The sequence below is a fragment of the Micromonospora sp. HUAS YX12 genome, assembly GCF_040215685.1.
Lineage (GTDB): Bacteria > Actinomycetota > Actinomycetes > Mycobacteriales > Micromonosporaceae > Micromonospora > Micromonospora tulbaghiae.
In genome coordinates this window covers 6057778-6170368 of record NZ_CP157974.1, presented here as the reverse complement: position 1 = coordinate 6170368, position 112591 = coordinate 6057778, and the positions used below count along the sequence as shown (strand labels likewise).

The 112591-nt window shown below is 73.2% G+C and carries 106 protein-coding genes and 6 pseudogenes (2 of these 112 running past the window's edge); 53 read left to right on the top strand and 59 right to left on the bottom strand.

Annotated elements, in window-relative coordinates; all coding sequences use genetic code 11:
• On the bottom strand, window positions 1-722 hold the 5' portion of the coding sequence (locus ABIH81_RS29270; protein ID WP_349878092.1) for a siderophore-interacting protein. 94 nt of this gene lie to the left of the window's left edge; the window shows 722 of its 816 coding nt (coding positions 1-722); it begins with the start codon at window positions 720-722; its stop codon lies off the left edge, out of view.
• Window positions 719-1720 (bottom strand): ABC transporter substrate-binding protein, encoded by a 1002-nt coding sequence (locus tag ABIH81_RS29265; RefSeq protein WP_349878091.1) that lies wholly within the window; start codon window positions 1718-1720, stop codon window positions 719-721. The genes ABIH81_RS29270 and ABIH81_RS29265 overlap by 4 nt, the downstream gene beginning before the upstream one ends.
• Before the next feature lie 105 nt (window positions 1721-1825).
• Between ABIH81_RS29265 and ABIH81_RS29260 the strand changes: the two genes are divergently transcribed.
• Window positions 1826-2698, top strand: a complete 873-nt coding sequence (locus ABIH81_RS29260) for a helix-turn-helix transcriptional regulator (protein ID WP_349878090.1) — start codon at window positions 1826-1828, stop codon at window positions 2696-2698.
• 40 nt (window positions 2699-2738) lie between these two features.
• On the opposite strand, the gene fmdA is transcribed toward ABIH81_RS29260, so the two are convergent.
• Together fmdA and ABIH81_RS29250 are read right to left on the bottom strand one after the other, a co-directional pair.
• Window positions 2739-3992, bottom strand: a complete 1254-nt coding sequence (gene fmdA / locus ABIH81_RS29255; RefSeq protein WP_349878089.1) for a formamidase — start codon at window positions 3990-3992, stop codon at window positions 2739-2741.
• Between the two features lie 21 nt (window positions 3993-4013).
• On the bottom strand, window positions 4014-4292 hold the full coding sequence (locus ABIH81_RS29250) for an FmdB family zinc ribbon protein (RefSeq protein ID WP_349878088.1): 279 nt from the start codon (window positions 4290-4292) through the stop codon (window positions 4014-4016).
• Window positions 4293-4505: 213 nt separating this feature from the next.
• On the opposite strand from ABIH81_RS29250, the gene ABIH81_RS29245 reads away from it, so the two are divergent.
• A complete protein-coding gene (locus ABIH81_RS29245) occupies window positions 4506-5684 on the top strand; it encodes a cellulose binding domain-containing protein (protein WP_349878087.1) in 1179 nt (392 codons plus the stop codon).
• An 11-nt stretch (window positions 5685-5695) separates the two neighbouring features.
• Complete coding sequence (locus tag ABIH81_RS29240) at window positions 5696-6820, top strand: glycosyl hydrolase 53 family protein (protein ID WP_349878086.1); 1125 nt, start codon at window positions 5696-5698, stop codon at window positions 6818-6820.
• A 118-nt stretch (window positions 6821-6938) separates the two neighbouring features.
• Here ABIH81_RS29240 and ABIH81_RS29235 read toward each other — a convergent pair whose 3' ends face one another.
• Window positions 6939-7277, bottom strand: coding sequence for a hypothetical protein (locus ABIH81_RS29235; protein ID WP_349878085.1), 339 nt, complete (start codon window positions 7275-7277; stop codon window positions 6939-6941).
• A gap of 240 nt (window positions 7278-7517) precedes the next feature.
• Between ABIH81_RS29235 and ABIH81_RS29230 the strand changes: the two genes are divergently transcribed.
• From ABIH81_RS29230 to ABIH81_RS29210, 5 genes and pseudogenes are all read left to right on the top strand, one after another.
• Complete coding sequence (locus tag ABIH81_RS29230) at window positions 7518-8699, top strand: hypothetical protein (protein ID WP_349878084.1); 1182 nt, start codon at window positions 7518-7520, stop codon at window positions 8697-8699.
• A 182-nt stretch (window positions 8700-8881) separates the two neighbouring features.
• A pseudogene (locus tag ABIH81_RS29225) lies at window positions 8882-9540 on the top strand (AfsR/SARP family transcriptional regulator); the annotation flags it as partial.
• Window positions 9541-9639: 99 nt separating this feature from the next.
• Window positions 9640-10740, top strand: a complete 1101-nt coding sequence (locus tag ABIH81_RS29220) for an ATP-binding protein (protein WP_349881238.1) — start codon at window positions 9640-9642, stop codon at window positions 10738-10740.
• Between the two features lie 161 nt (window positions 10741-10901).
• The gene (locus tag ABIH81_RS29215; protein ID WP_349878083.1) at window positions 10902-13211 is read left to right on the top strand and encodes a fibronectin type III domain-containing protein; all 2310 of its coding nucleotides are present in this window, start codon (window positions 10902-10904) and stop codon (window positions 13209-13211) included.
• A 16-nt stretch (window positions 13212-13227) separates the two neighbouring features.
• On the top strand, window positions 13228-13920 hold the full coding sequence (locus tag ABIH81_RS29210) for a hypothetical protein (protein ID WP_349878082.1): 693 nt from the start codon (window positions 13228-13230) through the stop codon (window positions 13918-13920).
• 45 nt (window positions 13921-13965) lie between these two features.
• Here the strand turns inward: ABIH81_RS29210 and ABIH81_RS29205 are convergent, their stop codons facing one another.
• A complete protein-coding gene (locus tag ABIH81_RS29205; RefSeq protein WP_349881237.1) occupies window positions 13966-14397 on the bottom strand; it encodes an SRPBCC family protein in 432 nt (143 codons plus the stop codon).
• A 187-nt stretch (window positions 14398-14584) separates the two neighbouring features.
• Here ABIH81_RS29205 and ABIH81_RS29200 point away from each other — a divergent pair, with 187 nt between their 5' ends.
• Window positions 14585-15472: a DUF6745 domain-containing protein gene (locus tag ABIH81_RS29200; RefSeq protein WP_349878081.1), complete on the top strand. Its 888-nt coding sequence runs from the start codon at window positions 14585-14587 to the stop codon at window positions 15470-15472.
• 148 nt (window positions 15473-15620) lie between these two features.
• On the opposite strand, the gene ABIH81_RS29195 is transcribed toward ABIH81_RS29200, so the two are convergent.
• The 8 genes from ABIH81_RS29195 to ABIH81_RS29160 form a co-directional block, all read right to left on the bottom strand.
• Window positions 15621-16319, bottom strand: a complete 699-nt coding sequence (locus ABIH81_RS29195) for a DUF4386 domain-containing protein (RefSeq protein WP_349878080.1) — start codon at window positions 16317-16319, stop codon at window positions 15621-15623.
• Between the two features lie 130 nt (window positions 16320-16449).
• The gene (locus ABIH81_RS29190; protein ID WP_349878079.1) at window positions 16450-17460 is read right to left on the bottom strand and encodes a glycosyltransferase family 2 protein; all 1011 of its coding nucleotides are present in this window, start codon (window positions 17458-17460) and stop codon (window positions 16450-16452) included.
• A 39-nt stretch (window positions 17461-17499) separates the two neighbouring features.
• Window positions 17500-19311, bottom strand: coding sequence for a hypothetical protein (locus tag ABIH81_RS29185; protein WP_349878078.1), 1812 nt, complete (start codon window positions 19309-19311; stop codon window positions 17500-17502).
• Window positions 19312-19400: 89 nt separating this feature from the next.
• Entirely contained in the window at window positions 19401-19991 is a 591-nt protein-coding gene (locus ABIH81_RS29180) for a DinB family protein (protein ID WP_349878077.1), read from the bottom strand.
• A gap of 45 nt (window positions 19992-20036) precedes the next feature.
• The gene (locus ABIH81_RS29175; protein WP_349878076.1) at window positions 20037-20456 is read right to left on the bottom strand and encodes a PPOX class F420-dependent oxidoreductase; all 420 of its coding nucleotides are present in this window, start codon (window positions 20454-20456) and stop codon (window positions 20037-20039) included.
• Window positions 20457-20561: 105 nt separating this feature from the next.
• Window positions 20562-21686: an RICIN domain-containing protein gene (locus ABIH81_RS29170; RefSeq protein WP_349878075.1), complete on the bottom strand. Its 1125-nt coding sequence runs from the start codon at window positions 21684-21686 to the stop codon at window positions 20562-20564.
• 11 nt (window positions 21687-21697) lie between these two features.
• Entirely contained in the window at window positions 21698-23422 is a 1725-nt protein-coding gene (locus tag ABIH81_RS29165; protein ID WP_349881236.1) for a family 43 glycosylhydrolase, read from the bottom strand.
• A gap of 318 nt (window positions 23423-23740) precedes the next feature.
• Entirely contained in the window at window positions 23741-25051 is a 1311-nt protein-coding gene (locus tag ABIH81_RS29160) for a cellulose binding domain-containing protein (RefSeq protein WP_349878074.1), read from the bottom strand.
• A 489-nt stretch (window positions 25052-25540) separates the two neighbouring features.
• On the opposite strand from ABIH81_RS29160, the gene ABIH81_RS29155 reads away from it, so the two are divergent.
• The 4 genes from ABIH81_RS29155 to ABIH81_RS29140 are packed head-to-tail and all read left to right on the top strand — an operon-like array spanning window position 25541 to window position 30570.
• Window positions 25541-25879, top strand: coding sequence for a PadR family transcriptional regulator (locus tag ABIH81_RS29155; RefSeq protein WP_013285163.1), 339 nt, complete (start codon window positions 25541-25543; stop codon window positions 25877-25879).
• Entirely contained in the window at window positions 25876-26697 is an 822-nt protein-coding gene (locus ABIH81_RS29150; protein ID WP_349878073.1) for an ATP-binding cassette domain-containing protein, read from the top strand. Before ABIH81_RS29155 ends, ABIH81_RS29150 begins: the two co-directional genes overlap by 4 nt.
• Window positions 26694-27380: a hypothetical protein gene (locus tag ABIH81_RS29145; protein ID WP_349878072.1), complete on the top strand. Its 687-nt coding sequence runs from the start codon at window positions 26694-26696 to the stop codon at window positions 27378-27380. Before ABIH81_RS29150 ends, ABIH81_RS29145 begins: the two co-directional genes overlap by 4 nt.
• A gap of 52 nt (window positions 27381-27432) precedes the next feature.
• Window positions 27433-30570, top strand: coding sequence for a BTAD domain-containing putative transcriptional regulator (locus tag ABIH81_RS29140; protein ID WP_349878071.1), 3138 nt, complete (start codon window positions 27433-27435; stop codon window positions 30568-30570).
• Here ABIH81_RS29140 and ABIH81_RS29135 read toward each other — a convergent pair.
• Together ABIH81_RS29135 and ABIH81_RS29130 are read right to left on the bottom strand one after the other, a co-directional pair.
• Window positions 30554-31300, bottom strand: a complete 747-nt coding sequence (locus tag ABIH81_RS29135; RefSeq protein ID WP_349878070.1) for an ABC transporter permease — start codon at window positions 31298-31300, stop codon at window positions 30554-30556. The two genes, ABIH81_RS29140 and ABIH81_RS29135, sit on opposite strands and share 17 nt — an antisense overlap.
• Window positions 31297-32238, bottom strand: a complete 942-nt coding sequence (locus ABIH81_RS29130) for an ATP-binding cassette domain-containing protein (RefSeq protein WP_349878069.1) — start codon at window positions 32236-32238, stop codon at window positions 31297-31299. Before ABIH81_RS29130 ends, ABIH81_RS29135 begins: the two co-directional genes overlap by 4 nt.
• A gap of 93 nt (window positions 32239-32331) precedes the next feature.
• Between ABIH81_RS29130 and ABIH81_RS29125 the strand changes: the two genes are divergently transcribed.
• The 4 genes from ABIH81_RS29125 to ABIH81_RS29110 all read left to right on the top strand — a co-directional run bounded on the left by ABIH81_RS29125 (window position 32332) and on the right by ABIH81_RS29110 (window position 36166).
• Window positions 32332-32904: a DUF4240 domain-containing protein gene (locus tag ABIH81_RS29125; protein ID WP_349878068.1), complete on the top strand. Its 573-nt coding sequence runs from the start codon at window positions 32332-32334 to the stop codon at window positions 32902-32904.
• A gap of 56 nt (window positions 32905-32960) precedes the next feature.
• The gene (locus ABIH81_RS29120) at window positions 32961-33920 is read left to right on the top strand and encodes a DUF3800 domain-containing protein (RefSeq protein WP_349878067.1); all 960 of its coding nucleotides are present in this window, start codon (window positions 32961-32963) and stop codon (window positions 33918-33920) included.
• A complete protein-coding gene (locus tag ABIH81_RS29115) occupies window positions 33917-34906 on the top strand; it encodes a BtrH N-terminal domain-containing protein (RefSeq protein WP_349878066.1) in 990 nt (329 codons plus the stop codon). Before ABIH81_RS29120 ends, ABIH81_RS29115 begins: the two co-directional genes overlap by 4 nt.
• Window positions 34907-35272: 366 nt before the next feature.
• Window positions 35273-36166: a sulfotransferase domain-containing protein gene (locus tag ABIH81_RS29110; RefSeq protein ID WP_349878065.1), complete on the top strand. Its 894-nt coding sequence runs from the start codon at window positions 35273-35275 to the stop codon at window positions 36164-36166.
• A gap of 46 nt (window positions 36167-36212) precedes the next feature.
• Here the strand turns inward: ABIH81_RS29110 and ABIH81_RS29105 are convergent, their stop codons facing one another.
• On the bottom strand, window positions 36213-36677 hold the full coding sequence (locus ABIH81_RS29105) for a VOC family protein (RefSeq protein ID WP_349878064.1): 465 nt from the start codon (window positions 36675-36677) through the stop codon (window positions 36213-36215).
• 150 nt (window positions 36678-36827) lie between these two features.
• Here ABIH81_RS29105 and ABIH81_RS29100 point away from each other — a divergent pair, with 150 nt between their 5' ends.
• Window positions 36828-37538 carry a helix-turn-helix domain-containing protein gene (locus ABIH81_RS29100; protein ID WP_349878063.1) on the top strand — a complete coding sequence of 237 codons (711 nt, stop codon included), beginning with the start codon at window positions 36828-36830 and terminating at the stop codon, window positions 37536-37538.
• Here ABIH81_RS29100 and ABIH81_RS29095 read toward each other — a convergent pair.
• The 4 genes from ABIH81_RS29095 to ABIH81_RS29080 all read right to left on the bottom strand — a co-directional run bounded on the left by ABIH81_RS29095 (window position 37520) and on the right by ABIH81_RS29080 (window position 39336).
• Window positions 37520-38098: a dihydrofolate reductase family protein gene (locus ABIH81_RS29095; RefSeq protein WP_349878062.1), complete on the bottom strand. Its 579-nt coding sequence runs from the start codon at window positions 38096-38098 to the stop codon at window positions 37520-37522. The genes ABIH81_RS29100 and ABIH81_RS29095 overlap by 19 nt on opposite strands.
• Window positions 38099-38181: 83 nt before the next feature.
• Window positions 38182-38550, bottom strand: coding sequence for a nuclear transport factor 2 family protein (locus tag ABIH81_RS29090; protein WP_349878061.1), 369 nt, complete (start codon window positions 38548-38550; stop codon window positions 38182-38184).
• Window positions 38528-39004 carry an SRPBCC domain-containing protein gene (locus ABIH81_RS29085; RefSeq protein ID WP_349878060.1) on the bottom strand — a complete coding sequence of 159 codons (477 nt, stop codon included), beginning with the start codon at window positions 39002-39004 and terminating at the stop codon, window positions 38528-38530. Before ABIH81_RS29085 ends, ABIH81_RS29090 begins: the two co-directional genes overlap by 23 nt.
• A complete protein-coding gene (locus ABIH81_RS29080; protein WP_349878059.1) occupies window positions 39001-39336 on the bottom strand; it encodes a metalloregulator ArsR/SmtB family transcription factor in 336 nt (111 codons plus the stop codon). The genes ABIH81_RS29085 and ABIH81_RS29080 overlap by 4 nt, the downstream gene beginning before the upstream one ends.
• A gap of 171 nt (window positions 39337-39507) precedes the next feature.
• On the opposite strand from ABIH81_RS29080, the gene ABIH81_RS29075 reads away from it, so the two are divergent.
• Together ABIH81_RS29075 and ABIH81_RS29070 are read left to right on the top strand one after the other, a co-directional pair.
• Window positions 39508-40239, top strand: a complete 732-nt coding sequence (locus ABIH81_RS29075; protein WP_349878058.1) for a hypothetical protein — start codon at window positions 39508-39510, stop codon at window positions 40237-40239.
• A gap of 70 nt (window positions 40240-40309) precedes the next feature.
• Window positions 40310-41263, top strand: coding sequence for an FAD-dependent oxidoreductase (locus ABIH81_RS29070; RefSeq protein WP_349878057.1), 954 nt, complete (start codon window positions 40310-40312; stop codon window positions 41261-41263).
• A gap of 23 nt (window positions 41264-41286) precedes the next feature.
• Here the strand turns inward: ABIH81_RS29070 and ABIH81_RS29065 are convergent, their stop codons facing one another.
• Window positions 41287-41712, bottom strand: a complete 426-nt coding sequence (locus tag ABIH81_RS29065) for a hypothetical protein (protein ID WP_349878056.1) — start codon at window positions 41710-41712, stop codon at window positions 41287-41289.
• A gap of 144 nt (window positions 41713-41856) precedes the next feature.
• Between ABIH81_RS29065 and ABIH81_RS29060 the strand changes: the two genes are divergently transcribed.
• The 4 genes from ABIH81_RS29060 to ABIH81_RS29045 all read left to right on the top strand — a co-directional run bounded on the left by ABIH81_RS29060 (window position 41857) and on the right by ABIH81_RS29045 (window position 44859).
• Entirely contained in the window at window positions 41857-42594 is a 738-nt protein-coding gene (locus ABIH81_RS29060; protein ID WP_349878055.1) for a VOC family protein, read from the top strand.
• An 89-nt stretch (window positions 42595-42683) separates the two neighbouring features.
• Window positions 42684-43220 carry a DinB family protein gene (locus tag ABIH81_RS29055; protein ID WP_349878054.1) on the top strand — a complete coding sequence of 179 codons (537 nt, stop codon included), beginning with the start codon at window positions 42684-42686 and terminating at the stop codon, window positions 43218-43220.
• Between the two features lie 83 nt (window positions 43221-43303).
• Entirely contained in the window at window positions 43304-43918 is a 615-nt protein-coding gene (locus ABIH81_RS29050; protein WP_349878053.1) for a dihydrofolate reductase family protein, read from the top strand.
• A gap of 47 nt (window positions 43919-43965) precedes the next feature.
• On the top strand, window positions 43966-44859 hold the full coding sequence (locus ABIH81_RS29045; protein WP_349878052.1) for a hypothetical protein: 894 nt from the start codon (window positions 43966-43968) through the stop codon (window positions 44857-44859).
• 2 nt (window positions 44860-44861) lie between these two features.
• Here ABIH81_RS29045 and ABIH81_RS29040 read toward each other — a convergent pair whose 3' ends face one another.
• Genes ABIH81_RS29040 through ABIH81_RS29015 form a run of 6 tightly spaced genes read right to left on the bottom strand, consistent with a single transcriptional unit; the run spans window position 44862 to window position 47694 of the window.
• On the bottom strand, window positions 44862-45398 hold the full coding sequence (locus tag ABIH81_RS29040) for an SUKH-4 family immunity protein (RefSeq protein WP_349878051.1): 537 nt from the start codon (window positions 45396-45398) through the stop codon (window positions 44862-44864).
• Window positions 45395-45940, bottom strand: coding sequence for an SUKH-4 family immunity protein (locus tag ABIH81_RS29035; protein ID WP_349878050.1), 546 nt, complete (start codon window positions 45938-45940; stop codon window positions 45395-45397). The genes ABIH81_RS29040 and ABIH81_RS29035 overlap by 4 nt, the downstream gene beginning before the upstream one ends.
• Complete coding sequence (locus ABIH81_RS29030) at window positions 45937-46464, bottom strand: endonuclease (RefSeq protein WP_349878049.1); 528 nt, start codon at window positions 46462-46464, stop codon at window positions 45937-45939. The genes ABIH81_RS29035 and ABIH81_RS29030 overlap by 4 nt, the downstream gene beginning before the upstream one ends.
• Window positions 46457-46951: a hypothetical protein gene (locus tag ABIH81_RS29025; protein WP_349878048.1), complete on the bottom strand. Its 495-nt coding sequence runs from the start codon at window positions 46949-46951 to the stop codon at window positions 46457-46459. Before ABIH81_RS29025 ends, ABIH81_RS29030 begins: the two co-directional genes overlap by 8 nt.
• Window positions 46952-46954: 3 nt before the next feature.
• Window positions 46955-47284, bottom strand: coding sequence for a hypothetical protein (locus ABIH81_RS29020; RefSeq protein ID WP_349878047.1), 330 nt, complete (start codon window positions 47282-47284; stop codon window positions 46955-46957).
• Window positions 47281-47694, bottom strand: a complete 414-nt coding sequence (locus tag ABIH81_RS29015; RefSeq protein ID WP_349878046.1) for a YbaB/EbfC family nucleoid-associated protein — start codon at window positions 47692-47694, stop codon at window positions 47281-47283. The genes ABIH81_RS29020 and ABIH81_RS29015 overlap by 4 nt, the downstream gene beginning before the upstream one ends.
• A 178-nt stretch (window positions 47695-47872) precedes the next feature.
• On the opposite strand from ABIH81_RS29015, the gene ABIH81_RS29010 reads away from it, so the two are divergent.
• A complete protein-coding gene (locus ABIH81_RS29010; protein ID WP_349878045.1) occupies window positions 47873-48487 on the top strand; it encodes an RNA polymerase sigma factor in 615 nt (204 codons plus the stop codon).
• On the top strand, window positions 48480-49394 hold the full coding sequence (locus tag ABIH81_RS29005; RefSeq protein WP_349878044.1) for a CU044_5270 family protein: 915 nt from the start codon (window positions 48480-48482) through the stop codon (window positions 49392-49394). Before ABIH81_RS29010 ends, ABIH81_RS29005 begins: the two co-directional genes overlap by 8 nt.
• A gap of 50 nt (window positions 49395-49444) precedes the next feature.
• Here the strand turns inward: ABIH81_RS29005 and ABIH81_RS29000 are convergent, their stop codons facing one another.
• Entirely contained in the window at window positions 49445-50338 is an 894-nt protein-coding gene (locus ABIH81_RS29000; protein ID WP_349878043.1) for a LysR substrate-binding domain-containing protein, read from the bottom strand.
• A 114-nt stretch (window positions 50339-50452) separates the two neighbouring features.
• On the opposite strand from ABIH81_RS29000, the gene ABIH81_RS28995 reads away from it, so the two are divergent.
• The 6 genes and pseudogenes from ABIH81_RS28995 (at window position 50453) to ABIH81_RS28970 (ending at window position 54435) form a co-directional block, all read left to right on the top strand.
• Window positions 50453-51397, top strand: coding sequence for an FAD-dependent oxidoreductase (locus ABIH81_RS28995; RefSeq protein WP_349878042.1), 945 nt, complete (start codon window positions 50453-50455; stop codon window positions 51395-51397).
• Window positions 51398-51461: 64 nt separating this feature from the next.
• On the top strand, window positions 51462-52004 hold the full coding sequence (locus tag ABIH81_RS28990) for a hypothetical protein (RefSeq protein ID WP_349878041.1): 543 nt from the start codon (window positions 51462-51464) through the stop codon (window positions 52002-52004).
• A 39-nt stretch (window positions 52005-52043) separates the two neighbouring features.
• Complete coding sequence (locus ABIH81_RS28985; RefSeq protein ID WP_210899274.1) at window positions 52044-52232, top strand: hypothetical protein; 189 nt, start codon at window positions 52044-52046, stop codon at window positions 52230-52232.
• 262 nt (window positions 52233-52494) lie between these two features.
• The gene (locus tag ABIH81_RS28980) at window positions 52495-52707 is read left to right on the top strand and encodes a hypothetical protein (RefSeq protein WP_349878040.1); all 213 of its coding nucleotides are present in this window, start codon (window positions 52495-52497) and stop codon (window positions 52705-52707) included.
• A gap of 57 nt (window positions 52708-52764) precedes the next feature.
• Window positions 52765-53615: pseudogene (locus ABIH81_RS28975) on the top strand (PfkB family carbohydrate kinase).
• Window positions 53605-54435 (top strand): 5'/3'-nucleotidase SurE, encoded by an 831-nt coding sequence (locus tag ABIH81_RS28970; RefSeq protein WP_349878039.1) that lies wholly within the window; start codon window positions 53605-53607, stop codon window positions 54433-54435. The pseudogene ABIH81_RS28975 and the gene ABIH81_RS28970 overlap by 11 nt, the downstream one beginning before the upstream one ends.
• 105 nt (window positions 54436-54540) lie before the next feature.
• Here the strand turns inward: ABIH81_RS28970 and ABIH81_RS28965 are convergent, their stop codons facing one another.
• The gene (locus ABIH81_RS28965; protein ID WP_349878038.1) at window positions 54541-55362 is read right to left on the bottom strand and encodes an alpha/beta fold hydrolase; all 822 of its coding nucleotides are present in this window, start codon (window positions 55360-55362) and stop codon (window positions 54541-54543) included.
• Between the two features lie 115 nt (window positions 55363-55477).
• Here ABIH81_RS28965 and ABIH81_RS28960 point away from each other — a divergent pair, with 115 nt between their 5' ends.
• Complete coding sequence (locus ABIH81_RS28960) at window positions 55478-56491, top strand: sigma-70 family RNA polymerase sigma factor (RefSeq protein WP_349878037.1); 1014 nt, start codon at window positions 55478-55480, stop codon at window positions 56489-56491.
• A 30-nt stretch (window positions 56492-56521) separates the two neighbouring features.
• Here ABIH81_RS28960 and ABIH81_RS28955 read toward each other — a convergent pair.
• A pseudogene (locus ABIH81_RS28955) lies at window positions 56522-56710 on the bottom strand (hypothetical protein); the annotation flags it as partial.
• Window positions 56711-56999: 289 nt separating this feature from the next.
• Here ABIH81_RS28955 and ABIH81_RS28950 point away from each other — a divergent pair.
• Window positions 57000-57488 (top strand): winged helix-turn-helix domain-containing protein, encoded by a 489-nt coding sequence (locus ABIH81_RS28950; RefSeq protein WP_349878036.1) that lies wholly within the window; start codon window positions 57000-57002, stop codon window positions 57486-57488.
• A 151-nt stretch (window positions 57489-57639) separates the two neighbouring features.
• Here ABIH81_RS28950 and ABIH81_RS28945 read toward each other — a convergent pair whose 3' ends face one another.
• The gene (locus ABIH81_RS28945; RefSeq protein WP_349878035.1) at window positions 57640-62037 is read right to left on the bottom strand and encodes a S8 family serine peptidase; all 4398 of its coding nucleotides are present in this window, start codon (window positions 62035-62037) and stop codon (window positions 57640-57642) included.
• A 259-nt stretch (window positions 62038-62296) separates the two neighbouring features.
• Here ABIH81_RS28945 and ABIH81_RS28940 point away from each other — a divergent pair, with 259 nt between their 5' ends.
• The 3 genes from ABIH81_RS28940 (at window position 62297) to ABIH81_RS28930 (ending at window position 67788) form a co-directional block, all read left to right on the top strand.
• The gene (locus ABIH81_RS28940; RefSeq protein WP_349878034.1) at window positions 62297-62848 is read left to right on the top strand and encodes a winged helix-turn-helix domain-containing protein; all 552 of its coding nucleotides are present in this window, start codon (window positions 62297-62299) and stop codon (window positions 62846-62848) included.
• A 21-nt stretch (window positions 62849-62869) separates the two neighbouring features.
• The gene (locus ABIH81_RS28935; RefSeq protein WP_349878033.1) at window positions 62870-64315 is read left to right on the top strand and encodes a cryptochrome/photolyase family protein; all 1446 of its coding nucleotides are present in this window, start codon (window positions 62870-62872) and stop codon (window positions 64313-64315) included.
• Window positions 64316-64557: 242 nt separating this feature from the next.
• On the top strand, window positions 64558-67788 hold the full coding sequence (locus ABIH81_RS28930) for an Ig-like domain-containing protein (RefSeq protein WP_349878032.1): 3231 nt from the start codon (window positions 64558-64560) through the stop codon (window positions 67786-67788).
• Between the two features lie 62 nt (window positions 67789-67850).
• Here ABIH81_RS28930 and ABIH81_RS28925 read toward each other — a convergent pair whose 3' ends face one another.
• Together ABIH81_RS28925 and ABIH81_RS28920 are read right to left on the bottom strand one after the other, a co-directional pair.
• A complete protein-coding gene (locus ABIH81_RS28925) occupies window positions 67851-68897 on the bottom strand; it encodes a zinc-dependent alcohol dehydrogenase family protein (RefSeq protein WP_349878031.1) in 1047 nt (348 codons plus the stop codon).
• 388 nt (window positions 68898-69285) lie between these two features.
• Entirely contained in the window at window positions 69286-70113 is an 828-nt protein-coding gene (locus ABIH81_RS28920; RefSeq protein ID WP_349881235.1) for a DUF72 domain-containing protein, read from the bottom strand.
• Window positions 70114-70248: 135 nt separating this feature from the next.
• Between ABIH81_RS28920 and ABIH81_RS28915 the strand changes: the two genes are divergently transcribed.
• Window positions 70249-70677, top strand: coding sequence for a VOC family protein (locus tag ABIH81_RS28915; protein WP_349878030.1), 429 nt, complete (start codon window positions 70249-70251; stop codon window positions 70675-70677).
• Window positions 70678-70711: 34 nt separating this feature from the next.
• Here the strand turns inward: ABIH81_RS28915 and prfH are convergent, their stop codons facing one another.
• Both prfH and ABIH81_RS28905 read right to left on the bottom strand, forming a co-directional pair.
• Window positions 70712-71317, bottom strand: a complete 606-nt coding sequence (gene prfH / locus ABIH81_RS28910; protein WP_349878029.1) for a peptide chain release factor H — start codon at window positions 71315-71317, stop codon at window positions 70712-70714.
• A complete protein-coding gene (locus tag ABIH81_RS28905) occupies window positions 71314-72462 on the bottom strand; it encodes an RNA ligase RtcB family protein (RefSeq protein WP_349878028.1) in 1149 nt (382 codons plus the stop codon). The genes prfH and ABIH81_RS28905 overlap by 4 nt, the downstream gene beginning before the upstream one ends.
• A 218-nt stretch (window positions 72463-72680) precedes the next feature.
• Here ABIH81_RS28905 and ABIH81_RS28900 point away from each other — a divergent pair, with 218 nt between their 5' ends.
• Entirely contained in the window at window positions 72681-73439 is a 759-nt protein-coding gene (locus ABIH81_RS28900; RefSeq protein ID WP_349878027.1) for a peptidylprolyl isomerase, read from the top strand.
• A 71-nt stretch (window positions 73440-73510) separates the two neighbouring features.
• On the top strand, window positions 73511-74488 hold the full coding sequence (locus ABIH81_RS28895; RefSeq protein ID WP_349878026.1) for a DUF2804 domain-containing protein: 978 nt from the start codon (window positions 73511-73513) through the stop codon (window positions 74486-74488).
• Window positions 74489-74532: 44 nt separating this feature from the next.
• On the opposite strand, the gene ABIH81_RS28890 is transcribed toward ABIH81_RS28895, so the two are convergent.
• The 10 genes from ABIH81_RS28890 to ABIH81_RS28845 all read right to left on the bottom strand — a co-directional run bounded on the left by ABIH81_RS28890 (window position 74533) and on the right by ABIH81_RS28845 (window position 86005).
• The gene (locus tag ABIH81_RS28890) at window positions 74533-75906 is read right to left on the bottom strand and encodes a glycosyl hydrolase family 18 protein (RefSeq protein ID WP_349878025.1); all 1374 of its coding nucleotides are present in this window, start codon (window positions 75904-75906) and stop codon (window positions 74533-74535) included.
• A gap of 206 nt (window positions 75907-76112) precedes the next feature.
• Complete coding sequence (locus ABIH81_RS28885) at window positions 76113-78347, bottom strand: catalase (RefSeq protein ID WP_349878024.1); 2235 nt, start codon at window positions 78345-78347, stop codon at window positions 76113-76115.
• A 92-nt stretch (window positions 78348-78439) separates the two neighbouring features.
• Window positions 78440-79102 (bottom strand): 4'-phosphopantetheinyl transferase superfamily protein, encoded by a 663-nt coding sequence (locus tag ABIH81_RS28880; protein ID WP_349878023.1) that lies wholly within the window; start codon window positions 79100-79102, stop codon window positions 78440-78442.
• Window positions 79099-79923, bottom strand: coding sequence for a metallophosphoesterase (locus ABIH81_RS28875; protein ID WP_349878022.1), 825 nt, complete (start codon window positions 79921-79923; stop codon window positions 79099-79101). Before ABIH81_RS28875 ends, ABIH81_RS28880 begins: the two co-directional genes overlap by 4 nt.
• Before the next feature lie 64 nt (window positions 79924-79987).
• Window positions 79988-80938, bottom strand: a complete 951-nt coding sequence (gene pip, locus ABIH81_RS28870) for a prolyl aminopeptidase (protein ID WP_349878021.1) — start codon at window positions 80936-80938, stop codon at window positions 79988-79990.
• 43 nt (window positions 80939-80981) lie between these two features.
• The gene (locus ABIH81_RS28865) at window positions 80982-81356 is read right to left on the bottom strand and encodes a hypothetical protein (RefSeq protein ID WP_120570752.1); all 375 of its coding nucleotides are present in this window, start codon (window positions 81354-81356) and stop codon (window positions 80982-80984) included.
• 124 nt (window positions 81357-81480) lie between these two features.
• On the bottom strand, window positions 81481-82950 hold the full coding sequence (locus ABIH81_RS28860; protein ID WP_349878020.1) for a hypothetical protein: 1470 nt from the start codon (window positions 82948-82950) through the stop codon (window positions 81481-81483).
• Between the two features lie 135 nt (window positions 82951-83085).
• Window positions 83086-84048, bottom strand: a complete 963-nt coding sequence (locus tag ABIH81_RS28855) for an anti-sigma factor RsbA family regulatory protein (protein ID WP_349878019.1) — start codon at window positions 84046-84048, stop codon at window positions 83086-83088.
• Complete coding sequence (locus ABIH81_RS28850) at window positions 84045-84872, bottom strand: MEDS domain-containing protein (protein WP_349878018.1); 828 nt, start codon at window positions 84870-84872, stop codon at window positions 84045-84047. Before ABIH81_RS28850 ends, ABIH81_RS28855 begins: the two co-directional genes overlap by 4 nt.
• A gap of 23 nt (window positions 84873-84895) precedes the next feature.
• A complete protein-coding gene (locus tag ABIH81_RS28845; protein ID WP_349878017.1) occupies window positions 84896-86005 on the bottom strand; it encodes a hypothetical protein in 1110 nt (369 codons plus the stop codon).
• Window positions 86006-86181: 176 nt separating this feature from the next.
• Here ABIH81_RS28845 and ABIH81_RS28840 point away from each other — a divergent pair, with 176 nt between their 5' ends.
• Window positions 86182-86640 carry a GNAT family N-acetyltransferase gene (locus ABIH81_RS28840; RefSeq protein ID WP_349878016.1) on the top strand — a complete coding sequence of 153 codons (459 nt, stop codon included), beginning with the start codon at window positions 86182-86184 and terminating at the stop codon, window positions 86638-86640.
• A gap of 11 nt (window positions 86641-86651) precedes the next feature.
• Here ABIH81_RS28840 and ABIH81_RS28835 read toward each other — a convergent pair whose 3' ends face one another.
• Complete coding sequence (locus ABIH81_RS28835) at window positions 86652-87167, bottom strand: 2'-5' RNA ligase family protein (protein WP_349878015.1); 516 nt, start codon at window positions 87165-87167, stop codon at window positions 86652-86654.
• Window positions 87168-87267: 100 nt separating this feature from the next.
• On the opposite strand from ABIH81_RS28835, the gene ABIH81_RS28830 reads away from it, so the two are divergent.
• Complete coding sequence (locus ABIH81_RS28830) at window positions 87268-87774, top strand: DinB family protein (RefSeq protein WP_349878014.1); 507 nt, start codon at window positions 87268-87270, stop codon at window positions 87772-87774.
• On the opposite strand, the gene ABIH81_RS28825 is transcribed toward ABIH81_RS28830, so the two are convergent.
• Complete coding sequence (locus ABIH81_RS28825) at window positions 87761-88738, bottom strand: glycoside hydrolase family 88 protein (protein WP_349878013.1); 978 nt, start codon at window positions 88736-88738, stop codon at window positions 87761-87763. The two genes, ABIH81_RS28830 and ABIH81_RS28825, sit on opposite strands and share 14 nt — an antisense overlap.
• Before the next feature lie 123 nt (window positions 88739-88861).
• On the opposite strand from ABIH81_RS28825, the gene ABIH81_RS28820 reads away from it, so the two are divergent.
• Together ABIH81_RS28820 and ABIH81_RS28815 are read left to right on the top strand one after the other, a co-directional pair.
• Window positions 88862-89239 (top strand): SCP2 sterol-binding domain-containing protein, encoded by a 378-nt coding sequence (locus ABIH81_RS28820; RefSeq protein ID WP_349878012.1) that lies wholly within the window; start codon window positions 88862-88864, stop codon window positions 89237-89239.
• Window positions 89236-91314: a glycogen debranching N-terminal domain-containing protein gene (locus ABIH81_RS28815; protein WP_349878011.1), complete on the top strand. Its 2079-nt coding sequence runs from the start codon at window positions 89236-89238 to the stop codon at window positions 91312-91314. The genes ABIH81_RS28820 and ABIH81_RS28815 overlap by 4 nt, the downstream gene beginning before the upstream one ends.
• 12 nt (window positions 91315-91326) lie before the next feature.
• Here ABIH81_RS28815 and ABIH81_RS28810 read toward each other — a convergent pair whose 3' ends face one another.
• Both ABIH81_RS28810 and ABIH81_RS28805 read right to left on the bottom strand, forming a co-directional pair.
• Window positions 91327-92064, bottom strand: a complete 738-nt coding sequence (locus tag ABIH81_RS28810; protein ID WP_349878010.1) for a Pr6Pr family membrane protein — start codon at window positions 92062-92064, stop codon at window positions 91327-91329.
• A gap of 23 nt (window positions 92065-92087) precedes the next feature.
• A complete protein-coding gene (locus ABIH81_RS28805) occupies window positions 92088-92780 on the bottom strand; it encodes a hypothetical protein (RefSeq protein WP_349878009.1) in 693 nt (230 codons plus the stop codon).
• 145 nt (window positions 92781-92925) lie between these two features.
• On the opposite strand from ABIH81_RS28805, the gene ABIH81_RS28800 reads away from it, so the two are divergent.
• On the top strand, window positions 92926-93816 hold the full coding sequence (locus ABIH81_RS28800) for a DUF72 domain-containing protein (protein ID WP_349878008.1): 891 nt from the start codon (window positions 92926-92928) through the stop codon (window positions 93814-93816).
• A 36-nt stretch (window positions 93817-93852) separates the two neighbouring features.
• Window positions 93853-94062: a GTPase activator gene (locus tag ABIH81_RS28795; RefSeq protein ID WP_349878007.1), complete on the top strand. Its 210-nt coding sequence runs from the start codon at window positions 93853-93855 to the stop codon at window positions 94060-94062.
• 4 nt (window positions 94063-94066) lie between these two features.
• Here the strand turns inward: ABIH81_RS28795 and ABIH81_RS28790 are convergent, their stop codons facing one another.
• From ABIH81_RS28790 to ABIH81_RS28770, 5 genes are all read right to left on the bottom strand, one after another.
• Entirely contained in the window at window positions 94067-94450 is a 384-nt protein-coding gene (locus tag ABIH81_RS28790; protein ID WP_349878006.1) for a hypothetical protein, read from the bottom strand.
• A 115-nt stretch (window positions 94451-94565) separates the two neighbouring features.
• Complete coding sequence (locus tag ABIH81_RS28785) at window positions 94566-95195, bottom strand: hypothetical protein (RefSeq protein WP_349878005.1); 630 nt, start codon at window positions 95193-95195, stop codon at window positions 94566-94568.
• Between the two features lie 113 nt (window positions 95196-95308).
• Window positions 95309-96166: an alpha/beta fold hydrolase gene (locus ABIH81_RS28780; protein WP_349878004.1), complete on the bottom strand. Its 858-nt coding sequence runs from the start codon at window positions 96164-96166 to the stop codon at window positions 95309-95311.
• A 59-nt stretch (window positions 96167-96225) separates the two neighbouring features.
• Entirely contained in the window at window positions 96226-97443 is a 1218-nt protein-coding gene (locus ABIH81_RS28775) for a glycosyltransferase (RefSeq protein WP_349881234.1), read from the bottom strand.
• Between the two features lie 401 nt (window positions 97444-97844).
• Window positions 97845-99056, bottom strand: coding sequence for a globin domain-containing protein (locus ABIH81_RS28770; RefSeq protein ID WP_349878003.1), 1212 nt, complete (start codon window positions 99054-99056; stop codon window positions 97845-97847).
• A gap of 155 nt (window positions 99057-99211) precedes the next feature.
• Here ABIH81_RS28770 and ABIH81_RS28765 point away from each other — a divergent pair, with 155 nt between their 5' ends.
• Together ABIH81_RS28765 and ABIH81_RS28760 are read left to right on the top strand one after the other, a co-directional pair.
• A complete protein-coding gene (locus ABIH81_RS28765) occupies window positions 99212-99649 on the top strand; it encodes an Rrf2 family transcriptional regulator (RefSeq protein WP_349878002.1) in 438 nt (145 codons plus the stop codon).
• A complete protein-coding gene (locus tag ABIH81_RS28760) occupies window positions 99649-100281 on the top strand; it encodes a methyltransferase domain-containing protein (protein ID WP_349878001.1) in 633 nt (210 codons plus the stop codon). Before ABIH81_RS28765 ends, ABIH81_RS28760 begins: the two co-directional genes overlap by 1 nt.
• A gap of 40 nt (window positions 100282-100321) precedes the next feature.
• Here the strand turns inward: ABIH81_RS28760 and ABIH81_RS28755 are convergent, their stop codons facing one another.
• Complete coding sequence (locus ABIH81_RS28755) at window positions 100322-101578, bottom strand: hypothetical protein (RefSeq protein WP_349878000.1); 1257 nt, start codon at window positions 101576-101578, stop codon at window positions 100322-100324.
• Window positions 101579-101866: 288 nt separating this feature from the next.
• On the opposite strand from ABIH81_RS28755, the gene ABIH81_RS28750 reads away from it, so the two are divergent.
• The 4 genes and pseudogenes from ABIH81_RS28750 to ABIH81_RS28735 form a co-directional block, all read left to right on the top strand.
• Window positions 101867-103981, top strand: a complete 2115-nt coding sequence (locus ABIH81_RS28750; RefSeq protein WP_349877999.1) for a DNA topoisomerase IV subunit B — start codon at window positions 101867-101869, stop codon at window positions 103979-103981.
• Window positions 103982-104013: 32 nt separating this feature from the next.
• A pseudogene (locus ABIH81_RS28745) lies at window positions 104014-104421 on the top strand (DNA gyrase subunit A); the annotation flags it as partial.
• Window positions 104422-104427: 6 nt separating this feature from the next.
• A pseudogene (locus ABIH81_RS28740) lies at window positions 104428-105267 on the top strand (LAGLIDADG family homing endonuclease); the annotation flags it as partial.
• Between the two features lie 441 nt (window positions 105268-105708).
• A pseudogene (locus ABIH81_RS28735) lies at window positions 105709-107790 on the top strand (DNA gyrase subunit A); the annotation flags it as partial.
• Between the two features lie 611 nt (window positions 107791-108401).
• Here the strand turns inward: ABIH81_RS28735 and ABIH81_RS28730 are convergent.
• From ABIH81_RS28730 to ABIH81_RS28720, 3 genes are all read right to left on the bottom strand, one after another.
• On the bottom strand, window positions 108402-109739 hold the full coding sequence (locus tag ABIH81_RS28730) for a solute carrier family 23 protein (RefSeq protein ID WP_349877998.1): 1338 nt from the start codon (window positions 109737-109739) through the stop codon (window positions 108402-108404).
• A gap of 95 nt (window positions 109740-109834) precedes the next feature.
• Entirely contained in the window at window positions 109835-110470 is a 636-nt protein-coding gene (locus ABIH81_RS28725; protein WP_349877997.1) for an alpha-ketoglutarate-dependent dioxygenase AlkB, read from the bottom strand.
• Window positions 110471-110510: 40 nt separating this feature from the next.
• Window positions 110511-111836, bottom strand: a complete 1326-nt coding sequence (locus tag ABIH81_RS28720) for a polysaccharide pyruvyl transferase family protein (RefSeq protein WP_349877996.1) — start codon at window positions 111834-111836, stop codon at window positions 110511-110513.
• A 155-nt stretch (window positions 111837-111991) separates the two neighbouring features.
• Here ABIH81_RS28720 and ABIH81_RS28715 point away from each other — a divergent pair, with 155 nt between their 5' ends.
• Window positions 111992-112591: the 5' end (the start) of an acyltransferase gene (locus ABIH81_RS28715; protein WP_349877995.1), read on the top strand. Its footprint extends 630 nt past the window's final position; the window shows 600 of its 1230 coding nt (coding positions 1-600); its start codon is at window positions 111992-111994; its stop codon lies beyond the right edge, outside the window.

The window sequence follows — 112591 nt, the reverse complement described above, 5'->3', positions numbered from 1 at the left end:
TTCGCCTCCCCGGCCGCGAAGAGGAACGCCCGCCCGGCCGGCAGACGCAGCGACCCCACCTGCTGCGCGAGCGTGGACCCGGTGGCCGCGCGCACCAGCCACGTCACCGCCACCCCGTCGCGGTGCGCGAGCGGGTAGTCCCGTTCGGCCGGGTCGTCGACCTCGGCGACCACGTGCCCCGACACGTCGGCCGGGGACTCCTCCAGCCACCTGGCGACGGCCGGCAGAGCGGTGGCGTCGACGGCGAAGACGTAGTGGTCGTAGCTGTGCGGGAACGCCTTCGCGCCGGGCGGGCCCGCGATCGTCACCCCGTCGCCCACCGCCGCCGCGTCCGCCCACGCCGACGCGACACCGCCGTCGTGCAGCACGAAGTCCAGGTCGATCTCGCAGGCGGCGAGATCGTAGCGGCGCACCGTGTACTTGCGGGTGGTCGGCAGCGGGCGGGGCCAGTCGAGCATGCCCCGGCCGTCCGGGACGGGATCGCGTCGGGTGCCGTCCGGATCCGGGAAGACGAGCTTGACGTGGTCGTCCGCCTGGTAGGTGTGGAAACCGGCGAGGGCCGGGCCGCCGAGCGTCAGCCGCACCATGCGCGGGGTCAGCCGCCGCCGGGCGACGACCCGGACCTCGCGTACGTCGATCGGGTAGCCGATCCGGACCGTGCCACTGCCCGCGTGGTGGTGGGCGGCGACCCGGCCGGCCGGGTCGTGACGGTCGACTGTCATCGGGCCAGCAGCGGCGCGAATGCCCTGTCGACGGAGTCGAGCGTCCGGAGGGCCGACTCGTACGTCGCCGCCTCCGTGTACTGCAACCCGAACACCCGGCCGGCCTTGACCGCGGGCAGGTTCTTCCACAGCGCGGAGTCGAGCACCTGCTTCACCGCCTCGGCGGGGGTGCCGTCGGGCTGCAACGTGTACGTGATGGCGTCGGCCTCACCGAGGCTCGTGGGCAGTTCCTCGATCGCCGGGTACTCGGTGACGTCGAGCCCGCCGCCGCCCTTCTCCTTGACCTCGCCGTAGTAGGTCACGCCCGCGTCCTGGGCGATGTTCGTGCCCCACGAGCCGGCGAACTCGCGGTGGAAGGTGCCCTTGGCGATCTCGCCGTAGCTGCCGACGTGCCCGAACTTCAGGCCCGCGAGGGCGGCGCCGTACTTGTCCTTCAGCTCCGCGGCCCTCTTCTCGTACGCCTCCTTGGCCGCCTCGAAGTTCGCGCCGCGACCGGCGGCGTCGGACTGCCGGCGGGACAGCTCGCGCCACGCGGCGGGCGTGGTGGGGCCGATCGCGACGACCGGCGCGATGCTCTCCAGCCGCTTCATGTCGATGCTGCCGAGAGCCGGCTTCGGCACCCCGATCACGATGAGGTCCGGCTTGGCGGCAGCGACGGCCTCGTAGTTGGTCTCGGCAGCAGCCTCGCCGGCGACCTTCGGCAGCCGTTCGTAGGTGGCCCGGTCCTGCTCGGTCATCAGCGCCAGGCCGCGCTTCCAGCTGGAGATCCCCACCAGCGCGGCGTCCGCCTCGATCAGGACCGGCACGGCGTAGCCGGTGGCGACGACCCGCTTGGGGTCGACCAGGATCGTGATCTCGCCGTTGTCGGCGGCGAAGACGCGGGTCGCGGCGTCGCCGGACTTCGCGGCGGAGTCGCCGCCGTCGGATCCGCAACCGGTGACCACGGCGAGCGTCACCGCGGCGGCGGCGATCACGCGCCAGTGCTGTCGTACGGACATCTGCCAGTTCCTTCGGGTTCTCAACACAGAGGTGCAGCCCCGCTGGGCTGCAGAGCTTAGGCTAGCCTTACTTCTGCGGGCGGAATGTCGCCGAGAGGTCAACCGATGTCGGGGAGAGGTCAGAGCGTGATGGTCACCGGCCCGATCACGGCGGATCCGGTCAGCTGCGAGGAGTTCGGCTACGGCCTGGGCCGCCCCGACGGCATCCTCCTCCTGCGCTACCGGTCGGTGACCCGGCTGGCGTTCGCCGAGAACCGGGAGGACTTCCTGCACCAGTTCTACTGGTCACCCGACGGTCTGCTCTCCGCCCGCCACGGTCGGCACACGACCTTCCTCGGGCCGGACGAGGTCTTCTGGGTGCACCGGGCCGTCACCCACGAGGTGCACGCGGCGGACCGGCAGACGGTCTACCGGATCTGCCTGCGCGAGGTGCCCGACGCCCTCGACGGGCTGGGGGCCGGTGTCGCCACCATCGACGCCGAAGCCGTTCGGCTCGTGCTCACGCTCGCCACCGCCGGCTACGACGAACGCGACGCCCCCGCCGCCCGCAGCCGCGTCATGGCCGGGCTCGCCCCCCGGCCCGACTCCGACGACCGGCAGGCCGGCGGTACGGGCGTCGCGCTGGCGGTCGCCACGGCCCTGGCCCGCGACCCGGGTGACACGACGGGGCTCGCCGAGTGGGCGGACCGCCTGCACGTCAGCGTCAAGACGCTGCAACGCGACTTCGACCGCGAGTTCGGCATGTCGTACTCGCAGTGGCGCACGAAGCTGCGCCTGCGCGCGTCGCTGGCGCTGCTGGAGACCCGGCCGGTCGGCGAGGTCGCCCGCCGCATCGGGTACGCCAGCCCGTCCGCGTTCATCTCCGCCTTCGCCCGCGAGTACGGCTACACGCCGGGTCGCGCCGCCGCGATGCGGCGTACCGCTGACATCCCGGCGCCCCGCGCGGCGAGGAGTTTCCGGCGCCCGCCCGCCCCCTGACCGGCCCGGTCCTGCCGGAACGGGTGGGGTGGTCACCTGCTCAGCTCATCGTGGCCTTCGGGGCGCCCATGCCCGGGTCGATCCGGGCCGGACCGGCGGCCGAGGGGCGGATGTCGAAGTCGAAGATCTCGGTGGGCAGGTAGACGGTCGCGCAGGAGTTGGGGATGTCCACCACGCCGGAGAGCCGGCCCTCGATGGGTGCGGCGCCGAGCAGCAGGTACGCCTGTTCCGGCTGGTAGCCGAACCGGGTCAGGTAGTCGATGGCGTGCAGGCAGGCGCGCTGGTACGCGAGCTGCGAGTCGAGGTACCGCTGTTCGCCGTCGAGCGTGACGGACATGCCGGAGAAGGCCAGCCACCGGGAGAACTGCGGCGGGGTGTCGCCCGGGATGAAGATCGCGTTCTCGGCGACGCCGTACGTCTGCATGCCGTTCTTGATCAGGTCCACGTGCAGGTCGATGAACCCGCCCATCTCGATGGCGCCGCAGAAGGTGATCTCCCCGTCGCCCTGGGAGAAGTGCAGGTCGCCGACGGACAGGTTGGCTCCCGGCACGTACACCGGGTAGAAGACCCGGCTGCCGACTGTGAAGTTCTTGATGTCCTGGTTCCCGCCGTTCTCCCGGGGCGGAGCGGTGCGCGCCGCCTCCGCGGCCACCCGGTCGAAGTAGGCGCCGCTGAGGCCGCCGAGGATCGCGTCCTGCGGCTCGGGAGGCAGGGCCAGGGGCGGCACCCGGTCGGGCGCGGTGGCGATCAGCGCACCCTCCCGCCGGTTCCAGGTGGCCAGCAGCGACGCGGACGGGGCGGTGCCCATCAGCCCCGGGTGGGCGATCCCGGTGAAGGAGACCCCGGGGATGTGCCGGGAGGTGGCCGTGCGGCCGGTGAAGTCCCAGACCGCCTTGTAGGCGTCGGGGAACTGCTCGGTGAGGAAGCCGCCGCCGTTGCCGGTGGGGAAGATGCCCGTGTAGCCCCAGCCCTGGCCGGCCAGCGGACCGGACTCCTGCGGGATCGGGCCCATGTCGAGGATGTCGACCATGAGCAGGTCGCCCGGCTCGGCGCCCTCGACGGCGAACGGGCCGCTGAGCGCGTGGACCCGGGTCAGTGGCGCGTCCCGGATGTCCTCGGCGGAGTCGTCGTTGTGGATCGCGCCGTCGAACCACTCACGGCAGTGGACGCGGAACGACTGTCCGGGCCGTACCGTCGCCACGGGCGGGATGTCGGGATGCCAGCGGTTGTGCCCGACCTTCTCCTGGTCGGTGAACCTCTTGGCGGAGTCGAGGGGGAACAGCAGTTCAGGCACGGCGTTGAGCCCTTCTCGTGGTCACCATCGCGGCAGGCGGGCGTGGGCCGGGTCGGTCGAGCGGCGTGCCGGGCGACGACCGGGTACCCGCCCGACCACCTCCGGCTGTTCCGCGCTGCGCTCGGTCCGGTCCATGGCCTCGCGCAGCGCCGCCGGTATGCGGCCCAGCCGGGGCGCGGCGAACACCCGCGTCGCCGCGTTCCCGCACCGGGGACAGTCCGTCGACGGGCCCGCGGCGCCGACCGGCAGCGTGACGTCGAAGCTGCCGTCCTGCCGGCAGCGGTACTCGAAGGTGGCCATCGCCGTTCCCGTCTGGGCCTCTCGTGCGTGCGGGTGGCCGTTCCGCGGCGACTCACCCCGTCTTCCCGATTGTGGGCGATCAGCGGCAGAAGCGGCGCAAAACGACGAATGAGGTGGAACTTCCGCCGTCGCGACGGACCGGCTGGGCCGCCGCACCGACCGAGGCGTGAGGTACGTTGGCGATCATCGATGGGTTGACCGCATCGTCGACGTATGGCAGCCGTCTGTTCGTCCTCGCTGTTCCGCCGCCTGCGGCCGGGTCTGCCGGCCGCAGCCGTGCTGGCCACGGCGGTGCTCGCAACCGCGCTGACCGCCGCGCCGTCGGCCGGCGCCGGCACCGCGTACCCCCAGGTCGCGCCGGCGCCCGGCGGCGCCGCGGCCTACGCGGCGGAGCCGACCGGGACCGCGCCGCCGCCGCCCACGTCGACGCCGAGTACGCCCAGCACCACGCCGTTCCCGCCGAGCGCGCCCACGAACCTGACCGCCACCCAGGTACGGAGCACGTCGGTCACCCTCACCTGGACGGCCGCCACGCGCGGCTGCTGCCCGGTCGTCGGGTACGACATCACGTACTACCAGGCGTTCGACGACGTGGTGTACGGCGTCAGCCTCGGCGACGTCACCACCGCCACGATCACCACCTACATCCAGCCCGGCCGGCAGTACTCGTTCCGGGTGTCGGCCCGCGACGGCGACGGCCGCCGTTCGCCCTCCACCGACGCGCTGACGGTGGTCACGCCCGTGACGGACACCGGCCCGGACACGACCCCGCCGAGCGCCCCGCAGAACCCCACAGTCGGCGACGTGACCGCCTCGACCGCCACGCTGTCCTGGTCGCCGTCGACCGACGACACCGGCGTGCTCGGGTACGACGTCTACCGGTTCGACGGCTGGTACACCTCGACGCGCGTGGCCACCGTGCCGGGCACCACGTACACGGCCGCGCTGCCCCCGGAGACGCCGCTGCGCACCCTGTACTACGTGCGGGCCCGGGACGCCGCCGGCAACGTGTCGATCGCGTCCAACACTGTCACCCTGCCCACGACGACCACGCCGCCGCCTCCGCCACCCTCGACCTGCCGGGTGACCTACCGGAACCAGTCCGAGTGGCCCGGCGGTTTCGTGGCGATCGTGACGGTCCAGAACACCGGGACGGCGCCGATCGACGGCTGGATCCTCACCTTCGGCTTCCCCGGGGACCAGCAGGTCACCACCGCGTGGAACGCCACCGTCGGCCAGACCGGTGCCTCCGTGACCGCCCGCAACGCCGACTGGAACCGCGTCATCGCGCCGAACGGCTCCACGACCTTCGGCTTCCAGGGGCGCTGGAGCGCGAGCGACGCGCCGCCGACCGGCTTCTCGCTCAACGGCGCCCCCTGCACTGCCGGCTGAGAGGAAGTCTCGTGACCACACCCCACCGCCGTCGGACCCTGGCCGGGGCCGTCACGGCCGTCGTCCTCGCCGCCTCCACCACATTCGGGGGTACGCCCGCGTCCGTCGCCGCCGCGAACACGCTCAGCATGCGGGGCGCCGACGTCTCGTCGTTGCAGCGCAGCCTGGACCTCGGCGCGAAGTACCACGACGCCGACGGGGTCGCTCGCGATCCGCTGGACATCCTCAAGTCCGTCGGCGTCAACTACGTCCGGCTGCGCGTCTGGAACAACCCGGCCAGCGGCTACAACAACAAGAGCAGGGTGCTGGCCCAGGCGCGCACGGCCAAGGCGAAGGGCCTCAAGGTACTGATCGACTTCCACTACTCCGACACCTGGGCCGACCCCGGCAAGCAGTACAAGCCGGCCGCCTGGTCCGGGCACAGCCTGAGCCAGCTGCGCAACGACGTGTACGCGTTCACGTACGACGTCTGCGCCGCCCTGCGGGGGCAGGGCACCCTGCCGGACAGCGTGCAGATCGGCAACGAGATCAACGTCGGGATGCTGTGGAACGAGGGGAAGGTCGTCAACAACGACTTCGGCCCGCTGGCCGGCCTGCTGAAGCAGGGCTACAACGCGGTGAAGGCCTGCGGCGGCGGCATCCCCGTGATGATCCACACCGCGAACGCCGACAGCAACGCCAACGCCCGGTGGTTCTACGACGGCATCCGCGCCCAGGGCGTGCAGTGGGACATGACGGCCCTGTCGTACTACTGCATGTGGCACGGCAGCCTGGCGAACCTCTACAACAACATCGTCGACCTGCGGAATCGCTACGGGAAGCCGGTGGTGATCGTGGAGACCGCGTACCCCTTCACCCGGGACGACGCGGACAGCGAGCCGAACGCCATCGGCGACGCGACCTGCGACGGCATCGGCGCGACCTGGGCCGGGCAGGCCCAGCAGTTCGACTGGGTCCAGAACACCGCCCGCAACGCCGGCGCCGTCGGGGTCTTCTACTGGGAACCCACCTGGTACGCGGTCAGCGGCAACGGCTGGGATCCGGCGAACATCAACGGCACCGGGAACCAGTGGGACAACATGGCCGTGTTCGACTGGTTCGGGCGGGTGAACCCGGGGGTGCGCTGGACGCCCTGACGGATCGGCCGGCGCACCCCCTGCTCAGCTCCTGGCGGTCGGCTGGTTCCGCCTCCGGCCGGATGCACCAGCTCAAACCGGTCAGGGCGCGCGAACTCATGGCCGGCGCGGCGGACGGCTACCAGGCCTTGCCGCGGATCGGGGGTACGTCGAGATCGCGCTCGCCGCCCCGGTGCTCGGCGAGCAGCCGCCGGCGGATCGAACGCCAGGCGACGCGCTCCTGGCGGCGGCCGAGCCTGCGGTACGCCTGGAAGGTGCAGAGCCGGCAGCCGCAGAGGTTCGGAGCCTGCGCCGACACCTCGCGGTGGCAGCGGGTGCGGATCCGCTCGGGCGAGGCGAGGAACTCGTCCAGATCGCAGGCGCCCCAGTGGTGCCGGTGGATGTCGGTGAACCAGCGGCGCAGGTGCGGATCCCGCTGCTGCACCCGCTCGGGTCGGTGAATGTCGGTACGGGCCATGTGACGACCGCCTTCCGGCCGCCCGCGCACCGTGCGCGGGACTAACGCCTCTCTGGCATGCCGATCACCTCCCATCGCCGGTGGACGCCTTCATTGTGCTGATCATGGACGGGGCTCCGCATCCGATTTCGGGGGTCCAGCCGGTGGGCCGATCAGCCGAGGGGATTCGCTGACGCGGCGCACCGCCGCGACGGCACGCCGAAGGGCGCGGTGCTCGTCACCCCGCCGTACCATCTCCTGGTGAAGCTCCGCCGTCGGCTGGTCGCCGTGTCACTCCTCCTGGCGGTGGAGGCGGCGGCGTTCGCGCTGCTCGTCACCGAGTCCGTGACGGGTGCGCTCGTCGCCGCCGGCCTCACCTGCGTGTCGTTGTGGCTGCACCTCGTCCTGCACGAGTGCGGGCACCTCGTCGTGGCGAAGCTGCTGGGCCTGCCGGTCATCGCGGTCCGTATCGCGCCCTTCAACGGTTGGCGCAACGAGGTGGCGGTCCGGCCGTCGCCGTCGATGACGGCGTTACCGCTGCGGATGGTGCTGTTCTATCTCGGTGGCCCGCTGACCAACCTGTGCGCCGCGACGGCACTCGTCGTCGCGTCGGCGTATACCGGTACGGCCCTGACGCGGCTGACGTTGCTCGGCGCCGCGTTCGTCGGGGCGCTGCTCGGCCTGGCCAACCTCGTTCCGGGGCGTTCGGCCCGCAGTGACGGCCACAACCTGCTCCGCTGGCTCCGGGCTCCGGCAGCCGCCCGTGACGGGCTGCGGGCGGGCTACTACCAGGAGGAGGTGGTCAGGGCGCTGCGGGCGGTCGCCCGAGCGGGTGGCGACGTCCACCGGGTCGGGATCCAGGCTCGCGCCGGCAGCGATCCGCTCCTGGCCCTCGCCGGCTACCAGCAGAGACTGAGCACGGCACACACGCAGTCCGCGGAGCTGGTCGAGGAGGCCGAACGGCTTGCGGGGCTGGCTCGCGCGGGCAGCACCGATCCCGCGACGGCCGCGGCCATCGGGCAGATGCTGAGCGTCCAGTTCGGGTTGTGGTACCTGTACGCCGCGGTGGTGACCGGTTCACCGGTGCAACGAAGGGAGGTGCGGGAGATCTCGGAACTCGCCCGGATCGCCGTCCGGGCGCAGCCGCGCGTGTTGTCCGCCCGGGTCGCGATGAGCCTGGCTCATCTGCTCGACCAGCGGCCCGAGGATGCGCGATCGCTGCTTCTCGACGTCCGCCCCGGTGCCGAGCCGCCCGACCTCTGCGCCGTCGCGCTTCTTCTGCGGGCGGCCGCCGAGTCGTACCTCGGCAACCACGCCGACGCGGACCACCTCCTCCGCGCGGCCCGGGGCGACTACCCGCAGCTGGCGCAGCTCGTGGCCGCGATCCGGGCAGCCGATCCGGCGCCGGCCCTGTTCGCGCCGGCGCCGGCGGCGGGCGCCTGACCGGTTCTCCGAGCCGGCGACTCGGTCAGCGCGACGGAGCGTTTTCTGCGGTGTTTCCGTTACGTCGACACACCGCTATTTACATTGATGTTCGTCACGATAGTCGCTATCGGAATACCTTGTCCTGATCTGCGGGGTCGCCTACTCTGGGCGGCCTCGGAGTTCGACGGGGGAGCGACGGGATGCAATTGGACATTCGGCTTCTGGGCCCTGTCGAGCTGAGGGTGGGCGGCCGTCGCGTCGCGCCGGGCCCGGGAAAGCGGCAGGCCGTGCTCGCCGGGCTCGCGCTGGCGGCGAACCGGTCCGTGTCCCTGGATCGGCTGGCCGCCATGGTCTGGGCCGATGTTCCCCCGCCTTCGGCGACGGCCAACCTGCGTTCGCACGCGGCGGCCTTGCGCCGGCTGGTGGGCGATCGACTGGTGACGCGTCCGAATGCGTACGAGCTGCGGATGCGGCCCGACGAGCTGGATGTCACGGAGTTCCACCGTCTGGCGGAGAACGGCCGCACGGCGCTGGTCAGGGGGCGTGCGCTCGACGCCGTTCCGGCACTCGACGCCGCGCTCGCGTGGTGGCGCGGCTCGGCGGGCGAGGGGCTACCGCCCGGCACCACGCTCGACAGCCGCTGGGCGAGCCTGGAGGAGCAGCGGCTTCAGGTGTTCGAGGTGCTGACCGAAGCCCGCCTGGCGCTCGGCCGGCATGCCGAGCTGCTACCGGGGCTGCGTGAGCATCTGGCCGCGCACCCGTTGCGGGAACGGGCGTGGGGCAGCTGATGCTCGCGCTGTACCGCTGCGGTGAGGTGCCGGCGGCGCTGGCCGCCTACCGGGACGCGCGCGCCCGGCTGGACCAGCACCTCGGCATCGAGCCGGGCGAGGAACTGGCCGCCCTGCACCGGGCGATCCTGGAGCGGGCGCCGGACGTCTCGTACACCCGGCCGCCGCCGGTGACCGCGGCGTCGCCGACCGCCGATCCGGCTTCCGCTGCCGAGGCCGGGCTTGCGGTGCCCCGGGAACTGCCACCGGATCTGGTCACCTTCGCCGGGCGCACCAGGGAAGCGGGGGAGGTCAGTGCGGGAGCGACGGGCCGCGCACCCGCGGTCGTGGTCGTCACGGGCCCGCCGGGAAGCGGCAAGACCGGGCTCGCCGTACGCGCTGCCCACGCGGTGGCCGGCGAGTTCCCCGACGGGCAGATCTTCGTCGACGTCGCGTACCGGGCCTCGGTCACCCCGGCGGAGTTGCTGGCCCGGGTGCTGCGCGCGCTCGGCGTCGTGCCGGCCGACATGCCCGACAGCGCCGACGAGCGCGCCGGGCGCCTGCGCTCGCTCACCGCCGGACGCCGGCTGCTGCTGGTCCTCGACGGGGTCACCAGCGCGGCCCAGGTGCGGCCCCTCCTGCCCGCCAGTCCCGGTCCTGCCCTGATCGCCGTGGCCCGGCGCTCTCTGGGCAACCTCGACGGTGTCCGGCGGGTCGCCCTGTCGCCGTTGACCGAGCCCAGCGCCCGGGAACTGCTGGCCGCGCTCGCCGGTGCGGAACGGCTGGCCGCGGATCCGGGCGCGACAAGCGAGCTGATCGGCCTCTGTGCCGGGTCGGTGCTGGCGCTGCGCGTCGCCGGTTCGAGGCTGGCGACGTGGCCGGGGATGTCGGTGGCCGCGCTGGTCGGCGAACTCACCGCGGGAGGGAGCAAGCTGGATCTGCTGAGTTACGACGACCTGTCCGTACGAGCGAGCCTGGCCGCCGCCGTCGCGGTCGTCGCCTCGGAGGACGAGGTGGCCGGCCGGCTGTTCGAGCTTCTCGCCGCCTGCCCGGAGGCGCCGGCGGCGGTGGACCGTGCCGCGGCGCAACTCGGCGAGTCCGCCGAGCGGATCCGGCGGGCCATGGAGGGCCTGGTCGACGCGCACCTGGTCGCCCGGGACGACTCGGCGCGCTACCGGCTGCCGGCGCTGGTCCGGGACTACGCCGCCGAATTGTCGACGGCGCCCGCCGGGCCGGGGTCGCGGCTCGTCCGCGGGAACCCGTTCCTCACGTTGTCGTCCCGGTCCGGGTGATCGATTCGGCCGGCCGCTCGGGTCGTCCGGCGAGCGTAGGCCACAAAGTATCTCGAATATAGATCGCCGTGACAGGCTCCGCTCGTCATCGACCAATCTCACTGAGACGGGGCGGCATGTCAGGCTACAGACGTCATCGCTATTTCAGTCGGTCCTTACGCATGACGGCATTCGCCGTCGCGATCCTCCTCCCGCTCAGCATGATCAGCCAGCCGGCATCCGCCCAGGTCGTCACCGAGGCGCAACTTCCGGCGTGCGCCGACCCGTCCGTGCCGGACGACGTCAACCACGCGTCCATCCGTCTCGAAGTACCGGCGGCCGGGTCGGAGGTCGCGGTCGACGCGAACGGCAGGATCGCCGTCAACGGCTACGTGCACAAGCAGGCCACGATGGTGGACGTCTCGGTCGAGAAGACCACCTCGACCAGCTTCACCTACGGCCCGCCGCCGGAGGGCGTCACGGACTGGTCGGCCTCCTGGACCACCAGCATGCGCCCGCCGCGCCTGGGTCCGGTGAAGGTCTGCACCCGTGCCCAGCGCGAACCCGGCCGCTATGCACGGATCCTGCGCGACATCACCGTCCTGGACCTGATCCCGCCGAGCAACGTGCCGAACCTGGCGGTCGGCACGATCACGGCGACCGGCGCGAAGGTGACCTGGGGAGCGGCGACCGACAACTACGGCCTCGCCGGCTACGAGGTCACCGTCGACGGGGGCACCCCGCACCGGACCACCGTCGGCACCCGCTCGTACTCGATCACCGGACTCCAGCCGTCGAGCAACCACACGGTCTCCGTGGTCGCCGTCGACCTGGCCGGCAACCGGTCGAAGACGCCCGCCACGACGTCGTTCACGACGGATGCCCTGCCGCCGCCGCCCGACGTGGACGCCGGCCTGACCCTGGACCCGGACGAGGGCGGCGCCATGGCGAGCTGGCACCCGAATCCGGCCACCGAGGCGAGCTACCGCGCCTACCTCGACGGTGAGATCTACGACCACTTCGAGCGCGACCAGCTCTGCGAGGACGGCAACGGCAACGTCGCCAGCCCGTGCACGGCGGACAGCGTCATCAAGCTCCCGATCGAGCCGCTCGAGGAGTACACGCCGTACGCCTTCCGGGTGGAGGCGCTGAGCGCCGACGGCACGGTGGTACGGGAACTCGCCGGCGACTTCACCACGATGATCCACGTGGACGAGCTGTCGCCGGCGGTCACGCAGACCACCGCCAGTGAGGCGTCGCAGTGCGCGGGCGCCGGTGGTGACATCTACCTCGCGGCCAGCTCGCGTGCCAGCGTGCCGGTGCCCTCCGGCGCCACGCAGATCTTCCTCGGCTGTTACCGCGCGGCCGACACCAGCTGCCTCGACGCCGTCCTGCCACCGTCCGGCGAGAAGCTCGTCGACTGCGCGGACGACCTCACCCGCACGCTGTTCGCCATCGCCCCCTCCGGCCGCGGGCCGGTCATCTCGTCGATCGACGGCACGCAGCCCAGGGCGCTGCTGCTGCAAGCGGCTGTGGTGCCGGTCGCCTGGTGTCTGAGCAGCGGCGCCTGCGCGACGCTCATCGCTCCCGTCGCGGAGACGGCCGCGGCGGCCGCGGTCGCCCCGGTGGCCGCCGCCAGCATCTCGTGGTGGGTCGTCGGCCTCGGCGGCCTCGGCCTCGGGGCCGCGCTGGGCACGCTGCTCGCCATCCTCTTCCCCGGCATCATCGGCGTCAACGGGCTCATCGAGTACCCGATCTCGCACGACGTCGACTTCGAGCAGTTCGACAACTGGGGCCTGGACGAGGGCGAGTGGTACAACAGCCTGAAGGTCTACGCCGAGGTCATCAAGACGACGAAGCTCGTGGCGAACCAGCGCAACCTGCCGTTCGCGTGGGACTCCACGGAGGACGCGCGCCTCAAGCGGATCATCGACCAGGCATGTACGGCGCAGCGCGGCACCCAGGGCAAGGCGGGATGCGACGACGACATCATCGTCTACGTACCCGGGGCCAAGAACTACAAGGGCGCCGACATGACCGAGACCGGCAAGCACATCGTGGCCGCCATGGGTGACGGCGGATTCCCGCAGCCGCCGACCCGGGCGGTGTGGTTCTACCCGGCGCGAAGCGTCGGCGGGCAGGCGGCGCGCGCCAAGGGCCACAGCCGCGGCTGGTTCGGCACCGCGGCGTTCAAGCCGAACGCGTGCGACGTACGGGTTCCCGGGCAGACCTGCGACGAGTTCCCGTTCTGGTCGACCGACCAGGCGGTCGACCTGACCGGACAGGTCGCCAGCCTGAAGCTGGTGTCGACAGCCGAGTCGCTTCCGCAGGCCAACGACATCAACGCGTTCTACGGCAAGTGCAAGGTGAGCGACAAGACCAAGTTCGTCGTGCTGCCGGTGAAGCCGTGGGTCGACGCAGGCGGCCCGAGCTTCGCCTTCAAGCTCAGCGGCGGCGGGGCTAGCCTGTGCATGACGCCCGTGGCACCGTGAGCCGAGGAGCCTCCTGATGCTCGACGACATGCGCGTACTGCGCGAAGCGGTGCGGGAGTACCGCGTCGCGGCGACTGCTGCCGGCCTCGACTGGCCCGACGCGGGCGAGTCACCGGCCGGGCCGCCGCCGGAGCGGGTGCGCCGGATCTTCGACGTGGACCACGTCGCCGATCAGCTGGCCTGGTTGCAGTCGCAGCGCTGGCCCGACGCGCGGTTGCTCCCGAACGGCGGATGGCGGATGCCGTGGCCGGACGGCGGGGACGCGCTCGACTACCTGGGGCTGTCGATCGGGACGCCGTTCCCCTGGCGGCAGCAGCTACCCCTGTTCCACTTCGACTTCCTGCTCTACACGTTCGTCCTCGCGGGCGAGCACGAGGGGGAGATCTGGCGCTACCCGGTCGGGGAGGACGCCTGGGAGTCGGTTCGTGCCGCCCCCAGCCTGGCCGTGCTCTTCGACCAGTGGACCAGGGGAATCGCCGCCGGTGTGGTCCGCTACGACGAGGCGGACAAGTGGCTCGTGGTCGACGAGGTGGAACGGGTTCCCGGTCTCGACCCGCTGGCCTTCCCGGTGACTCCGGTGGACGAGACGCTGCTGCACGCACGGCAGCGGGAGTGCGGGGCGAGCCCTGTGCTCGACGACGAGGGTTTCGAGCACCAGGAACGGCTGCTCGATGCCATCGACGCGGCGAAGGCAACGCTCGCCGGATGAGCCGTCTGCGGCGGGTGGGCCTCGGCCCGCCCGCCGCAGCCGCGGTCAGTCCTCGAAGCCGGCCGGATGGGCGTCTCCGACCGCGTTCAGCAGCACACCCTGCTCCAGCAGCGCCTTGCAGGCGCAGAGGACCATGGTGAACCCGCCCATCGAGTCGATCGCCCTGCTCACGGCCTGGTCGGCGGTGCCGGCGAAGCCGGTCTCGGTGATCCGGACCAGCGTGGTGTCGCCCTCGCCGGGCAGGAACCGCCACTCGACCTGGGTGGGGGACTCCGGATCCCACTCGGCCAGGATGCGGCGGTTCTCCTCCACGTCCTTGACGGTCACCACGGTGGAGACGCCGTACATCTCCCAGTCCCAGGTCACAGTGGCGCCGCGTTCCAGCCGGCCGCTGCTCCTGGTGAACCAGAACCTCGTGGTCACCGCCGGGTCGGCGAACGCCTGGAAGACCTCGGCGGCGGGCCGGCGGATGAGCATCTGCGCGGTGATGACAGGGGGCCGGGTCAGACGGTCACTGTCCACGAGGGTCACTATATGGCCCGGAAGGACCAGGCCGGGCCGGGCGGATCATCGAGGAGGACCGGAATTCGCTTGAGCGATGCCGCGACGTGAGTCAGAGTCGTTCCATGATCTCCAACCGGAAGGGCGGCGACGCCCCGGCGCGATGAGCGCCCCCACGCGGCGCGACGGCGCCGCGAAGACCCCGCAGACCGTTCGCAGCGGTGACCAGCGCGACCTGTGGCAGCAGGCCGTCCGGGTCCGTCAGGAATGGCTCGACCACGCCCTGTCCACGCAACCGGCCGACAGGCCGGCCGCCGAGCGGTGCCTGACCGCCGTCTACGCGAGGGCGTCACGGCCGCGGCCCCGCTTCGTCTGGGTCGACTCGCCGGACGAGGCGATGCCTCTGGTCAGCGGCTGGCCCACACTCGACCACCTTTACGAGCGCATCCGATCGGCACGGCCGCCCCGGACACCATTGCTGGCGAGCGACATCGCCATGGTCGTCTCCCAGCTTCGTGGCGCGCTGAGCGCGGGTGTCGTGCACACCGATCCCGAGCTGTCACCCGCGCGCACGGGCAAGGCCAAGGAGCCGTGGCCCGAGCTGGCGCCGCTGCGGGCGCTGGACAGCGGCGTACCGCTCGCCGTCGTGCTGCACCAGGGGGTACGCGCGGCGCTGCACCGCAGCCTCGCGCACGGGTTCCACCTGCCGGTGCGTGCGGCGCTCGCGAGCGACGGCCCGGTGCCCGTGTGCTGGTACGGGCAGCAGGACGCGTCGTGGATCGCCTACTACGACGTGCTGCGCCGGCTCGGCCTCGCCCGGTACGGGCCGGACGAGGCCCGACACCTCGACACCTGGGCCGACCTGGCCCGCTCCTGCGGCTGGTGGTGGCCCGGGGAGGAGGTCTGCGTCGTCGTGGACCGGCCGCAGGTGATCCGGACCGAGCCGGTCCCGGGCACCCCACACGACCGGATCCGGCTGCGACCCGGCGGTGTGCGCTATCGCGACGGCTGGCAGCCACTGCTGGGCGGCGCGGGCGCCGATCCGGGCTGACGGACGGGCGCAGCGGCTCGGCACAGCTCCGCTGCCGATCTTGGTACGAAACCGCCCCGGTGAGGGCGCTTTCGTACCAAGATCTTCCCGCCTTCGGCCGGGCGGGCCTGACCCGGCGGCGCGCCGCCGCCGTGCAGCGCCTGCACCCTCAGACGGTGGCGTCCTGGACCGGCCGGGGCTCGGCCGTGCCGGCCGTGACGGGGGAGGACTTGAAGCCCTTGACGACCAGGTAGACGCCGAGCGAGAACTCCCACACCGCGATGGGGAGCGCGGCGACCGCCGCCACCGGGGACAGCCGGTCCCAGGCGCCGAACAGCGTGCCGAGGTCGGAGGCGACGAGCAGCGGCGCGCCGACGAGCCCGAGCACCGGCAAAACACGCGGCACGAGGCGCGACTGGTACAGCAGGGTGCCCAGCAGCAGCGCGTTCACGGCCGGCAGGAAGCCCTGGCTGAGCAGGAAGACCGAGTCGTAGAACGCGACGAGCATCCGGCCGGTGACGAGCGCGTCCGGCCCGGCGTCGGACTCCCGCAGCGCGACGAGCGTCAGGATGCTCGCGACGCCGACGAGGATGCCGGCGGCCTCGAGCACCCGGGCGCCGACGAGACCCAGCGCCCGGGCCGGGCCCTGGTGCTTGAGCGCCGGGTACAGCGCGACGGCGGTGCCGATGCAGGCGAGGGCGACGATCACCTCCAGGACGCCGCCGAGGACGACCGGGGCCTGCGACGTGGTGCCGAGGATGTAGTCCGACTCGCGGATCGGGGCGTACAGGGAGAGGGTGGGGATCGAGACGAAGGTGAGCAGATAGGCGCCGCCCGCGACCAGCGAGATCTTCCGCAGTGGGTCCATCGGGGCCTCCTCCGTCGCCGCCCGGCCGATGGTGGTCGTGCCCTCACTCTCCTGTGGACCGGCGCGGCGGCGCATCGGCCGCTCGGACAGTCACCCCGCGCGATGCACACGGGCCATCGGTCAGGGCCGCTCAGCCGGTTTCGCCGGACATCGACTCGCCTGTGGCCGTACGCTGCTCCGGAATCGGGGACGCCCGGCCGGGGGTGTCGACGGCGCGCTCGGTCTCCTGCACCAGATAGTGCGGACGGCGCTTGGTCTCGTAGTAGATCCGGCCGATGTACTCGCCGATCACCCCGAGGATCATCATCTGGATGCCGCCGAGCCCGATCACGCTGACGATGATCGTGGTGTAGCCGGGCACGTCGATGCCCTTCTCCACGGCGTCCGCGACCACCCAGGCCATGTAACCCACCGCGATGAGCGTGAGGAACAGGCCACCGTAGATGGCCAGGCGCAACGGCCGGTTGTTGAACGACAGCAGGCCGTCGAACGCGTAGTTGAACAGTTTCCCGAACGTCCAGCGGCTGCGCCCGGCCTGCCGGGTCTCGTTGCGGTGTGCCACCACGGCGGTGCGGAAACCGATCCACGAGAACAGGCCCTTGGAGAAGCGGTTGTACTCCGGCATCGCCAGGATCGCGTTCACCGCGAGCCGGGACAGCAGCCGGAAGTCACCGGCGCCGTCGAGCAGGCGGACGTCTATCCACCAGTTGACCAGCCGGTAGAAGGAGCGCGAGGCGACCATCCGGACGAACCGGTCACCACGCCGGTCCCGGCGGGCGATCACCTGGTCGAAGCCCTGGCGGTAGAGCATCACCATCTCGGGCAGCAGCCGCGGCGGGTGTTGCAGGTCGGCGTCCATGATGACCACCGCGTCGCCGGTGGCCCTACGCAGGCCGGCGAGCATGGCCGCCTCCTTGCCGAAGTTACGGCTCAGCGACGTGTAGCAGACGGCCGGATCGGACGCGGCGAGCCGGCGCAGCGCCGCCAGCGTCCCGTCCTCGCTGCCGTCGTCGACGTACACCACCTCGACGTCCACGTCGGACAGCTCGGCGAGCGCGGCGCTGAGCATCTCGTGCAGCCGCTCCACCGACGCTTCCTCGTTGAAGCAGGGCACCACCACCGACAACCGCACGGTGCTCACCCCGCCCGGCCCGGCCACTCGCACCCGGCGCCCGCGCTGTCAGAGGCGGTAGACGAGCGTGCCATCGACATCCTCCCGGGTGATGCCCAGCCCGTCGACCGGCCGGGTCTCGATGCCCTCCCACGGCGTCCCCGCCGCGCGGCTCGGCACCGCGACGACCGACCGCACGCCGATCCCGCGCAGGTAGGCCACGCTGCCCGCGTCGGGGAACGTCGCCACGGCGACCCGCGTCTGGGCCTGGGTGACCGGCTCGAAACCGCCGAGCCCGTTGGTGATCCGGGGGAACCCGTCGGTCGACCACAGCATGTAGTTCAGGTCGCCCACCCCACCGGCGGGCAGCACCAGCATCGGTTCCGGCGCGGTCCGCATCGCGGCCGGTGGCGTCGGCACGACCGGGTGCGGCGTACGGTTGACGCCCTCCAGCGTCACCAGGGCGAGCGGCACCAGCAGGACCAGCGCCGCCACGGCCCGGGACGCGCGCGCGGCCGCGGGCCGGCGCCACGACTCGGCCAGCGCGGTCACCAGCCCGGCCGCCAGCACGGCCAGCAGCAGGCTGGTCCAGTGCATCATCCGGCCCGGGGTGCGCAACGCGTCCCAGCCCGGCAGGAGCGTGGACAACGTCAGGTAGCCGGGATCGCCGTCACCGCCGAGCGTGGCGCCCAGGCCCAGCAGCACGGTGCCGCCTACGCCGAGCCCCAGCGCGACGCGGTGCCGCACCGGGAACGCCGAGACGAACAGCCCCGCCGCGGCCAGCCCGATCAGCGTCATTCCCGGCAGCAGCGCCATCTCCGGCGGCCAGGTCAACTGCTCGCGGGCGGCGGCGTGCCGTTCCCCCCACAGCCACGAGTCGCCGGGCGCGGTGACGAATCCGATCAGCGGCGGGGAGAACATCTTGGTCCAGTCCAGCGACCGGACGGCCTGCGGGTTGAGATCGACCACGCGCAGGTAGACCAGCCCGAGCAGCAGCGTCACGGTGCCGAACACGGCGCCGCCGGCCAGGTCCGCGACGAGCAGCCGCCGGCCGAACGGGGGCCGCTCCCGCTTGCGCCACCAGGACCAGCCGTAGCAGCCGGCCGCCACCAGCACGGCGGCCAACAGGAAGTAGACGAGCGGCAGCCCGATGCCGAAGCCGAGCGTGACCTGCCAGGCCGCGACCAGCCACCCGGCCACCGCCCAGCCGGGCTTGCGGCGTTCCGGCCGGTAGCCGTGGCGCAGCGACCAGCCGTGACCGCGCGCCAGCATCGCCAGCGCCAGCGCGATCCCGCCGCTGGACAGGATGTTCAGGTGGCCGGAGTGCGCCAGCCGCCAGGGCGCGTACGCCCACGCCACACCGGCGACCGCCCCGCCCCAGCGGTTCGCGCCGAGCTGCCGGGCCAGCGCGTACGCCCCGAGGAACGCCAGCGCGTGCAGCAGCACGTAGAGCACGTTGTAGCGGATCACCGCGGCCTCGAAGCCGGAGCCGAGCATCCCGAACGGGGCGTACCCGAGCAGCGTGTCGCTGTAGGCGTACGTGTAGCGCTCCGGATAGAACGTGTTCGAGTTCCAGAGGTTGGCCGGGTCGCTGAGCAGGGCGTGGCCGGACCAGGCGACCTGCCACGCCTGCAACGTCGGGTCGCCGAGATCGCCGGGGATCGTGGTCGCCGGGTGCCGCATCGTCGGCCAGGTCAGCACCACCGCCAGCAGCAGGCTGCCCAGGATCGCCAGCGTCCACTCCGGGTTCGGCCGCCACCGGCGTCTGGCGTCCGCAGGCCGCTCGCCGGAGGGGCGGTCGTCCGAGGGCCGATCGGCGGGAGGCTGCTCGGGACCGGTGTCCTCAGCGGTCGACGGGGCGACGGCGGGCCGGATCTTCATGGGATAGATGCTTCACGATGCTGCTGATCCTGTCGATCCGCTGTCCGAAATATGGTTGGAACTTCCGGCCGGAGTACCGGAAGGGCCGGCTACGCGAACCGGTCCGCGAGCGCCGACAGCTTACTGACGTACGCCGGCCAGTCGTAGTCGCCGGGGATGTTCCTGTTGTCCCGCCCCAGCCCGATCGCCGCGTCGTGCTGCTCGCGCATGATGTCGGCGTGACCGGCGTGCCGGGCCAGGTCGACACAGACGTGCACGATGATCTGGTGCAGCGTCACGTCCTGCCGGCCGGGCTGCCACCACGGCACCCGCCCCGGCGCGTCGAGCGGCAGCGCCTCGATCGTCTGGTCCGCGAACGCCCCCACGCGGCGGTACAGGTCGATCAGCCCGTCCTTGGTCTCGTCTTCCCGGGCGTACCAGTCCGCCTGCGGGTCCGCGTCGACCGCGTCGTCCGGAACCAGCTCCCCGGGTGTGGGGAACTCGCGGCCGAACGTGGTCCCGAAGTAGCCGGCCTCGACGTTCAGGCAGTGCTTGAGCAGGCCCAGGAAGTTGTTGCCGGTCGCGGTGCGGGGAAGCCGGGCCTCGCGTTCGCTCAGCCCGTCGAGCTTCCAGATCAGGTCCTCCCGGATCCCGCGCAGGTATGCGTGCAACGCGGTCTTCGGATCCTTCGGTTCGCTCATGCCCGACACTCTCCCCTACGGGTCGGACATCGTGGGGGGCGGCGGTCAGCCGATCTGGTTGCTGTCCTTGTGCGCGCCCCACCCGTGCCAGCGCTCGATCTCGATCCACGCGCTGACCCGGGGGCGGTCCCGACGGGGGTACGGCCGCCCGGTGTAGTGCTGCGAGATCCGGTCGATGTCCGCCAGGCCCTCGTCGTCGCGCAGCTCGGCGACCCGCCCGATGAGGCTGATGTGGGTGTACCAGCCCTGCTCGTCCAGCACGGTCAGGGAGACCCGGGGATCCTTGCGCAGGTGCGCCAGCCGGCGGCGGCCCTCGTCCATGTTCACCAGGACGCGGCCGTCCTCCCAGAGGTACCAGGTGGCCGCGGACACCGGCTGGCCGTCGTCGCGCAGCGTGGCGATGACGGCCGGGTTCGGCTTGCGCAGCATGGCGACGGCGGGCTCGGGCAGCGGCGGCTTCGACATGGCTCTCACTGTACGTACCCGCCGGACCCGCCGCTGGTCATGCGGCGGGCGCCGCCCGGACGGGCTCCCCGGGCGGCGTCCGCCGGGGAGCCCGTCGCGTGCCGGTCAGGCGCGCACGCTCCACTGCTGGTTGGAGCCGCCGTGGCAGTCCCAGAGGTTGATCCTGGTCCCGTTGGCGGTGCCGTAGCCGGCCGCGTCCAGGCAGCGCCCGGACTGGACCCCGCTTATCGTGCCGTCGGCGTTGAGGTTCCACTGCTGGTTGGGCTGGCCGTTGCAGTCCCAGACGATCACGCTGGTGCCGTTGGCGGTGCCCCGCCCGCTGGCGTCCAGGCACTTGCTGCCCAGCACCTGCAACTGCTTGGCCGAGGTGTAGGTCCAGCGCTGCATGGTGCCGCCCCAGCAGTCGTACAGCTGCACCGCGGTGCCGTTCGTGGTGCTGCCGTTCGGCACGTCCAGGCACCGGCCCGAGCCGGCGCCGACGAGCTGCACGTTCTGGTACGTGCCCCCGCCGCTACCAGGGGTGCCGATGCTGCCGGACACCGACTGCAACGCGCGGTACCAGACCGCGGCCATCTTGTCGTAGCCGGTGGCGGTCGGGTGGATGCCGTCGATCAGGTCGGCGGTGGTCAGCGCCGAGTACTGGTCGACCAGGTGGACCCGCCTGCCGGCGTTGACCTTCGACTGCACGATGCCGGGGATGGCGGCGTTGAACGTGCGCACCGCAGCCGCCTGGCCGGAGTTGGCGAGCGGGATGATCTGCGCGACGAACACGTCCGCGTTCGGCGCCGTCGTGGTGATGCGGTCGATGAGTGCGGAGAGCCGGTTCGGCGCGGTAGAGACGTTGTAGTTCTGCAGGATGTCGTTGGTGCCGATGTGCAGCAGCACGGTGCGCGGCTGGTAGGCGTTCAGCCAGCCGGTGATGTTGGCGTCGATCTGGTCGATGCGCCAGCCGGGGTGGCCCTCGTGGTCGTGGTCGCCGAGGCTGCCCGGCCCGTTGAACTGGGAGCCGACCAGGTCGACCCGGTAGCCGCCGCCGGCCAGCCGCTGCCACAGGCCGACCCGGTAGCCGCCCGGCACCTGGGTGCCCTCGGTGATGGAGTCACCGAGCGGCATCACCCGGGTGCCGCCGTTGGACTCGGCGCCCGCCGGGCCGGCGGGCGTGAGCACACCGGCGGCCAGCAGCGCCAGCGCGGCGCCCGCCGTGAGCCATCTCCTCACTCTGGTACGCATGACTGCTCCTCTCACGGGCTGGTGCAGGTCAGGGACGGGGTGGACGGCGAGCCGTTCGCGACGAAGCCGAACGTGGTCGAGCCGGACGCGGGGACGGAGCCGTTGTACGCCGCGTTCCGGACGGTCGCCGTGGAGCCGCTGGTGCTCAGCGTGCCGCTCCAGACCTGGCTGATGCTCTGACCACCGGCGAGGTTCCACCGCACCGACCAGCCGTTGAGCGCCGCGGCTCCCGCGGTGACTGTGACCTCGGCCTGGAAGCCGCCGGACCAGGAGTTGGTGGTGCGGTAGGTCGCGGTGCAGGCGTCACCGGCCGGCGGCGGCGTGGTGGGCGGCGGGGGAGAGGAGGGTGGCGGGGTCGTCGGGGGGACCGGCGACGGGGTGCCGCTGAGGCTGGAGGTGAACCACCAGTGGTCGATGTTGAACAGTGAGCCGCTGCCGCCGGTGAACCGCAGGTAGAGGTCGTGCGTGCCGGTGGCGCCGCTGACCGGGCAGCTCGGGTTGGTCCATGTCTGCCAGCCGCCGGTGGGGGTCACCTGGCAGGTGCCCACCAGCGGGCCGGTCACGCTGTCCAGGCGCAGCTCGATGGACCCCCCGCTACCGGCCGAGGCCACCATGGCGGTGAACTTGGTCGCGCCTGCACCGAAGGCCACACCCTTGACCTTGATGTAGTCCCCGTTGTCGATGTAACCGACGTTTCTCCCGCCGAGGGAGGACGCCTCGGTCTCGACCCCCTGCCCCCAGGCCATCGTCTCGGCCTCCTGCCGGGAGTACGGGTCGACGGTACCGACCTGCGGGGCGCCGGTGGTCGTCATGTTGATCGTGGGGATCGACCCGTCCGCGCCGTAGGAGAACTTCTCCACCGCCACCGACCTGGTGAAACCGCCGCCGCCGGGCAACGCCCCGTTGTGGTAGAAGAAGTACGAGTTGCCCTTGAAGTCGATGATCCCGGGGTGGTTGGTGAAGCTGCTGCCCTGGGTCGGCATGATCGTCCCGCGGTACGTCCACGGGCCCAGCGGCCCGGGTGCGGTCGAGTACGCGACGAACTCCGAGCAGCACCTGGCCGCGAACGCCATGTAGTAGAGGCCGTTGCGCTTGTACACCCACGGCCCCTCCTCGTAGAGGGTCGGCCGGTTCGCGTCCCCGGTCCGCGCCCCGAAGCCCGCCGTGGTCAGCGGGATCTGGGTGGGGCTGCCCGAGTACGAGATCATGTCCGCGTTCAGCTTCACGTACCACAGGCGCGGGTTGCCCCAGTACAGGTACGCCTGGCCGTCGTCGTCGATGAACACGGTCGGGTCGATCTCGCCGTTGCTCACCAGGGGACGCCCGATGGCGTCCCGGAACGGACCGGTCGGGCTGTCCGACACCGCCACGCCGATGCCCATCTGGCCGGTCGCCCGGACCGTCATCGGCACGTACCAGTAGAACTTGCCGTTGCGGTGGACCGCCTGGCCTGCCCACGCGTCGGACTTGGCCCAGCTGAAGGTGGCGATGCTCAGCGGCGACCCGTGGTCGGTCCAGTTCACCATGTCGTCGGACGAGAAGACCCGCCAGTCGTTCATCGTGAACCAGGTCGAGTTGTCCTCGTCGTGGCCGGTGTACAGGTAGACGCGGCCGTTGTGGACCAGCGGGGCCGGGTCGGCCGTGTAGATCGTCTGCACGATCGGGTTGTCCGCCCGGGCGACGGTCGGGGTCAGCCCGCCGGCGATGACCGGGGCCAGCCCCAGCAGGGCGAGCATGGTCACGGCCAGCGCCAGCCATCGTCTGGTCCGGCGGTCGGTTCTCCATAGCGTTGACGTCACAGGTCATCTCCCCGGTAGGCCGCGCCGCGGCGGATGGGTACGGTCGGCGAAGGCCGGGCCGTCACGCCCGGCTCCATTTCTGGCTGCTTCCGCCGGTGCAGGCGGACAGGACGATCGGGGTGCGGTTGCCGGTACCGCCGCCGTCGGGCTCAGGCACAGCCCGGACCTCTGTCGTTCCGGCCGGTGCCGGGCCGGGGCGGCGGCGTGCCACCCACGGCCCGGCTCCCCGTGCGCGGATCGGCGGTCCGCCGGGGGTCAGGGGCTGGTGCAGCTGACACCGCTGGGTGCGGTGGCCCCGTTTCCGGTGGCGGTGAACCCGAACGTCGTCGAGGCGTTCGCGCCCAGCGTGCCGTTGTACGCGGCGTTGCGGACCGACACCGAGCCGGTGGTGCCCGTGTTGACGCCGTTCCAGAGGCTGCTGATCGCCTGGCCGGAGGCCAGGGTCAGGCGTACGGTCCAGCCGTTGAGCGTGGTCGCGCCGTTGTTGGCCACCGTGACCTCGGCCTGGAAGCCACCGGGCCAGGTGTTCACGGTCCGGTAGGTCGCGGTGCACGCGCCCGGCTCACCGGTCGGCGGCGGGGTCGTGGGCGGCGGGGTGGTCGGCGGCGGCGGGGTCGTGGGCGGCGCGGTGGTCGGCGGCGCGGTGGTGGGCGGCGGCGTGGTGGACGCGAACTGGCTGAAGAACCGCCAGATCTCCCCCGACGTCCAGGTCCGGGAGTCGTTCGGGCTGGACGACCCGTCGACCGGGCTGGGGGTGTGGTCGCCGTCGAACGCGGCCCACTGCACCGGGTAGCCCTCGCGGCAGCCGGAGTACGTGGTGGTGATGTGGGTGAGGCTGCCCCGGCTCGGCTCGCGCGGGCTCTGCGCGGCGCAGCCGTTGTTGCGGACGAACGTGTCGCGCAGCGACCGGCCCATGGAGATGTTCAGCACGCTGTCGTAGGTGCCGTGGATGCCGAAGTAGGCGACCGGCTGGGTGCCGCCGTTGCAGCCGCTGAGGTTGGCGCCGGAGATGACGGTGACCGCGCGGACGATCGTGGGCCGGGCGCAGGCCACCGCGTAGCTCATCGCCCCGCCGTAGCTCCAGCCGAGCGCGAACCGCTGGCTGGTGTCGACGCAGAGGTCGTTCTCGACCTGCCGGGAGATGTCGTCGAACAGCGTCAGGTCGCGGCCGTTGGTGTTGGCCCAGCCGTTGTCGATGCCCTGCGGCGCGACGAAGATCGTGCTGTTGTTCGACAGCGGCAGCAGGCCGTAGTAGCCGGCCGAGGCGACGTTGTTCGCCGAGCCGTTCAGCCAGTGGAACCCGAAGATCAGCCGGTACGGGCGGTTGCGGTCGTACCCGTCCGGGATGCGCAGGATGTAGCTGCGGTTCTGGCCGCCGCTGGAGATGGTGCGCGTCCCGCTGGACAGCGTCGGCGCCTTGCCGCAGCCGGCCGTCGCCGCGAGCGTGCCGATCGTCGACGCCTGTGCCGTCTCGCCGAGGCCGGCGCTGATCGCGCCGCCGGCCGCCGCCGCGAGGAGCACGGCCGCGGCGGCGATGGATGAGAGGAGGGATGTTCGTTTCGCCATTGCTGGACTCCTTGCCCTGGGTGGCGGTGCAGGCCGGACCGTCCGTCGATGCCGACGTCGCCTGCGAAGAGGGCGCGGAGCCGCGCGTGCGGCCGGGGCCGAAGTCGTCCGTTGGCCGCCTGCGTCGGCGTGCATCGGCGGAGCGGCCCGGACTGGTCACCGACCGGCGGGGCGGCGAGGGAGGTGCCTCGGTCGCCTTGCCGATTGCGGGGGTGACGGGGAGCGTGCCCTTCGCTCCCGTGCCGGAACATAGCAGGTTATCGATAGCATGTTCAACCGGCCGGGTCCGCAGGAATGCCGGGTGGGCCGCTGGGTGAGCGCTCACAGGAGCGGCGTCGCCGCCTGCTCAGGGGGCGGTCGGCCTCGGCGAGCCCGCGCAACGTATCAGGATCGGCGGGCCGGAGGAGCCGTACTAGGTGGTTGCGCTATCTAGGTAGCGGCGCTACCGTCGTCGCCGGATGTCGTCCGATCGGGACAGTGCGGAGCGGGATGAACCAGGAACGGCGGGCGCAGTGGCTGCGCGGGGTGCTCGACCTCTGCGTGCTCGCACTGCTGAGCCGGGGCGAGTCCTACGGCTACGAGCTGTCCCAGGCGCTGCGGGCCCACGGGCTGGGCGCCGTGCAGGGCGGCACCCTCTACCCGGTGCTGCTGCGGTTGCAGCGCTCCGGCCTGCTCACCGCCCACTGGCGGGAGGGCGGGACCGGGCCCGCGAGGAAGTACTACCGGATCAGCCCGGCCGGCAGCGCGGCGTTGCGGGCCGCCGCGATCGACTGGAGCGCCTTCGCGTCGAGCGTGGGCACGATACTGCGCGAGGAGCCGAAGCGGTGAACCATGAACCCTGGCTCGCCGCCCTGACCGGCGAGCTGCGCCGGCACGGGGTGGGGCCCGATCTGACCGGTCACGTCGTCGCCGAGGCGGCCACCCACCTGCTCGACAGCGGGGAATCGCCGCTGCGGGTCTTCGGCGCGCCGGAGACGTACGCCCGGGCGGTGGTCGACAGCCTCGGCGGCCCCGACGTGCGGCCGCCGCGCCGCCCGTCCGGACCGGTGCGGCTCGCCGCCCGCGGCGTCACCAAGCGCTACCGGGGACGGACCGTCCTGGACCGGGTCGACCTCACCGTCCGGGCGGGCCAGATCGCGGCGGTGGTCGGCGCCAACGGCGCCGGCAAGAGCACGTTCCTGCGGATCTGCGCCGGCCTGCTGAGCCCGGAGGCGGGCACCGTCGAGGTGCACGGCACGCTCGGCTACTGCCCGCAGGACGGCGGCACCGCCGAGTTCCTCAGCCCGGACGAGCACTTCGTGCTGATCGGCGCCGGCCGAGGGCTGGGCCGGACGGCGGCCCGCCGGGCCGGGCGCGCGGAGGCGGCCGGGCTGGAGTGGACGCCGCCGCGGCGCACCCAGGCCCGGCACCTCTCCGGCGGCACGCGGCAGAAGCTCAACCTGGTGCTGGCCCGGCTCGGCGAGCCGGACGTGCTGCTCCTCGACGAGCCCTACCAGGGGTTCGACCGGGGCACCTACCTCGACTTCTGGCACGAGGTGTGGCGGTGGCGCGACGCCGGCAAGGCCGTCGTGGTCGTCACCCACCTGCTCAACCAGCTCGACCGCGTCGACGTCGTGCTCGACCTGGCCGGGGAGCGCGACGCATGAGCCGGACCCTCGTGGTGGCCGAGGCCGCCCTGCGCGAGCTGCTGCGCCGCCGTACCGTGCTGGTCATCCTGCTGCTGATGCCGCTGGCCTTCTACCTGAGCCGCCGCGGCGACTTTCTCGGGCAGTCGATCCGCTTCGTCTGTCTCGGCCTGGCCTGGGCGCTCAGCACCGCCGCGCTGTTCGCGGGCAGCGCGGCGCGGGGCATGGAACCCCGCCTGCGACTCTCCGGCTACGGGAGCCGGCACCTGGTGCTCGGCCGGCTGCTCGCGCTCTGGACGGTCGGCGTGCTGCTCTCCACTCCGTACTTCCTGCTCGTCTTGGCCGACCAGCGCGACGTGCGGTACGGCGCGATCGCGCTGATCATGGCGTTGACCGTGTTCGTATCGGTGCCGTTCGGCCTGTTGCTGAGCGCCGTGCTGCCGCGCGAGCTGGAGGGCACGCTGGTGCTGCTGACAGTGGCCGGTCTCCAGATGGTGATGAACCCGGCGGGCAACGCCACCCGGGCGCTGCCGTTCTGGTTCAGCCGCGAGCTCGCCACGTACGCCGTGGACCACACCGACGGCGGCTATTTCATTCGGGGCCTGACCCACGGGCTGGTCTTCGCGGTGGTGCTCACGGTGCTGGTCGTGGTGGCCGCCGCGGTGCGGCTGCGACAGCGCCGGCACCTGCGCCTGGCCACCTGACCGGCGGGGGCGGCGGACCGGACCGGGGCGCCGGGCGTGGCAGGATCGGCGCGTGCAGATCGGGTTGCTCGGGCCGTTCCAGGTCACCACGGACGGCGGCGTACCGGCCGACATGCCGGGCGCGCGGCTGCGCGGGCTGCTGGCCGCCCTCGCGCTCCAGCCCGGCCGTGTGGTCCCGAAGGCGACGCTCGTCGACTGGATCTGGGGCGAGCAGCCCCCCGCCGACGCGGCGAACGCGCTGCAACGGCTGGTGTCGCGGCTGCGCAAGGCGCTGCCGGCAGGCGCCGTCGACGGGGTGCCGGACGGCTACCGCCTCGCCGTCGAGCCCGACGCCGTCGACGCCGTACGGTTCGAACGTCTCGTCCGCCGGGCCCGCGACGGCGACGGGCCGCAGCGGGTACGGCTGCTGCGCGAGGCGCTGGGCCTGTGGCGCGGCGACGCGCTGCGCGACGTCGGCCTGCCCGACAGCCCGGCGCTCGACGCGGCGGCGACCCGGCTGGAACGGCTGCGCCTGACCGCGACGGAGGACCGGTACGACGCCGAGACCGGGCTCGGCCGGGAAGCGGACCTGATCCCGGAGCTGACCGACCTGGTGGCCGCCCATCCGGTGCGCGAGCGGCTCGCCGCGGCACTGATGCGCGCGCTCGTCTCGGCCGGCCGGGACACCGAGGCGCTGCTCGTCTACCAGCGCACCGCCGACGCGCTCGCCGACGCGCTGGGCGCCGACCCGTCGCCCGAGCTGTCGGCGCTGCACGTCGCCCTGCTGCGGGGCGAGACGGTACGCCGGGAGGACACCCGCCGGACCAACCTGCGCGCCGAGCTGACCAGCTTCGTCGGCCGGGACGCCGACCTCGCCGCGGTCGGCGCGCTGGTGGCCGAGCACCGGCTCACCACGCTCACCGGTCCGGGTGGCTCCGGGAAGACCAGGCTGGCCACCGAGACCGGGCGCCGTCTGACGGGCGACCTGCCCGACGGTGTGTGGCTGGTGGAGTTCGCCGCCGTCAGCGCCGACGGGGACGTGGCACAGGCGACGATCTCCGGGCTCGGCCTGCGCGACGCGCTGCTCGCCGACGCGGGCAGCGCGGAGCCGGCCGACCGGCTCGTCGCGGCGATCCGGGACCGGGAGATGCTGCTGATCCTGGACAACTGCGAACACGTCGTGGAGCAGGCGGCGGCGCTGGCCCACCGGCTGCTCGGCGAGTGCCGGCGGCTGCGGATCCTGGCCACCAGCCGGGAACCGCTCGGCATCACCGGGGAGGTGCTGTGGCCGGTCGCGCCGCTGGACCTGCCGGACGGCGACGCCGCGGTCGCCGAGGTGGAGTCGTCGCCCGCCGTCCGCCTGCTGCGGGACCGGGCCGCGGCGGTCCGCCGGGACCTCGCGTCCGACGCCCGCACGGCGATGACGATGGCGCGGATCTGCCGCGCGCTCGACGGCATGCCGCTGGCGATCGAACTGGCCGCGGCGCGGCTGCGCACCATGTCCGTCGACCAGCTCGCCACCCGGCTCGACGACCGGTTCCGCCTGCTCACCGGCGGCAGCCGGACCGCCCTGCCCCGGCACCGGACGCTGCGCGCGATGGTCGGCTGGAGCTGGGAACTGCTCACCGACGCCGAACGCGCGGTGCTGCGCCGGCTGTCGGTGTTCTCCGGCGGGGCGAGCCTGGACGCGGCCGAGCGGGTCTGCGCCGGCGGCGCCGTCGAGCCGGGCGACGTGCTCGACCTGCTCACCGCGCTGACCGAGAAGTCGCTGCTGGTCGCCGCCGGCGACGTCGCGCCGCGCTACCGCATGCTCGGCACGATCAAGGAGTACGCCGCGCAGCGGCTCGCCGAGGCGGGGGAGGCGGACGTCGCGCGCCACGCGCACCTGGCGTACTTCACCGAGCTGGCCGAGACCGCCGAGCCGCGGCTGCGCCGCGCCGACCAGCTCACCTGGCTTGCGCGGCTGGAAGCCGAGCACGACAACATCACCGCCGCGATGCGCGGGGCGCTCGCGGCAGGCGAGGCCCCCGAGGCGATGCGGCTGGTGGCCGCAGCCGGCTGGTACTGGTGGCTCGGCGGTCACCGGACCGAGGGCATGGAACTGCTCACCGCGGCCACCGGCACACCCGGCGACGTGTCCGACGACGTCCGCGCCGTGGTGTACGGGCTGGTGGTGCTGTTCCTCACCTCCGGACCGGGCGACGCGCAGCACGCGGCCCAGTGGATCCACAAGGCGTACCGCCTGGGCCGGGACCACCGGGACACGCACCCGGAGATGGCGCTCGTCGTCCCGTTGGAGCGCATGCTGCGGGAACCGGACGGGCTGCTGCCCGCCTGGGAGTCGCTGCTCGACCACGAGGACCCGTGGGTACGCGCGCTGGCCCGGCTGCACCTGGGCAAGCTGCGGGTCATCCTCGGCATCGAGGCGGCGGAGGCGGAGGCGTGCCTGCGGCAGGCGCTCGCCGAGTTCCGGGAGGTGGGCGAACGGTTCGGGATCTCGTTCGCGCTCAGCGAGCTGGCCGAGCTGATCGCCGTACGCGGTGACGTCGCCGCCGCCTGCGCGTACTACGAGGAGGCGATCACCGCCGTCACCGAGGTCGGCGCCGTCGAGGACGTGATCCGGATCCGGGCGCGGCTGGCGTGGCTGCACCGGCTGCGCGGCGACCACGAGGCGAGCGCAGCAGCCGTGGCTGAGGCGCAACGGCTCGCCGCCCGGGTCGCGTGGCCGGGCGCCCTGGCCGAGCTGGCGCTGTCGAAGGCGTACCTGGCCCGCTGCGACGGCGACGCGGACGAGGCGTACGCGCAACTGCGGGCCTTGTCGGCGCTGCTCGGCGACCAGGCGGACCTGGCCGGCATCCGGGCGGGCACCCAGGATCTGCTGGGCTACCTGGCCGAGGACGTCGAGCAGTCCCGTACCCACCGGGCGGCGGCGTGCCTGGCGGCGCGCGAGGGCGGCTACGCGCCGCTGACCGCGCAGGTGCTCGTCGGCGTCGCGGACCTGGCGTTGCGCCTGGACCGGCCCGACCAGGCGGCGCGGCTGCTCGCGGCCGGCGACACGGTACGCGGGCTGCCCGACCGCGCCCACCCCGACGTGCCCCGGATCGAGGCGGCGGCGCGCGACCGCCTCGGCGACGCGGGGTTCGCCGAGGCGGTCGCACAGGGCCGGGAGACCGGCTGGGAGCGGCTGGTCGAGATCACGCTCGCTTCGTGAACGTGGACCGCGCCCACAGGTAGCCGACCAGCGCGATGCCCGCGCACCAGGCGATCGCGGGGATCACGTCGCCGCCCGACGGCGCGCCGCCCAGCAGGCCGCGCAGCGTCTCGATGATCGGCGTGAACGGCTGGTACTCGGCGAACTGCCGCAGTCCCGGCCCCATCTTGTCCGCCGGCACGATCGCGCTGCTGAAGAACGGCAGCAGGACCAGCGGCACGGCGGCCATGCCGGCCGACTCCGGCGACTTCGCGAACAGGCCCAGCGCGACGGTGAACCAGCTGACGGCGACGCTGAGCAGCACCACCATGCCGGCCGCACCGAGCCAGTGCAGAGGCTCGGCGGCCGGGCGGAAGCCGAGCAGGAACGCCACCCCGACCAGGGCCGCGACCGCGAGGACGTTCGTCAGCACGGTGGCGACGACGTGGCCGGTCAGCACCGCGCCCCGGGAGACGTGCATGACCTTGAACCGGTTGATGATGCCCTTGGTCATGTCGGAACTGACCGACGTCGCGGTGCCGCCGAGGCCGTAGCAGACCGCCAGCAGCATCAGGCCCGGCGTCGCGTAGTCGACGTAGTCGACGCCGACGGAGAACGCGTCGCCGAGCATGTACACGAACATCAGCATGACGATGATCGGCATCAGCACCGCGTTGAACACCGAGGTCGGGTTACGGCGCAGGTGCGTCAGGTTGCGGCGCAGCATGACGACCGAGTGGTTCCTGCTCATTTCGCGGCCACCTCCGGGGCACGGCCCGTCAGGGCCAAAAAGACGTCATCGAGGTCGGGGGTCTGTACGGACAGGTCGTCGGCGCTGATCGCGTGCGCGTCGAGACGGTCGAGCAGGGCGCGCAGCGAGGCGGTCCCGCCGTCGGCCGGCACCCGCAGCGCCAGCGCCTCCTCGTCGCGTACCGCGTCGGGCAGCACCAGCGCCGCCGCGTCGAGTTCGGCGACGGTGCCGAACCGCAACCGCACGTGCGTGCCGGGGATCCGGCGCTTCAGCTCCTCCGGCGTGCCCTGGGCGACCAGCCGGCCCTGGTCGAGCACCGCGATCCGGTCGGCGAGGCGGTCGGCCTCGTCGAGGTACTGGGTGGTGAGGAAGACAGTCACGCCGCCGGCGACCAGCTCTCTGATGATCGACCACATGGTGCGCCGGCTGCGCGGGTCCAGCCCGGTCGTCGGCTCGTCCAGGAAGATGATCCGCGGCTCGCCGACGAGCGTCATCGCCAGGTCGAGCTTGCGGCGCATGCCACCGGAGTACGTCGACGCCAGCTTGTCGGCGGCCTCGACCAGGTCGAACCGTTCCAGCAGCTCGGCGACGACCCGCTTGCCGGGCACGCGGTCGCGCGGGCCGAGGTCGACCATCAGTTGCAGGTTCTCCCGCCCGGTCAGCAGTTCGTCCACCGCCGCGAACTGCCCGGTCACGCCGATCGCCGCGCGGACCGCCTTGGCCTCGGTGGCCACGTCGTGCCCGGCCACCCGCACCGACCCGGCGTCGGCGCGGATCAGGGTGGTCAGGATGTTGACGGTTGTCGTCTTGCCGGCGCCGTTCGGGCCGAGCAGGGAGAAGATCGTCCCGGCGGGGACGTCCAGGTCGATGCCGTCGAGCACCACCCGGTCCTTGTACGCCTTGCGCAGTCCGGAGACCGCGATCGCTGAGCTCGTCATGCGACCACCATGGGCGGCCGCACCGCCACCGCCCTGACACGGCGCTGACACGGCCGCTGACAGCTTGTCGGTGGGTGGGCGTACGGTCCCGCCGTGGATCGGGAGACGTTCTGGGCGATCGTGGAACGGGCGCGCCGTGCCGCGGGCCGCGAGACGGTCACCGCCGAGGGAGCCGACGCCGTGGCCCGGCATCTGGTCGCGGAGCTGTCGGTGCTGAGTCCGGCGGCGATCGTGAGCTTCGAGCAGGCGTACGACGACGTGACCGAGGAGGGGTGGCGCTGGGACCTGTGGGCGGCCGCCTACCTGATGCGCGGCGGCTGCTCGGACGACGGCTTCGACTACTTCCGCGGCTGGCTGGTGGCGCAGGGGAGGGCGGTCTGGGATCGGGCCGTCGCCGATCCCGACTCACTCGCCGAGGCCGGCGTCGACCCGGACGACGACGCGGTCGAGTGCGAGGCGGTGCTGAGCGCGGCGGGCGACGCGTACGCCGTGGCGACCGGCGCCGGCACCGACGCGTTCTGGGGGGCGCTCGACGCCGCCGACCGCGCTGCTCCCCCCGGCCCGGCGCCGGCCGACCCGGCCGGTGAGGACTTCGACTTCGACGACGACGAGCAGATGCACGCCCGCCTGCCACGCCTGGCGGCGATTCACCGGCCGCGGGAATGAGGCCGGCGTGGCCGAATCGGCTGGCCCCGGCGCGCCCGGTCGGCGAGCATGGCGGCATGGCCGGGGGAACGTCCACCACCAGGTTGCCGCTTCAGGGCGGGCTTCCGCCGTCCGGCGCGGTGACCGGGCCGGTGGTGGAGATCGCCTGCGACGAGTCGGGTTTCTCCGGCACCAATCTGCTCGACCCGGCCACCCCGGTGATCGTCCACGCCGGCGTCGACCTGAGCCGTGACGAGGCGGCCGAACTGATCCGTACGCTGCGGTCCGGGTTCCGGTTCTCGCCCGACGAGGTCAAGTCCCGGCAGTTCCTGCGCCGCCGGGAAGCCGCCGAGGTGGTGGAGTGGTTCCTGTCCGCGTTGCGCGGCCGGGCGCACGTGCACCTGGTCGACAAGGAGTTCTTCCTCGCCACCCGGGTCGTCGACCTGCTGCTGGCGCAACCGTCGTACGCGGCGGGCACCCGCCTGTCCGGTGACCGGCGTCCGGCCGCGGCGGCACTGCACCGGGCCGGGCGGGCGGCCGGGCCCGGCTGGGCGGTCTTCCTCGCCGCTCTGGTCGAGATGCTGCGCACCAAGCGGCGGGACCGGGCGGACGACCGCAGCGTGGCACGGTTCTTCACCGCGCGTGACGCGCTGCGGCGTCACATCGGTGACGCACAGGCCGGCGCGGTTCTCGACGCGCTCGACCCGGCCCGGGTGGCAGCCGTGCAGGCCCGGTTGTACGCGGGCGACCGGACGATCCCGCCGCCGCTGGAGCCGCTGCTGCCGGCGCTGGCCGAGACCGTCCTGCACTGGAGCGCCGGCCGGCGGCGGGTGCTGGTGATCCACGACGAGCAGAGCGCGCTCACCGAGGACCGGTTGCGCCGCCTCCAGGCGGCACTGGCCGCGGGCGATCCGGCCGGCCCGTCACCGCTGGCCGGGCTGGTGATGACCGATTCGCGCGACGACCCGCGCGTCCAGGCCGCCGACCTGCTCGCCGGGGTGGCCCGCCGGATGCCCGGCGAACAGGAGCCGACGTGATCCTCGACGACGTGACGCCGACCGGCGGGGTGCACTGCGAGACCACCACGCTCGGCGTGCTGGCGCGGCACGCCGGTCTGGACCTGTCCGAGCCGATGCTGTTCGGCCTCGGTGAGGGGCTCGGCTTCGTCTACTGGGACGCCAAGAGCATGGACGTGCCGTTCCTCGGCGGGCGCACCAAACCGCTGTGCGTGACCCGGGCCGCCGCCGGCCGCCTCGGCCTGGACCTGCGCGTCCGGGAGACGACGTCGGCGGCCAGGGCGTGGCGGAACGTCACCGACGCGCTGGACGCCGGGCACCCGGTCGGCCTGCAACTCGACTCGTACCACCTGGACTACTTCACCACCAGGGTCCACTTCGGTGGGCACACCGTCGCGATGTACGGCTACGACGACACCCACGCCCACCTGGTCGACACCGCCCAGCAGGGCGGCGCGGTGACCACCACGCTGGAGAGCCTGGCGCGGGCGCGTGCCGCGCGTGGACCGATGACCGCGCGCCACCTGTCGTACACGCTCACCGCGCCCGGCGGCACGCCGGACCTCAACGCCGCCGTCCGCGCGGCGGTACGCGCCAACGCCGGGGCGTTCCTCGACCCGCCGATCGCCAACCTCGGCCACCGGGGGATCGCCACCGCCGCCGCCCGGGTGACCCGCTGGCTGGACCGCGCCGCCGGCCCGGCACGCGACCTGCCGCTCGCCGCGACGCTCATGGAACGCGGCGGCACCGGCGGCGCGTTGTTCCGCGCCGTGTACCGCGACTTCCTCGCCGAGGCCGCCACCGTCACCGGCGACGCGCGGGTGCGGCGGGCGCAGCGGATGTACGCCGACATCGCGCCGCTGTGGACCGCCGTCGCCGACCACCTCGCCACCGCCGGGCGGACCGGCGACGCCACCCACCTGACCCGCGCCTCGGCGGTCCTCACCGACCTGGCCGTCCGCGAACGCGAGGCGATGACGGTGCTGGCCGCCGTGGACGCCGGGTAGCCGTCAGCCGGGCTGCTCGGCCGGCGCCACGATGACGCCCGCCGGGCCGCGATGCCGGGCGTGGTCAGCTCATGTCGAGCGTGTAGGCGGCCTCCCGCACGTCGGCGGTGAGCACGGCGCTCATTGTGCCGGTGCGCGAGTCGCCGCGGGTGCCCGTCGCGCTTATTCTGCAATTCCTATGGAAATTGTAGATTTTCAGCTTTCTCCCAGCCGCCCGGGATTGACATTAATCGGACCGTCGGGGATATTCCTAGCGGCGCGTCGGGGCGCGGGGCGGAGCAGGCGGAGTCTGCGGATTTCACCTGCGTGACGTGCGGAAGCTGATCGTGCTGCCCCTGCTCCGCGGGGTCCGGATGAGGTTGGGAAATGATTAATCGGGCCGTCGAATTCGCCAAGCACAATTCGCCGAATTCTCTGCGCGTAACGGCCCGGCGGGCGCAGATGGAAGCGCGCAACACCCGCATGCGACTCACCGTTCCGGTGGTGGCCCGCAGCGAGTTCGACAACATCTTCCACTGCACCGTCCGCAAGACCGGCAGCCAGTGGATCAAGGCGTTGTTCAGCGACCCGGCCGTCTACCGCCACTGCGGGCTGCTGCCCTACGACCCGCGCTTCTACTCCGGCGGGGCGACCGCCCCGGTGCCGGCCGGCCGCATCGGCCTGGCGATCTTCCTCTCCCACAAGCGGTTCGAAGCAGTGCCCAAGGCCGGTAGCTACCGCGCGTTCTTCGTGATCCGCGATCCGCGTGATGTGGTCGTGTCGAGCTACTTCTCGCTGCGCAACTCGCACGCCCCGATGGGCGACATCCCGCAGGCGCGCAAGGCCCTCCAGGAACTGCCGAAGAAGGAGGGCATGCTCTACGTCATCGACCGCCTGCGTGACAAGAAGCAGTTCGGGCAGATGCGCTCCTGGGCGGTCGCGCCGAGCGACGAGACGTTCCGGCTGTTCCGCTACGAGGACCTGACCGGCGAGCGGCAGGCCGACGAGGTCGACCAGCTCCTGCGGCACTGCGGGATCACGCTGCCGCCGGCCGAGCTGGAGGCCCTGCTGGCCCGCTACAGCTTCACCAAGATGAAGAAGTCGAAGGAGACGCCCGGGCGGATCTCCCACTACCGCAAGGGCGCGTCCGGCGACTGGCGCAACCACTTCGACGACGACATCTACGCCGCGTACACGAAGGCGGCCGGTGACCTCGCGGAGATCCTCGGCTACCCCGCCCGGGACGACGAGCGGAACGGGCAGGAGTCCGCCGCACGGTAGAGCGGTGACGGCGGTGCGGTGTCCGTCCCACTCGGAAGGGGGCGCATCACGAGCCTGCCTGCCCGAACCACAGATCGTGGACAGACTGCAAGCCGTCGTGCGTCGAGTCGGTCACTCGGAAGAACTTCCACGCATAGCCGAAGGGGTCCTCGAACTCGACGTACCTCTCTCCCCACGGTGCGTTCGCCGGACCGGCACTGATGACGCAGCCGGCAGCTTCACACCGCAGGGCGGCTTCGTCGATGTCGTCTACCTTGAGCCCGATGACAACGCCGAGCCCGCGCGGGCCGGTCTTCGTCTGACGTTCCCGGGCGCTGTCCGGGAACGGGATGCCAACCAGCGCGTCGACCAGCAACTGCAACGGACCCCGCCGGAGGATTGCCATGGCGAGACCACCATCAGCGCCAGGCACCGTGCCCACCGGGGCGAAACCAAAACTCTGATACAACCTCGAGGCCGCCGTTACGTCATTGACCCGCAGCGCGACCCGTACCGGTGGCTCGTCGGTCATCCCGCGACGGTAGCGATTCGGGGCACTGCGCGCAACGCTCACCCAACCGGTCCATTCCACCTCCGTATTTCGACCGTCCTTTCAGGAATGCGAAGGATCCTGCGAGGCGGTGAGTGAATGATCCCCCCATGGCCGCCGTATGCTCCTGCCGTGGAGCTGCGGTTCACGACGCGGGCGTCCGACTCGGCCTGGATCGACACCGTGTGGACCTGCACCAGCGATCGGGTCGACGAGATGACCTCGGTGGCGACGCCGTGCTGGGGACTCGTGTTCTGGCAGCGCGACGGGCGTTCGTACGCGGCCGTCTCCGGGCCGGAGACAGCCACCGGCACCGCGCCAGTGCCCGAGGGAGCGACATTCGTCGGCATCGAGTTCGCGGTGGGCACCTCGCTGCGGCTCGTACCCACGCCCGCGCTGGTGGACAGCGGCGCCGAGCTGCCCGACGTGAGCCGGAGGACCTTCCGGCTCGACGGTGGCCGGTGGGCCACGCCCGGCCCGGACGACGCCGAGGCCCTGGTCGACCGGCTGGTCCGGGCCGGCGTGGTGGTCCGCGACCCGCTCGTCACCGAGACCCTGCGCGGCGGCCGCCCACCGGCCTCGCCGCGTACCCTCGAACGCCGGTTCCGCGCCGCGACCGGCCTGACCCGGGGCGCGGTGCGGCAGATCGACCGCGCACGCCGCGCCGCCGTGCTGCTGGCCGCCGGCGGCCCACCCGCCGACGCGGTCACCACCTTCGGGTACGTGGACGAACCGCACCTGGCCCGCGCGCTGCGCCGGTACGTCGGGCGGACGGCCGGTGAGCTGCGCGCGGGCGCCGGTGGTGCGATCGCGCTGGACCCGGATCAGCGGGTCACGTCGTAGATCAGCTTGACGACGCCGTTGGGGTAGGCGGCCGAGTCGCGCAGACGCAGCGTCTGCCGGTCCCGGTCCGCCTGGCTGAACAGGCTCTTCCCGGCGCCGAGCAGCACCGGGAAGACGAGCAGGTGGTACCTGTCGATCAGGTCCGCCTCGGCGAGGCGGCGGGCGAGTTCGGCGCTGCCGTGGATGAAGATGTCGCCGCCGTCGCCCTGCTTGAGCGCGGCGACGTCGGCGCTGCTTCGCAGGATCGTCACCGGCCCCCAGCCGTCGATCAGCGCGTCCTCGGGCAGGCTGGACGACACCACGTACTTCGGCAGGTCCCGGTAGGCGGCGTGGTCCTCGGAGTCGCGCCAGGTCGGCGCGAACGCCTCGTAGCTGCGCCGGCCGAACATCAGCGCCGTGGTCTGTTCCAGTTCCTCGCCCTTGAGCGAGAACGCCTCCGGGAGGAACTCGACGTCCTTGACGACCCAGCCGCCGCTGCGGTGTTCCTCGCCCGGACCGCCGCCCGGGGAGTCCACGACGCCGTCGAGCGACATGAATCCGGTGTACACAAGATCACGCATGCGGCCATGCTAGGAACGGCCGTCACCTGCCGTCTTGTACGGAACCGACACGCCTCAGCAGCCGCACGAGGCGGGCACCGCGCTCACGACCCGGCGGACCCCAGCGGTACGACGTAGGAGTCGACGCGGGCGATGAGCCCGTCCCGGAACGTGAACAGGTCGTTGAAGGCGAACCGGAACGGCCCGTGCTCGACGCTGACGCCCCGGCCCTCGCCGGTCACCACGACGACCGGCCCGTCCTCGTGCACGCGCTCGACGTCGAGGCGCGGGCTGCCGGTGAACGCCGGGTTCTCGATCTCGCCGTCGAACTCCGCCCGGCCCCGGGTGGTCCGGTGGCCGTGGATGACCCACTCCACGTCGTCGGTGAGCGTGGCGAGGATGCGCTCGTGGTCGCTCGCCCGGAAGCCGGCGAAGTATTCGGCGACCAGGTCACGCTGGGTTGCTCGGCTCACTGCTGTCTCCATCGTCGTGGTGTCGGAGGTGGGCGGCGAGGGCGTCGAGGATCGAGGCGAGCCCGTCGGCCGCCTGGTCGGTGCGCAGCTCGGGCGGGAGCTTGCGCTGATGCACGGTGAGGTCGGTGCCGTTCCCGGCGGGCCGCAGCGTGACGGTCGTGCGCAGCCCGGTGACGGGCTCGTCGAACACCAGCTCACGCGGCGGTTCGACGCGTACGTAGACGAACCGCAGCCGTCCGGTCCGGCCGTCCGGGGCGCGGGTGTCGAGCGCGAACTCGCCGCCGGGTCGCAGGTCGACAGTCACCGACGACTGCGGCACGGTGGCGTGCGAGCCGCCCCAGAACGCCGCGATGCCCGCCGGTGAGGTGAAGGCGGTCCACACCCGGTCCGGCCCGGCGGGCAGGTGGCGCCGGGCGATCAGCTCGTCGCCGTGCCGTTCGGTGCGGGCCCTCACCGGGCCGCCTCCGGATCGGCGAGGTGCGTCTCCAGCGCGTCGAGACGGTCGTCCCAGGCGCGGCGCTGCTCGTCGATCCACGTACTCAGCCGGGCGAGCCGGTCGACGCGCAGCCGGCACGGCCGCCGCGTGCCCTCCCGTCGCTGCTCGACCAGGCCGCACCGGCGCAGCACGCCGACGTGGTGGGAGATGGCCTGCGGCGTCAGGTCGAACGGCTCACCCAGCTCGCCGACTGTGGCCTCACCCTGGGCGAGACGGGTCACCAGGGCGCGACGGACCGGGTCGCCGAGCGCCGCGAAGGCGAGGTCGAGATCCGCATCGGCTGAACGCATGTCTCCCACGCTATCGCAAACACCTGCTTGCGCAAATAACCCTTTGCTGATTCACGGGGGAGTCTCTGCCCCGGAGCGTGGCAGGGGGTGCGGGCGTTGGGAAGGCAGGCGCCGTTTCGCGGGACGTGGCATCGGGAACGTCGTCGGGACGGGCACGGGACGGAGGTCGACGTGAGCACAAGGCGGATGCTTGGCGTACCCCTGCTCGTCACCGCGCTGCTGGCCGGCGCGTGTGGCGGCGGCGGTGAGAACGACGGGGGCGCCGCGGGGACCACCTCGCCGCCGGCCGCCGGCTCGACGACCGCGACGCCGTCGGCGTCGGCCTCGTCCGGCGGGCGCGTGACGATTCCGACGTCAGCCTTCGCCGACCTGCCGCCGGAGTTGCGCAAGACCGACGCGCAGCCGATGGAGGTCACCGACGCGCTGCCGGGGTTGTGCGACCAGGAGTTCCGTAGCGGCGGTCGGTCGGTCACCGCGAGCGCCGCCATGATGAGCGCCTACAAGCAGCCCAAGGACCCGCCGGAGAACGTCCCCTACGGAACGCTGCACCAGACCGTCTTCGCCTTCGAGGGCACCGGCGCCGCCGACTACCTGCGCCGGGTGAGCGGCGCGGTGGCGGACTGCCGGTCGTTCCAGGCCTCGGGCGGCACCGTCACCGTCCGGTCCGAGCCGATGGCCGGGACCGGTGACGAGGCCCTGCTGGTGACGGTGAGCCGACCTGCGACCAACCTGGACGGCAGCCCGGCCGAGGGCCGGACCACCAGCCAGATCCTCGTGATCCGGGTCGCCGACGCCGTCACGGTCGTGCACGACCAGGGCTGGGAGGGCAGCAGCAACGACCCCGGCCTGGCCGACGACGTCGCCCGGTCCGCGGTCCGCGGCCTCGACTCCTGGCAGCGCTAGGGCAAACGAAAGCGGGATCACCGGGCAGAATGGGCGGACGACCACAGCCGCGGCGCGATGGGAGCCCACCATGACCGCACGTCCGGACCTCGTCGTCCTCGGAGCCGGGGTCAGTGGCCTCAGCACCGGCATCCGGCTGGCCGAGAGCGGCGCCCGGGTGCTCGTCCGCACCGCGGCGCCGCCCGCGCACACGACCTCGGCGCTGGCCGGGGCGATGATCGGGCCGAATCTGTCCCCACCCGGCGATCCGCAGCGCGCCTGGACCGACGAGTCGCTGCGGGTGTTCGGTGACGAGCCGATGCCGGGCGTGGCGTGGCGCGACGGCACGCTCGCCGCCCGGCCGGCCGGGGCGACGCCCCCGTTCGCCGAGCAGACGCCGGGCTTCCGGCCGCTGGGCGAGGACGAGCGGCCGGCCGGCTTCGGCACCGCGTTCGCCGTCCGCCTGCCGCTGGTCGACATGCCGGTCTACCTCGCGTACCTCCTGGAGCGCTTGCGGGACGCCGGGGGTGAGGTGCGGGTGGCGCCGGTGGGCTCGCTCGACGAGGCGGCGACGGTGGCCCCGGTCGTGATCAACTGCGCCGGGCTGGGGGCACGGACGCTGACCGGGGACGGCGAACTCCACCCGGTTCGCGGCCCTCGGGTCGTGGTGCGCAACCCCGGCCTGGACCGGTTCTTCATGGAGGCGCCGATGGCGCCGACCTGGGCGTCGATCTTCCCGCACGGCGACCACGTGGTGCTCGGCGGTGGCCAGCGGCACAGCGACGACGCGACCCCCGACCCGGCCGAGGCGGCCGACATCGTCGCCCGGTGCGCCGCTGTCGAACCGGCCCTGGCCGGCGTCGAGGTCCTCGAACACACGGTCGGGTTGCGTCCCGGCCGGGCGACGCCCCGCGTGGAGGCCGAGCGGCGTGGCGACGCGCTCGTCGTGCACAACTACGGCCACGCGGGCAACGGCGTGATGCTCTCTTGGGGCTGCGCCCGCGACGCCGCGGCGCTCGCTCTCGGCGCGGTGCCGACCGCCTGACGACGCCGCCTGACGGCGCGAGGTCAGGACACGGCGGCCCGCACCAGCTCGGTGATCCTCTTCTCCACCTCTGGGCTCCACTTCACCAGCGCGAACGACGCCGGCCACATGTCGCCGTCGTCGAGGTTGGCCGCGTCCTGGAAGCCCAGCGTCGAGTAGCGGTACTTGAACTTCCCCGCGTCCTGGAAGAAGACGACGATCTTGCCGGCCGCGTTGGCGTACGCGGGCATGCCGTACCAGGTCTTCGGCGACAGCTCCGGCGCGGTGGCGGTGATCGTCATGTGCACGCGCTCGGCCAGCTCGCGGTCCTCCGGCGCCATCTGCGCGATCCGGTCGAGCACCGCCTGGAGGTCGTCGGCCTTCTTCGCGCCCTTGCGCCCCTCGGCGCGCAGCTCGGCGGCGCGCTCCTTCATCGCGGCGCGTTCCTCGGCGCTGAACCCGTCGGACATCTCGATTCCCCCTCGTGGCTCGCGGTCCGCGTGGTGCCGACCGCCTGAGGACAACGCTATGGCGCGGCGGTGACGGAGCGCTTCTCGATTCCTGATTACCTGCCGGGACCACAGCGACGCGGCCAGGGTTCTAGCATCGCGGCCATGGCAACCCGGCTCGTACAAATCAACATGAAGGCGCACGACGAGGTCGCGCTCGGTGACTTCTGGGCGAAGGTGCTCGGCTGGGAGATCTCCAGCGAGGCCCCCGGCGTGACGAACCTCGAACCCGAGGGCTTCAGCTACCCGGACCCCAGCGCGGTCTGCATCGACCTCGTCGTCTCCTCCGTTCCGAAGGCGGCGAAGAACCGCGTACACGTCGACCTCGCGACCACCTCGGCCGCGCACCACGCGGAGGTGGTCGCGCGCCTGACCGCGCTCGGCGCCACCCCCGCCGACGTGGGCCAGGGCGACGTGCCGTGGACGGTCCTCGCGGACCCGGAGGGCAACGAGTTCTGCGTACGGGAGCCGAACCCGCGGCACGCGGACACCGGACCGATCGCCGAGGTGGTGGTCGACTGCGCCGACCCGCGCGGCATGGCCGGCTTCTGGGGCCGGGCCACCGACTGGACCGTGCACGAGGTGACCGGCCAGCAGGCGGTGCTGCGCTCCGCTCAGGGTGTCGGGCCGTACCTGCGGTTCGCCCGCACGGCCGATGCGAAGACCGGATGGAACCGCGTCCACCTCGACGTCCGTCCGTATCCGTCGGACGACCTGGACGCCGAGACCGCCCGCCTGCGGGCCCTCGGCGCCACCGACGCCGACCTGGGCGGGGCCGAGACCCCGTGGCGGGTGCTGGTCGACCCGGAGGGCAACGAGTTCTGCGTCCTCACCCCGGGCTGACCCGCGGACCGCGGCGCCGGGCGCGTCACGTCTACCGGGCGGACCGTCGCCGCCCCCCACGGATGTCGTCGGCTGCCTATGCTTCGGCGATGGACGACGCGAGCACCGAGACCGAGGCCGAGGCGCTGCTGGCCGTCCTGGAGCGCAACCGGCGGACCTTCGCCTGGAAGACCGACGGGCTCGACGAGACCGGCCTGCGCGCCGTAACCGCCGCCAGCACCATGACACTCGGCGGTCTGATCGCGCACATGGCCCTGGTCGAGGCGGACTGGCTGGCCGTGAAGACGGCCGGCCAGGAGTACGGACCGCCGTGGGAGGGCGTCGACTTCGACGCCGAGCCCGACTGGGAGTGGCGTTTCGGCGCGCAGGCAGCACCGGACGACGTGTACGCGCTGTGGCGGGCCGCGGTACAGCGGTCGCGTCGGCTGATGGAGGCCGTCGTCGCCGAACGTGGACTGGCCGGGCCGTCGTCGTTCACCTGGCCGGACGGGCGCGTCCCCACCGTTCGCAAGATGCTTCTCGACGTGATCGAGGAGTACGCCCGGCACACCGGCCACGCGGACCTCCTCCGCGAGGCGGTCGACGGGCGGGTGGGCGAGGGCGCGCCACCGGATTTCACGTTCTGATCCCGGTGAGCTCGTCGCGGGCCGATGAGTTCGACCCGGTGCGGCGGTCGAACCGTCGAACCCACCTGAGAAGGAGCACCGCGATGGCCACTGTCATCTCCACGCTGTTCATCTCGGCCGACGGTGTCGCCGAGATCGACCCCGACTGGCACTTCCCGTACTTCGACGAGAACATGGGCCGCGCCGTCGGCGAGGACTACGACACGTCCGACGTGCTGCTGATCGGCCGGGAGACGTACGACAGCTTCGCCGGCGCCTGGCCGGACCGGGAGGCCGCCGGCGGCGAGGACGCGCCGTTCGCCAAGCAGCTCGGCGACATGCGCAAGGTGGTCGTCTCCCGCCAGCCGCTGGAGTTCTCCTGGCGCAACTCCGAGCTGATCCAGGGCGACCTGGTGGACGCCGTGCGCGCGCTCAAGGCCGACAGCGGCATCAAGGGCATCCTCATCCCCGGGTCGATCTCGGTGGTGCAGCAACTGCTCGCCGCGGGCCTGGTGGACGAACTGCGGCTGCTGGTGCACCCGGTCGCCGCCCGCAAGGGCCGCCGGCTGTTCGACGAGGGCGACGCGCCGTACCACCTGCGGGTGGCCGCGACCGAGGCGTACCCGACCGGCGTGATCCGGGTGATCTACACCCCGGCGCCGGCGCCGGGCGCGGTCGCCTACGACGACGTCAAGGACCAGGTGCCGGCCGGAAGCTGACGGTCACGGGGCCGCGGCGGGCCGGTGTGTCGTGAAAGGATCAGCCGGTGCGTCGCGTTCCGCTGCTGCTGATCCTCGCGGCGGTGTGCGCCGTCGCCCACGTCGTCGGCGTCCTGGTGGCCGCCCCGCTCTGGCGCGGCGCAGAGGTGCTGAGCCTGGCGCTGCTGCTCGCGTACGCCGTCGCCGCCGGACTGCGGGCCCCGCGCTGGGCGGTGCCGGCGGCGCTCGTACCGCTGATCGTGGACGCGGTCCGCACCATGCCGGCCGAGCCGGGCGCCGGGAACTTCGGCTGGACGGTGTACGGCGGCGGCGACAGCGGCTTCGACCGTACGGCCGGCTTCGACGCGGCGTTCGCCGGAAGCTGGGCGGCGCTGGTCGCGGTGGCGGTGCTGCTGGTCGCGTTCCGGGGCCGTGGACGGCGCCGGCCCCTGATCGCCGCGGCGGCCGCCGCCACGCCCGTGGTCGGGTACGCGGCCGTCCGGGTCGCCGACGTCGGCGCCGCGGTCGCCGCGAGCACCCGGGTCGTGGAGATCCGCGCCGGTACCACGCTGACCCGGGTGGGCGGCCCGGGACACGACCAGGCCGATGTCGTGCCCGCGCTCGTCCTCGCGGTGCTGCCGCCGCTGGCGCTCGCACTCGCCGCGCTGGTGCTCGCCGTGCTGCTGGCCGGGCGGGGCCGACGTCTCGCCGCGGCCGGCGCGGTACTGCTGGCGGTGCTCGCGTTGCCGCTGCTCGACGCGGGCGTCGAGGCCGTGCCGCTGTCCTACTCGGCCGACGGCGCCGCCTTGTTCGCCTGGTACGCGATCCCGCCCACGGTGGCCGTGCCCCAACCGATGGCGGCGCTGACGGCGGCGGTGGAGCTGACCGCGTACCTGCTGCTCGTCACCGGGCTGACCGGGCCGGACCGCGCGGCGGCGCTCGCCCCGGCGGAGGCCGGATGACGTCAGGCGGTCGAGATCAGCTCGTCGAAGGCCATGTTCCACCACGACTCCGGATCCGCGAACGCGACCGGGTCGACCGGTCGCAGGTCGTCGCGGATCGCCGCCGCGCGTGCGGCCCGCTCCCGCCCGCCCGGGTCGGTGGCGATGAGCTGCCCGAGCCGGTAGAGGAACTCCACGAACGCGGCGAACGTGCTGTTCACCGTCTCCAGGTTCGGTGTCTCCAGGTCCAGCAGGATCACGGCGCCGGTGCCGGCGTCCAGGCAGAACAGCAGTGCCGGGTCCTCCGGCGAGGCGCCCAGCACGATGTACGGGCGGGGGCCCTGGTCGCCCAGCTCGATCGAGAGCGTGGAGAACAGCTCGACGTCGGGGACCGAGACGTCCACCGTGAACAGGATCGGCACCTCGACCGGCAGCGCCCCGTCGGGCGGGAACACCTCCGGCCCGAGCGGCCCGAGGATCGCGTCGAAGCGCCGGGCGGGGAAGTAGATGACGCCCCGCTCACCCCACAGCGCGGTGAGCTGCTCCCGGGTGACGGTCACGGCTGCGCCTCGTCCTCGTCCACGTCGTCCGCCTCGTCGAGCAGGCCCTGCCGGTCCAGGAACGCGTACCACCCGTCGTCGTCGGTGACCAGCTCGGCGTAGCCGGGGCCGAGCACGTAGTAGTCCACGAACGAGTCGAGGTCGGGCGCCAGCTCCTCGAACGCGTCGCCCATGAACCACTCGGTGCCGGTCGGCGGGAAGTACCAGACCGCGCCGGTCGCCCGCTCCAGGAAGATCGGCTCGTCGCTGCGGGTGCCGACGACGAGCCAGCCGCTCTTGTCCTGAGGAATGGGGGAGAAGCCGGGCGCGTAGTCGAGGAAGTACTGGATGCCCGCGAGCCGGCCGGCCGAGGCCAGCTCGAACGCGCCGGCCCGCAGGCCGTCGGCGGCGAGCAGCAGGTCGCGCAGGCCCGCCGGCAGCTCCGCCGGTACGTCACCGGCGTCGGCCGGGTCGCCGATCTGCGCGTACGCGAGACTGGCCGGCTCGTCGGCGGCCAGGTCGGCGCGGAGTTCGCCGAGAAGCTGCGCGAGATCGGAAGTCAATCCACTACCTCTATTCGGATCGGGGTTCCGTCCGGCAGATTCTGGATCTGCCCCCAGATCTGGGAGCCGATGTCCGTGTTGGTTCTACCATGCAGCAGCTTGAGGTTGTCGACGGTGTCCGGCCCGCCGAGCTGGAGTTCCCACACGTGGTCGGGATGGTAGTCGCTGAGCCGTTGACTGAGCCGGTTGGCGAAGTCCTTGTCGTGCGGCCAGTACTTGTCCCAGATCTTCTGCCGGATCCGGTCCTTGTACCCGTCGGTGATGCTCTTGTCGCGTTCCACCGGGTTGGTGGCCTTGTAGAGCTTGCCCTCGTCGCTGAGCTTCTTCAGCGCGGCCATCTTGCGCCGGAACTGGGCGGTGGCGTGGAAGTCCCGCCGCTCGACCCGGACCACCTGGGTGGGGAGGCGGTGGTCGGGCCCGGTGACCCGGACGATCGGCTTCTCCAGCTTCTCGACCGCCTTGCGGACGATCTTGCCGGCCGCCGGTTTCGCGGCGGCGCCCCGGCCGCGCCTGGGGCTAGGCATCGAGCAGTCTTCCGATGACCTGGTCGATGAGCGCGCCGACGATCTCCCGGGTGATGAGCTGGAAGATGGGGATCTCGGCCAGCGAGGCGCCGAACGTGACCACGGCGGTGGCGATCGCCTGGGCGACCTGGAACGCGAGGATGGCGAGTTGCACGATCACCGCGATCTTCAGCGCCAGGACGATCGCCGCGCAGATGATCAGACCGGTGCCGAGCAGCATGGCCGCGGGCATGCTGTCGTGCAGCACGAGCGGCCCGTTCTGCTCGCCGCCCCACCACTTCTGGAACGACGCGATCGCCGGACCGACGTTCTGCGTCCAGACCTGCGCGGCCACCGCGTCCGCCTCACCGGCCGCCGCCCCGACCCGGCCGCCGAACTCGAGCCACGCCTGGCCCATCTCGAAGAGCTTCTCCTCGTCGGCCTGCGGCCAGGTGTAGCCGATCCAGCCGAGCGCTGTGACCAGCTCACCCGGTAGTTGCAGTCCCACCGCTCACCCCAGCCCGCCGGCGAGCGAGCGCATGGTGCCCGCGCCGTCCTCGTCGACCCGCTCGTACGCTTCGGCCATCCCGGTGATGTCGGCGCCCGCTGACGTGAACTCGTCGGCCGCCATGCCGACGCAGTCGAAGATGTAGTTCGCCACCTCGGTGTAGGCGATGCCGATCAGTGACCCGATGTCGTCGGTGCCCCACGGTTCGCCGTAGCCCTGCATCCGCGCCTCGAACGCCTCCAGCTCGCCGTTGAACCGCTTGGCCAGGTCGGTGACGCCGCGCCCGGCGGCCCGGATCAGTGGCGGGTGCACCTCGAAGCCGCCGCCGCTCATCGCTGCCCGCCGCGCGCCAGCCGCTCCTGCGCCTCGGTGAGCGCGTCGAGGAACGACCCGAGCCGGGGCACGGCGGTGTCCCGTACCTCCTGCAACTGCTCCCGCAACTGCGACATGTCCGCGACCTGCGGCGCCGGGCCGCTCCGCAGCCCGTCGATCGCCGCGTTGACGGCGGTGACGATGTGCGCGGTCAGCTCCTCGGAGCCGAGCCGCATCAGCCGCGGCTCGACGTGCAGCGACTGGAGCTTGCCGTCGCGCCCCATCTCGGCGCGTACCTGCCCGTCGGCGGCCTCGCCGACCGCCGGCGTCTCCGCCTCGCCCTCCGGCGGCGGACCCACCGTCCGAAGTGCCGCCATCGTCGCGTCGAGCATGCGGGTGAAGTCGCCGCTGATCGAAGGATCCGCACTCATGAGCCCTCCCCAAGGCCAAACGCCACGAGCGTAACCGAGACGGACAAAGCGATTCCGCCCCGTACGGCCGTACGGTCCACGACGGACCGCCCGACCGGCCTACCGTCGCGGGCGTGAACCCTCCGGACGCGAGGAGCGGACAACAGGTGACACGTCCCCACTCGCCGAAAGGCCGAGCATGAGAAGACTGAGACGGGCGAAGGATGTCGACGTCGGCGCGCTCACCGACGCCGAGGTCGTCGACCGGTCGGTGCGGGAACCGGAGACCTTCGCCGCGATCTTCGACCGGCACGCGCCGCACATCCACCGCTACCTGGCGCGCCGCCTCGGCTCCGCGGCCGCGGACGACCTGGTCGCGGAGACGTTCCTCGCCGCGTTCCGGCGCCGGGACCGGTACGACACCGGCTGCCCGAACGCCCGCCCGTGGTTGTACGGGATCGCCACCAACCTGGTCGCCCAGCAGCGGCGGACCGAGGAACGGGAGTACCGGCTGCGGCAGGCGTACCACCCGGCGACGTCCGAGACGTCTCCCGCCGACCGGGTCGCCGCCGAGGTGACCGCACGGTCGCTGCGCCGCCACCTGCTCGACGCGCTGGCCGGGCTCGCCGACGGCGACCGCGACGTGCTGCTGCTCGTCGCCTGGGAGGACCTGACGTACGAGGAGGTCGCCGCCGCGCTGGCCATCCCGGTCGGCACCGTGCGGTCCCGCCTGAACCGGGCGCGCCGGCTGCTGCGGGAACGGCTCGCCGGCGAACCGGCCGACACCATCGAGGAGGTACTGAGCAATGGATGAGATGAGACTGCTCCAGCGGCTCGGCGACGAGACCGACCTGCCGGCCGGCGAACGGCTCGACGCCGCGCGTACCCGGCTGGTGGGCGCGATGGCCACGACGGAGGCCGCGCCGGTTCGGCGTGCGCGACGACCCGCCTGGCGGCTGGTCCTCACCGGCGTCGCGACGGCGTCGGTGGCGGCGTCGCTGGCCGCGGTGCTGGTGCTGGCGCCGGACCGGATCGGCGGCAGCGCGCCGGCCGCCCGGGCCGACGCCGGCCAGGTGCTGCGCGACGCGGCGGCGGCGGCGCTGCGGCTGCCGGACGTCGAACCCCGGCCCGACCAGTTCGTCTACACCCGGATGCAGGACGGCCCGCAACTGCGGGAGAGCTGGGCGTCGGTGGACGGGACGAGGGACGGCCTGGTCGTCGAGTTCCCGGCGGGCGGCCGCCAGGAGTACGTGCTCCCCGGCTGCCGGGACGGCCGCGCGAAGACGTACAAGGGCGGGCAGGCCCTGCCGGGCACCGAACCGTGCGTCCCGAGGCCCGCCTACGACCCCGCCGTGCCGGCCGACGCCACCGCGATGCGCGCCTACCTGGACAAGCACCGCAGCGGCGAGCCCGGTGACGTCAACGCCGCCGCCAAGGACGTGCTGTCCCTGCTCGGCGACTCGTACCTGCGGCCGCGGTCGCGGGCCGCGCTCTTCGAGGCCGCCGCCGCGACGCCGGGCCTGGAGGTGGTGGAGAAGGCCACCGACGGCGCGGGCCGCTCCGGCGTCGGCGTCCGCTGGCCCTCCCAGGGGCGCGGCCCGGCCCTGATGGTTCTGGTGTTCGACCCGCGGACGCACGCGTTCCTCGGCGTGGGCGGGGAGGCGGGCACGTCGGCGGTGCTGTCCGTCGCCGTCGTGGACCGGGTCGGCCAGAAGGGCTGACGCCCGCCGGGCGGGTCGCCTTGCGGCGGCCCGCCCGGTGCCGTCCCCGCTCAGTCGAGCAACGCCAGCAACGCCAGCAGCGCCGGGTTCGTGCTCTCGGCCGGCCAGGCCAGCCCGACGTCCACAGTGGGTGTCGGTGCGGTGAACCGGCGCAGCCGTACACCGGGCAGCCGCAACGCCCTCGCCCGCCCGGCCGGCACGGCCGCGACCACGTCACCCTGGGCCACCGCGCGCAGCAACTGCTCGTCGTCCGGCTCCTGCCGGACCAGCCGGAAGCCGCCGTCCGGCCACACCTGGGCGATGGTCCGGTCGAACATGCCCGGCCCGTTCTCCCGCGGCCACATCACCGCGGGCAGGCCGGCCACCTCGGCCCGGCCGACGCGGCGGCGCCCGGCGGCCAGCGGGTGGGCGGCCGGCAGTGCCAGCAGCAGCTCCTCGGTGTCGACGGTGCGGCAGGCGAGCGCCGGCTCGTACACCGGCGGGCGCACGAACGCCGCGTCCAGCCGGCCGGCGAGCAACCCGGCCACGTTCGGCGCGGTCCAGGCCGTCTCGGAGACCACCTCGATATCCGGGTGGACGGCCCGGAACCGGGCGATGAGCGCGTCCACCCGGCCGCCGCGCGCCGATCGGGTGTACGCCAGCCCCAGCCGGCCGCCCCGCCCGCGTACCAGATCCCGGATGCGGGCGGTGGCGGCGTCCACGTCGCTGAGCAGCCGGGTGGCCTCGTCGGCGACCCGGGCGCCCACCTCGGTCAGCGCGCAGCCCCGGCTGGTCCGGTGCACCAGCGGCACGCCGAGTTGCCGTTCCAGCGCGCGGATCTGCTGGCTGAGCGCGGGCTGGGCGATGCGGAGCCGGGCCGCCGCGCGGGTGAAGTGCAGTTCGTCGGCGAGCACCACGAAGTAGCGCAGACGGCGCAGGTCTGACCAGGCGCCGGGGGTGTCCACCCAGTCATCATAAGCGCCGCTTATCGCCTGCTGCCGCGATCGGTCTTGGACACCGGCCGCGAGCGACGGCCACCATCGGCGAAACGACGACGGTACGGGCGACGGGAGCGGGCCATGACGAAGGCGGACGTGGTGGTGGTCGGCGGCGGGGTGATCGGGATGACGATCGCGCTCACGCTCCAGCGGAGGGGCGCACACGTCACAGTCGTGACCGCCCACGACCCGGCGGACACGGTGTCGACGGTGGCCGCCGCGGTCTGGTACCCCAGCCACACCGAGGAGGATCCCCGGGTGCTGCGCTGGGCCCGGGACACCCACGCCGAGCTGCGCCGCCAGGCGGCCGACGGCGTGCCGGGGGTGGTCGACCGGCCCACCCGGATGTGGTTGCGCCACCGCTACGCCGGGCCGCCCTGGTGGGCCGACGCCTGCGGCGACCTGGTGGCCGAGCCGGCGGAGCCGCCGTACACCGCGCTGCTGCGGTTCACCGCCCCGTCGGTGGAGATGACCCGCTACCTCACCTGGCTGCGGCAGCGCCTGGAGGCGGGCGGGGGCCGGATCGTCCGCCGCGCGCTGGGCACGCTCGCCGAGGCGTACGAGTGCGCGCCGGTCGTGGTGAACGCGACCGGCCTGGCCGCCGGCCGGCTCGCCGCCGACCCGGCCGTTTACCCGGCGCGCGGGCACGTCCTGCTGGTGGCGAACCCCGGCCTGACCGTCTCGATACGCGACGAGAACGACCCGGCCGGCATCACGTACGTGCACCCGCGCCGGCACGACGTGGTGCTCGGCGGCACCTACGAGGCGGGGGTGGGAAACACCCGCCCCGACCCGGAGGAGGCCGCGGCGATCCGGCGCCGGTGTGTGGCGCTGGTGCCGCAGCTCGCGGACGCGCCGGTGCTGGGGGAGCGGATCGGGCTGCGGCCGGCCCGGCACGGCGGCCCCCGCGTCGAGGTGGATCCGGCGGACGGGCGGCTGGTGCACGCGTACGGGCACGGCGGCGCCGGGGTGACGCTGTCCTGGGGCTGCGCGGCCGAGGTCGCCGATCTCGCTCTGAGTGTCTGACCGCCGCGGCGCGGGAGGGCCGGCGGCCCCCCGGCCGGAGCGCGCGGGCGGTAGCCTCGGCCCGGTGTCCGCCCGCCGCGCCGCCCTGTCCGCCCTCGTCGCCCTGATCGCCGTCCACATCGGCTGTACCCTGGTCGCGCTCGCGGCCTACAGCCACCGGATCGGCGTGGTGACCCACGACGGCGCCAGTTTCCCGGTGGAGCTGCTCGACGCCGTGGTGCCGCTCCGTGAGCTGCTGCCCGCCGTGCTCTGGCTGCTGCCGGTCACGCTGCTCGTCACGTTCGCGGCCCTCGGCTGCTGGGCCGCCCGGCGGACCGCCCGTCCCGACGACGAGCGGCTACCGAGGGCGGCGTGGACGGCCGGTATCGCCGCGGTGCTGCTCAACCCGCTCGCGGCCGTGCGGTACGCGTCCGCCACCGCGAACGGCGGCGAATACATGCGTACGGTGCAGGTGGAGACCACCCTCCTGGTGCTGGCCGCCGCCGTGGCCACCACGATCAGCGCGCTCGCCGTCGCCCGGGTCGTCCGGCGCTCCGACACGGCGAGCCCTGCGTCGCGGCGGATGCGGGTGGACGACTGGTCCGCGGACCCGGCGGGACGGGAGTGAGCTGTCCGCTCAGGAGTGTCTCTGTCTAGCGTCCGGCGTATGGAGCTGGTGGGTGCAGCCGAGATCCGCGTGATGCTGGGCGGCATCAGCAAGCAGCGCGTCTACGTGATCACCAGTAACCGCAACTTCCCGGAGCCGGTGGCCGACCTCGTGCAGGGCAAGGTCTGGTTGAAGTCCGACGTCCAGGAGTGGATCAGGAAGCACCGGCCGGAGCTGGCCGCTGACTGAACGCCGTGTTCACCGCTCCAGCACCGTGAGCCATTCGGCGGCGCGAGGACGGTATCCGTGCAGCTCGAAGAGCCCGCGTACGATCGCCGGCACGTGCCCGGCGCCGGGGGCGAGAGCAGCAACCGGGTGCCGCCGAAGAACGGCGACCCGTCCGCTGCTTCGGACCGGTCAGGAATCGAGAAGCGTCGCGCGGACGGGTGGACCTAGCGTTTCCGGCACGGGCCTCCCGCTGGGGGAGGCCGTCGGGGGAAAGGCCACCGCCGTGGACATCCGCATCCGTCAGCTGCACCGCTGGTTCTCCGTCGCCTTCACCGTGACCGTCGTGATCACCTTCGTCGCGCTGGCCCAGAAGGACCCGATCGTGTGGATCTCCTACGTGCCGCTGCTCCCGCTCGCCCTGCTCCTGATCAGCGGCCTCTACCTGTTCGCGCTGCCGTACCTGCGGCGTCGCCGCGCGGCCGCACGTACGCGCTGACCTGGAGGATTACCGGGGCCGGTCAGCGGGCAACACTGGCGGATGGACCAGAAGGTGATGGTGTTCGCCCCGGCCCCGCTGTTGACAGTGACGATCGAGCAGCAGGGGGAGGCGACCGAGCTGCATCTGCACCCGGGCGGGCAGGGGGTGTGGCAGACCCGGATGATCGCGGCGAGGACGTCACGGTACGAATGGTGCGGCGGGAGTCCGGCACCGGTTGGTACGTGCACGACCGGCGCGACGGCGAGCGGACCGAGATCGCCGAGCACCCGGGCGCGCCCATGGTGCGGCACGACATCGACGAGCTGTACACGGTGACGCTGACCGAAGGGCTGCGCGCCCCGGTCAGCGTGCTCAGCGGACCGGCCGACCCGTGCGTGGTGGACCCGGACATCTACCGCCGGCTCGCCGCCGACCTGAGCGCCAACGGCGTAACGGTGGTGGCCGACCTGTCCGGGCCGTACCTGGAAGCGGTGCTCGACGGCGGCGTGAGCGTGCTGAAGGTCAGCCACGAGGAACTGCTCGACGACGGCCTGGCCAAGGACGACAGCATCGAGGCGCTGCGCGACGCCGGCCGCCGGTGCCAGGAGCGCGGCGCGCGGACGGTGCTGATCAGCCGCGCCGGGAAACCCGCGCTGGCGCTGCCGGAGGACGGCGAGCCGTTGCTGGTGCACGCCCCGCCCCTGGAGCTGGCCGACCACCGGGGCGCTGGTGACTCGATGACCGCCGGGGTCGCCGCGGTGCTGGCCCGGGGCGGGGACATGCGGGAGGCGCTGCACATCGGCGCCGCCGCCGGCGCGCTGAACGTGACCCGGCACGGGCTCGGCACCGGCCGGGCCGAGGCGGTACGCGAACTGGCCGGCCGGGTGCGGCTGACCTCGCTGGACGGTGGCGACCATGACGGCTGACCGGCCACCCCGGGTGCTGGTGACCAACGACGACGGCGTGCACGCCCCCGGAATCCGCGCGCTGGCCCGGGCCGCGTACGAGCGTGGGCTGGACGTGGTGGTCGCCGCGCCGGAGGCCGAGGCGAGCGGGATGAGCGCGGCGCTGTCCGCGGTGACCGACGACGGGCGGCTGGTGTTCCGCGAGACCGAGCTGGACGGGCTGCCCGGCGTGCCCGCGTACGCGGTGGCCGCCTCCCCGGCGTACATCGCGGTGCTGGCCGGTCTCGGGGTGTTCGGGCCGGAACCGGACCTGCTGCTGTCCGGCATCAACCGGGGCGCGAACGCGGGCCACGCGGTCCTGCACTCCGGCACCGTCGGCGCGGCGCTGACCGCCGGCAACAACGGCTTACGCGCGCTCGCCGTGTCGCTCGACGTGCTCACCCCGGCGGCGGCGAGCGCCGGCAGCGGCGGCGCGGCGATCGCGGTGCTCGACAGCGTGGACGACGAGTCCCGCCACTGGTCGACCGCCGCCGAGCTGGCCGCGACGCTGCTGCCCTGGCTGTCCGGCGCGGACCCGGGCACCGTGCTCAACCTGAACGTGCCCGACCTGCCGGCCGAGCAGGTGGCCGGGCTGCGCCAGGCGACGCTGGCCCCGTTCGGCCAGGTGCAGGTGTCGGTCGCCGAGCGCGGTGAGGGCTTCGTGCGTACGGCGGTGGAGGCGAACGCGGTCCGTGCGGTCCCCGGCACCGACATCGCCTGGCTGGCCGACGGGTACGCCGCGGTGACCGCGATCCGGGCGCTCGGGCACCTGCCCGAGGTGGAGCTGCCGGTCGACGGCTGAGGACGGCTCCGCCCCGCCACCGTCGCGCGGATGCCGTCGCTGTCCCGGTCGGCCCGGGACAGGTCCACGTCGGCGCCGGCCCGGGCGGCGTCGGCAGCCGCGTCGTCAGCGGTCGAGGAAGGCCAGGGTGACCGCGGCGAACAGCGGCGACTGGTCGAGGTCGTAGTGGGTCAGGCCGGGCAGGATCGCCAGCGCGTGGCCGCCCGCCGGCCGGCCCTCACCCGCCCAGCCGCCGTCGCGCCGCCCGCCGTCGAGCAGCCCGAACACCTCGACGAAGTGGCTCGGCGGGGCCATGTCGGAGTCGGCGGCGACGACGAGCGTCGGCACTCGCAGGGCGCGGACCTGCTCGGTGAGGTCGAAGTCCGTCCGCATCGCCTCGCCGATCTTGTCCAGCAGCCGGGGGAAGTCCTCCGGGCGGGGCGCGACGCGCTGGTACAGCTCGTACATCGGGGTGTCCTTCATGTATTCGGCCGCCGCGGCGCCGACCTGGCCCTGCTGCGCCAGCATCTCCGGGTAGACGGCGTCGCGGCGGATGTGCGCGGACGCGGCGACCAGCCGGCCGACCTTCTCCGGGTGCCGGAACCCGGTGTGCAGGGCGACGCCGCCGCCGAGCGAGAAACCGACCACGTCCGGCCGGTCCAGCCCGAGGTGGTCGATCAGCGCGGCGACGTCGTCGGCCATCAGCGCCATGTCGAGCGGCCGGTCCACGTCGGCGGTGCGGCCGTGTCCCTGCAGGTCCACCAGGATCACCTGGTGCTTCGCGGTCAGCGCGGGCAGGATCGGCGCGAACATCTCACCCGAGGTGAGGCCGCCGTGCAGCAGGATCATCGGCCGGCCCTCGCCGTGCGTCTCGTAGTAGAGGTGGACGCCGTTGACGTCGGCGTACCGCCCCGGGGCGTGGGTCTCGTCGCGCTGCGCTGTGGTCATCGGTGCTCCTCGTACGTGGTGACCTGACGACTGTTGGACCGGGCGGGCGGGGCGGATTCATCGGAGCGGGCCCGGCGTGCTCGCGTTCACGCAGCATGTGGGCTAGTTTCAGCCGGTGAGCGAGGTGGCGAGCGTCCCCGTCGAGGCGCAACTCGAGGCGTACCGGTCGGAGCTGACCGGCTACTGCTACCGGATGCTGGGTTCGGCCTTCGAGGCCGAGGACGCGGTGCAGGACACGTTCGTCCGGGCCTGGCGCAACTTCGACAAGTTCGAGGGGCGGTCCGCGCTGCGGACCTGGCTCTACCGGATCGCGACGAACGTCTGCCTCACCATGTCCACCAGCGCGCAGCGCCGCGTCCGGCCGATGGACCTCGGCCCGGCGGGCAGCGGCACCGCGACCCACCCCGGTGAGCCGCGCCCGGAGCAGATCTGGCTCGGCCCGGCGCCCGACGACCGGGTGCTGCCGGAGGTCGCCGACCCGGCCGAGGTGGTCGCCGGCCGGGAGTCGGTCCGGCTGGCGTTCGTCGCGGCGTTGCAGCACCTGCCGCCGAAGCAGCGGGCCGTGCTGATCCTGCGCGAGGTGCTGGCCTGGTCGGCCCAGGAGGTCGCCGACCTGCTCGACACGTCGGTGGCGAGCGTCAACAGCGCGCTGCAACGGGCGCGCGCCACGCTCGCCTCGGCCGACACCGAGACCGACGTGCGCCGGCCGCTGGACGCCGAGCAGCAGGCGCTGCTCGCCCGTTACGTGCGCGCCTTCGAGGCGTACGACCTGGCGGCGCTCACCGCGCTGCTGCACGAGGACGCGACGCTGTCGATGCCGCCGCTGCCGCTGTGGCTGCGCGGCCCCGAGCACATCGCGGCGTGGATGGCCGGCACCGGCAGCGGCTGCCGCGGCTCCCGCCTGGTGCCGACCGCAGCCAACGGGATGCCGGCGTTCGGGCACTACCGGCGCGACCCCGACGGCTCAGGCCACGTGCCCTGGGCGTTGATCGTGATCGGCGTCTCCGGCGGCCGGATCACGTCGCTCAACAACTTCCTCGACGTCGACCGCCTGTTCCCGCTGTTCGGGCTGCCCGCCCGGCTGGAGGAGGGCGCCGGCCAGCCCGAGCAGGCCGGCCAGCTCGCGTAGGTCGTCGCCCGCGCCGCGTACCTCCAGCCGCCAGCCGAACCGGCGGGCGGTCAGGCGCATCCGCGCCAGCACCTCGACCGTGACGAGGTCGGGCGCGGTCACCGCGGACACGTCGCACACCACCACGCCCCGGTCGCGGCCGCGCAGCGCCTCGGCCAGTTCGGCGCAGCGGGCCGCGATGTCCGCGCGGGTCGGCGTCCCGTCGGCCAGGCAGAGCATGTGGGTGATCACACGCGTTGGACCGCCGTACGTCCCGGCTCTCATCGGTACGCGTGCCGCCCCGCGCAATTCGTCTCGAACACGTTGTTGCAGGTAGTTACATCGACGTTAACTGCTATACCAATCATCGGTGCTCGGCTATATGATCCCGGTAGTTCACCCCGAAGCCTCACGAAACCGCAGCTCCCGCACCCCCTCGGGTCGAACTCCGCAAGCCAGGTTCCTCCGCATCGTCGTGCCTGGCGACCGCCCGGCGTCGTGGTTCGGCCTGCCGGAAAGGTGGGAACGGATGACAGGGCTCCCGTCCTTGGTCATCGGCATCGCGTCCTCGTCGGCCGAGCGCCGGCAGCTCGCCCAACTGCTCGGCGGCACCGAGTCGTTCCTGATCGTCTCCAGCGCCCATCAGGCCCGCCGCTTCCTCGACCTGGTACGCCGGCCCGCGCTCGCACCGGCGTCGCACCCCGCGAGCGACGAGGCGCCGGCCGATCCGCCCCGGCGGGAGCTGGCCGTCGACTCCGACCGGCGGGTGCTGCGCTGGCGGGAGCGGGAGATCGGGTTGACGCCGCTGGAGCACGACCTGCTCGTCTGCCTCACCGATACGCCCGGCCAGGTGTGGACGTACGCCCGGCTGCACCGCGCCGTCTGGGGCAACGACCACCTCGGGCGGGGCTCGGACATGCACTCCGTGGTACGCCGCCTCCGCCGCAAGCTGGGCCGCCTGGACGCCCCCGCCACGATCCACGCGGTGAGAGGCGTAGGTTTCCGCCTCACTCCCTGACGCCCCCCTTCTCGCCGTCGATCTTGCACTTGCGTCCCTCGGGGTGGGGTATTTGTGTGCCTTGCCGGGGCGGTAAGTGCAAGATCGCCGGGAACGTGGGGCGGCCCGCCCGGCGTTTGTGCGCCGGGCGGGCCGTCCTTCGGGTGCTGGGTCAGCAGCGGGTGGGGGAGAGGGTGAAGTCCTCAACGGTGGGCGTGCTGCTGTTGATCTTCGTCTGGCGCGTCTGGGGCTTCCAGCCGTCCTTCGCGACGATCAGCGTCAGCGGGTTGTTGCGCCGGTCCATCCAGTAGGCGTACCGGCCCTGGGCGTCGGTGGTGAACGTGTAGGAGTTCGCCCAGGAGTCGACCTGTACGGTCACGCCCGCCAGCGGCGCGGTGGCGCCCTGGCAGCTCTTGCCGGAGACCGTGCCGGACAGCTTGCCCCAGGTGGTCGGCGGTTGCGCGATCATGGTCACCGCCACCGGCTCCACCGTGTACGGGGTGTTCTCCTTGATCACCACGGAGGCGGAGTACGTGCCGGGCTGGTCGACGTTCGCGGTCATGCCGACCGTGACGGTGACCTTCTCACCCGGCGCCAGCGTGACCTTCGACTTGTCGACGGTCAGCCAGCTCACGTCGGCCGCGCCCTCGGCGCACTCGCCGAAGCCGGGCAGGACCTCGCTGTCCTTGGTGGCCGTGAAGCCGCCCGACGAACCACCGATCTTGTAGAACCCGCAGGCCGCGCCACCCCGGTAGCGGGGGGCGTTGGCGTTGGGCAGGTTGGCCCACGAGTTGGTCGCCGGGTCGAAGGCGAAGCCGGCGTTGGTGATGGCGCCGCCCTGCGACCCGCCGACGACCAGGAGCTTGCCGTTGGCGACCGCGTACGAGGACGCCCAGCTGTCGGCCGGCGCGTCCGGGATGGCGGTCCAGGCATTGGCGCCCGGGTCGAAGGCGTAACCGACCTTCTGCGAGGCCGTCCCGTCGTTGCCGCCGGTGCAGTAGACGGTGCCGTCGATCCCGCCGCAGGACAGGAACGCCACCGACTTCGGGTACGCCGGCAGCGTCTCCCAGGCGTCGGCGCCCGGGTCGTACCGGACCACCGAGTTTGCCATCGGCGTGCAGCTCGCGGTGGTGCAGCCGCCGATCGCGTACAGCTTGCCGCCCGCGACCGCCTGGCCGGCCGCCGCGCGCGGCGCCGGGTTGTCGGCCTTGCGGGTCCAGGTGTTCGCCGCCGGGTCGTACGAGAAGGTGGCGGCGTCCGGACCGGCGGCACCCCAGCCACCGGTGGCGATGATCTTGCCGTCGATCACGCCGACCGTCATGGCGTTACGCGCGCCGGGCAGGTCGGCGGTGCCGGTCCACGTCTGGGTGATCGGGTCGTACCTGTAGTTCTTGGCGCTCGACGCGGTGCCGTCGCCACCGGCGATGGAGTAGACGGTGCCGTCGACGTTGACGACCCGGTTGTCCATCACGTTCGCCGGGTAGCCCGGGATCGTGGTCCAGGGGTCCGCCTGGGGTGCGGCGGCGGCGATCGCGTTCGACGACTTGCCGGACGAGCGGGCCGCGAACGACGTGGCGGCGGTCAGCCGCTGGACCGGCGCGCCGGTGGAGCCGAGCAGCGCCTGCTCGGACAGCCGGGAGCCGTCGGCCCGTTGCAGCACGAACCCGCCGTCGCGCTCACCGAACTCGGCGGTGACCGGGGCCCCGCCGGTGTTGGTCACCGTGAAGGTCTTGCTGACCTTCCCGCTCGGCATCCGGACGGTGCCGGTGATCGAGGTCGGCTTCACCGACAGCCGGCCGGCGGCGAGCTGGAAGTTGGCCGCCGTGGCCCAGTCCTCCTCGACCGCCACCTGCTTGGTCTGGCTCACGTAGTTGCCCGCACTGGCGGTGAACGGGTGCGTCCCGGTCAGCGACGAGAACATCCAGTAGAAGCCGTCGGGCAGCTCGGTGTCGTCCGGCGTGGCGACGGTGGTGGCCTTCTCCGCCGGGCGGTCCGAGCTGGTCACCGTGGCGCCGTTGACGTAGCCGTTGTCGTTCTTGTCGCGGACGTGGCCGAGGACCAGGCCGCCCTTGACCGGCTTGCAGACGAGCTTGCTGCCGATGAGGACGTTGTCGACCTGCCACCACCATTCCCAGCTCGCCTCGTAGTAGTGGAAGCGCACCCGTACCTGCGACTGGCCGGCCGCCTGCGGGATCGGCACCTCGGTCACCCGCGGGCCGCGGACGTCGGCGGCCTGCCGGAGCACGTTGCTCCACGTGGTGCCGCCGTCCAGGCTCAGGTCGACGTCCGCGCGGTCGCTGTTGAGCCAGTTGTAGTCCTGGTTGAACCGGATCACCGGCGCGGTCACGCCGGTCAGGTCGACCACCGGGCTGACCAGCGACGTGTCCTGCCGCCCGCCGCTGCCGTAGTTGTCGCTGTCGATGATGGCGAAGTTGCCGCTGCCGCCGGTCAGGTTGCCGCGCTCACCGGCGTCGGTGAACTCCCAGACCTGGCCGGTGCCGGCGTTGTCCACCACGGTCCAGCCGTCCGGGACACCGGTGCCGTCGAACGTCTCGTACTCGCCGTCGGAGCTGACGGTGTAGCCGGGGGCGGTGGTGCACGCCTCCGGGTTCGCCTGCACCGCCACGTTGGCGGTCACGTTGCCCGTGCCGACGGTGACCTCCTTGGTGGTGGTCAGGTAGCCGGCGTACTGCGGCTCGACCTTGAGCCGGTACGTCGCCCCGGACGGCAGCGACAGGCTGTAGCGGCCGGTCGACGGCGTGGTGTAGTCGGAGATCGGCGTGCCCTCGACGCTCACCTTCGCGTACAGCGGCCAGCCGTGCCCGGAACCGTCGGTGACCTGCCCGCTGACCGTGACGCTCGCGACCGCGGTGAGCGCGACGTCGAGCGTGGTCGTCGTGTTCGCGGTGATCGTCGCCGACAGGGTGCGGCTCGCGTACCCGAACGCCGAGACGGCCACCTGGTAGTCGCCGGCCGGCAGGAGCGAGGAGTACGTCCCGTCCGCGCCGGTGGTCAGCGTGCGGTCCGCCGCGCCGGTCAGGGTGACCGTCGCGCCGGCGATCCCGGCGCCGGTGGCGGCGTCGGTGACCTTGCCGGCCAGGGTGCCGTTGTCCCCGATCGGGGCGGCGGCGAGCAGCGCGAGCGCGTCCAGGCGGCCCTCACCGTAGACGTTGTTGTCGTCGGTGGTGCCGCCGCACTGCGAGTCGCCCTTGTCGATCGCCGTGTCGTTGAGCAGCGCGCGGGTCGCCGTGACGTCGCCGACCAGGGTGGGCGCCGCCGACCAGAGCAGCGCGATCGCGCCGGCCAGGTGCGGCGCCGCCATCGAGGTGCCGCTGATGCTGGCGTACGAGTTGGTCGGCACGCTGGAGCGCACGTTCACGCCCGGCGCCGAGATGTTCGGCTTGATCTCGCCGTTCTGCCCGGTGCCCCGGGACGAGAAGCTGGCGATGTTGTTGTTGACGTCGTACGCGCCGGCCGAGTAGTTGTTCGCCAGGCTGCCCGGTGAGCCGCTGGTCTGGCAGGACGGGCCGTTGTTGCCGTTGGACCAGACGCCGAAGATGCCGGAGGCGGTCCAGGCGTCGGTGACGTCCTCCATGAACGGCTCGTTGGACGGCGCCGTGGTGCCCCACGAGTTGTTGATGATGTTGGGCCGCTTGCTCGCGTCCGGGTTCTGCCCGTTGAGGTCGGTGGGCTCCAGCATCCACTGCCCGGAGGAGATCAGCGCGGCGTCGGACGGGCAGCACCCGTTCGCGGCGATCCACTTGACCTCGGGGGCGACGCCGATCTGGTTGGCCCCGTCGGCGCCGACCATGGTGCCCATGGTGTGCGTGCCGTGGCCGTCGGAGTCGCACGGCGCGGTGGCGCAGTCGCCGGCCGCGTCGAACCAGTTGTAGTCGTGGTCGAAGGTGCCGTCACCGTTGTTGCCCCGGTAGGCGTTCACCAGCGCCGGGTGGTTGAACTGGACGCCGCTGTCGATGCTCGCCACGGTGATCCCGGCGCCCTTGACGCCGTACTGGGACCAGACGTCGTCGGCGTTGATGTTGGCGATGCCCCACTCCAGGGCGTTCGCCGACTTCTCGTCGGTGCCCGGGGTGGTCTCCGGCAGCTTGTACTCCACCGGCGCGTACAGACCGTCCACCTCGGAGTGGGCGGCGAAGTTCTGGGCCATGGTCAGCGAGCCGTCGGTGACCTTGATGGCGTTCGTCGCCCAGAAGGTCTGGTACTTCGTGCCCGAGCGGTCCAGCTCGGCGCGGATCTTCGACTGGCTGTCGGCGGCGGTCTTCTTCAGCGCCGCCGCGACGGCGGCGCCGCGCTCGTTCCAGTCCTTGATCGCGGCGGCCTTGCTCAGGTCCGCCTTGGCGGCGAAGTGGATCCAGAAGTCGCCCTCGCTCTTGCCCTGGAGCTGACGGGTGAGTTCGGGACGGATCTTGTCGCCGGCCGACGCGCCCGCGCCCGTCTCGGCCTGTGCCGCCGTACCGGTCGCGGCCAGCGCGGTGGCGGCGAGCACCAGGGCGGCGCCCGCGCTCACCAGCCGCCGGGCCGGGCCCCATCTGTGTGGACGTCTCAGCATCGGTGCTGCCTCCTGTTCCGATGACCCGCGGATGATCGAGCCATGGCAGAAGGGCCAGGAGACGTGCTCTCCCGACTGCTACACCGGTGTGAAAAGAACCCCCCAGGCCCCCTAGGCGCCGTGCGGGTCTGCGCCGGACGCCTGAGTGGACACTATGATCGACAGTACGGAACGATCAATAACCGTACGTGAGCAACATGTCACCAACAGGCCCCCGGAGCGGGCGGCCTGTTGACAGTTTTTGTCACGGTGGGGCGCGGTGACGACTGACGGCACGAACGCGGCGAACTCCGGCACCGACCCGTCGGAGCGCCCCTTCTCGCTCGTCATCGGGGTGACGTCGTCCCCGGCCGAGCGGCTGCGGCTGACCGAGCTGCTGGACGGCGTCGCGCCCCTTCTGATGGTCGCCGATCTGGACGAGCTGCGCGAGTTGATCACGGACGCGCCGGCCCCGGCCGACGCGCCGGCCCGGCCCGTACCCCGGGACAAGCCCGCGCCGGACGGCGCGCTGGTGATCGACGGTGCCCGGTCGACCGCCCGGTGGGGCAACCGGGAGACCGCGCTGACCCGGCTGGAGCGTGACCTGCTGACCTGCCTGACCGCCGAGCCGGTACGGGTGTGGAGCTACGCCGAGCTGCACCACGCCGTCTGGCACGACGCGCCTACGCACGGCCGGGCCGACGTGCAGTCCCTGGTCAAGCGGTTGCGCCGTAAGCTCGACGAGCTGGGCACCGGCGTCACCATCGCGGCGGTACGCGGCGTCGGCCTGCGGCTCACCGACCACCGCCACCCCCGGGTACGGGGAGACTGACCACACGTCCACTGTGAAGGGATGGCATTGGCACCCTGGCGCTGGCTCCTGGCGGATCAGGTCGGACCCCACTTCCTCGACGACGACACGCAGCCCGTCCTGCTGGTGGAGGCCCGGTCGCTGTTCGCCGACCGCCCGATGCACCGGCAGAAGGCGCACCTGATCCTGTCCGCACTGCGGCATCGCGCCGCCGGACTCGGCGACCGGGCTCGGCTCGTACGGGCCGGCACGTTCCGCGAGGCGCTCACCGGGCTGGGCGAGCCGGTCGAGCTGGTGCACCCGGCGTCCCGGGCGGCGCTGGCGTTCGCCCGTACCGTGGACGGGCTGACCGTACTGCCGCCACGCGGATTCGTCACCGACCGCGCCGACTTCGCCGCCTGGGCCGACCGGCGGCGCGGCCGGCTGCGCGTCGACGACTTCTACCGGTACGCCCGCGAGCGCCACGACGTGCTGCGCGACCTGCCCGCCCCGGCCCGCCGCCCCCGCGCCCGGCCACCGGTCGGCGTGCCGCCGCCCCCGCCGGTCGTCGAGGACGACATCGACGCGCAGGTCCGCCGCGACCTGGACCGCTGGGCGGACGAGGGGATCCGGTTCACCGGCCGGGACGGGCCGCGCCGCCACCCCGCCACGCACGCCGAGGCGCAGGACCGGCTCACGCACTTCCTGACCCACCGGCTGCCCGCGTACGCCGGCACCCACGACCTGCTCCGCGACGGCGACGGACTGCTCGCGTACAGCGCGTTGTCGTCCTCGTTCAACCTCGGCCTGCTCGACCCGGAACCGGCGATCCGGGCCGCCGAGCGGGCCGGCCGGGACGGCGCCGCGCCGCCCGCCGCGGTGCACCGGTTCGTGCGCGGCCTGCTCGGCTGGCGCGAGTTCCTGTGGCAGCTCTACTGGTACTTCGGGCCGCGGTTCCGGGGCGCCGGCTGGCTCGGCGCCGCGCAGCCGCTGCCGGAGTGGTTCGACCGGCTCGACGCCGACGCGGTGGAGGCCCGCTGCCTCGCCGGCGTGCTCGCGGGCGTCCGGGACACCGCCTGGGCACACCACACCGCGCGGCTGACGGTGCTCGCCAACTACGGCCTGCAGCGCGGCTGGCGTCCCGCCGAGCTGGCCGACTGGTTCCGCCGCAGCTTCGTCGACGGCGCGGACTGGGTCATGAACGCCACTGTCATCGGCATGAGCCAGTACGCCGACCTGTCCCGCATCGACACCCGGCCGTGGGCGTTCGACGGCACGCACCTGAACCGGATCGGCGCCCCCTGTGCCGGGTGCCGGTACGAGCCCGACGTGGCGCTCGGCGACACGGCGTGCCCGTACACAGGGGGTTTCGATGCGTTCTGGCACCGCAACCGGGAGCGGCTCGCGGCCGACCCGAGGCTGGCCGGGGCGCTCGCCGGGCGCGACGACCCGCAGCGCCGCGACGCGGTGCTGGCGCAGGAGGACAAGCGCGGCAGCGAGGCGCCCTGACACCCGCCGGGACAGCGGTGTCCCGGACCGGACGGCGCGCACGGCCGGACGGTGACAGCCGGTGACCCGATCGGTGGAGCCGCGCTGCCGGTGTGGCCGAAATTGATGGCGACCGGTCGATTACCGGTGCGGCGCGTATCGCGAGAAGTCTTTGCCTCCTACGGTGACGTCCGGCACGCGGACGGAGGGGACCCGGGAATCACCCGAGGAGGCCGTCCCGGCGGACAGGGAGAGTTGTCTCGATGCGAGTTTGGCTTCGCGCGGTGGCGGTCGTCGCCGCAGGCGCGGTCGTGGTGGCGGGAGTGCCGGCGCTCGCCGCCACCGTCACCGTGCGGGACGCCGGCGTGGCCGGCCAGACCGGCGCACAGGCGACGGGAAGCAGCGCCGCGCTGGGCGCCGCGCGTACCACCGCGACCCGGGCGCTGGTCACCCCCGGGGACACCCGGCTGATGCCGACCACGCCCCGCACCGACACGCCGCGGATCAACAACGGCGAGATCACCGACATCGAGGTGATCGGCAACCGCGTCTTCATCGCCGGCACGTTCACCTCGATTGCGAACGTCGGCGGGTCCGCGATCACGCAGCGGTCCCTGGCGTCGTACAACCTGGACACCGGCAAGGTTGACACCGGCTTCAAGCCGGTCATCGACGGCGCGGTCGCCGCGGTGGAGGCGTCGCCGGACGGCTCGTCGCTCTACATCGCCGGCTCGTTCAACACGATCAACGGCGTCACCAAGCGCAAGATCGCCCGGCTGAACCCGGCCACCGGCGCGCCGGTCGCCGCGTTCACCGCCACCGCGAACGCGCGGGCCACCGCGCTGGCCGTGAGCGGCAACGCCGTCTACGTCGGCGGCCAGTTCGCCACCGTCAACGGGGTCAGCCGCAGCGGCCTGGCCGCGCTCAACCCCACCACCGGCGCCGTCGACACCGGCTTCAACCTGCCGCTGACCGGCGGCATCGGCGTCGGCGGCATGCTCACCGTGCAGCAGCTCAAGCTCACCCACGACCGCAGCAAGCTGCTGGTCGTGCACACCGGCCGCCAGATCGCCGGCCAGGACCGCTACGGCGTGGCCCTCATCGGTACGGCGAGCAAGGCGCTGCTGCCCTGGCGTACCCGGCTGTGGGAGGACAACCTCTCCTTCGTCGGCGGCATCCAGCGGGTCTTCGCCGGTGACATCGCGCCGGACGACTCGTACTTCGTGGTCACCAGCGGCTCCGGCGGCGACCGTCCGCCGATCAACGACACCGCCATCGCGTACCCGCTGACCGGAAACGACCACGTCGAGCCGCTCTGGATCTCCCGGCACTTCGACAGCATCTACTCGGTCGCGATCACCGACACCGCCGTCTACGTCGGCGGCCACTTCAGCTGGCAGGAGTCGCCCACGTCGAACGTGCCGTGGCCCGGCCTGGACAACGTCGGCTACGGCACCGGCCAGGGGCTCAGCGGCTACGGCCTCGGCGACCAGGTGGTCCGCCGTGACCACCTCGGCGCGCTGGACCCGCTCACCGGCACCGCGCTGGAGTGGAACCCCGGCTCCAACTCGTACGAGGGTGAGAAGGCGATGCTGGCCACCTCGCGCGGCCTGCTCGTCGGCGGTGACGGCAACGTCAAGGGCGGCAAGACCACCGGCCGGGTGGCCTTCTTCGACCTCTCCCGCCAGCCCGCGCCCGCGCCGCTGGACACCACCATCACCACGCCGATCGAGGGCGCGGTGAAGCCGGCCGGCGAGTCGTTCACGATCAGCGGCCAGGCGCTCGCCCCGGCCGGCGTGGCGCGGGTCCAGCTGGAGATCCAGGACCGCAACAGCGGCAAGTACCTCCAGGCCGACCTGACCACCTGGGGCGCGTTCAAGGCGATCAACACGACGCTCGCCGCGCCGAACGCCACCTCCACCACGTGGAGCCTGCCGGTGACGCTGCCGGCCGGGGTCTACCAGTTGCAGGCCAAGACGTTCGACCGCAAGGGGGCCGGCGACACCACCAAGGCGGTCAAGAAGATCGAGGCGTTCCGCTTCGACGACCTGCCGCCGTCGACCCGGATCAGCTCGCCGTCGGCCGGCCTGCTCGCCACGCAGACGTTCGTGGCCTCCGGCACCGCCACCGACGACAAGGGCGTCAACTCGCTGATCTACTCGTTCCGCACGCCGGACAACCGGTACCTCCAGGACGACGGCACCGTCGCCGCGGTCTACAACACCTTCCGCGGCGAGCCGGACGTGATCGGCGCGACGTCCGCCACCTGGCAGTACGAGGTCACGCTGCCGATCGAGGGGCAGTGGAAGATGACCGCCACCGCCGTCGACACGACCGGGCAGAGCGACCTGCGCGGCGACACCCGCGACTGGACCGTCTCGGCCAACGGCGTACCGCCGACCGTGGCGATCACCTCGCCGGTGGCGATGACCCCGCCGGGCAACCCGGCGCCGTTCACCGTCGCGCCCGGCGGCGCGGTCACGTTCGCCGGTACGGCGAACGACGACGACGCCCTGAAGTCCGTCGAGATCTACCTGCGCAACAACACCACCCGCGAGGCGCTCGCCAGCGACGGCACGTGGGGCGCCGACTCGGTCGCCGGCTACCACCGGATCTCCCCGACCAACCTCGACGCCGCGACGTTCGACTGGTCGTTCACCACCGTGCCGCTCACCCCCGGCGTCTACGACTTCCGGGTACGGGCGACCGACAAGCTCGGCCTGACCACGTCCAGCACCAACATGGGCCGGCTCACCGTCACCGCCCAGGTGCCCGGCGACGCCTTCCCGAACGGGCTGCTCAGCTTCACCGGCGTCAACCAGGACATCGACCAGCTGCACCTGGACCTGACCGGCACCGCCACCGACGACAAGGGGCTCCGGGCGGTCCGGATCGCGCTGCGCGACCTGGACACCGGCCGGTACGTGCAGCCCAACGGCACCATGGCCGCCGCGTTCGCCACAGTCGACGCGACGCTCGCCGCGCCCGGCGCGACCAGCACCGCGTTCACGCTCTCGATCGACCTGCCCACGCGGGGCACGTACAGCGTCGAGGCGTGGGCCGTGGACACCGCGGGTCAGCAGGACAACTCGACCAGCGGCGCGACCGCCCGGTATCTGGTCTACCCGGGTGACACCGACCCGACGCTGGAGCCGAGCATCACGCCGGTCGAGGGCCAGGCGTACACCGGTGGCCGGATCGTGGTCACCGGCCGGGCGGTGGACGACGGCGGGATGCAGAAGGTCGAGGTGCAGATCGGCAACAGCGCCGGGCAGGGCATGAACTCGGGCGGCACGTTCGGCCGGGCGGGCGCGCCGAGCAGCTGGCCGTGGATCGCCACGTTCCTGACCAGCCCGGGCTCGCCGGGGTCGAACTTCGCGTACACGTCGCCGGTGATCCCGGCCGGCACGTACACGGTGACGATCCGCGGCATGGACAACCGGGGGCAGTACCAGCAGCCGCCCCGTACCGTCACGGTGACCGTCACCGACTGACCGGGCGGCCTCGCGGGCCGGTCCGCGCCGGGTCTCCCGGCGCCGGGCCGGCCCGTGCCCGTTCAGGGACGGATCAGGCACATCCCGGCGGTGGCCGGCTGGTCCATCGTGGCCAGCGCGTCCGGCGCGGCGGCCAGGTCGATGGTGCGGGTGACCAGATCGGCCGGGCACAGCACGCCGGCGGTGACCAGCCGCAGCATCTCCGGGTAGGCGTGGGCCGGCATGCCGTGGCTGCCCCGCAGCTCCAGCTCGTACGCGATCACCAGGTCCATCGGCAGCGCGGGCCGGCCCTGCGCGGCGGGCAGCAGCCCGACCTGCACGTGCCGGCCGCGCCGGCGCAGGCCCTCGATCGACGCCACACAGGTGGCGTGACTGCCGAGCGCGTCCAGCGACAGGTGGGCGCCACCGCCGGTGGCCTCCCGGATCGCGGCGGCCACCTCGCCGGGACCGCCGAGCGCGCTCGCGTCCACGCAGACCGCGGCGCCGCTGCGGCGGGCCAGCTCCAGCGCGCCGGGCGAGACGTCCACCGCCACCACCCGCGCCCCGCTCGCCGCCGCGACCATGACCGCGGACAGGCCGACGCCGCCGCAGCCGTGCACGGCCACCCACTCGCCCGCCGCCACCCGGCCCTGCGCGACGACGGCCCGGAACGCGGTGGCGAACCGGCAGCCGAGCGCGGCGGCGGCCGCCTCGTCCAGCTCGTCCGGCAGCCGGACCAGGTTGACGTCGGCGTGCCGCACCGCGACCAGCTCGGCGAACGAGCCCCATCCGGTGAAGCCCGGCTGGGTCTGCCGCTCGCAGACCTGCTGGTCGCCGGCCAGGCAGGACGGGCACCGCCCGCACGCGCAGACGAACGGCGCGGTCACCCGGTCGCCGGGCCGCCACCCGCGTACGTCCGCGCCGGCCGCCACGACGACACCGGCGAACTCGTGCCCCGGTACGTGTGGCAGGCGGATGTCCGGGTCGTGGCCCTGCCAGCCGTGCCAGTCGCTGCGGCACAGGCCGGTCGCGCCCACCCGGACGACCACGCCGTCCGGCGCGGGTGCCGGGTCGTCCACCTCCCGGACCTCCGGCCGTACCCCGAACTGCTCGAACACCACCGCACGCATGCCCCTGATCCTCACACCCACCCCGCCCGCCCGCCGAACCGCCCTCCCCGCCTCCCCGCTCTCCGCTCTCCGCTCTCCGCTCTCCGCGATCTTGCACTTGCGGCCCTGTCGATGTCGTGAATGTCCCGTCTGACCGGGCAGAAAGCGCAAGATCGCCGACGAGCGCCCCGTGCCTGTAGATCTTGGAACGAAAGTGCCCCCATAGGGGCCGTTCCGTACCAAGGTCTACGGGCGGCCACGGGGGGTATCGGCTCTGACGGCTGGCCTCGGGACGCCGGTGATCGAGGAGATTGTTTCCGGCTGCGGCGGGCGTCCGTCCGCAAACTCCTTGATCACCCGGGGGGAGAGGGGGAGGGGGGCGTCCGGAGCCGGCGATCCCGCCCGGCGCTCAGAACAGCGTGGCCGGGCCGACCGGCTCCGGCTCCGGCAGCGGCGCGAGCCCGGGCATCCGCTCGCGGACCTGGTCGTGGAAGCGGCGGGCCAGCTCGGGCGCGTCCGCGTTGTCCGGCGTGTGCACGAACACCGTCGGCGACCGGCCCTCCCGCAGCCAGCCGGTGACCACGTCCAGCCACGGCTGCCAGCCCTCGACGGTGCGGGCCGGGTCGTCGCGGCCCAGGTAGCGCACGATCGGCCGGTCGGTCAGTGCCCCGGTACGCAGCGGCAGGCGCGGCTTGCGCGTCCACGCCTCCCGCTCCGCGTCGCTCGTCGGCGGCGCCCGGAAGAACGCTGTGGTGTCGAACGGGATCCACTCGGCGCCGGCCCGGTGGAGCGTGGCCTCCAGCGCGCGTACCGCACCGGCCTCGGTGAAGAAGGCGGGGTGCCGGACCTCGACGGCGTACCTGTGGGTGGTGGGCAGCGCGCGCAGGAACCGGTCGAGGTCGGGCACGTCACCGGGGCCGAACGAGCCGGGCAACTGGATCCAGAGCGCGTCCGCCCGGGGACCGAGCGGCTCCATCGCGTGCAGGAACGCCCGCAGTTCCGCCTCACCGCCGGTGAGCCGGCGCTCGTGCGTGACCACCTTCGGCAGCTTCGGCAGGAAACGGAAGCCCGGATCGGTCTGCTCGGCCCAGGACGCCACCGTCTCCCAGGCCGGGGTCGCGTAGAACGTGGTGTTGCCCTCCACGGCGTCGCACCACCCGGCGTACGCGCGCAGCCGCTCGTGCGCGGGCAGCGGGTGCGGCAGGAAGCGGCCGGACCAGGACTTGTGCGTCCACATCGCACACCCGACGTGCAGGCGCATCCGTTGCCTCCCTCACTGCGCCGGGCGCCGGCCGCCCGCGCCGCGCCCCACCGTAGCCGGGGCCGCTGACGCACCGGATTGGGCCGGGCCCCGCGCGGGCAGGAGAACGTCATGGTGACCGACGGACCGGGTCTACGGCTGTGCCAGGTGGTGCTGGACTGCACCGACGCGCGCACCCTGGCCGAGTTCTACCGCGTACTGCTGGGCCTGGTCTACCGGCCCGGCGACGAGCCCCCGGCGGCCGGGGAACCGGACGAGCGCGGGCGGGACTGGCTGGTGCTGCGCACCGCGCAGGACGTACCGCAACTGGCCTTCCAGCAGGTCGACCGGCTGCCGGAGGCGAACTGGCCGGAGGGGGAGGTGCCGCAGCAACTGCACCTCGACCTGACCGTGCCGTCCGTGGGCGAGCTGGACCGGCAGCACGACCGGGTGCTCGCGCTCGGCGGGCGGCTGCTACTCGACCGGGCCGACGACCCGGACGAGCCGCTACGGGTGTACGCCGACCCGGCCGGCCACCCGTTCTGCGTCTTCGTCGGCTGAGCCCGGGCGGGCACGGGTCACGGCCCGGCCCGCCCTACGGCCGCTCCACCCGTACCGGGTCGCCGCGGACCAGCTCGTCGTGGACCCGCCAGCGGGCGTCGACACCCGCGCGCCGGGCCGCCTCGTCGTCGGCGGCGATCCGCTGCCGCAGCAGCTCGACCGCGATACGGCGGTTGAGGTGCAGGTGCCGTTCGGTGTCGACCACCACGGTCCGGCCCGACGGGCGGTGCGTGGCGCGGACGGCGGTGCTGGCCTTGTTGCGGTGCTGGCCGCCCGGCCCGCCGGTGCGGCACGGCACGAACTCGACGTCGGCCTCGTCGAACGGCGTGACCACCACGCCGGTCCGGCACGTCCGCGCGGTGACGTACCAGTTCTTCCGTCCGTGGCCGGTGCGGTACGGGCTGGGCGCCTGCCAGCAGAGCGTGCCGGTCCACCCGGCCGCGAACGCCTCCGCCCCGGCGCCGGTGATCCGGACCAGCACCGACCGGTAGGTGCCCGCCCGGTCGCCGGGCACCGTCTCGGCCCGGTCGGTACGCAGGCCCCGCCGGGCCGCCTCGCCCTCCAGGCGGGACAGCAGCCGGGCCAGCGCCCACGCGCACTCGGCCGGTCCGCGCCCGGCGGACAGCAGCAGCTCGGTCACCGGCGGCCCTTCCGGCGCTCGTCGCGGCGGCCTGCGTCGGGCGTCTTGTAGGTGACCAGCGGAACCGTTGTGGTGACCGGCGTGGCGAGGTCGTGCGCCACCAGGTCGCCGATCACCTGCTCGATGCGCTTGTACGCCGTGGGCGCCTCCTCGAACAGCAACTGCCGGTCACCGCACACCACGATCGAGCCGACCGGCGTACGGCGCAGCTCCTCGACGGTGTGCTTGGCCCGGCCCCGGCGCAGCGCGTCGGCGCGGGACATCTTGCGCCCGGCGCCGTGCGCCACCGAGTAGCCGGCCTCCGGCCCGGCGTGCGCCGCCACCAGGTAGGAGGGCGTACCACGGGTGCCGGCGATCAGCACGTCCCGGCCGTCGCCCGGCGCCGCGCCCTTGCGGTGCAGGTAGCGCCCGTCGCGGATCTCGACCAGGTTGTGGCACTGGTCGACGACCGGCTCGGTGGGTTCGGCGCCGAGTGCGTACGCGACCCGCGCGGCCAGCAGCCGCCGGTTGAGCGAACCCCACCGCACCGCGGCGTCGTGCCGGGCCAGGTAGGCGTCCGGGTCGGGCGCGGGTCCGGCGCCGTGCGTCTCGGTGTGCTCGCGCAGGATCCGTTCGCCCAGCCCGCGCGACCCGGAGTGCACCACGAGCACCAGGTCGCCGGCGTCCAGCCCGAGCCGCGCGGCGTGCTCCGCCGCGAGGACCGGCCCGACGCGGGCCAGCTCGACGAAGTGGTTGCCGCGCCCGACCGTGCCGAGCCCGTCGAGGTGACCGGCCGGGATCTCGCCGTCCAGCACCGACCACGCCGGGTCGTCGGCGTCCGGGTCGAGCGCCCGGTCCAGGTCGGGGAACCGGGCCGCGAGCCGTTCGGGTACGACCCGGCGCAGCGCGATCGGGAAGACCGCGATGCCGCAGCCGATGTCGGAGCCGACCAGGAACGGGTAGAGCACCGTCGAGGACATCGCGGCGCCGATCGGTGCGCCCTTGCCGGGGTGCAGGTCCGGCATGGCGGCGACGTGCGTCATGCCGTCCAGGGCGGCGACCTGGCGGCACTGGTCGAGCGCGGCGGACTCGATCCAGCTGCCGGGGGAGGAGAAGACGGAGACGGTGGCGGGCACGACGGCCCGCCCGGAGGGGTACGCGGACACAGACGCTCGTTTCTGCGGAAAGAGAGGCGGGGAACGGCAGGCGGAGAGGAGAGCCTGCGGGCTGGGGTGCGATCCGTCAGAACGTCATCCGCTCACCCTCCCGGAGGCGGCCCCGGGCGGCAACCGACTTTCGACCCGTGACGCGTGCGCGTCGACATCGTCCCACCCGATCCATAGACTCCGGTCGTTCTGGTACCACGAGTCCAGGGAGGACCACCGTGTCGAGCGAAACCCGAACGCGCGCCGCCTTACCCCTGCTGGCCCGCCTCGCCGGGGTGAGCGTGGCCGCCGCGACGATCGTCGCCGCCGCAGGTGTCGCCGCGACCGCGGCGCCGGCCGCCGATCCCGCGCCGACCAAGGGGCCGTGCGCGTACACGCCCACGCCGGACGAGCCGGCCGCCCGTCCGGTGCCGCTGCCGCCGGACCCGCGCCGGACGCCGGACCGGGGCACCGTGCGGGTCACGCTGCGCACCAACCAGGGACCGATCGGGCTGACGCTGGACCGCGAGCAGGCGCCGTGCACCGTGCAGAGCTTCCTGCACCTGGTCCGGAAGCGCTTCTACGACCGGACGCACTGCCACCGGCTCACCGCGTACCCGACGCTGACTGTCCTCCAGTGCGGAGACCCGTCCGGCACCGGCGAGGGCGGCCCGGGCTACCGCTACCGCGACGAGCTGCCCACCGACCTGCCGCCCGCGCCGACCGACCCGACGGGCGTACGCCGCCTGTACGCGCGTGGCACGCTCGCCATGGCCAACGCCGGCCCGGACACCAACGGCAGCCAGTTCTTCCTGGTCCAGGCCGACTCGGCGCTGCGCCCGAACTACACGGTGTTCGGCCAGGTCGACGCGGCCGGGCTGGCCACGCTGGACCGGATCTCGGCCGGCGGCATCGCGCCCACCCCGGAGGATCCGGCTCCGGTCGACGGCGCCCCGGCGGTGCCGGTGGAGATCTGCCGCGCCAAGCAGGGACGCTGACGCGACGGCCCGGCGGGAACGGCCGCCCAGGCCGCCCGCCGGGCCCGCGCCGTCGTCGGTAGCCTGCGGCGATGACGCATGAGCGGGAGATCACCGAGCCGGTGGACCTGTGCCGGCCGGACGGGCGGCTGAACCCGGACGCGGTCGGCTGGAGCCGCCGGCCGCTGCACCGGGCGAACCTGCGCGGCTGGGGCCGGGCCAAGCGGTGGGAGCACTGGGGTGTGGTCACGCCGACGCACATCCTCGGCTTGGTCGCGTCGTCGCTGGACTACGCCGGGGTGCAGAGCCTCTACCTGCTCGACCGGCGTACCGGCCGGGAGACGACGGCGGAGGCGGTGGTGCCGTTCGCCCGGGGCACGGTGCTGCCGCCGGTCAGCGGCGCCGGTCCGGTCCGGGCCCGGGGCGGGAACCTGACCATCGCGGTGGATCAGGACCCGGACGGCAGTACGCTGCGGGCCACCGCGCCCGGCGTCGAGGTGGACCTGACCGTGCCGCTGCCGCCGGGGCACGAGTCGCTCGGGGTCGTGGTGCCGTGGAGCACCCGCCGGTTCCAGTACACGGTCAAGGACATCGGCCGCCCGGTGCACGGCACGCTCACTGTGGACGGCACGGCGTACCCGGTGGGGGAGGGGTCGTACGCGGCGCTCGACCACGGCCGGGGCAAGTGGCGGTACGCGGTGCGGTGGAACTGGGCGGCCGGCAGCGGACCGGGCCGGGCGATCCAGCTCGGCGGCAAGTGGACCGACGGCACCGGCTCGACCGAGAACGCGGTGTTCGCCGACGGGCGGCTGCACAAGATCGGCGCGGACCTGACCTGGGAGTACGACCGCGCCGACTGGCTGCGGCCGTGGCGGATCACCGGCGACCGGGTGGACGTCACCTTCCACCCGTTCCACGAGCGGGTGGCGCGGACCAACCTGCTCGTGCTGGCCGGGGAGACGCACCAGTGCTTCGGGCACTTCACCGGCTGGGCGGCGACCGACGACGGTGAGCGCGTGGATCTGGACGGCCTGGTCGGCTGGGCCGAGGAGGCCCGCAACCGCTGGTGAGATCGGTCCCCGCCGGGCCGGGCGGCCCGGCGGGGAAGCCTCGATCAGGCCGGCAGCCGCCAGACCTGGTTGGCGCCGCCGAAGCAGTCCCAGATCTGCAACCGGGTGCCGTTGGCGGAGCTGTTGCCGGTGGCGTCCAGGCACCGGCCCGATGCCGGGTTGCGCAGCGTGCCGTTGCTCTGCGCCTGCCAGACCTGAGCGCCGGTGCCGTTGCAGTCCCAGAGCTGGATTCTGGTGCCGTTCGCGGTGCCGGCGCTCGTCACGTCCAGGCACTTGCCCAGGGCCCGCAGCGTGCCGTCGCCGCCGACGGTCCAGCTCTGCGCGGCGGTGCCGTTGCAGCCGTAGAGCTGGATCGCGGTGCCGTTCGCGGTGCCCGCGGCCGCCACGTCCACGCAGGCGCCGCCGATGCCGGTGATCGGCCCGGTACGCCCGGACGGCGGCGGGTCGCCCCCGCCGGTGACGGTGTCGTAGATCGCGCTGACCAGCGAGGTCGAACCGGTGGTGTCCTGCGACAGTTCCCAGTTCATCATCCCGCCGGCGTTCGCCATGGCCCACTGCGTCTTGCGCTTGACGGTCGGTACGCCGTTGTAGCACTGCTGCGCGCCGCCGGCTGTGGTGCAGTCCCGGTTGGCGTTCGCCGGGTCCATGCCGACCAGCGCCGAGTAGGTGTAGTAGCCGGGCCGGCTGTAGAAGGGCACCCCCAGCACCGCCTTGGCGGCGGGCAGGCCGCGCGACTTCCACCTGTTGACGCTGGCGATCGACCAGTCGTAGTTGGCGTGCGGGCTGCCGCCGTCGTACGCCATGATGTTCAGCCAGTCCACCGAGCCGAAGACGGCGGTGGGTACCCCGTCGACGTAGTAGCCCTCGGAGACCACGGCGGCGGTGAGCAGCTTGCCCCGGCTGTGCAGGGCGCTGCCGAGCTGCTGCATGAGCAGCGTGTAGTTGTTCGCCGAGGCGCCCGGGTCGGGGTACTCCCAGTCCATGTCGACGCCGTCGAGGTTGTACTGGTTGACGAAGGCGATCAGGTTGTTGACGAACGCGCTGCGCGAGCCGGAGTTGGCGGCGAGCGCCTCGAACGCGGAGTCGTCGCCGTCGTTCCAGCCGCCGACGGCGATGGAGACCTTGACGTTGTTGGCGTGCCCGAGCGACACGAGCGAGGAGAGCTTGGCCGGGTTCTCCACCGGGCGCAGGCTGCCGTCGCCGTTGGGCAGCACGAACGCGTAGTTGATGTGGGTGAGCTTGCCGTACTGGATGGTGTTGACGTTGCCGCTCCAGGACGGCATGTAGCCGACGCTCTTGAAGTTGTTCGGCAGCACCGCCGCCTCGGCGGCGGTCGGGGCGAGGGTGAGCGTCGCGGCGGTGGTGGCCAGCGCGAGCGCACCGGCGGCCAGGCGCCGCCGGAGGTGAGGTCTGGGCATCGAGGGCCTTCCCGGGGGACGGGGGTGGATGGGGGGTCTTCCTCGAGGTGGCCCAAATATTAAAGAGTATTAACTAAGGCGTCAACGACAACCGTCGATGGGTTGCGGGCGGTGAGCGGCGGCGTACGCACGGCGTGGGGCGGCCCCGGATCCGGGACCGCCCCACGCACGGGACGAGATCAGGCGACCGAGGCCGGGAACCTCTCTCAGACCCGGTGCGCCGCCATCAGCCGCTGCACCTCCGTGAGCACCTCGGCCCCGGAACCACCGGTCACCACGCCCGGGGTGCCGGTGACACCGGCCTGGTGCAGCACCTCGGCGCCCGCGCCCCAGGCGCCGATCACCTTGGCGTGCCGCCACGCCTCCTCGACCAGCAGCAGCACCCGCGGGTCGACGGTGGAGGAGCCCGGCGCGCCGGCCTTGGCATCGCGGGCCGGCAGCGCGTCCGGCGCCGGTGCCGGCGCGCCGGCCAGCAGCACCGCGTCGAACTCGACCGACCGGCCGGTGGCGAACGTGCGCTGCACCGGCAGCCCGTCGACGGTGCCGCCGTGCGCGGCGATCAGCAGCGGCACCATGCCGGCGGCGAACACCGCCCGGCTCACCTCGTGCACGTCGCCCAGGTCGCCCTGGGCGTCGACCACGATGCCGACCATCCGGCCGTCGGCCGGCCACTCCCGGCCCACCTGGGACAGCGCCGGGCTGGGCTGCACCTCCGCGAGCAGCACGGTGGGCTGCGGCACGGGCAGGCCCAGGCCGATCGCGACCTGCTCGCACAGCACCGCGTCGACGTTCGCCAGGCACTGGAGCTGCCGCTCCTTGATCGCCTGGTGGTAGCACTTGCCCAGCTCGAACGTGTACGCCCGGATGATGTGCTCCTTCTCCACCGGCGACATGCTCTGCCAGAACAGGCGTACCTGGCTGTAGTGGTCGTCGAAGGAGGCCGGCGCCGCGCGCACCTTCGGCGCCTCCGCCACCGTCACCGGCGTGTCCACGAACGCGTGCTCCCGGTCACCGGCCGGGAACGGGTTGCCGCCGTCGAGCGAGTTCGGCCGGTACGGCGCCACGCCCGCGTGCACCGCGTGCTGGTGGAAGCCGTCGCGCAGCATGTCGTTGACGTCGGCGTGCGGCCGGTTGATCGGGATCTGGGTGAAGTTCGGCCCGCCGAGGCGGGTGAGCTGCGTGTCCACGTACGAGAAGAGGCGGCCCTGCAACAGCGGGTCGTTCGTCACGTCGATGCCCGGCGGCAGGTGCCCGACGTGGAACGCCACCTGCTCGGTCTCGGCGAAGAAGTTGCGCGGCGTCTTGTTCAGGGTGAGCTTGCCGATCGGCTGCACCGGCGCCAGCTCCTCCGGCACGATCTTCGTCGGGTCGAGCAGGTCGATCCCGGCGAACGTCTCCTCCGGCGTGTCCGGGAAGACCTGGATGCCCAGCTCCCACTCCGGGTACGCGCCGGCCTCGATCGCGTCGTACAGGTCGCGGCGGTGGTAGTCCGGGTCGATGCCGCCGATGAGCTGAGCCTCCTCCCAGGTCAGGGAGTGCACGCCCAGCTTCGGCTTCCAGTGGAACTTGACCAGCACCGTCGCGCCCGCCTCGTCGACCATGCGGAACGTGTGCACGCCGAAGCCCTCCATGGTCCGGTAGGACCGCGGGATGCCCCGGTCGGACATGTTCCAGATGGTGTGGTGCTGCGCCTCGGTGTGCAGGGAGACGAAGTCCCAGAACGTGTCGTGCGCGCTCTGCGCCTGCGGGATCTCCCGGTCCGGGTGCGGCTTGCCGGCGTGGATGACGTCCGGGAACTTGATCGCGTCCTGGATGAAGAAGACCGGGATGTTGTTGGCGACCAGGTCGAACGTGCCCTCGTCGGTGTAGAACTTGGTGGCGAAGCCGCGGGTGTCGCGGACCGTGTCCGCCGACCCGCGCGAGCCCAGCACGGTGGAGAAGCGGACGAAGACCGGCGTCTCGCGGCCCTTCTTCAGGAACCCGGCCCGGGTCACCTCCTCCGCGGTGCCGTACGCGACGAACGTGCCGTGCGCGCCCGCGCCCCGGGCGTGCACCACCCGCTCCGGGATCCGCTCGTGGTCGAAGTGGGTGATCTTCTCCCGCAGGTGGTGGTCCTGGAGCAGGACCGGGCCGCGCGGGCCGGCCTTCAGCGAGTGGTCGGTGTCGCGCAGCCGGGCTCCGTTGGCGGTGGTGAGGTACGCGCCCTGCTGCCCCTTGGCGATCTTCGGCACGCCGGTCTCGGCACCGGTCGGGGTCCGGGTGTCCGGCGCGCCCTGTTCGTCCTTGGGCGGCAGCGGCCCGTGCGGCGTGGTCGGCTCCTCCAGTGACGGTGGCGCGCTGCCGGGAGCGCCCGGCACGTCCGGAGTCAGCGCGTCGCCGACCTTCTCGACGGCGGCTTCGACGACACCCTTGACGATCTGGGTGGGCTTGCTGGATTCCATCAGGACCTGTCCTCCTACAGCGAAATGTCCAGGCCCCTTCGGCCCTACCCCCGGTCGGGGCGGGCAAACCGGAACAATCGCGGTATCTCTGGTCAGGGCCGGTGCGGCACGGCCACGGCGGTGAGCAGCAGCCCGCCGGCGACCAGCCAGCGGCCGTCCAGGACGTGAAGCGGCGGGCCGCCGTCGGTGCGGGTGCCGTCGACCAGGATCCGGGCGGTGAACCGGCCGGACCGGTCGAACGTCAGCTCCGCCTCCTCGAACCCGAGCCAGCGCCCGGTCAGCGGGTACCACGCCTTGTAGACCGACTCCTTGGCGCTGAACAGCAGCCGGTCCCAGTGCGTCCCGGGGTCGGCGTCACGCAGCCCGGCCAGCCGCTCCGCCTCGCCCGCGGTGAGGACCACCCCGGCCACCCCGTCGGGCAGCGGCTCGTGCGGCTCCGCGTCGATGCCCAGCCCGGCCAGCGCCCCGGCCGGGGCCACCGCCGCCGCCCGGTAGCCGGTGCAGTGGGTGATGCTGCCCACCACGCCGGCCGGCCAGACCGGCTCCCGCCGGGGACCGGGGCGGATCGGCGCAGGGGCGTACCCGAGGCGGGCCAGCGCCTCCCGCGCGCAGCGGCGGGCCGTGACGAACTCCTGGCGGCGGCCGGCCACCGCCCGCGACACCAGGTCCTCCTCGCCCGGGTACGGCGCCTCGTCCGGCACGTCGGCGAACGCCTCGACGGCCAGCGCCCCGGCCGGCAGCAGCGCCCCGATCATCCGAGGATCCGCCTCATCGGCGCCGGCTCACCGCCGCGGCGCCGCCACTCGCGCGGGTAGCCCAGCGACACCTCCTCGAACCGCACCCCGTCGTAGTGCGTGGTGCGCGGGATGTGCAGGTGGCCGTAGACGGCGACGGCGGCGCGGTGGCGCACGTGCCAGTCGGCGGTGCGGTCGGTGCCGCACCACTGCGCGAACTCCGGGAACCAGAGCACCTCGGTGGGCCGGCGCACCAGCGGCCAGTGGCTGACCAGCACTGTGGGCAGCGCCGGGTCGGTGGCCTCCAGCCGCCGCCGCGTCTCGGCCAGCCGGGCCGCGCACCAGGACTCCCGGTCCGGGTACGGGTCGGGGTGCAGCAGCATCTCGTCGGTGCACACCACGCCGGCGTCGTACGCCGCGCGCAGCGACTCCTCCTTGGTCGTGGTGCCGGGGGCGCGGAACGAGTAGTCGTAGAGCAGGAACAGCGGCGCCACGGTGACCGGCCCGCCCGCGCCCCGCCAGACCGGGTAGTCGTCCTCCGGGGTCAGCACGCCCAGCTCGCGGCACATCGCCACCAGCGCGTCGTACCGGGCCGCCCCGCGCAGCGTCACCGGGTCGTTGGGGTGGGTCCACAACTCGTGGTTGCCCGGCGCCCACACCACCCGCGCGAACCGGTCGCGCAGCAGCCGCAGCGTCCGTTCCACGTCGGCGAAGACCTCGCCGACGTCGCCGGCCACGATCAGCCAGTCGTCCGCCGTCTCCGGCCGCAGGCCGTCCACCACCGCGCGGTTCTCCGCGTACGACACGTGGAGGTCACTGACCGCGTACAGCGCACCCGTCACCCGGCCGATCCTGCCAGCGGCGGTCGTTGATGACCAGCCGCGGACCGGTGGTGGCCGGCGCCGGTCAGCTGGCCCTCGCGGTCATCTCGTCCAGGGCGCGCAGCACCTCCCGGGTCACGCCCGGCTCGGCGGCGGAGTGCCCGGCGTCCGGCACGATCCGCAGCGTCGCCTCCGGCCACCGGCGGGCCAGGTCGTACGCGGACACCGGCGGGCAGCACAGGTCGTAGCGGCCGTTGACGATCACGGCGGGCAGATGCCGGATCCGGTCCACGCCGTCGAGCAACTGGCCCTCGGCGAGGAAGCCGCCGTGCACCGCGTAGTGCGACAGGATCCGGGCGACCGGCAGCGCGTGCTCGTCGGCGGTGAAGTGGGCGAGCAGTTCCGGGTCGGGCCGCAGCGACGAGTTGACCGCCTCCCACCGCCCCCAGGCCCGCGCGTACTCCCGGGCCCGCGCCTCGTCCGGGCCGTGCAGCCGCCTGTGGTACGCGGCCAGCACGTCGTCGCGCTCGCCGGGCGGGATCGGCGCGACGAACCGCTCCCACTCCTCGGGCTGGAGATGGCGCAGCCCGCCCTGGTAGAACCAGTCCCGCTCGGCGCGCCGCAGCAGCAGCACGCCGCGCAGGACCAGGCCGGTCACCCGCTCCGGGTGCGTCTGGGCGTACGCCAGGCCGAGCGTGGTGCCCCACGAGCCGCCGAACACCAGCCAGGAGCCGATGCCCAGCCGCTGTCGGATCGTCTCCAGGTCGGCGACCAGATGCCAGGTGGTGTTGGCGCGCACCTCGCCGTGCGGGGCGCTGCGGCCGGCGCCGCGCTGGTCGAACAGCACGGCCCGGTGGCGCGCGGGGTCGAAGAACCGGCGGGCCGCCGGCACCAGGCCGCCGCCGGGCCCGCCGTGCAGGAACACCACCGGCACGCCGTCCGGCCGGCCGACCTCCTCGACGTACAGGACGTGGCCGTCACCGACCGGGACGCGGTGGGTGGCGTACGGCTCGACGGGCGGGTGCAGGCCGGTCATGCCCGGTCATTCTGCCCGCCGGAGGGCCTCCCGGTGGTCCCGGTCAGCAGGCGACGTTGCCGCCGAGGTTGTCCAGCAGCGCGTCGGCGACCCAGCCGGAGACACCGGTGGTGACGTCCCGCAGGTACGTCCACGTGTAGGTGGTGTGGCCGTTCGCGCTGACCCGGTCGCCGCTGGCGAAGCAGTGGAAGTCGACCGTGTGACTGAGCTGCCCGTAGCCCAGGGAGGCGCAGGTGGTGTGCGGGCCGGTACGGATGTTGACGTTCGTGGCGTTGAACAGCTGACCGAACTTGCTGTCCACGTTGGAGTGCGAGTGGCTGCACCCGGCGCTCGCCGGTCCGGCCGTACCGGCCACCACGGCGCCCGCCGAGGCGACGGTCAGGACGACGGCGGCGCCGATCGAAGAAATCTTCCGCATACCCGTCAACCCCCGAATGAAGATCGAGATGCACCAGCAGATCGATCCAAATATTTGCATAGAGCAAGGTCGATGAGCAAGGTGCGGCGCCGCCGGCCCGGCCCGGACCGGCGGCGCCGAAGTCTCAGGCGGTGGCCGGTACGCCGTTGTCGGTACCCGTGGTCTCCGCCTCGGGCACACCGCGCGGAGCCGGCGTGCGGACCGCGAACGCGTCGAAGCTCGGCCCGTCCAGCCGCTCGACGATCGGCTCCACCGCGGGCGGCTCCGACCGGTCCGGCTCGATCGCGTCCGGCTCGGTCCGCCCGTCCACGGCCCGGGGCGTCACCTCGGCCGGCACGGTGATCGGCGGGCGCGCCGCCACCTGCGGGTACTCGGCGGTCTCCCCGCCGCCCGCCGCGGCCGCCATGACCGCCGCCGCGGCCAGGTCGGCGACCCGCTTGGCCTCCCGCTGTACCCGGGCCCGGGTCTCCTTGGCGTGCTGCTCGGCCAGGTCCGCCGCGCGCCGCGCCTCGTCGAGCCGCTTGCTCTCCGTGGTCAGCTCCCGGCGTACGTCGACCAGCCGCTCCTCCAGATCCGCGCCGGTCCGCTCGATGGTGGCGATCTCCCGGCGGGTGTCCTCCAGCTGCCGGCCGACCGTCTCCAGCTCCGCCTTGAGCTGGGTCAGCGTCTCCTGCCGCTGCTGGATCTCCCGCTGCACGCCGGCGAGCTGCTCCTGGTGCGCCGCCGTCTCCTCGTCGGCCCGCTCCCGGACCTCGGTGGCGTACTGCTGCGCCTCGGCGACCAGCGCGGCGATGTCCTTCTCCGCGGCGGCGGCCCGGTCGGCCAGCTCCTGCTCGGCGGCGGCCCGCCGCTCGTCCAGTTCCTTGGCCATCGTGGCCTGCCACTGGGCCAGCTCCTGCTGGGCCTTGCTGCGGTTGGCCTGGACCTCCTGCTGGATCTGCGTCCGGGCGGCCTTCACCAGCGCCTCGGACGCCGAGCGCGCCTGCTCGACCTGCTGCGTGCTCTGCTCGCTGATCCGCTTCGCCTCCTGCTGGGCCCGGTCGTGCGCGGCCTGGCCCTCGACGCGCAGCTTCTCCGCCAGCTCCCGCACGGCGGTCAGCTCCGCCTGCGCGGCGGCCCGCCGCTCCTCGTCCACCCGCTCCTGCTCGGCCCGGCGGGCGGACAGCTCCTCGTCCAGCTCCCGCCGCTCCCGCGCGGCCTGCTCCTGCGCCGCGGCGAGCAGCTTCTCCGCCTGCCCATGGAGCTCCTCCGCGCGCCGGGTGGCCACGTCGGTGATCTGGCCGGCCTGCTTCTCGGCCAGGTCCAGGATCTGGTCGACCATCGGGCCGAGGTCGCGGAAGGACGCCCGGTCCACCGCCGCCGGACGGTCGCGCAGCTCCACCGTCTCGGCCTGCGCCCGCTGCACCTGCGCGGTCAGGTCACGCACCTGCGCGTACGCCCGGTCCCGCGCGGCGGTCAGCGCGCTGACCTCGGCGTCGATCTGCTCGACGTACCGGTCCACCTGACGTTTGTCGTAGCCGCGCAACGCGGGATCGAACCGCGGTCGCGCGGACAGGTCGTCGTGGGATGCGAACGGCTCGGCACCGTTGGACATGCGCCATCCTCCGTCGGTTCGCCAGCGCCAGGCCGGCGGATGACCGCCCCGCAGGGCACGATGAGGCGCTACGGTACCGCGTCCGGGCGCGGGGCTCGCCCCGCCCCGCCCCCTGCCCGCCGACCGGCGGCGCGGTCAGACCGGGAAGTGCGGGTTCCCCGCCGTCAGGCGGATGGTGAAGCCGCCGGCGTCCCGGTGGTACGTCACGTGGTCGCAACTCTGGTGGCTGATCCACAGGCCCAGCCCGCCGTCGGAACCGTCGCCCACCGGCAGCAGCCCGGCGTACGGATCCTTGGGGCCGGTGCCCCGATCGTGGACGGTCACCACGATCCGGTCCGGCGCGCGCCACAACCGCAGGCACACCGGCGGCTCACCGTGGCGCAGCGCGTTGCTCACCACCTCGCTGACGGCGATGACCAGGCCGTCGAGGCCGTCGGGCGGCAACAGGCCACGGTCGGCGGCGCGCACCTCGGCGCGGGCGCGAGCCGGCGTCGGGTCGATCAGCTCGACGAGCGGCGCGGTCCGCTGCACCGGGTCGGCGGGCGCCGGCCGGAACTCGGTCAGGTAGCTCGTCGGCTCGGTGTAGAGACCCGCCGCCTCGTGCCCGCCGTCCGGCCGCGCCACCAGCGGATGGGTGCGCGCCACGTCGGCGAGCACGTGCGCGGGCGTGCCCCGGCGGTCGTAGGCGCAGATGCCCCAGAGCGGGAATTCGTCGTAGGCGTGGTTGATCGCCGACTCGTAACGCGCCCACCAGTCCCAGGTCGCGCCGAGCAGCACCGGCGGCAGTTCGCCGACCAGCCGGATCTGCGCCGCCCCCGCCGCCACGTACGACGCGAGCAGCTCCCGGTAGGAGCGCAGCGCGACGCTGGGCCGGGCGTTGGCGCCGCCGACCGGCAGGAACGTGACCTCGGCACCCGGCGGCAGCGCCCGGCGCACCAGCTCGGCGTTGCGCTCGTCCAGGTTCACCGCCGTCGGCTCGCCGGCCGCGATCCCGTCCAGCAGGAACGGCAGCGCCACCGCCAGCAACTCCTCGTCGGAGTCGTAGACGAACGCCTCGTGGAAGTAGCCCACGTGGCCGGAGGCCGCGCCGCTCCTCATCGGACGACCTCCACCCGTACCTCGGACAGACCGAGCAGGCCGGCCAGCCAGGCCGGGGCGCGGTTCGGCGTGCGCAGCACCGCGACGGCGTCGTGCCGGCGGGCGTGGTCCCGCAGGTGCAGCAGGCTGCGGTGGTCGACGAAACGCAGCTCGGCGGCGTCGAACACGAGCCGGCCCGCCACCGGCCGCGGGTCGGCCCGCTCCAGCGCGGCGGCGAAGTCCCGGTGGTTGGACGGGTCCAGCTCGCCGGCCAGCGCCACCACCGAGTCGCCGCCGCCGGCGTGCAGCCGGAACAGCACGCCGGCGTTGGTCTCCGGGTGCAGGCAGGCCAGCTCGGCGATCGCCGCGTCGCCCAGTTGCCGGCGGTCGTAGGCGCAGACCGCCGACATCGGGCGGTGCCGCATCCAGTGGTCGATCCGGTGCTCGTAGCGGGCGAAGGCGTCCCGCTGGGCCGGGGTGCGGACCAGGCTGGTCGCCTCGGCCAGCACCCGCAGGCCGGTGTGTCCGGCGGTCAGCGCCTCGGTGGTGGCCCGCACGTACGCCCGGACCTGCCGCTCCGGGTCGACGACCTCGTCGTGGCGGTACGCCTCGCCGACGGGAACAAGCCGTAGCGCGTCCCGCCGGCGCGCGGCGGCGACCCCCGGGACCGAGGCGAGCCAGCCGGTGACGGTGGCGCGATCCTCCGGACAGATCACCCAGACCTGCTCACCGGCGGCGATACCGGCGCTTACCTGCTCGACCGCCAGCGCGCGCAGCGCGGCCGGGTCGTCGTAGGCGAGACAGCCATGGGTGTAGCCCGGGTGCGACACGCTCCCGCTGGTCACCGGCTCCACCTCATGAGCCCAGTCTATGCCGGGCCCACCTGGAGATCGCGCCAGGCCGTGGCCTCGGGCGGCGGGTCGCCCAGCTCGAACTCGGCCCAGTTGTTCCAGTACGCGATCGCGTCCACGTCGTTCTGCTGGCGCAGCCAGGTGACGTGCTCGCGGATGGTCCGCGCCCGGCCCGCGCCGGTGGTGTCCGCGGCGGTACGGCTCAGCCCGTACTCGGGCACCAGCAGCCGGATGCCCGGGTACGCGGCGCGCACCTTGCCGAAGGCCACGCCGAACATCCGGGACGCGGGCCAGTACGCGGCGGTGTCCCGGGAGTAGCAGTCCACGCCGTAGTGGGTCATGCCCGGGTAACCCCAGTCGGCCGGGTTGCCGCGCCCCTCGTCGAGCCAGTAGCGGGTCACGATCGGCCCGTGCCCGAGCACCCACCGCCGGTTGCGGTGCGCCGCCAGGATCTGCGTCACCCGGCTCGCCGTCGCCCGGTACGTGGCCGGGGTCACGTCGCCCATCGGCTCGTGGTACCAGGTCAGGTAGATCGGGCGGTTCACGCCGTCGAGCCAGCCGGCCAGCTGCTCGACGTCGTCCTTCCAGCTGACGTGCATGACGGCCGAGGGCGCGTCGGCGAACTTGCCGGCGTTCAGCGCGGGCAGCTCCGGCAGCGCGTCCGCGTCCGGGCCGTCCGTGCCGAAGTCGCGCATGTAGCGGATGCCCGGGTAGTCGGCCACCGCGCGCTGCGTCCGGGCGCCCTTCTCGGCGCTCATCCCGACCAGCAGCGGCACGGTCAGCGTGGTGGTGCCCGTGCCGGTGCGGCCGGCGCCGTCACGCGCCGTCGCGGTCAGCGTCACCGTGCCCCGGCCGGCCAGCACGGTGACTGTGAAGCGGCCCGGATCGGCGCCGCTCGGTGCGATGGTCACCCCCGGCGAGGCGCTGGCGAGCTGGACCGTCAGCGGGACGCTCAGATCCACCCGGACCGGGCTGTCCCAGGTGACGCCGGTGGGGTCGCTGACCCGGCCGGCGAGCGTCAGCAGCCGCGAGTCGGGGTGGAAGGCGTCGACCCGTACGGTGGTCGACTGCCCGGGCAGCAGGACGGTCTGGTCGGCGGTCACGGAACGGACGACGGGTGCGGCCATGGGGATCTCCTTCGACATGCTCGGCTGCCGCTCCGGCCGCACGTCTTCGGGTGGCCAGAATGGCTCTGACCTGCGCTTTTACCAGCTTGCTTCGGCTCGGCCCCGATCGTCAGGGCAGCCGCAGATGGCGCGAAACCGGGTCGCCGCCCCGCTGTCCCGCCCCGCATCCTGGACCGATGCCGATCACCGTGCGGGACCTGCGCGTACCGGACTGGCCGCAGCTGTGGCCGATGCTGCGGGACATGGGCGTGAGCGACGATCCGCCGGAGGCCCACCGGCTCCGGTTCGCCGCGCTGCTGGCCGACCCCCGCTGGGCGCTGCTCGGCGCCACCGACGCGGGCGGGCTGATCGGGTACGCCGCCGCCCAGGACCAGGGTCCGCACCTGCGTTCCGGCGACGCGCACCGCACCGTACGCCTGCACGACCTGTACGTCCGGGCGGACCGCCGCCGGGACGGGGTCGGCGGTTCGTTGTTCACCGCGGTCCGCCGCTGGGCCGGCGGGCGGGCCCGGCACCTGGAATGGCAGGCCCACCACGAGCGGGCGGCGCCGTTCTACGAGCGGCTCGGCCATCGGGGTGACCCGTGCCCGCAGCCGGACCACCCGACCTTCCTGCTCGACCTGGCCGCGGGATGACCGGGGGACTGTCAGGGCAGGGGGTGGGAGATGTCGCGGGCGTGGTCGGCCACCGCCGCGCCGACCACCGTCGCGGTCAGCGGCAGCACCTCCAGGCACCGGCGCACCGCCGCGCCCATCAGCGGGTTCGGCACCCGCATGGACAGCGTGCAGTGCGGCACCCAGCGGCCCGGCCGGTAGTGCTCCACCACCTCGACGCCGGCCCGCGCCAGCCGCTCGTACACCGCGGCGTGGTGCGCCAGCAGCTCGGGCGTCGGCGCCGGCCCGAGCCAGAGCACCCGCCCGAGGAACTGCCCGGCGTGCTGGAACTCCAGCCGCAGCGGCGCGGCCACCACGGTTCCGGCGAGCGCCTCGGCGACGCGGTGCGGGTCCAGGCGGGGCGCGACCGCCAGCGAGACGTGCGGGCGGTGCCGCTGCGCCAGCAGGGACCGCATGCTCGGCACCCCGTCGGACTCCAGCAGGTCCCACAGCACCCGGATCCGCCGGGTGGCGTCGGTGTCCAGATACAGCTCCAGCGCCGCGACCACGTGATCACCCTAGGACCGGTGCCCGCGCCGAGGTTTGCCGGGCACGCTGGGCGGTACTGCCCGAGGGGACGGCAGCGAACGGCAGGGGAGTGAGGTGCGCGTGGACGCGACGGACGTGCTGGCCGAGGCGTACGGGCGGTTGCCCGATCTGGTCGCCGGGGCGCTCGACGGGCTCGACGCGGCCCAGCTGCGGCGGGCGCCGGCCGACGGGGCGAACCCGGTCGGCTGGCTGGTCTGGCACCTCACCCGGATCCAGGACGACCACGTCGCCGACGTGATGGGGGAGCCGCAGCTCTGGGCCACCGGCGACTGGGCGGCGCGGTGCGGCCTGCGGCCCGACCCCGCCGACACCGGCTTCGGGCACGGCCCGGAGCAGATCGCCGCGGTACGCCCGGAGGACGGCGGTGTGCTGCTGGACTACCACCGGGCGGTGGTGGACCGGAGCCTCGCGTACCTGCGCGGGCTGCGCCCGGCCGACCTGGACCGGGTGGTCGACGAGAACTGGGATCCGCCGGTCACGCTCGGGGTGCGGCTGGTGAGCGTGCTCGACGACGACTTCCAGCACGTCGGTCAGGCCGCGTACGTGCGAGGGCTCATCCTGCGCTGAGCGCCGCACGGGCCCGGCGCAGCGCGGCGTGCCCGAGCAGGTGACACGCCTGCGCCTCGGGCGAGGTGCCGGGGCGCTCGAAGTCCGGCGCCCCGCTGACGCCGGTCACCCGGCCGTACGCGTCGATCCGCCGGGCGGCGGCTGCGAGCAGGTCCGCTCCCACGTCGAACCAGGACCGGGACAGCCATCCGCCGGCCACTCCGGTGAGGGCCGCGTACCCGAGCAGCTGGGCGGTGTTGGCCTCGCGGAACGCGTCCGGCTCGTCCAGCACGTCGGGGAAGAGCCCGTCCGCGCCCCGGTACGCGAGGCAGGCGGTCAGCACCTCCTCGACGTGCCCGGCCAGCTCGGCACGGACGTCACCCGGCCAGTCCGGCGCGAGCCGCAGCGCGCGGGCGATCCCGGCGACCACCCAGCCGTTGCCGGTGCCCCACGGGCCGGGCCGGTCCAGTTCACCCCGGTCCTCGTCCCAGCGGGCGGCGTACAGGCCGGTGCGCGTGTCGTACAGCCGTCGCCGGTGCCCCGCGACCTGCGCTGCGGCCGCCCCGGTCCGTCCGGTGAGCGCCAGCAGCGGCACCACCATGTAGACCGTGTCCGCCCAGACCTGGCGGCCGTCGAGCAGGTGGAACAGCGTGCCGTCGGCGGCCCGGGGCGCCCGGCGGGTCAGCCAGTCGAGCTGGGCGTCCAGTGCCACCGCGTACCGCCGGTCGCCGGTGCGGCGCGCGGCGTGCCGGACCACCTCGCCGCACGCGGCGCCGTTGACCGCGCCCACCGAGCCGGCCGCCTCCCCGAGCCGCCCGTCCGGCCGCTGCCGGGTCACCGCGGCGTCGGCGACCAGCACGGCTGCCTCGTCCAGGCCCAGGTCGAGCAGCGCCTGACCGAGGATCCCCTGCTCCCAGGACTCGCGCTGCATGGTCAGCAGCGCGAGCAGCACCCGGTCGGCGGTGGCGTCCCCGGTCGTCGGCATGGCCGCAGGGATACCCGCCGCGCCGCCGCGCCTCACCCGGACCGGGTGAGTTCGCCTCACCCGCCCGGCGGGGACGCTGCGGAACGAGCGGCGCCGGCCGCGACCACCGACGAGGAGGGCCCGATGAGCGTCTCGGCCGTGGAACACCTGACCCGGGGGACCGCCGGCCGGCACCCGGATCTGCCCGAGACCACCTCCGGCACCATCCGCCTGGATCTGCGCGACGACGGCTGCACCGAGCACTGGTACCTGACCATCGACCGGCAGGACGTCCGGGTGGACCGCCTGGCCGAGGAGGCGGACCTGGTGGTCGGCGCGGACCGGGAGGTGTTCGACCGGATCGCGGCGGGGCGCCTGCACCCGGCCGCCGCGCTGCTGCGCAACGACCTCGCCGCGCGGGGCGAACTGAAGCTGCTGATGACGCTGCGCCGGATCTTCCCCGGCCCGCCGGACGCCCGGGATCCCCGCGAGGTGGCCTGCGAGCGGGCGGCGGCCCGGTGAGGCAGGAACTGGTCCACGTCCTCGCCGGCAACGCGTTCGCGTTGAGCGACGCGCAGGGCGACATGGAACGCGACCCGTCCGCACCGATCGGCCTGTTCTCCTTCGACACCCGGTTCCTGTCCCACTGGGTGCTCACGATCGACGGCGAGCGGCTGCACGCGCTGTCCCGCGACGACCTGACCTACTTCAAGACCCGCTTCGTGCTGGTGCCGGGCGCGGCCAGTCACTACGTGGACGCCGACGTCTCGGTGATCCGGCATCGCTCGATCGACGAGGCGTACCACGAGAGCGTCACGGTGCTGAACCACTCGGCCGAACCCGCCGAGTACACGGTGCGGATGGAGATGGCCGGCGACTTCGCCGACACCTCCGAGATCCTGCATCCCGGCCCGCGCCGCCCGACTGTCGTCCCCGATCCGGAGGGGCGGCGGTTGCGGATCCGGTACGAGCGCGGGCGGTTCGCCCGGGAGACGTGCGTCTCCAGCACCGCCCCGGCCGAGGTGGACGCGCGCGGGATGACCTTCCGGATCCGCGTCGAGCCGCAGGGCGAGTGGCACGTCGACCTGCACGTCGCCATGATCATTCAGGGCGCGGGAGGGCGGGACCTGCGGGCCGACATCGAGTCCCACCGGCAGCACGTCCGCCAGGACATGCGGGACGGCCTCGAACGGTGGTTCAACCGGGCGCCGCACCTGGTCTCCGACCGGCCCGGGCTCACCGCCGTGTACCGGCAGGCCCTGACCGACCTGGCCGCCCTGCGCTACATGCCGCTGGCCTACACCGACCGGGTGCCGGTCGGCGGGATGCCCTGGGCGATGACGCTGTACGGGCGCGACGCGCTGTTCACCTGCCTCCAGACGCTGCCGTTCACGCCCGAGCTGACCCCGGCCACCCTGCACATGCTGGCGATGCTGCAGGGCGGCCGGCTCGACGACCGGCACGAGGAGGAACCCGGCAAGATCGTCGCCGAGATGCGGTACGGCGAGGCGGCCGCGTTCGACGAGCAGCCCACCGCGCTCTACTACGGCGCCGCCGACACCACGCCGCTGTTCGTGATCCTGCTCTACGAGTACGAGCGCTGGACCGGTGACGCCGGCCTGGTCCACGAGCTGCGGCACCCGGCCCGGATGGCGCTGGACTGGCTGACCCGCTACGGCGACCAGTGCGGCGACGGCTACCTGCGCTACCGGCCGCGCAACACCGACAGCGGGGTCGCCAACCAGACCTGGCGCAACTCCCCGGAGGCCGTCGCCGACCGGTACGGCGCGGTGCCGCCGTACCCGCGCGCCACGTGCGAGCTTCAGGGCTACGCGTACGACGCGCGGATCCGGGGCGCCCGCCTGGCCCGGGAGTTCTGGGGCGACCCGGGCTACGCCGAGCGCCTGGAGGCCGAGGCGGCGCGACTGCGGGAACGGTTCAACAGCGACTTCTGGCTGCCGCAGCAGGGCTACTACGCGCTGGCGCTCACCCCGGACGGCGAGCCGGTCGACGCGCTCACCTCGCACCTGGGGCACCTGCTGTGGAGCGGCATCGTGGAGCCGGACCGGGCCGCCGCGCTGGCCGGGCACCTGCGCGGGCCGGACCTGTTCTCCGGCTGGGGCGTGCGCACCTACGCGCAGGGGCAGCGGCCGTACAACCCGGTCGGCGCGCACCTCGGCGCGGTCTGGCCGTCGGACAACGCGATCGTCGCGGCGGGCCTGCGGCGGTACGGCTTCGACGAGGAGGCGGCCGCCATCGCCGCGGGCATGTTCGCGATGGCGGAGACACTCGGCGGCTCGGTCCCGGAGGTGATCGCCGGCTACCCCCGCGCGCTGACCAAGTACCCGGTCCAGTTGCCGGAGGCCGGGCGACCGCAGTCGTGGGCTTCGGGCGGGCTGCTGATGCTGCTGGCGACCATGCTGGGGTTGCGCCCGTGTGGAGAGAACCTGCTGGTGAACCCGGCGATCCCGGCCGGCTTCGGGCGGATCGAGCTGCTCGACGTGCCGGGCCGGTGGGGAAGGGCCGACTCGTACGGCCGGGAACGCGGGGCTGTCCGGTCGATGCGCGCGGGCGAGCCGCCCCGCCGGGCCGCCTGACCGGTCCGCCGCTCAGCCCGAACCGGTGGTCTCCCGCTGGGCCACCGAGGGCTCCACCGTCTCGGCCGGGGGTGGCGGATCCGCCGGCCCGGCCACGGGTGGCGGCTCCGCCGCTTCGGTGCGGCCGGCCCGGGCGAGCAGCCGGTCCACGCCCACGAACAGCAGGCCCAGCAGCCAGAACACGGTGGCGAACCCGACCGCGCTGACCGCAACCCCGTCGTAGCCGAGTTCGCCCGCGTCGATGAACGGGTACGGGTAGCTGTCCACGATCAAGCCGCGTACCAGCGCGAAACCGAGGTAGCCGACCGGGAACGCCAGCCACCAGGCGGCGTACCGGGGGCGCAGCCGGCCGCGCCGGTCGAACAGCGCCCAGTCGGCGACCGCCAGCAGCGGCACCACCGTGTGCAGGAACTGGTTGCCCCACCACTCACCCGGTTGCCGGTCCGGCTGGGCCATGGCGAACGGGCTGGCCGGGTTGGCCAGCACCAGGTGGTAGACGGTGCCGGTGATGGTGATGTAGAGGGTCACCGCGCCCTTGAGGACGCTCGGCGGCTCCGGCCGGTCACGCAGGGCGCACCAGCCGGCGTACCCGGCGAGGACGCCGACCGCCACGTTGCTCTGGATGGTGAAGTACGGCAGCAGGCCGGTCACGGTGGCCGGGCCGAGCGCGGTGAGCACGATGCCGGCCAGCACGGCGAGCACCACTGCGAGGCGGAGGAGGATCGCCGGTAGGCGACGCCGGGGGGTCACGGGGGCAAGTTACCAGCCGGTCGTCAGCCGGGACGCCGCCCGGGCGGGGTGCCGGACGGCGGCCCGGCGTGCCCGGGCGCTTGGCCGTCCACGCCCGGCGACCTGCCGTCCGGGTGAACCGGGTGCTCGGTCCTGCCGCCGCGCCGCGTGCCGTCGGCCTTGCCCGGCGGATCGTCGTCGCCCAGCAGCCCGGCGCAGAAGTCCGGCACGCGGTCGTGCCCCCCGGCGGCGGCGACGAGGTCGGTGAAGGCGGGCGTGGCCAGGGCGCGTCCCCGCTCCGGCTCGGCGACGGCCCGGTACGCGACGCACAGGCCGGGCGGTGAGGACGGGTGCGGTGTCCGGGGCGCCGGTGAGCCGGCCGGCGGGCTCGGCCGGGCCGACGGCGCAGGGGGTGCGGTGACGAGCGGCGGTGCCGCCGGACGCGCGGGCCGCGGCAGGTTCCCGGTCGCGGCGAGCGCGACGCCGCCGGTGAGGGACACGGCCAGTGCGGCCACGGCCGCCCGTCCGCCGATGCGGGCACGACGGCGACGGCGCATCCACCGTGCGGCCCGGAACGCCGCGACCGCTGCCGCCTCGCCGTCGAGTTCGCCCGTGCCGGGCGCGGCGCGGACCGCGTCCAGCACGGCGGCCAGTCCCGGCGGAGCGGCCGGCATGTCGCCGGAGCGGCCGGCGAGCAGCCGCTCGACGGTTTCCTGGTCCAGGCCGGATGCGTCCATCTCGTGACCCTCAGCGCCGCCACCCGGCCGGGCGTCACACTCCGGCACGGTGCAGAGCCGGTGAGGCCGGTCACCCGGTGCCGGTCACGGCCCGGACGGGCATCTCCGGTTGCCGATGTCCGGCGGTCGCGGTGAACTGAATTACATGGGTGTCATCAAGGTGGGCACGTCCTCGTGGGCCGACCAGATGCTGGTCCGCTCCGGCTGGTATCCGCGCGGGGTCAACACCCCCGCCGGGCGGCTCGGCTGGTACGCCGAGCGGTTCGGACTGGTCGAGGTGGACACCTCGTACTACGCCGTGCCGGCGCCGGAGACCACGGCGGGCTGGGCGGCCGCGACCCCGGCCGGGTTCACCTTCGACGTCAAGGCGTTCCGGCTGTTCACCGGCCACCACACGCCGGTCGACGCGCTGCCCCGCGACCTGCGTCCGGCCGGCGGCCCGAGCCGGATCCGCTGGCGCGACCTGCCCGCCGGGGCGTACGACGAGTTGTGGGACCGGTTCCACGCGGCGCTCGCGCCGCTCGTGGCGGCCGACCGGCTCGGCGCCGTGCTGTTGCAGTTCCCGCCGTGGCTGGCCCGCGGCGATGCGGCCCGGCGGCGGATCCTGGACGCGGCGCGGCGCTGCCGCCCCTGGCCGGTCACCGTCGAGCTGCGGCACTCGTCCTGGTTCGCCGGGGACGCGATGGCCGACACCGTCACGTTCCTGCGTGAGCACGACCTCGGGTACGCCTGTGTGGACATGCCGCAGGGGCACGTCTCCTCGGTGCCGCCGATCCTGGTCGCCACCACCGACCTGGCCGTGATCCGGTTCCACGGGCACAGCACGGCCTGGGAGAGCGGGGACAAGCAGGAGCGGTTCCGCTACGCCTACGGCGAGCGGGAGCTGCGGCACTGGTCGGTGCTGCTGCGCGAGCTGGCCGACCAGTGCGCCGAGCTGCACGTGCTGATGAACAACTGCTGCGGCGACCAGGCCCAGCGCGACGCCGCCCGCCTGGCCGGCCTGCTCGGCGTCGCGCCCGCCGCCGCGCGCGCCTGACGTTTCCTCAGCCGTCGTCCGGGTACCGCCGGGTGCATGGACGACCGCGAAGGGGGATCGGTGGAGAAGCGGTGCGGCGAGGACGAGCGAGACCCGCGAGCGACCCGGGAGGCCGAGGAGGCGCACGGCGGCAGCATGGCGCCGGGCCTGGTCGACGACACCGGGCACCCGGTGGCCGAGTCACCGGTGCCGGACAACGAGCCGTCGGCGCCGGGCCGGCCGGGTGAGGACGGCACCGGCTCCTGAGTTCTCAGGGACGCGTCTCCGGGTGCATCCCGGTCGCCTCCTCCAGCGCGTTGTCGCCGAGGTCGCCGTCCGCGCTGTCGTCCGGGAACGTCCGCCGCGACGGGGCCGGATCCGGCGGCGCGCCCGGCCCGGCCTCGGGCGTCCGGGTCGGTTCCACGGATCCGAACCCGTGCCGGCCCGCCTTCGGCCCGCCCGGTCCGGCGCCGGCCGCCCGGCGCTCACCGAGCCGCCCCTCGGGTACGGCGGTCTCCTCGCTGCCCTCGTCCATCGGGTCGCTTTCGCCAGCGCCCCACGGCGGGTCGGCGTCGAAGCCGTCGGTGGTGCCCCACGGCGCGGCCGACTCCGGCCCGCGCCCGTCACCCCTACCCGGCCGGTCCCTGCTGCTCATGGTCACCTCGCCTGGCTGCTGATGTCCGTGCCGCCCACTGACGGGCGGCCTGTCCGCGCCGGGGCACCGCGCGGCCGGTGACCCACCCCGATGTGGGTCGCCGGCCACGCGGCGGTCAACGGGCCGCCCCGACCAGATGACGTCCGGCCGCGCCCACGGCCGCCACCTTGCCGATGTTCTTCGGCGCGGACATCAGCCCGCCCGCGCGGTCCAGCATGCCCCGGAACACCTGGCCCGGTTTCTGCTGCTCGCCCATGTACGCCGACACCACGACCAGCGCGCCGGTCAGTGCCGGGACCGCCCACTGGAGCAGCTTCATCTGCCGCTGGCTGGAGGCGACGTTCGCCGGGGTGTGGTGGCTGGGCTCGGTGGTCCCCTCGACCGGCGGCCCGCCGGCCTTCTCCAGCCGCATGCCGACCAGCCGGCTGTAGCCGGTCACCGCCAGCGCGCCGACAGTGAGCGCGGTCTTCACCGCGCTCATCTTCCCCACACCCGCCTGGCGGGCCATCCGCGGGCTCTCGGTGACCAGTTCACCGACCGCGCCGGCCAGGTGCGCGCCGATCGCCGCCGCGTTGACGGGCGTCCACCGCGCCCACCCGGCCGAGGCCACCGGCAGCCGCTCCGTCGTGTCGTTGATCCGCGCCGCCGCGCCGTTGACGCCGAGCGCCCCCATCAGGGAACCGCCGAACCAGGCCGCCAGGCCCAGGTCGTGCATCGAGCGCAGCGTGGTGTGCCGTTCTGACATCAGATCCCCCTCCGCCGTGTTCGGGCGGTGCGGCATACCCACGATCGGGCGACTCACGCCCGGCGTGGCGGGGCGGAGGAGGGTTCAGCGCCGGGGGAGCGTGCCGGCGTGGCTCAGCGCCGGGGGAGCGTGCCGGCGAACGCGGCGATCCGGGCGGCCAGTGGAGCCGACGCGCGTACCCAGGTGAAGTGGTCGAGCGGCGCGCCCGCCTCGGCGACCGTGTAGCGGTGCCGCGTCACCGGCGCCGCGGTCAGCTTCTGGCAGAGGTGGTCGAGCGTCTCGTGCGGCGTGTACTGGTCGTCGTCGACGCTCACCGCGAGCACGGGTGTCCGGATCCGCCGCACGGCGGCCTCCGCGTCCACCCCGTCCAGCGCCGGGAACCGGCCGGTGCGGGCGGTGTGCGCCCAGTCCCGGATCACGCCGCGTGCCTGCCGGCCGCCGAAACCCCAGCCCGGCCACACGCCGAGCAGCCGGGCCGTCGCCGCGATCGCCTGGGTGTACGGCAGCACGCCCCACCCGCGCAGGCCCGGGTACCGCCGCCACCACGGCAGCCCCACCGCCACCAGGACCAGCCCGTCCACCCGGCCGTCGTCGTGCAGCGCCTGGTGCAGCACCGCCACCTGACCGCCGAGGGAGTGCCCGAGCAGCAGCCGGGTGCGGCCGTCCAGCCGCGGCTTGAGCGCGTCGAGCACGGCGCCGATGTCGGTGGCCATCTCCTGGTAGCCGTAGCGGCAGGCGCGCGACGGCGCGGGGGTGCTCTCGCCGGTGCCGCGCAGGTCCGCCACGATCACCGCGAGCCCGGCGTCGCGCAGCGCGGCGGCGAACGGCCGGTAGTAGCGGGCGCGCACGCCCATGGCCGGCCAGATCAGCACCACCGGCGCGCCGGGCGGACCGGCCGGCTCCGGGTAGACCTGCACACCGATGCGCGCGCCGTCGACGTCCACGAAATCCTGGGTGTAGTCCCCGCTCACCCGGATCAGCGTACGGCCCGAACCTTACCGGTGGGTAGCAAGGGGTGGCCGGATCCGCCTCACGCCACCGCCGGTGCGGGCCGGGCCGCGTTCGTCAGCGCCCCGTAGACGGCGACGAGCTGGTCCGCGCAGCGCCTCCAGGAGTACCGGCTGCGGACGCGGTCGAGCGCGGCGGTGGCGTACGCGAACCGGCGCACGTTGTCGCCGAGCAGCCGGCGCAGCGCGGTGCCGAGCGCGCGGGGGTCACGCGGCGGCACCAGGTCGCCGGTGAGCCCGTCCACCACGCTGTCGGCGATGCCGCCCACGTTCGTGCCGATCACCGGCACGCCGCAGGCCATGCCCTCCAGCGGGGTGAGCCCGAACGGCTCGTACCAGGGAGCGGCCACGAGCACGTCCGCCGACCGGTACCAGGCGGCCATCTCCTCGCGCGGCACACCGCCGAGCAGCCGTACCCGGTCGGCCACGCCGCACGAGTCGGCGAGCGCGGACAGCCGGCGGGCGAACGTGTCGGCGGGTAGCAGGTGGGCGGGCGGGCCGCCGACCACGACGCACTCCGCGTCCGGCACCGCCGGTAGCGCCCGGACCACGTCCAGGAAGCCCTTGCGCTCGACCATCCGCCCGACGGTGAGGATGCGCGGGCGGGCCGGGTCGCGCGGCGCGACCGGGCCGTCCGGGCGGAACACCGCCTCGTTGACGCCGGACGGGACCAGCGCCATCCGGGACCGGGGCACGCCCATCCGGACCAGCTCGGCGACCTCGTCCGAGCACTGCACGACGACCCGGTCCACGGCCCGGCCGAGCGCCCGCTCGTAGCCGGCGCGCCCTGGTGGACTGGTGTCCCGGGCATCCTGGTGGCGGCGCTTGACGGTGCCGAGCGCGTGGTACGTCAACACGGTCGGCACGCCGGTGCGGCGGCTTGCGTGCACGGTGGCCAGTCCGCTCATCCAGAAGTGCGCGTGCGCCACGTCCGGGGTCCAGCCGCCGCGCCGCCAGGTGTCGGCCAGCCGGCTCCCGAACTCGCCCGTGTACGGCAGCAGGTCGTCCTTCGGCACCCGCCGCGCGGGACCGGCCGCCACATGGCACACCTGGTAGCCGTCCGGCGCGTCGACCGCCTCGGGCAGCGCGGGGGAGTCACGGCGGGTGTAGACGCGGACGTCGTGGCCGGCAACGGTGAGCGCGGACGCGAGTTCTGCCACGTGCGTGTTCTGGCCGCCCGCGTCCTCCTCGCCGGGGGCGGCGAGCGGGCTGGCGTGCTGGGAAATCATCGCGATGCGCATGTTCTCGTCCTCCAGGATCCGGTCCCAGTCGGCGAGGAAGCGGTCCGGACCGGACCGCTCCTTCGCCACCTCGCGTGCCCGTGCGCCGAGTCGGTACGCGGCGTCGGCGTCGCCGGTCAGCCCGCGCGCCGGCTCCACGAGCATGCCGACGCGGGTGGCCGGCGCCCCGGCGTCCGGTGGGGCGGCGGCCACCGCTTCCGTGGTGGCCGGAAGATCGCGTTGATGCCGGGGACGCGCATGGGTGGACCCGTACCCTCGGGTTCCGCCCCTAACCAGTAGATCATCGACTTCTCTGCGGGCCCGTCTCCTCCGCTGTGGAGGCTCCGGACCCTGGCCAGGGCATCGACACGCGTCCCCGGACCGAAAAACGGGTCTGCGGAGTCCTGTTTCGCGGCGCGGCGTCAGCCCGGCAGCATCCCGGGGCCGAACACCTCGTAGGCGATCCGCTCGGCCGGCACACCCCGGCGCAGCAGGTTGCCCCGCACCAGGTTCATGAACGCGATCGGGCCGCACAGGTGCACGGCCGCCCCGGCGGGCAGCGGGAGCCGGTCCGGGTCGATCAGTCCGGCGGACACCTCCGCCTTCAGGCCGGGCAGGTCGGCCCCGGCGGCGTCGAGATACCAGAGCTGGACGGCCAGGTTCGGCAGCCGCTGCTGGAGCGCGGGAAGTTCCGCACGCAGCGCGTGCGCCTCGGCGTCCCGGTCGGCGTGCGCCAGCGTCACCCGGCGTCCGGGGTCGCGGTCGGCCAGGTGCGCCAGCGTCGCCATCGCCGGGGTGAGCCCGATGCCGGCACTGACCAGCAGCAGCGGCCCGTCGCCGCCGGTGGCGTCCACGTCGCCGAACGCCGGGCTGAGCCGCAGCGTGTCGCCGACGGTCACCCGGTCGTGCAGGTGACCGGAGACCATCCCGTCGGGCGCGCCGCCCTCCCCGCGTACCCGCTTCACGGTGATCCGCCACTGGTCGGCGCCGGGCCGGCCGGAGAGGCTGTACTGGCGGATCTGCTGCCCCCGGCCGCCGTCCAGGTCGACGGCGACCGAGACGTACTCGCCGGGGGTGAAGCCGGGCGCGGCGCCGCCGCCGGCCGGCGCGAGGGTGAGCGAGACGACGTCGGCGCTCTCCCTGGTGCGGCCGGTGACCCGCCAGTCCCGCCACACCGGGCCGCCCTCGGGCACGCCGGCGCCGGCGTAGAGCCGCGCCTCGCGGGCGATCAGCTCGCAGGCCAGCAGCCAGTAGACCTCGTCCCAGGCGGCGGCCACCTCCGGGGTGACCGCGTCGCCGAGCACCTCGCCGACCGCGGCGAGCAGGTGCCGCCCGACGATCGGGTACTGGGTGGCGGTGATGCCGAGCGAGGCGTGCTTGTGCGCGATCCGGTCCAGGACCGGGCCCCACGGCATGCCGGTGTCGCCGGTCAGGTGCGCCGCGTACGCGACCACGGCGGAGGCGAGCGCGGCCTTCTGCGCCCCGGTGGCCTGGTTGCCCCGGTTGAACAGGTCCAGCAGGTCCGGGTGGGCGTCGAACATCCGCTGGTAGAAGCGGCCGGTGATGGCCTCGCCGTGCGCCCGCACGACGGGCAGGGTGGCGGTCACGACCGCTGCTGAGGATTCCGAGAGCACGACCGAATCTCCTTCCGGGGCTCGAACAGGTCGATCCCCACGAAACAGGAATTGGTTATTCCCGTTTTAGGGCCGAAGGTCCCGGTGCCGGGGTGGCATGGGTCACCGTGAATCTGCTGGTGTCCTGGAGGGCGCCGAGTGGCTAGGGTCGGTGCGTGAGGCTCAACCGGTCGACCGACATGGCGCTGCGGATCGCCATGCTGACCGCCGCGTCCCCGGTGCGGGCCACAGTCGACGAACTCGCCACCCGGCTCGCGCTGCCCCGCAGCCACGTCGCCAAGGTGGTGCAGCGGCTGCAACGCATCGGAGTCCTGGTGACCATCCGGGGCCGCTCCGGCGGCGTGGCCTTCGCCGAGCACGCCGCGGACATCACCGTCGGCCGGGTGGTCCGCGCCTTCGAGGGCGACGGCGAGGTGGTCGACTGCGCGCAGCCGGTCTGCCCGCTGATCGCGGAGTGCCGGCTGCGCGGTGAGCTGCGGCGCGCGCAGGCCGCGTTCCTCGCCGTGCTCGACGGGGTACGCCTCGGCGACCTGGTCGACGGATCCGCCGGCCCGCTCCTGCTCAGCCTCGGCGTGCCACCGGCCGGTCGCTGATGGCCGTCTCCCATCCGATCTTCTCCCGGCTGTTCGCCCGCGCCAGCGTCGCGATGGACCAGGCCGGCATGGCCGAGCACCGCCGCCGCCTGGTCGACGGGCTGCGCGGCCGGGTGGTCGAGGTCGGCGCCGGCAACGGGCGCAACCTCGCGCACTACCCGCCGGGGGTGAGCCGGGTGGTCGCCGTCGAGCCGGAACCACGCCTGCGTGCCCTGGCCCGCGCCGCCGCGCCCGGCGCCCCGGTCCCGGTGACGGTCGCCGCCGGACTGGCCGAGGCGCTGCCGGTCGCCGACGGCGCCGCCGACGCGGTGGTGCTGTCGCTCGTGCTCTGCTCGGTGCCGGACCAGGCGGTCGCGCTGCGCGAGGCGCGGCGGGTGCTGCGGCCCGGCGGGGAACTGCGCTTCTACGAACACGTGGTGGCCGCCACGCCCGGCCTGCGCCGGGCCCAGCGCATCGCCGACGCCACGCTCTGGCCGCTGTTCTGCGCCGGCTGCCACACCGCCCGGGACACGGTGGCCGCGATCCGGGCCGCCGGTTTCGAGGTGACCGAACTGGACCACTTCCGTTTCCCGCCGACCGGGCTGCCGGCCCCGGCCTCGCCGCACGTGCTCGGCACCGCGATCCGGGCCTGACGCCGGACCGGGCCGGATGCCCGGCCCGGTCCCGGCGTGCTCAGCTCACATTCACCGTGCCGTCCGGGGCGCGGACGCAGGAGACGGTACGGGCGCCGGTGGCCGCCGCCCCGGCGAGGCACCGGCCGAGCACCTTGTGCCCGGCGGCGTTCGGGTGCCACGACTCCTGGCAGGTCTGGAAGTACGTGCCACAGGCGTTGGCGATCCGCTGGATGTCGAGCTTGTCGTACCCGGAGAGGCTGGTGACGAACGTGCCGGTCGGGCCGTCCATCAGCCGGATCGGCGTGGCCAGGGCGTTGCCCGGGCTGCCGGTCGACTCGCAGAGCCGGGCGCCGTCGAACGCGCGCTGCACGTTCAGGTAGACCAGGTCGTCCTGCGGGAACTCGGCGGCCAGCGTGCCGCGTACCGAGCTGACGAGCGTGCCGAGCCCCTGCGAGAAGCGGTGGCCGGGCGCCAGGCTGGCCCGGTGGATCGGGCAGCCGGCCGCGTACCGCTCGGCGCCCAGCGCGCGGAACTTGTCCCGGGTGTCGTCGCGGCTGTCCTCGGTCCAGTAGCTCTGGTCCAGCTCGAACGGCAGCGGGTTGGTGTAGTCCTGGAACACCACCCGGTGCTGCCCGTCGGCGTCGATCTGGTCCAGCGTGGCCAGCAGTTGCCGCAGCGCCGTGGTGGTCTCCGCGGTGGCGGCGGTGAACTGCGCGGCCGTGCCCAGGTCGGCGTCGGTGCACGGCTTCTGCTCCACCGGCCCGCCCAGGTACGCCCAGAACTCCCACCAGCCGGTCCACGCGTCGGCGATGAACCGGTTGGCGCACTTCTCCGCCACGCTGCCGAAGGTGAACGAGCTGTTGTTCGAGCCGAGGCCGACGAGGACCAGGTCGATGTCGTGGGTCCGGGCCACCGTCCGGAGCTGGTCGAGCTGGGCGGCCACCTGCCGCCCCTTGGCCCGCGTCGACGAGGCGTTCGCGATGTCGTACGGCTGGCCGCCCGAGCAGGCCAGGTTGAACCGCGCGGAGATGCCGGGCAGGTCGGCCTGGAACAGCGAGGCGTTCGGCGAGCGGTGGCAGAAGTAGGCGTTGGCGTTGGCGGCGGACCAGCCGGGGAAGCCCTGGGCCACCCCATTGACGTCGACCACCGGCGCGTACGCCCCGGCGCCCTCACCGCTGATGAAGCTGTCGCCCAGCGCCACCGCGGCGGTGGGCAGCGCGGCTGCGGCCGGCCGGGCGGGCGCCGCGGCGGCGGGTAACGCCACCGTGGCGAGCGCCAGCGCCGCCGCGAGCACGGAACGACGGAACACGGACATGCCCGACCTCCCAGACATCGAAATGTGAAAGATTCTTCAGGGGGGCGATCAGATCACGCGCGTGTGACGGACGTCAATGGTTCGACATCCGCGGCCCCGCACCGGGGAAGACATCCGGCGCCCGGGGCGTTGTGCCGCCTGGACCCCCCGCTCGTCCGCCGGACCGCCGTACACGGCCACGGCGCGGACCCGGGCGGCAGTCGATCGCGCAACGCACCGCCCCGGTGCCGCCGACCTGTCGGGGCACCCGGCTAGGCTCGCTCCGGCGCGCCGCGCCCGGCGATCATCGTGGGGGGATCACACGGTGAACGGCACCACACCGCCGAGACCTGGGAGTACGACCAGTTGACCGCACAGCCTGACACCCTCTACGGGGCCGACGACCTGACGCATCTGGAGGGCCTCGACGCCGTCCGCAAGCGCCCGGGCATGTACATCGGCTCGACCGACAGCCGTGGCGTGGGTCACCTCGTCAACGAGATCCTCGACAACTCGACCGACGAGGGTGTCGCCGGTCACGCCACCACTGTCGACGTGATCCTGCACGCCGACGGCTCGGTCCAGGTCGACGACGACGGCCGGGGCATCCCCACCGACGTGCACGCCAAGTCCGGCATCTCCGGCGTCGAGCTGGTGCTGACCCGCCTGCACGCGGGCGGTAAGTTCGGCGGCTCCGGCTACAAGACCTCCGGCGGCCTGCACGGTGTCGGCGCGTCAGCGGTCAACGCGCTGTCCCGCCGCTTCGACGTCACCGTCCGGCGCGGCGGCAAGGTCCACGCCATGTCGTTCCGCCACGGCGTGCCGGGCGTCTTCGACGGCGACGGCCCGGACGCGCCGTTCACCCCGGGCCCCGGCCTCCAGATCGTCGGCGCGATGAAGCGCGGCCAGCGCACCGGCACCTCGATCCGCTGGTGGCACGACCCGCGCTACTTCGAGACCGGCGCCGCCCTCGACGCCGAGGCGGTCCGGCTCAAGCTGCGCAACACCGCGTTCCTCGTCCCCGGCGTGGCCTACCGGCTGCGCGACGAGACCGGCGAGCAGCGCGTCGAGGAGAGCTTCCACTTCCCCGACGGCCTCACCGACATGGTGGAGTTCCTCGCCCCGGCCGGCGACCGGCCGGTCTCCGGCACCCTGCTGGTCACCGGCGAGGGCACCTACCGGGAGAACGCCGCCGACGCCAACGGCGTCATGCAGTCCAACGTGCAGCGCCGCGCCGAGGTCGAGGTGGCGTTCCGCTGGGGCACCGGCTACGAGCGCACCGTCGAGTGCTTCACCAACACCATCCGCAACGCCCACGGCGGCACCCACCGCAAGGGCTTCGAGCGGGCGCTGGCCCGTACCCTCGCCGAGGCCGCCCGCAACGCCCGCGGCCTGCTCAAGCCCAAGGAGGACGCGCCCACCCTGGACGACGTCCTGGAGGGCATGACCGCCGTGGTGCACGTGCGCATCCCGGAGCCGCAGTTCACCTCGCAGACCAAGGACGAACTGTCCACCGCCGGCATCACCAAGGTGCTCCAGGGCCTGGTCGAGGCGCACCTCAAGAGCTGGCTGGACGACCGCCGGACCAAGGCCGAGGCCCGCACGGTGCTCCAGAAGATCGTCGACGCGGCCCGGGTCCGGCTGACCCAGAAGCAGCAGAAGGACGCCGCCCGCCGCAAGACCGCGCTGGAGGGCGCGGCCATGCCGGCCAAGCTCGTCGACTGCCGGGCCGCGGGCATCGAGAGAAGTGAACTGTTCATCGTGGAGGGGGACAGCGCCCTCGGGACGGGGCGCCTCGCGCGGTCCTCCGAATACCAGGCGCTGCTGCCGATCCGCGGCAAGATCCTCAACGTGCAGAAGGCCAGCCTCCAGCAGGTGCTGGACAACGCCGAGTGCGCCGCGATCGTGCAGGTGCTCGGCGCCGGCTCCGGGCGGACGTTCGACCTGTCCACCCTGCGGTACGGCCGGGTGCTCATCATGGCCGACGCGGACGTCGACGGCGCGCACATCCGTACCCTGCTGATCACGCTGTTCGCCCGCTACATGCGGCCGCTGATCGAGGCCGGGCGGCTCTACGCGGCGATGCCGCCCCTGCACAAGATCACGACCAAGGGGCGCAACCCGCAGACCGTCTACACCTACACGCAGGCGGAGATGGAAGCGACTGTGCGCAAGCTGGAGAAGGCCGGCAAGCAGATCGTCACGCCGATCCCGCGCTTCAAGGGCCTCGGTGAGATGGACGCCGACGAACTGTGGGAGACCACCATGAACCCGGCCACCCGGGCGGTCCGCCGGATCACACTCGACGACGTCGAAGCCGCCGAGCGGATCCTCGAACTGCTCATGGGGGAGAAGGTCGAGCCCCGCCGCAACTGGCTGATCGACTCGGCCGACCGGGTCGACCGCGACGCCATCGACGCCTGACCAACGGGTTCGTCTCGGAAGGAAACCGCACCATGGCACGCCGCAAGGACGACCGCGCGAAGGCGGACCTGGCCGCCTTCGACCAGGCCGGCGCTCGCGTCTTCGACAACCCGCTGGTCACCGAGGTCTCGGACTCCTACCTGGAGTACGCGTTCTCGGTCATCCACTCCCGCGCCCTGCCCGACGCGCGCGACGGGCTCAAGCCGGTGCACCGGCGCATCCTCTGGTCGATGCACGAGCAGGGCCACCGCCCGGACCGCGGCCACGTCAAGAGCGCCCGAATTGTCGGTGATGTGATGGGCAAGTACCATCCGCACGGTGATACTGCGATTTACGACGCTATGGTGCGGCTGGCGCAGGACTTCTCGCTCAATGTCCCGCTGATCGACGGGCACGGCAACTTCGGCAGCCCGGACGACGGCCCGGCCGCGGCCCGCTACTGCGTCGTGGGTGACACCCGGATCCGCCTGGCCGGTGGCAGCAGCCCACGGATCGGTGATGTGGTCGACCTGCCGCCGAACAGCGAGGCGGAGGCCGATTTCGAAGTCCTCGACAAGGACGGCAAAGCGGTTCGCGTCAACAAGGTCTTCAACTCGGGCGTCCACCCGACGCTCCGGATCACGACTGAGACCGGATTCTCCCTGCGTGGTACTGAGAATCATCTGGTTCTCTGCCTCGAAGCTCCGATGGGCGTCCCTGTCTTCCAGTGGCGCCGGCTCGACGAGGTGACGCCGGGCTCGGTGGTCTGTATCGCTCGGAACGCCTGGAACCAGGTCGTCCCCACCGCTCGCGAATACACGCTCGGGGTGCTCGGTGGTGCCTGGGTCTCCGAAGGCTTCGCGAGCGAGTCGCGGGCAGGATTCAGCAATACCGATGAGCATTTCTTCGGCGAGGTTCTGCATGCCTACGACCAGGTCGTGGGTGGACGACGCTACGTCAACGACCGGCACACGCGCCGAGACCGTCGCCGCATACACGAACTCGACGTCCAGGACGTCGCAGGCGGGATGGATGCCTTCCGGGCGAGTCCACTCGCCGAGCTCATCGGTCACCAGGCGAGGGACAAGTTCGTGCCCGAGTTTGTCTGGGCAGGAGGGTGGGGCATCAAGCGGGCCTTCCTGATGGCCCTCTTCGAAGGCGACGGCGGAGTCCGCGTCGCCAATAGCAGCTTCACCATCCAGTACACCAGCTACAGCGAGCGTCTGACTCGGGAGGTGCAAGAACTGCTCGCGGAGTTCGGCGTGATCGCCTGTCGACGCCACTACACCCGGCCCAGTGGCTCGGTGGAGCACCGCTTGGTGATCTCGGGGACGCGAAACATCAGGGCCTTCGCAACTCGTGTCGGCTTCCTCCGCACCAAGCAGGCGGTGCTGGCCAAGATGCTGCGGCACGCGCCGCTGCGCCCGCGTCGGCTCAGTCAGGACCACGTCCCCTTTGTGGCCGACTACGTGCGCAGCAGCATCGACTTCGATCGTCGGGGCAGCGGACGCAAGTGGCTCACCAGCCACAACTTCGATCGTGTCGAGCGGTGGGAGACCGAACGACTCCGCATCATCGACCGCATCAAGGACACCGAAATCCTTGCCACCATCCTGCCCGTCATGGATGCGGGCTATCGGTACGAGAAGGTCGTCGCCGTCTCTCCCGACGAGCCGGCGGAGGTCTATTCCGTTCGAGTGGAATCCGCTGACCACTCCTTCCTGGCCGGTGGATTCGTCAACCACAACACCGAGGCCCGGATGTCCCGGGAGGCGATGCTGCTCACCGGCGAGCTGGGTGAGGACACCGTCGACGTCGAACCGAACTACGACGGCTCCCTGACCCAGCCCACAGTGCTGCCGGCGGCGTTCCCGAACCTGCTCGTCAACGGCGCGTCCGGGATCGCGGTCGGCATGGCCACCAACATGATCCCGCACAACCTCGGCGAGGTGGTCCAGGCCGCCCGGTGGCTGATCAACCACCCGGACGCCACACTCGACAAGCTCATGGAGTTCGTGCCCGGCCCCGACCTGCCGACCGGCGGGCTGCTGCTCGGCCTGGACGAGGTGCGCCGCGCGTACGAGACCGGGCGCGGCGTGGTGCGCATGCGCGGCCGGGTGGAGATCGGCCCGCTGGAGGGCAGCCGCGGCCGGCAGGCCATCACCGTCACCGAGCTGCCGTACGGCGTCGGCGCCGAGAAGGTCATCGCGGCCATCACCAACGAGGTCAACAAGACCAAGCGGCTGACCGGCATCGCCGACGTCAAGGACCTCACCGACCGGGAGAACGGCACCCGCCTGGTGGTGGAGTGCAAGGTCGGCGTGAACCCGCAGGCGCTGCTGGCCGACCTCTACCGGCTCACCCCGCTGGAGCAGTCCTTCGGCGTGAACAACCTGGTGCTCGTCGACGGCCAGCCACGCACGCTGGGGCTCAAGGAACTGCTCGACGTGTTCCTGGCGCACCGCTACGAGGTGGTGACCCGGCGCAGCGCGTACCGCAAGCGCAAGCGGGAGGAGCGCCTGCACCTGGTCGACGGCCTGCTGATCGCCCTGCTCGACATCGACCGGGTGGTCAAGCTGATCCGCGCCAGCGAGGACGCCCAGGCCGCCAAGGACGGCCTGATGCAGAAGTTCAAGCTCTCCGAGATCCAGGCGAGCTACATCCTGGACACCCCGCTGCGCCGGCTGACCAAGTACGACCGGCTGGAGCTGGAGGCCGAGCAGGAGAAGCTGCGCGGCGAGATCGCCGAGCTGTCGAAGATCCTGGACGATGACAAGGTGCTGCGGAAGGTGGTCTCCGACGAGCTGGCCGCAGTGGTCAAGCAGTTCGGCGCGCCGCGGCGTACCACGCTCGTCGACGGCGACCTCAAGGAGGTGCTCGCCGCTTCGGTGCCCGCCGGTCCGCTGGAGGTCGCCGACGACCCGTGCCAGGTGATCCTCTCCGCCACCGGGCTGGTGGCGCGGACCGCGGCCGAGTCGGAGGAGGCCGCCGAGGCGCGCCGGCGCAGCGGCCGGGTCAAGCACGACGCGGTACGCGCGATCGTGCACTCCACCGCCCGCGGCCGGGTGCTGCTGGTGACCAGCGCCGGCCGCGCGTTCAAGATCGACGTGTTGCCGTTGCCGGTGCTGCCGGAGCAGTCCGGCACGGTGTCGCTGCGCGGCGGCATGTCGGCGGCGGAACTGGTGCCGCTGGAGCCGGGCGAGACGGTGGTCGGGCTCGCTCCGCTGGGACCGTCCGCGCAGGGGTCGCCCGGCCTGGCGCTCGGTACCCGGGCGGGCGTGGTGAAGGTGTGCGCCCCGGACTGGCCGGTCCGTTCCGACGAGTTCGAGGTGATCTCGCTGCGCGACGGTGACGAGGTGGTCGGCGCGACCTGGCTGACCGACGGCGCCGAGACGCTGGCGTTCGTCTCCTCGGAGGCGTCGCTGCTGCGCTTCGCCGCATCGGTGGTACGCCCGCAGGGGCTCAAGGGCGGCGGCATGGCCGGCATCAACCTGCCGGGCGACGCCCGGGTGGTCTTCTTCGGCGCGATCCGCACCGACGACGCGAAGCACGGTGAGCCGATGGTGGTCACCTCGACCGGAGCCACGGTGAAGGTGACGCCGTTCAAGGCGTACCCGGCGAAGGGGAGGGCGACCGGCGGCGTGCGCGCGCAGCGGTTCCTCAAGGGTGAGCTGGAGCTGTCGGTGGCCTGGATCGGCCCGCGACCGGTGGGCGCGACGGCCACCGGCGACCCGGTGGAGCTGCCCCCGGCCGATCCGCGCCGCGACGGCTCCGGTTTCGCCGTGATGCTCGGCCCCACCGTCGTAGGCCACCACATCGACCGCGACTGACGAGGCAGGGGCGGGCGGCGTGTGCCACCCGCCCCGACCGGTCGGTCGCTCCGCTCGTCTCCTACCTTCGCCCTCACCGACCCGGCAGCTCACCGGACGGGACAGCCTCACCGGGCGCGGCGGCGTCACCTGGCCCGGCCGGCGGCCCAGCCGTCCGGCCGCCCGACCTACCGTCTCGTGCCCGCCCCTTTCGGCCCCGGATCGACCCGGTTGATCAAGGAGTTTGCGGCCTCTTCACGCCTCCCGCCGGCCGCAAACTCCTTGATCACCGCGGCGGGTGGTGCGGCGGACCAGGGCACCTGGGGCTGGCTGGCGGCTGCTTGGCGCTGGGGTGTGCGGTCGCACCCCCATCGCGTGTTGACCAAGGAGTTAGTGGCCGCTTCGAGCCGTCTGCCGACCCTAAACTCCTTGATCACCGCAGCGGGCGCCCCTGGCGAACTGGGCGCCCGGCGAATTCCGGGTGTCTGGACATTCCCACCCTGCCCCGCACGGTCGATCATGAGGTTAGCGGCGACAAAACGGACACCGAATGCGGCCAACCTCATGATCGACGCAGCCGGGGCAGGGCGGGGGTGGGGGCAGGGGCAGGGCGGGGCCCGGGGCGGGTGGGGTCAGAGTTCGGGTTCGGGGGACTGGCGGGACTCGGGGGTGGTGCCGCGCAGGCGGGCGATCAGGCGCATGCCGTGGTAGATCGCCAGGGCGGCAGCCGTGCCCAGGGCGATGCCGTTGAACGACAGGTCGCCGGCGGTCAGCGTGTAGTTGGCGGCGCCGACGATCACCGCCACCGCGGCGGTGAACAGGTTGATCGGGTCGTGGAAGTCGACCCGGCTCTCGATCCAGATCCGGGCGCCCAGGATGGCGATCAGGCCGTACAGGGCGGTGGTGGCGCCACCGAGCACACCGGCCGGGACGGTGAGGATCAGCGCGCCGAACTTCGGGCAGAGCCCCAGCAGGATTGCCGTGCCGCCGGCCACCCAGTACGCGGCGGTGGAGTAGACGCGGGTCGCCGCCATCACGCCGATGTTCTCCGCGTACGTGGTGGTGCCGGAACCGCCGCCGGACCCGGCCAGCACGGTGGCGACGCCGTCGCCGAGCAGCGCCCGGCCCATGTCGCGGTCCAGGTTGCGGCCGGTCATCGCGGCGACCGCCTTGACGTGCCCGGCGTTCTCCGCGATCAGCACGAGGATCACCGGGATGACCAGCACGACGGCGCGCGCGTCGAAGCTCGGCGTGTGGAACTCGGGGAAGCCGACCCACGCCGCCTGGCGCAGGCCCCTGACCGCCTGCTGGTCGAGGTTGCCGGTGAGCGCGGCGAGCACCCAGCCGACCACCACGCCGATCAGGATCGACAGGCGCGCCACGAAGCCGCGGAACAGCACGGTGGTGAGCAGGATCGCGACGAGGGTGATCACGGCGATCAGCGGCTGCGCCTTCACGCCGGTGCCGGAGCCGCCGCCGTCCCAGGCGACCGGCGCGAGGTTGAGGCCGATCAGCATGACGATCGCGCCGGTGACCACCGGCGGCATGAGGGCGTCGATCCAGCGGGAACCGGCCACCTGCACCACCACGCCGACGATCGCGAGCGCGACGCCCGCGACGACGATGCCGCCGAGGGCCGCGCCGATGCCGCCGTCGGTCTTCGCGGCCAGCACCGGCGCGATGAAGGCGAACGACGAACCGAGGTACGAGGGCAGCCGGTTGCCGGTGATCAGCAGGAACAGCAGCGTGCCGAGCCCGGAGAACAACAGCGTGGTGGCGGGCGGGAAGCCGGTGATCAGCGGGACGGTGAAGGTGGCGCCGAACATGGCGACCACGTGCTGCACGCCCACGCCGATGGTGCGCGGCCAGGAGAGTCGTTCGTCGGGCCGGACCACGTCGCCGGGGCGTACCTGGCGGCCGTCGCCGTGCAGGGTCCACGGGGACCAGCGGGAGGTGGGGGACTGGGTCATCGGTCGCCCTTCGCGTCATCGGGTGACGGGGGCGTGATCGACCCTGGGAGTTGTTTCTAGCACGTGCGCTGCCCGGATGTGGGCCCGGTCCGGCCTCAGGCGACGCCGGTGGGACGGAACTGGACGCTGACCCGGGGGCCGACCGGGCGCGTGGTCTTCGGCACCGCGTGCTCCCAGGTGCGCTGGCAGGAGCCGCCCATGACCACGAGGTCGCCGTGGCCGAGCGGGAACCGCAGGCTGCCGCCGCCTCCGCCGCGGGGGCGCAGCAGCAGCGCGCGCGGGGAACCGAACGAGACGATCGCCACCATGGTGTCGGTGTGCGCGGAGCGGCCGTGGGTGTCGCCGTGCCAGGCCACGCTGTCGCGCCCGTCGCGGTAGAGGCACAGGCCGGCGGTGACGAACGGTTCGCCCAGCTCGGGCGCGTAGTGCCGGGTGAGCGCGTCCCGGGCCGCGGTGAGCACCGGGTGCGGCAGCGGCCGGCCGGCGGCGTACCAGCAGAGCAGCCGGGGCACGTCGACCTCGGTGTCGTACATGGTGCGGCGCTCGGCCCGCCAGGGCACCTCGTGGCGCAGCGTGCCGAGCACCTCGTCGGAGCCGCGCACCCAGCCGGGCAGGTGGTCGACCCAGGCGCCCCGGCTCAGCTCGTGCCGGCGCAGCCGACCGGCGAGCGGGCCCAGGGCCGGGCCCTGCTCGGCCAGGTCGAGCATCGAGGGCTGGTACGCGTCGGACACGCCGCCGATCGTACCGTGCACTCGAACAGGCGTACGACGGTCAGCGCCGCAGCATCCGGCGGACCTTGCCCGGGACGGCCTGCTTGATCCGCTCCCGGAGCTGCTGCGAGCGCAGCCCGTCGATGGTGGCGGTGAGCTTGGCGTTCTCGTCGCGCAGCCGCTCGATGCGGGTCAGCAGCTCGGCCGGCGCGGTGGCGGCGGCGGGCCGGACGGCCGGCGGGAACACCGTGTCGGCCACGCGCCGGTCGAAGCGCGCGGCGCTGTCGCCGTCGGCGAACGAGGTGCCGAGGTCGTGCTTGGCCAGGAACGCGGTGATGGTCTCGAAGCGGGCCTTGTGGCCGTCGTTGAGCGCGGTGTAGTCGGCCTCGGCGTAGAGGTCGGCGGCGTCGACGTCGGCCGGCACGTCCCGCATGATCCGGTGCGGGATGCCGAAGTAGCGGGCCAGTTCCAGCGTGCGTGAGTCGTGGGCGAACAGGTAGCCGGGCGTGCCGGCGACGAGCGCCGTGATGGTGCCGTGGATGCGGGTGCCGAACGCGAAGTCGTACCCGGACAGGTGCGACATCCAGGTCCACGGGTCGACGAACATGCGCACCTTGTCCTCGGCGAACAGCGGGTGCGAGGTGTGCAGCGGGATGTCGCTGCTCTGGCCCCGGTGCTCGGGCGCGTCGCCGTAGAGCAGGGTGCCGAGCGTCCGCAGGTCCTGCGGCACGTAGCAGAGGTTCGGGTAGCGCTCCTGGTGGTGGCGGACCACCGAGGCCATCGAGCGGACGTACGGGGAGATGGTGAGCGCGACCTTCGACTCGGCGGTCAGCTTCGGGCGGGTCTTCTCCAGGTGGAACGTGTCGCCGTGCAGGAACATCGACGGGCAGCCGATCTGCTCCACGGCGGAGAAGCCCAGCGCGTTGAGGTAGCTCTCGGTCACCTCGCCGCGTACGCCGATGCTGTGCGACCGGTCCAGCACTGCCTTGCAGAACGCGCGGACCGGCTCGTCGATCGGCCGCAGGTACTCGCGATCGCCGTCGACGTTCGTCTGCACGCCGACGCCGAGCACCACCACCGGGATCTTCAGCCGCTCGATCAGCCGGGTCAGCGGCGCCAGGCGGTGCACGAAGCTGCGGCGGAACGCGTTGGCGAGCGGTACGACGAACACGTCGTGCCGCTCGTTGATCTCGTCGGCGAGGCGCGGGTCGGCCGGGGTGCGGGTCGGTGTGATCTCGGCCGTGGAGGTGGCGAGCAGCTTGTGCGCGGCGTGGCTGAAGACCAGGTTGCCGCTGTTGTCCCCGATCCAGTTTCCGGCGAACGTCTCCTCGGGCGTGAGGACGTCGAACGGGCCCTTGCGGGCGCGGAGCAGGATCCGCTGGTGCATCCGGTTCGCTCACCTTCCGTACGGCACGGCGTGCGGCGGGAGCCGGGTGGGCGCCCGCGCGTGCAGGAACGGAAATCGTATCCGCCGCCGCTGTGGAGCCGAGCGGGCGGCGGCTCGCCGGGAACGTCCCGGTTCCCCGGGGTAGGGTGCCCGGAATGACCAGCGCGCCCACCGTCACCCGTGCCCCACGACTGCCGTCGCTGACCGGATTGCGGTGGGTCGCCGCGCTGCTGGTCTTCGCCTTCCACGCCGGCACCATGGGGATCGTCGCCGAGCCGCACCTGAAGCCCCTGATCGACAAGGCCTTCAGCCTCGGCCTGTCCGGCGTCGAGTTCTTCTTCATCCTCAGCGGGTTCGTGCTGGTCTGGTCGTACCGGGACGGGGAGCGCGCGTGGACGTTCCTGCGCCGCCGGCTCGCCAAGATCTACCCGAACCACGTGGTGACGTTCGTCGCGGCGGTGGCGATCGCCGCCTGGTTCGCCGACCCGATCGTGCCGTGGGCCGCGATCGCCAACTTCTTCCTGGTCCAGGCGTGGATCCCGCTCGGCGGCTACTTCTACAGCGTCAACAACGTGAGCTGGTCGCTCTCCTGCGAGCTGGCCTTCTACCTGTGCCTGCCGCTCGTGGTGCCGTGGCTGCGCCGGGCCCGTACCGGCGTGCTGCGCACCGTCCTGATCGCGGCGCCGCTGCTCATCCTGGCGCTGTGGCCCGGCCAGCACCTGGTGCCGGAGGAGCAGCGGTGGTGGTTCACCCAG

Excerpts from the sequence above, each read along its gene's own strand:
- ABIH81_RS29265 (WP_349878091.1), bottom strand. The coding sequence starts at position 1,720 with ATGTCCGTACGACAGCACTGGCGCGTGATCGCCGCCGCCGCGGTGACG.
- ABIH81_RS29260 (WP_349878090.1), top strand. The coding sequence starts at position 1,826 with ATGTCGGGGAGAGGTCAGAGCGTGATGGTCACCGGCCCGATCACGGCG.
- ABIH81_RS29250 (WP_349878088.1), bottom strand. The coding sequence starts at position 4,292 with ATGGCCACCTTCGAGTACCGCTGCCGGCAGGACGGCAGCTTCGACGTC.
- ABIH81_RS29245 (WP_349878087.1), top strand. The coding sequence starts at position 4,506 with ATGGCAGCCGTCTGTTCGTCCTCGCTGTTCCGCCGCCTGCGGCCGGGT.
- ABIH81_RS29235 (WP_349878085.1), bottom strand. The coding sequence starts at position 7,277 with ATGGCCCGTACCGACATTCACCGACCCGAGCGGGTGCAGCAGCGGGAT.
- ABIH81_RS29215 (WP_349878083.1), top strand. The coding sequence starts at position 10,902 with ATGACGGCATTCGCCGTCGCGATCCTCCTCCCGCTCAGCATGATCAGC.
- ABIH81_RS29210 (WP_349878082.1), top strand. The coding sequence starts at position 13,228 with ATGCTCGACGACATGCGCGTACTGCGCGAAGCGGTGCGGGAGTACCGC.
- ABIH81_RS29205 (WP_349881237.1), bottom strand. The coding sequence starts at position 14,397 with ATGCTCATCCGCCGGCCCGCCGCCGAGGTCTTCCAGGCGTTCGCCGAC.
- ABIH81_RS29200 (WP_349878081.1), top strand. The coding sequence starts at position 14,585 with ATGAGCGCCCCCACGCGGCGCGACGGCGCCGCGAAGACCCCGCAGACC.
- ABIH81_RS29195 (WP_349878080.1), bottom strand. The coding sequence starts at position 16,319 with ATGGACCCACTGCGGAAGATCTCGCTGGTCGCGGGCGGCGCCTATCTG.
- ABIH81_RS29185 (WP_349878078.1), bottom strand. The coding sequence starts at position 19,311 with ATGAAGATCCGGCCCGCCGTCGCCCCGTCGACCGCTGAGGACACCGGT.
- ABIH81_RS29180 (WP_349878077.1), bottom strand. The coding sequence starts at position 19,991 with ATGAGCGAACCGAAGGATCCGAAGACCGCGTTGCACGCATACCTGCGC.
- ABIH81_RS29175 (WP_349878076.1), bottom strand. The coding sequence starts at position 20,456 with ATGTCGAAGCCGCCGCTGCCCGAGCCCGCCGTCGCCATGCTGCGCAAG.
- ABIH81_RS29170 (WP_349878075.1), bottom strand. The coding sequence starts at position 21,686 with ATGCGTACCAGAGTGAGGAGATGGCTCACGGCGGGCGCCGCGCTGGCG.
- ABIH81_RS29165 (WP_349881236.1), bottom strand. The coding sequence starts at position 23,422 with ATGCTCGCCCTGCTGGGGCTGGCCCCGGTCATCGCCGGCGGGCTGACC.
- ABIH81_RS29160 (WP_349878074.1), bottom strand. The coding sequence starts at position 25,051 with ATGGCGAAACGAACATCCCTCCTCTCATCCATCGCCGCCGCGGCCGTG.
- ABIH81_RS29155 (WP_013285163.1), top strand. The coding sequence starts at position 25,541 with ATGAACCAGGAACGGCGGGCGCAGTGGCTGCGCGGGGTGCTCGACCTC.
- ABIH81_RS29145 (WP_349878072.1), top strand. The coding sequence starts at position 26,694 with ATGAGCCGGACCCTCGTGGTGGCCGAGGCCGCCCTGCGCGAGCTGCTG.
- ABIH81_RS29135 (WP_349878070.1), bottom strand. The coding sequence starts at position 31,300 with ATGAGCAGGAACCACTCGGTCGTCATGCTGCGCCGCAACCTGACGCAC.
- ABIH81_RS29130 (WP_349878069.1), bottom strand. The coding sequence starts at position 32,238 with ATGACGAGCTCAGCGATCGCGGTCTCCGGACTGCGCAAGGCGTACAAG.
- ABIH81_RS29120 (WP_349878067.1), top strand. The coding sequence starts at position 32,961 with ATGGCCGGGGGAACGTCCACCACCAGGTTGCCGCTTCAGGGCGGGCTT.
- ABIH81_RS29110 (WP_349878065.1), top strand. The coding sequence starts at position 35,273 with ATGATTAATCGGGCCGTCGAATTCGCCAAGCACAATTCGCCGAATTCT.
- ABIH81_RS29105 (WP_349878064.1), bottom strand. The coding sequence starts at position 36,677 with ATGACCGACGAGCCACCGGTACGGGTCGCGCTGCGGGTCAATGACGTA.
- ABIH81_RS29095 (WP_349878062.1), bottom strand. The coding sequence starts at position 38,098 with ATGCGTGATCTTGTGTACACCGGATTCATGTCGCTCGACGGCGTCGTG.
- ABIH81_RS29080 (WP_349878059.1), bottom strand. The coding sequence starts at position 39,336 with ATGCGTTCAGCCGATGCGGATCTCGACCTCGCCTTCGCGGCGCTCGGC.
- ABIH81_RS29070 (WP_349878057.1), top strand. The coding sequence starts at position 40,310 with ATGACCGCACGTCCGGACCTCGTCGTCCTCGGAGCCGGGGTCAGTGGC.
- ABIH81_RS29065 (WP_349878056.1), bottom strand. The coding sequence starts at position 41,712 with ATGTCCGACGGGTTCAGCGCCGAGGAACGCGCCGCGATGAAGGAGCGC.
- ABIH81_RS29060 (WP_349878055.1), top strand. The coding sequence starts at position 41,857 with ATGGCAACCCGGCTCGTACAAATCAACATGAAGGCGCACGACGAGGTC.
- ABIH81_RS29055 (WP_349878054.1), top strand. The coding sequence starts at position 42,684 with ATGGACGACGCGAGCACCGAGACCGAGGCCGAGGCGCTGCTGGCCGTC.
- ABIH81_RS29050 (WP_349878053.1), top strand. The coding sequence starts at position 43,304 with ATGGCCACTGTCATCTCCACGCTGTTCATCTCGGCCGACGGTGTCGCC.
- ABIH81_RS29030 (WP_349878049.1), bottom strand. The coding sequence starts at position 46,464 with ATGCCTAGCCCCAGGCGCGGCCGGGGCGCCGCCGCGAAACCGGCGGCC.
- ABIH81_RS29020 (WP_349878047.1), bottom strand. The coding sequence starts at position 47,284 with ATGAGCGGCGGCGGCTTCGAGGTGCACCCGCCACTGATCCGGGCCGCC.
- ABIH81_RS29015 (WP_349878046.1), bottom strand. The coding sequence starts at position 47,694 with ATGAGTGCGGATCCTTCGATCAGCGGCGACTTCACCCGCATGCTCGAC.
- ABIH81_RS29010 (WP_349878045.1), top strand. The coding sequence starts at position 47,873 with ATGAGAAGACTGAGACGGGCGAAGGATGTCGACGTCGGCGCGCTCACC.
- ABIH81_RS29005 (WP_349878044.1), top strand. The coding sequence starts at position 48,480 with ATGGATGAGATGAGACTGCTCCAGCGGCTCGGCGACGAGACCGACCTG.
- ABIH81_RS28995 (WP_349878042.1), top strand. The coding sequence starts at position 50,453 with ATGACGAAGGCGGACGTGGTGGTGGTCGGCGGCGGGGTGATCGGGATG.
- ABIH81_RS28985 (WP_210899274.1), top strand. The coding sequence starts at position 52,044 with ATGGAGCTGGTGGGTGCAGCCGAGATCCGCGTGATGCTGGGCGGCATC.
- ABIH81_RS28970 (WP_349878039.1), top strand. The coding sequence starts at position 53,605 with ATGACGGCTGACCGGCCACCCCGGGTGCTGGTGACCAACGACGACGGC.
- ABIH81_RS28965 (WP_349878038.1), bottom strand. The coding sequence starts at position 55,362 with ATGACCACAGCGCAGCGCGACGAGACCCACGCCCCGGGGCGGTACGCC.
- ABIH81_RS28950 (WP_349878036.1), top strand. The coding sequence starts at position 57,000 with ATGACAGGGCTCCCGTCCTTGGTCATCGGCATCGCGTCCTCGTCGGCC.
- ABIH81_RS28945 (WP_349878035.1), bottom strand. The coding sequence starts at position 62,037 with ATGCTGAGACGTCCACACAGATGGGGCCCGGCCCGGCGGCTGGTGAGC.
- ABIH81_RS28935 (WP_349878033.1), top strand. The coding sequence starts at position 62,870 with ATGGCATTGGCACCCTGGCGCTGGCTCCTGGCGGATCAGGTCGGACCC.
- ABIH81_RS28930 (WP_349878032.1), top strand. The coding sequence starts at position 64,558 with ATGCGAGTTTGGCTTCGCGCGGTGGCGGTCGTCGCCGCAGGCGCGGTC.
- ABIH81_RS28925 (WP_349878031.1), bottom strand. The coding sequence starts at position 68,897 with ATGCGTGCGGTGGTGTTCGAGCAGTTCGGGGTACGGCCGGAGGTCCGG.
- ABIH81_RS28920 (WP_349881235.1), bottom strand. The coding sequence starts at position 70,113 with ATGTGGACGCACAAGTCCTGGTCCGGCCGCTTCCTGCCGCACCCGCTG.
- ABIH81_RS28915 (WP_349878030.1), top strand. The coding sequence starts at position 70,249 with ATGGTGACCGACGGACCGGGTCTACGGCTGTGCCAGGTGGTGCTGGAC.
- ABIH81_RS28895 (WP_349878026.1), top strand. The coding sequence starts at position 73,511 with ATGACGCATGAGCGGGAGATCACCGAGCCGGTGGACCTGTGCCGGCCG.
- ABIH81_RS28890 (WP_349878025.1), bottom strand. The coding sequence starts at position 75,906 with ATGCCCAGACCTCACCTCCGGCGGCGCCTGGCCGCCGGTGCGCTCGCG.
- ABIH81_RS28885 (WP_349878024.1), bottom strand. The coding sequence starts at position 78,347 with ATGGAATCCAGCAAGCCCACCCAGATCGTCAAGGGTGTCGTCGAAGCC.
- ABIH81_RS28880 (WP_349878023.1), bottom strand. The coding sequence starts at position 79,102 with ATGATCGGGGCGCTGCTGCCGGCCGGGGCGCTGGCCGTCGAGGCGTTC.
- pip (WP_349878021.1), bottom strand. The coding sequence starts at position 80,938 with ATGACCGGCCTGCACCCGCCCGTCGAGCCGTACGCCACCCACCGCGTC.
- ABIH81_RS28865 (WP_120570752.1), bottom strand. The coding sequence starts at position 81,356 with ATGCGGAAGATTTCTTCGATCGGCGCCGCCGTCGTCCTGACCGTCGCC.
- ABIH81_RS28860 (WP_349878020.1), bottom strand. The coding sequence starts at position 82,950 with ATGTCCAACGGTGCCGAGCCGTTCGCATCCCACGACGACCTGTCCGCG.
- ABIH81_RS28855 (WP_349878019.1), bottom strand. The coding sequence starts at position 84,048 with ATGAGGAGCGGCGCGGCCTCCGGCCACGTGGGCTACTTCCACGAGGCG.
- ABIH81_RS28845 (WP_349878017.1), bottom strand. The coding sequence starts at position 86,005 with ATGGCCGCACCCGTCGTCCGTTCCGTGACCGCCGACCAGACCGTCCTG.
- ABIH81_RS28840 (WP_349878016.1), top strand. The coding sequence starts at position 86,182 with ATGCCGATCACCGTGCGGGACCTGCGCGTACCGGACTGGCCGCAGCTG.
- ABIH81_RS28825 (WP_349878013.1), bottom strand. The coding sequence starts at position 88,738 with ATGCCGACGACCGGGGACGCCACCGCCGACCGGGTGCTGCTCGCGCTG.
- ABIH81_RS28820 (WP_349878012.1), top strand. The coding sequence starts at position 88,862 with ATGAGCGTCTCGGCCGTGGAACACCTGACCCGGGGGACCGCCGGCCGG.
- ABIH81_RS28805 (WP_349878009.1), bottom strand. The coding sequence starts at position 92,780 with ATGGACGCATCCGGCCTGGACCAGGAAACCGTCGAGCGGCTGCTCGCC.
- ABIH81_RS28800 (WP_349878008.1), top strand. The coding sequence starts at position 92,926 with ATGGGTGTCATCAAGGTGGGCACGTCCTCGTGGGCCGACCAGATGCTG.
- ABIH81_RS28795 (WP_349878007.1), top strand. The coding sequence starts at position 93,853 with ATGGACGACCGCGAAGGGGGATCGGTGGAGAAGCGGTGCGGCGAGGAC.
- ABIH81_RS28790 (WP_349878006.1), bottom strand. The coding sequence starts at position 94,450 with ATGAGCAGCAGGGACCGGCCGGGTAGGGGTGACGGGCGCGGGCCGGAG.
- ABIH81_RS28785 (WP_349878005.1), bottom strand. The coding sequence starts at position 95,195 with ATGTCAGAACGGCACACCACGCTGCGCTCGATGCACGACCTGGGCCTG.
- ABIH81_RS28775 (WP_349881234.1), bottom strand. The coding sequence starts at position 97,443 with ATGCGCATCGCGATGATTTCCCAGCACGCCAGCCCGCTCGCCGCCCCC.
- ABIH81_RS28760 (WP_349878001.1), top strand. The coding sequence starts at position 99,649 with ATGGCCGTCTCCCATCCGATCTTCTCCCGGCTGTTCGCCCGCGCCAGC.
- ABIH81_RS28755 (WP_349878000.1), bottom strand. The coding sequence starts at position 101,578 with ATGTCCGTGTTCCGTCGTTCCGTGCTCGCGGCGGCGCTGGCGCTCGCC.
- ABIH81_RS28730 (WP_349877998.1), bottom strand. The coding sequence starts at position 109,739 with ATGACCCAGTCCCCCACCTCCCGCTGGTCCCCGTGGACCCTGCACGGC.
- ABIH81_RS28720 (WP_349877996.1), bottom strand. The coding sequence starts at position 111,836 with ATGCACCAGCGGATCCTGCTCCGCGCCCGCAAGGGCCCGTTCGACGTC.